The sequence below is a fragment of the Brenneria sp. L4-2C genome, assembly GCF_040240335.1.
Lineage (GTDB): Bacteria > Pseudomonadota > Gammaproteobacteria > Enterobacterales > Enterobacteriaceae > Brenneria.
This window is the reverse complement of the sequence record NZ_JBEIAC010000007.1, coordinates 57672-173014: the sequence shown is the minus strand read 5'-3', so window position 1 is coordinate 173014 and position 115343 is coordinate 57672. Positions and strand designations below refer to the sequence as shown.

97 protein-coding genes, 3 pseudogenes and 1 CRISPR repeat array (2 of these 101 cut by a window edge) are annotated in these 115343 nt (G+C 54.7%); of the genes and pseudogenes, 44 read left to right on the top strand and 56 right to left on the bottom strand.

Going from position 1 to position 115343, the window contains the following annotated elements; translation table 11 throughout:
* Positions 1–2490 carry the 5' portion of a bifunctional [glutamate--ammonia ligase]-adenylyl-L-tyrosine phosphorylase/[glutamate--ammonia-ligase] adenylyltransferase gene (glnE, locus tag ABRZ26_RS12835; RefSeq protein ID WP_319604522.1) on the bottom strand. The gene continues 363 nt to the left of window position 1, outside the view, so 2490 of the gene's 2853 nt are visible here — the first part of the coding sequence; the start codon lies at positions 2488–2490; the stop codon falls past the left edge of the window.
* 56 nt (positions 2491–2546) lie between these two features.
* Positions 2547–3881 carry a CYTH domain-containing protein gene (locus ABRZ26_RS12830; RefSeq protein ID WP_319604521.1) on the bottom strand — a complete coding sequence of 445 codons (1335 nt, stop codon included), beginning with the start codon at positions 3879–3881 and terminating at the stop codon, positions 2547–2549.
* A 268-nt stretch (positions 3882–4149) separates the two neighbouring features.
* Between ABRZ26_RS12830 and ABRZ26_RS12825 the strand changes: the two genes are divergently transcribed.
* A complete protein-coding gene (locus ABRZ26_RS12825; RefSeq protein WP_319604520.1) occupies positions 4150–4770 on the top strand; it encodes a TIGR04211 family SH3 domain-containing protein in 621 nt (206 codons plus the stop codon).
* An 84-nt stretch (positions 4771–4854) separates the two neighbouring features.
* Complete coding sequence (locus tag ABRZ26_RS12820) at positions 4855–6102, top strand: multifunctional CCA addition/repair protein (protein WP_319604519.1); 1248 nt, start codon at positions 4855–4857, stop codon at positions 6100–6102.
* A 51-nt stretch (positions 6103–6153) separates the two neighbouring features.
* Here ABRZ26_RS12820 and bacA read toward each other — a convergent pair whose 3' ends face one another.
* The gene (gene bacA, locus ABRZ26_RS12815; protein WP_319604518.1) at positions 6154–6972 is read right to left on the bottom strand and encodes an undecaprenyl-diphosphate phosphatase; all 819 of its coding nucleotides are present in this window, start codon (positions 6970–6972) and stop codon (positions 6154–6156) included.
* A gap of 193 nt (positions 6973–7165) precedes the next feature.
* Positions 7166–7519 (bottom strand): bifunctional dihydroneopterin aldolase/7,8-dihydroneopterin epimerase, encoded by a 354-nt coding sequence (gene folB / locus ABRZ26_RS12810; RefSeq protein ID WP_319604517.1) that lies wholly within the window; start codon positions 7517–7519, stop codon positions 7166–7168.
* 134 nt (positions 7520–7653) lie between these two features.
* Here folB and plsY point away from each other — a divergent pair, with 134 nt between their 5' ends.
* Positions 7654–8277 (top strand): glycerol-3-phosphate 1-O-acyltransferase PlsY, encoded by a 624-nt coding sequence (gene plsY / locus ABRZ26_RS12805; RefSeq protein ID WP_319604516.1) that lies wholly within the window; start codon positions 7654–7656, stop codon positions 8275–8277.
* 60 nt (positions 8278–8337) lie between these two features.
* Here plsY and ABRZ26_RS12800 read toward each other — a convergent pair whose 3' ends face one another.
* The gene (locus ABRZ26_RS12800) at positions 8338–9924 is read right to left on the bottom strand and encodes a methyl-accepting chemotaxis protein (protein ID WP_319604515.1); all 1587 of its coding nucleotides are present in this window, start codon (positions 9922–9924) and stop codon (positions 8338–8340) included.
* 285 nt (positions 9925–10209) lie between these two features.
* Between ABRZ26_RS12800 and ppa the strand changes: the two genes are divergently transcribed.
* From ppa to ssuD, 3 genes are all read left to right on the top strand, one after another.
* A complete protein-coding gene (ppa, locus tag ABRZ26_RS12795; RefSeq protein ID WP_319604514.1) occupies positions 10210–10737 on the top strand; it encodes an inorganic diphosphatase in 528 nt (175 codons plus the stop codon).
* Positions 10738–11470: 733 nt separating this feature from the next.
* Entirely contained in the window at positions 11471–12439 is a 969-nt protein-coding gene (locus ABRZ26_RS12790) for a sulfonate ABC transporter substrate-binding protein (RefSeq protein ID WP_319604513.1), read from the top strand.
* Between the two features lie 110 nt (positions 12440–12549).
* Positions 12550–13716 carry an FMNH2-dependent alkanesulfonate monooxygenase gene (gene ssuD / locus ABRZ26_RS12785; protein ID WP_319604512.1) on the top strand — a complete coding sequence of 389 codons (1167 nt, stop codon included), beginning with the start codon at positions 12550–12552 and terminating at the stop codon, positions 13714–13716.
* A 77-nt stretch (positions 13717–13793) separates the two neighbouring features.
* On the opposite strand, the gene ABRZ26_RS12780 is transcribed toward ssuD, so the two are convergent.
* Genes ABRZ26_RS12780 through tamA form a run of 3 tightly spaced genes read right to left on the bottom strand, consistent with a single transcriptional unit; the run spans position 13794 to position 19821 of the window.
* Positions 13794–14138, bottom strand: a complete 345-nt coding sequence (locus tag ABRZ26_RS12780) for a gamma-glutamylcyclotransferase family protein (RefSeq protein ID WP_319604511.1) — start codon at positions 14136–14138, stop codon at positions 13794–13796.
* Positions 14139–14140: 2 nt separating this feature from the next.
* Positions 14141–18103 (bottom strand): autotransporter assembly complex protein TamB, encoded by a 3963-nt coding sequence (tamB, locus tag ABRZ26_RS12775; protein ID WP_413556215.1) that lies wholly within the window; start codon positions 18101–18103, stop codon positions 14141–14143.
* Positions 18100–19821 carry an autotransporter assembly complex protein TamA gene (tamA, locus tag ABRZ26_RS12770; RefSeq protein WP_319604576.1) on the bottom strand — a complete coding sequence of 574 codons (1722 nt, stop codon included), beginning with the start codon at positions 19819–19821 and terminating at the stop codon, positions 18100–18102. The genes tamB and tamA overlap by 4 nt, the downstream gene beginning before the upstream one ends.
* Before the next feature lie 505 nt (positions 19822–20326).
* Here tamA and msrA point away from each other — a divergent pair.
* Together msrA and paeA are read left to right on the top strand one after the other, a co-directional pair.
* Positions 20327–20965 carry a peptide-methionine (S)-S-oxide reductase MsrA gene (msrA, locus tag ABRZ26_RS12765; RefSeq protein ID WP_319604510.1) on the top strand — a complete coding sequence of 213 codons (639 nt, stop codon included), beginning with the start codon at positions 20327–20329 and terminating at the stop codon, positions 20963–20965.
* Positions 20966–21125: 160 nt separating this feature from the next.
* Positions 21126–22448, top strand: coding sequence for a polyamine export protein PaeA (gene paeA / locus ABRZ26_RS12760; protein WP_319604509.1), 1323 nt, complete (start codon positions 21126–21128; stop codon positions 22446–22448).
* 53 nt (positions 22449–22501) lie between these two features.
* On the opposite strand, the gene ABRZ26_RS12755 is transcribed toward paeA, so the two are convergent.
* Both ABRZ26_RS12755 and cysQ read right to left on the bottom strand, forming a co-directional pair.
* Positions 22502–22708, bottom strand: a complete 207-nt coding sequence (locus ABRZ26_RS12755; RefSeq protein WP_319604508.1) for a DUF1107 domain-containing protein — start codon at positions 22706–22708, stop codon at positions 22502–22504.
* A 398-nt stretch (positions 22709–23106) separates the two neighbouring features.
* The gene (gene cysQ, locus ABRZ26_RS12750; protein WP_319604507.1) at positions 23107–23847 is read right to left on the bottom strand and encodes a 3'(2'),5'-bisphosphate nucleotidase CysQ; all 741 of its coding nucleotides are present in this window, start codon (positions 23845–23847) and stop codon (positions 23107–23109) included.
* 203 nt (positions 23848–24050) lie between these two features.
* On the opposite strand from cysQ, the gene ABRZ26_RS12745 reads away from it, so the two are divergent.
* A complete protein-coding gene (locus ABRZ26_RS12745) occupies positions 24051–26006 on the top strand; it encodes a bifunctional 2',3'-cyclic-nucleotide 2'-phosphodiesterase/3'-nucleotidase (RefSeq protein WP_319604506.1) in 1956 nt (651 codons plus the stop codon).
* Positions 26007–26055: 49 nt separating this feature from the next.
* On the opposite strand, the gene ABRZ26_RS12740 is transcribed toward ABRZ26_RS12745, so the two are convergent.
* The gene (locus ABRZ26_RS12740) at positions 26056–26445 is read right to left on the bottom strand and encodes a winged helix-turn-helix transcriptional regulator (protein ID WP_319604505.1); all 390 of its coding nucleotides are present in this window, start codon (positions 26443–26445) and stop codon (positions 26056–26058) included.
* 196 nt (positions 26446–26641) lie between these two features.
* On the opposite strand from ABRZ26_RS12740, the gene ABRZ26_RS12735 reads away from it, so the two are divergent.
* Positions 26642–27196, top strand: coding sequence for a flavodoxin family protein (locus tag ABRZ26_RS12735; RefSeq protein WP_319604504.1), 555 nt, complete (start codon positions 26642–26644; stop codon positions 27194–27196).
* Between the two features lie 182 nt (positions 27197–27378).
* Here the strand turns inward: ABRZ26_RS12735 and ABRZ26_RS12730 are convergent, their stop codons facing one another.
* Positions 27379–27807, bottom strand: coding sequence for a DUF2502 domain-containing protein (locus ABRZ26_RS12730; protein ID WP_319604503.1), 429 nt, complete (start codon positions 27805–27807; stop codon positions 27379–27381).
* A 337-nt stretch (positions 27808–28144) separates the two neighbouring features.
* The gene (gene bamJ / locus ABRZ26_RS12725; protein WP_319604502.1) at positions 28145–28765 is read right to left on the bottom strand and encodes a BamJ family beta-barrel-assembly machinery protein; all 621 of its coding nucleotides are present in this window, start codon (positions 28763–28765) and stop codon (positions 28145–28147) included.
* Positions 28766–28994: 229 nt separating this feature from the next.
* Here bamJ and ABRZ26_RS12720 point away from each other — a divergent pair, with 229 nt between their 5' ends.
* Positions 28995–29570: an OapA family protein gene (locus ABRZ26_RS12720; protein ID WP_319604501.1), complete on the top strand. Its 576-nt coding sequence runs from the start codon at positions 28995–28997 to the stop codon at positions 29568–29570.
* A 119-nt stretch (positions 29571–29689) separates the two neighbouring features.
* On the opposite strand, the gene rplI is transcribed toward ABRZ26_RS12720, so the two are convergent.
* The 7 genes from rplI to ABRZ26_RS12685 all read right to left on the bottom strand — a co-directional run bounded on the left by rplI (position 29690) and on the right by ABRZ26_RS12685 (position 35369).
* Positions 29690–30142, bottom strand: a complete 453-nt coding sequence (gene rplI / locus ABRZ26_RS12715; protein ID WP_319604500.1) for a 50S ribosomal protein L9 — start codon at positions 30140–30142, stop codon at positions 29690–29692.
* Between the two features lie 41 nt (positions 30143–30183).
* The gene (gene rpsR / locus ABRZ26_RS12710; RefSeq protein WP_048637617.1) at positions 30184–30411 is read right to left on the bottom strand and encodes a 30S ribosomal protein S18; all 228 of its coding nucleotides are present in this window, start codon (positions 30409–30411) and stop codon (positions 30184–30186) included.
* A gap of 4 nt (positions 30412–30415) precedes the next feature.
* Positions 30416–30736 (bottom strand): primosomal replication protein N, encoded by a 321-nt coding sequence (gene priB, locus ABRZ26_RS12705; protein ID WP_319604499.1) that lies wholly within the window; start codon positions 30734–30736, stop codon positions 30416–30418.
* A 5-nt stretch (positions 30737–30741) separates the two neighbouring features.
* The gene (gene rpsF, locus ABRZ26_RS12700; RefSeq protein ID WP_319604498.1) at positions 30742–31134 is read right to left on the bottom strand and encodes a 30S ribosomal protein S6; all 393 of its coding nucleotides are present in this window, start codon (positions 31132–31134) and stop codon (positions 30742–30744) included.
* Between the two features lie 401 nt (positions 31135–31535).
* Complete coding sequence (locus ABRZ26_RS12695; RefSeq protein WP_319604497.1) at positions 31536–32849, bottom strand: MFS transporter; 1314 nt, start codon at positions 32847–32849, stop codon at positions 31536–31538.
* A gap of 51 nt (positions 32850–32900) precedes the next feature.
* Positions 32901–34421, bottom strand: coding sequence for a UxaA family hydrolase (locus ABRZ26_RS12690; RefSeq protein WP_319604496.1), 1521 nt, complete (start codon positions 34419–34421; stop codon positions 32901–32903).
* A 21-nt stretch (positions 34422–34442) separates the two neighbouring features.
* Complete coding sequence (locus ABRZ26_RS12685; RefSeq protein ID WP_319604495.1) at positions 34443–35369, bottom strand: dihydrodipicolinate synthase family protein; 927 nt, start codon at positions 35367–35369, stop codon at positions 34443–34445.
* A 379-nt stretch (positions 35370–35748) separates the two neighbouring features.
* Here ABRZ26_RS12685 and ABRZ26_RS12680 point away from each other — a divergent pair, with 379 nt between their 5' ends.
* Complete coding sequence (locus ABRZ26_RS12680) at positions 35749–36498, top strand: IclR family transcriptional regulator (RefSeq protein WP_319604494.1); 750 nt, start codon at positions 35749–35751, stop codon at positions 36496–36498.
* Between the two features lie 45 nt (positions 36499–36543).
* On the opposite strand, the gene yjfP is transcribed toward ABRZ26_RS12680, so the two are convergent.
* The 3 genes from yjfP to ABRZ26_RS12665 all read right to left on the bottom strand — a co-directional run bounded on the left by yjfP (position 36544) and on the right by ABRZ26_RS12665 (position 39264).
* Positions 36544–37317: an esterase gene (gene yjfP / locus ABRZ26_RS12675; protein ID WP_319604493.1), complete on the bottom strand. Its 774-nt coding sequence runs from the start codon at positions 37315–37317 to the stop codon at positions 36544–36546.
* Positions 37318–37528: 211 nt separating this feature from the next.
* On the bottom strand, positions 37529–38146 hold the full coding sequence (prfH, locus tag ABRZ26_RS12670) for a peptide chain release factor H (RefSeq protein WP_319604492.1): 618 nt from the start codon (positions 38144–38146) through the stop codon (positions 37529–37531).
* Positions 38146–39264: an RNA ligase RtcB family protein gene (locus tag ABRZ26_RS12665; protein ID WP_319604491.1), complete on the bottom strand. Its 1119-nt coding sequence runs from the start codon at positions 39262–39264 to the stop codon at positions 38146–38148. The genes prfH and ABRZ26_RS12665 overlap by 1 nt, the downstream gene beginning before the upstream one ends.
* A 294-nt stretch (positions 39265–39558) precedes the next feature.
* Here ABRZ26_RS12665 and bsmA point away from each other — a divergent pair, with 294 nt between their 5' ends.
* A complete protein-coding gene (bsmA, locus tag ABRZ26_RS12660) occupies positions 39559–39861 on the top strand; it encodes a biofilm peroxide resistance protein BsmA (RefSeq protein ID WP_319604490.1) in 303 nt (100 codons plus the stop codon).
* 37 nt (positions 39862–39898) lie between these two features.
* Here the strand turns inward: bsmA and ABRZ26_RS12655 are convergent, their stop codons facing one another.
* The 4 genes from ABRZ26_RS12655 to nsrR form a co-directional block, all read right to left on the bottom strand.
* The gene (locus ABRZ26_RS12655) at positions 39899–40297 is read right to left on the bottom strand and encodes a DUF350 domain-containing protein (protein ID WP_319604489.1); all 399 of its coding nucleotides are present in this window, start codon (positions 40295–40297) and stop codon (positions 39899–39901) included.
* Between the two features lie 63 nt (positions 40298–40360).
* Positions 40361–41092 carry a 23S rRNA (guanosine(2251)-2'-O)-methyltransferase RlmB gene (rlmB, locus tag ABRZ26_RS12650; RefSeq protein ID WP_319604488.1) on the bottom strand — a complete coding sequence of 244 codons (732 nt, stop codon included), beginning with the start codon at positions 41090–41092 and terminating at the stop codon, positions 40361–40363.
* Positions 41093–41193: 101 nt separating this feature from the next.
* Entirely contained in the window at positions 41194–43650 is a 2457-nt protein-coding gene (gene rnr / locus ABRZ26_RS12645) for a ribonuclease R (RefSeq protein WP_319604487.1), read from the bottom strand.
* A 41-nt stretch (positions 43651–43691) separates the two neighbouring features.
* Positions 43692–44117 carry a nitric oxide-sensing transcriptional repressor NsrR gene (gene nsrR, locus ABRZ26_RS12640; RefSeq protein WP_319604486.1) on the bottom strand — a complete coding sequence of 142 codons (426 nt, stop codon included), beginning with the start codon at positions 44115–44117 and terminating at the stop codon, positions 43692–43694.
* A 755-nt stretch (positions 44118–44872) separates the two neighbouring features.
* Between nsrR and ABRZ26_RS12635 the strand changes: the two genes are divergently transcribed.
* Positions 44873–46429 carry a methyl-accepting chemotaxis protein gene (locus tag ABRZ26_RS12635; protein WP_319604485.1) on the top strand — a complete coding sequence of 519 codons (1557 nt, stop codon included), beginning with the start codon at positions 44873–44875 and terminating at the stop codon, positions 46427–46429.
* A gap of 285 nt (positions 46430–46714) precedes the next feature.
* Positions 46715–48262, top strand: a complete 1548-nt coding sequence (locus ABRZ26_RS12630; RefSeq protein ID WP_319604484.1) for a BglG family transcription antiterminator — start codon at positions 46715–46717, stop codon at positions 48260–48262.
* A gap of 92 nt (positions 48263–48354) precedes the next feature.
* Here the strand turns inward: ABRZ26_RS12630 and ABRZ26_RS12625 are convergent, their stop codons facing one another.
* The 6 genes from ABRZ26_RS12625 to ABRZ26_RS12600 form a co-directional block, all read right to left on the bottom strand.
* Positions 48355–49704: a class-II fumarase/aspartase family protein gene (locus tag ABRZ26_RS12625; RefSeq protein ID WP_319604483.1), complete on the bottom strand. Its 1350-nt coding sequence runs from the start codon at positions 49702–49704 to the stop codon at positions 48355–48357.
* Between the two features lie 11 nt (positions 49705–49715).
* The gene (locus tag ABRZ26_RS12620; RefSeq protein WP_319604482.1) at positions 49716–51281 is read right to left on the bottom strand and encodes a PTS transporter subunit EIIC; all 1566 of its coding nucleotides are present in this window, start codon (positions 51279–51281) and stop codon (positions 49716–49718) included.
* A gap of 333 nt (positions 51282–51614) precedes the next feature.
* On the bottom strand, positions 51615–52769 hold the full coding sequence (locus ABRZ26_RS12615; protein WP_319604481.1) for a CdaR family transcriptional regulator: 1155 nt from the start codon (positions 52767–52769) through the stop codon (positions 51615–51617).
* 398 nt (positions 52770–53167) lie between these two features.
* On the bottom strand, positions 53168–54316 hold the full coding sequence (locus ABRZ26_RS12610) for a glycerate kinase family protein (protein ID WP_319604480.1): 1149 nt from the start codon (positions 54314–54316) through the stop codon (positions 53168–53170).
* A gap of 16 nt (positions 54317–54332) precedes the next feature.
* Positions 54333–55646: a GntP family permease gene (locus ABRZ26_RS12605; protein WP_319604479.1), complete on the bottom strand. Its 1314-nt coding sequence runs from the start codon at positions 55644–55646 to the stop codon at positions 54333–54335.
* A gap of 396 nt (positions 55647–56042) precedes the next feature.
* Positions 56043–57038: a type IV pilus twitching motility protein PilT gene (locus tag ABRZ26_RS12600; RefSeq protein WP_319604478.1), complete on the bottom strand. Its 996-nt coding sequence runs from the start codon at positions 57036–57038 to the stop codon at positions 56043–56045.
* A 20-nt stretch (positions 57039–57058) separates the two neighbouring features.
* Here ABRZ26_RS12600 and ABRZ26_RS12595 point away from each other — a divergent pair, with 20 nt between their 5' ends.
* The 8 genes and pseudogenes from ABRZ26_RS12595 to ABRZ26_RS12560 all read left to right on the top strand — a co-directional run bounded on the left by ABRZ26_RS12595 (position 57059) and on the right by ABRZ26_RS12560 (position 61834).
* Positions 57059–57772 (top strand): YggS family pyridoxal phosphate-dependent enzyme, encoded by a 714-nt coding sequence (locus ABRZ26_RS12595; RefSeq protein ID WP_319604477.1) that lies wholly within the window; start codon positions 57059–57061, stop codon positions 57770–57772.
* A gap of 68 nt (positions 57773–57840) precedes the next feature.
* The gene (gene proC / locus ABRZ26_RS12590; protein WP_319604476.1) at positions 57841–58662 is read left to right on the top strand and encodes a pyrroline-5-carboxylate reductase; all 822 of its coding nucleotides are present in this window, start codon (positions 57841–57843) and stop codon (positions 58660–58662) included.
* A gap of 47 nt (positions 58663–58709) precedes the next feature.
* Positions 58710–59264, top strand: coding sequence for a YggT family protein (locus ABRZ26_RS12585; RefSeq protein ID WP_319604475.1), 555 nt, complete (start codon positions 58710–58712; stop codon positions 59262–59264).
* Positions 59261–59551, top strand: a complete 291-nt coding sequence (gene yggU / locus ABRZ26_RS12580; protein WP_319604474.1) for a DUF167 family protein YggU — start codon at positions 59261–59263, stop codon at positions 59549–59551. The genes ABRZ26_RS12585 and yggU overlap by 4 nt, the downstream gene beginning before the upstream one ends.
* 17 nt (positions 59552–59568) lie before the next feature.
* A complete protein-coding gene (gene rdgB, locus ABRZ26_RS12575; RefSeq protein WP_319604473.1) occupies positions 59569–60162 on the top strand; it encodes an RdgB/HAM1 family non-canonical purine NTP pyrophosphatase in 594 nt (197 codons plus the stop codon).
* Positions 60155–61297: a radical SAM family heme chaperone HemW gene (hemW, locus tag ABRZ26_RS12570; RefSeq protein WP_319604472.1), complete on the top strand. Its 1143-nt coding sequence runs from the start codon at positions 60155–60157 to the stop codon at positions 61295–61297. Before rdgB ends, hemW begins: the two co-directional genes overlap by 8 nt.
* A 16-nt stretch (positions 61298–61313) precedes the next feature.
* A pseudogene (locus ABRZ26_RS12565) lies at positions 61314–61580 on the top strand (type II toxin-antitoxin system ParD family antitoxin).
* A gap of 125 nt (positions 61581–61705) precedes the next feature.
* The gene (locus ABRZ26_RS12560; protein WP_319604471.1) at positions 61706–61834 is read left to right on the top strand and encodes an entericidin A/B family lipoprotein; all 129 of its coding nucleotides are present in this window, start codon (positions 61706–61708) and stop codon (positions 61832–61834) included.
* Positions 61835–61939: 105 nt separating this feature from the next.
* Here the strand turns inward: ABRZ26_RS12560 and ABRZ26_RS12555 are convergent, their stop codons facing one another.
* The 3 genes and pseudogenes from ABRZ26_RS12555 to ABRZ26_RS12545 all read right to left on the bottom strand — a co-directional run bounded on the left by ABRZ26_RS12555 (position 61940) and on the right by ABRZ26_RS12545 (position 64442).
* Complete coding sequence (locus ABRZ26_RS12555; RefSeq protein ID WP_319604575.1) at positions 61940–62611, bottom strand: helix-turn-helix domain-containing protein; 672 nt, start codon at positions 62609–62611, stop codon at positions 61940–61942.
* Positions 62612–62665: 54 nt separating this feature from the next.
* Positions 62666–62926: pseudogene (locus ABRZ26_RS12550) on the bottom strand (AraC family ligand binding domain-containing protein); the annotation flags it as partial.
* Positions 62927–63128: 202 nt separating this feature from the next.
* Positions 63129–64442 (bottom strand): MFS transporter, encoded by a 1314-nt coding sequence (locus ABRZ26_RS12545; protein WP_319604470.1) that lies wholly within the window; start codon positions 64440–64442, stop codon positions 63129–63131.
* A 701-nt stretch (positions 64443–65143) separates the two neighbouring features.
* Here ABRZ26_RS12545 and ABRZ26_RS12540 point away from each other — a divergent pair.
* The 3 genes from ABRZ26_RS12540 to ABRZ26_RS12530 all read left to right on the top strand — a co-directional run bounded on the left by ABRZ26_RS12540 (position 65144) and on the right by ABRZ26_RS12530 (position 68547).
* The gene (locus tag ABRZ26_RS12540) at positions 65144–66202 is read left to right on the top strand and encodes a zinc-dependent alcohol dehydrogenase (protein ID WP_319604469.1); all 1059 of its coding nucleotides are present in this window, start codon (positions 65144–65146) and stop codon (positions 66200–66202) included.
* A 109-nt stretch (positions 66203–66311) separates the two neighbouring features.
* The gene (locus ABRZ26_RS12535) at positions 66312–67058 is read left to right on the top strand and encodes an SDR family NAD(P)-dependent oxidoreductase (RefSeq protein ID WP_319604468.1); all 747 of its coding nucleotides are present in this window, start codon (positions 66312–66314) and stop codon (positions 67056–67058) included.
* Between the two features lie 313 nt (positions 67059–67371).
* Positions 67372–68547 carry a CaiB/BaiF CoA transferase family protein gene (locus ABRZ26_RS12530; RefSeq protein WP_319604467.1) on the top strand — a complete coding sequence of 392 codons (1176 nt, stop codon included), beginning with the start codon at positions 67372–67374 and terminating at the stop codon, positions 68545–68547.
* Positions 68548–68641: 94 nt separating this feature from the next.
* Here the strand turns inward: ABRZ26_RS12530 and ABRZ26_RS12525 are convergent, their stop codons facing one another.
* The 3 genes from ABRZ26_RS12525 to ABRZ26_RS12515 form a co-directional block, all read right to left on the bottom strand.
* Positions 68642–69925, bottom strand: a complete 1284-nt coding sequence (locus ABRZ26_RS12525) for an MFS transporter (protein WP_319604466.1) — start codon at positions 69923–69925, stop codon at positions 68642–68644.
* A 302-nt stretch (positions 69926–70227) separates the two neighbouring features.
* Entirely contained in the window at positions 70228–71523 is a 1296-nt protein-coding gene (locus ABRZ26_RS12520; RefSeq protein WP_319604465.1) for a CaiB/BaiF CoA transferase family protein, read from the bottom strand.
* Positions 71524–71708: 185 nt separating this feature from the next.
* Complete coding sequence (locus ABRZ26_RS12515) at positions 71709–72878, bottom strand: acyl-CoA dehydrogenase family protein (RefSeq protein WP_319604464.1); 1170 nt, start codon at positions 72876–72878, stop codon at positions 71709–71711.
* Between the two features lie 684 nt (positions 72879–73562).
* Between ABRZ26_RS12515 and ABRZ26_RS12510 the strand changes: the two genes are divergently transcribed.
* The 7 genes from ABRZ26_RS12510 (at position 73563) to ABRZ26_RS12480 (ending at position 80408) form a co-directional block, all read left to right on the top strand.
* A complete protein-coding gene (locus ABRZ26_RS12510) occupies positions 73563–74711 on the top strand; it encodes an acyl-CoA dehydrogenase (RefSeq protein ID WP_319604463.1) in 1149 nt (382 codons plus the stop codon).
* 8 nt (positions 74712–74719) lie between these two features.
* Positions 74720–75484: an electron transfer flavoprotein gene (locus tag ABRZ26_RS12505; RefSeq protein WP_319604462.1), complete on the top strand. Its 765-nt coding sequence runs from the start codon at positions 74720–74722 to the stop codon at positions 75482–75484.
* Between the two features lie 12 nt (positions 75485–75496).
* The gene (locus tag ABRZ26_RS12500) at positions 75497–76456 is read left to right on the top strand and encodes an electron transfer flavoprotein subunit alpha (protein WP_319604461.1); all 960 of its coding nucleotides are present in this window, start codon (positions 75497–75499) and stop codon (positions 76454–76456) included.
* Between the two features lie 51 nt (positions 76457–76507).
* Positions 76508–77797: an FAD-dependent oxidoreductase gene (locus tag ABRZ26_RS12495; RefSeq protein WP_319604460.1), complete on the top strand. Its 1290-nt coding sequence runs from the start codon at positions 76508–76510 to the stop codon at positions 77795–77797.
* Complete coding sequence (locus ABRZ26_RS12490) at positions 77794–78078, top strand: ferredoxin family protein (protein ID WP_319604459.1); 285 nt, start codon at positions 77794–77796, stop codon at positions 78076–78078. The genes ABRZ26_RS12495 and ABRZ26_RS12490 overlap by 4 nt, the downstream gene beginning before the upstream one ends.
* 79 nt (positions 78079–78157) lie before the next feature.
* Complete coding sequence (gene fadK, locus ABRZ26_RS12485; protein WP_319604458.1) at positions 78158–79840, top strand: medium-chain fatty-acid--CoA ligase; 1683 nt, start codon at positions 78158–78160, stop codon at positions 79838–79840.
* Between the two features lie 13 nt (positions 79841–79853).
* Positions 79854–80408 (top strand): desulfoferrodoxin family protein, encoded by a 555-nt coding sequence (locus tag ABRZ26_RS12480; RefSeq protein WP_319604457.1) that lies wholly within the window; start codon positions 79854–79856, stop codon positions 80406–80408.
* A gap of 47 nt (positions 80409–80455) precedes the next feature.
* Here the strand turns inward: ABRZ26_RS12480 and ABRZ26_RS12475 are convergent, their stop codons facing one another.
* From ABRZ26_RS12475 to lysA, 8 genes are all read right to left on the bottom strand, one after another.
* Complete coding sequence (locus tag ABRZ26_RS12475; RefSeq protein WP_319604574.1) at positions 80456–80911, bottom strand: GNAT family N-acetyltransferase; 456 nt, start codon at positions 80909–80911, stop codon at positions 80456–80458.
* A 508-nt stretch (positions 80912–81419) separates the two neighbouring features.
* The gene (lplT, locus tag ABRZ26_RS12470; RefSeq protein ID WP_319604456.1) at positions 81420–82628 is read right to left on the bottom strand and encodes a lysophospholipid transporter LplT; all 1209 of its coding nucleotides are present in this window, start codon (positions 82626–82628) and stop codon (positions 81420–81422) included.
* Entirely contained in the window at positions 82625–84784 is a 2160-nt protein-coding gene (gene aas, locus ABRZ26_RS12465; protein ID WP_319604455.1) for a bifunctional acyl-ACP--phospholipid O-acyltransferase/long-chain-fatty-acid--ACP ligase, read from the bottom strand. The genes lplT and aas overlap by 4 nt, the downstream gene beginning before the upstream one ends.
* A gap of 350 nt (positions 84785–85134) precedes the next feature.
* Entirely contained in the window at positions 85135–86532 is a 1398-nt protein-coding gene (locus ABRZ26_RS12460) for a glycoside hydrolase family 1 protein (RefSeq protein WP_319604454.1), read from the bottom strand.
* Positions 86533–86607: 75 nt separating this feature from the next.
* Positions 86608–88080: a glycoside hydrolase family 1 protein gene (locus ABRZ26_RS12455; protein WP_319604453.1), complete on the bottom strand. Its 1473-nt coding sequence runs from the start codon at positions 88078–88080 to the stop codon at positions 86608–86610.
* 10 nt (positions 88081–88090) lie between these two features.
* Positions 88091–90004, bottom strand: a complete 1914-nt coding sequence (locus ABRZ26_RS12450) for a beta-glucoside-specific PTS transporter subunit IIABC (RefSeq protein ID WP_319604452.1) — start codon at positions 90002–90004, stop codon at positions 88091–88093.
* 113 nt (positions 90005–90117) lie between these two features.
* Positions 90118–90963, bottom strand: a complete 846-nt coding sequence (gene licT / locus ABRZ26_RS12445; protein WP_319604451.1) for a BglG family transcription antiterminator LicT — start codon at positions 90961–90963, stop codon at positions 90118–90120.
* 1957 nt (positions 90964–92920) lie between these two features.
* Complete coding sequence (lysA, locus tag ABRZ26_RS12440; protein ID WP_319604450.1) at positions 92921–94183, bottom strand: diaminopimelate decarboxylase; 1263 nt, start codon at positions 94181–94183, stop codon at positions 92921–92923.
* A gap of 123 nt (positions 94184–94306) precedes the next feature.
* Between lysA and ABRZ26_RS12435 the strand changes: the two genes are divergently transcribed.
* From ABRZ26_RS12435 to pspG, 3 genes are all read left to right on the top strand, one after another.
* Positions 94307–95230 carry a LysR family transcriptional regulator gene (locus ABRZ26_RS12435; RefSeq protein ID WP_319604449.1) on the top strand — a complete coding sequence of 308 codons (924 nt, stop codon included), beginning with the start codon at positions 94307–94309 and terminating at the stop codon, positions 95228–95230.
* A gap of 238 nt (positions 95231–95468) precedes the next feature.
* Positions 95469–96413 (top strand): tRNA dihydrouridine(20/20a) synthase DusA, encoded by a 945-nt coding sequence (gene dusA, locus ABRZ26_RS12430; protein WP_413556219.1) that lies wholly within the window; start codon positions 95469–95471, stop codon positions 96411–96413.
* Positions 96414–96611: 198 nt separating this feature from the next.
* The gene (pspG, locus tag ABRZ26_RS12425) at positions 96612–96833 is read left to right on the top strand and encodes an envelope stress response protein PspG (RefSeq protein ID WP_319604447.1); all 222 of its coding nucleotides are present in this window, start codon (positions 96612–96614) and stop codon (positions 96831–96833) included.
* On the opposite strand, the gene ABRZ26_RS12420 is transcribed toward pspG, so the two are convergent.
* Both ABRZ26_RS12420 and ABRZ26_RS12415 read right to left on the bottom strand, forming a co-directional pair.
* Positions 96789–97043, bottom strand: coding sequence for a hypothetical protein (locus ABRZ26_RS12420; protein WP_319604446.1), 255 nt, complete (start codon positions 97041–97043; stop codon positions 96789–96791). The genes pspG and ABRZ26_RS12420 overlap by 45 nt on opposite strands.
* A 593-nt stretch (positions 97044–97636) precedes the next feature.
* Entirely contained in the window at positions 97637–98626 is a 990-nt protein-coding gene (locus ABRZ26_RS12415; protein ID WP_319604445.1) for a quinone oxidoreductase, read from the bottom strand.
* 104 nt (positions 98627–98730) lie between these two features.
* On the opposite strand from ABRZ26_RS12415, the gene dnaB reads away from it, so the two are divergent.
* Positions 98731–100137, top strand: a complete 1407-nt coding sequence (gene dnaB, locus ABRZ26_RS12410; protein ID WP_319604444.1) for a replicative DNA helicase — start codon at positions 98731–98733, stop codon at positions 100135–100137.
* Positions 100138–100230: 93 nt separating this feature from the next.
* Positions 100231–101310, top strand: a complete 1080-nt coding sequence (alr, locus tag ABRZ26_RS12405) for an alanine racemase (protein ID WP_319604443.1) — start codon at positions 100231–100233, stop codon at positions 101308–101310.
* A gap of 45 nt (positions 101311–101355) precedes the next feature.
* Here alr and ABRZ26_RS12400 read toward each other — a convergent pair whose 3' ends face one another.
* Both ABRZ26_RS12400 and ABRZ26_RS12395 read right to left on the bottom strand, forming a co-directional pair.
* Complete coding sequence (locus tag ABRZ26_RS12400) at positions 101356–102120, bottom strand: transporter substrate-binding domain-containing protein (RefSeq protein WP_319604442.1); 765 nt, start codon at positions 102118–102120, stop codon at positions 101356–101358.
* Positions 102121–102170: 50 nt separating this feature from the next.
* Positions 102171–102269 (bottom strand): annotated as a pseudogene (locus ABRZ26_RS12395) (hypothetical protein); the annotation flags it as partial.
* A gap of 119 nt (positions 102270–102388) precedes the next feature.
* Between ABRZ26_RS12395 and ABRZ26_RS12390 the strand changes: the two are divergent.
* The 6 genes from ABRZ26_RS12390 to edd all read left to right on the top strand — a co-directional run bounded on the left by ABRZ26_RS12390 (position 102389) and on the right by edd (position 109149).
* The gene (locus tag ABRZ26_RS12390; protein WP_319604441.1) at positions 102389–102868 is read left to right on the top strand and encodes an Lrp/AsnC family transcriptional regulator; all 480 of its coding nucleotides are present in this window, start codon (positions 102389–102391) and stop codon (positions 102866–102868) included.
* Between the two features lie 253 nt (positions 102869–103121).
* On the top strand, positions 103122–103736 hold the full coding sequence (locus ABRZ26_RS12385; protein WP_239782192.1) for a YitT family protein: 615 nt from the start codon (positions 103122–103124) through the stop codon (positions 103734–103736).
* Positions 103737–103799: 63 nt separating this feature from the next.
* Positions 103800–104993 (top strand): amino acid aminotransferase, encoded by a 1194-nt coding sequence (locus ABRZ26_RS12380; protein WP_319604440.1) that lies wholly within the window; start codon positions 103800–103802, stop codon positions 104991–104993.
* 371 nt (positions 104994–105364) lie between these two features.
* Positions 105365–105904 carry a gluconokinase gene (gene gntK / locus ABRZ26_RS12375; protein WP_319604439.1) on the top strand — a complete coding sequence of 180 codons (540 nt, stop codon included), beginning with the start codon at positions 105365–105367 and terminating at the stop codon, positions 105902–105904.
* Positions 105904–107244 (top strand): gluconate transporter, encoded by a 1341-nt coding sequence (gene gntU / locus ABRZ26_RS12370; RefSeq protein WP_319604573.1) that lies wholly within the window; start codon positions 105904–105906, stop codon positions 107242–107244. Before gntK ends, gntU begins: the two co-directional genes overlap by 1 nt.
* 90 nt (positions 107245–107334) lie before the next feature.
* Positions 107335–109149 (top strand): phosphogluconate dehydratase, encoded by a 1815-nt coding sequence (gene edd, locus ABRZ26_RS12365; protein WP_319604438.1) that lies wholly within the window; start codon positions 107335–107337, stop codon positions 109147–109149.
* 123 nt (positions 109150–109272) lie between these two features.
* Positions 109273–110080: direct repeats of the CRISPR family, unit length 28 nt; unit sequence TTTCTAAGCTGCCTGTACGGCAGTGAAC.
* A gap of 129 nt (positions 110081–110209) precedes the next feature.
* Here edd and cas6f read toward each other — a convergent pair.
* The 5 genes in view from cas6f to cas3f are tightly spaced (at most 18 nt apart) and all read right to left on the bottom strand, a layout consistent with a single transcriptional unit that may run on beyond the window.
* Positions 110210–110764, bottom strand: coding sequence for a type I-F CRISPR-associated endoribonuclease Cas6/Csy4 (gene cas6f, locus ABRZ26_RS12360; RefSeq protein ID WP_319604437.1), 555 nt, complete (start codon positions 110762–110764; stop codon positions 110210–110212).
* 10 nt (positions 110765–110774) lie between these two features.
* A complete protein-coding gene (gene csy3, locus ABRZ26_RS12355; RefSeq protein WP_319604436.1) occupies positions 110775–111779 on the bottom strand; it encodes a type I-F CRISPR-associated protein Csy3 in 1005 nt (334 codons plus the stop codon).
* Positions 111780–111797: 18 nt separating this feature from the next.
* Entirely contained in the window at positions 111798–112748 is a 951-nt protein-coding gene (csy2, locus tag ABRZ26_RS12350; protein WP_319604435.1) for a type I-F CRISPR-associated protein Csy2, read from the bottom strand.
* Complete coding sequence (csy1, locus tag ABRZ26_RS12345) at positions 112745–114064, bottom strand: type I-F CRISPR-associated protein Csy1 (RefSeq protein ID WP_319604572.1); 1320 nt, start codon at positions 114062–114064, stop codon at positions 112745–112747. The genes csy2 and csy1 overlap by 4 nt, the downstream gene beginning before the upstream one ends.
* Before the next feature lie 18 nt (positions 114065–114082).
* Positions 114083–115343, bottom strand: the 3' end of a protein-coding gene (gene cas3f, locus ABRZ26_RS12340; protein WP_319604434.1) for a type I-F CRISPR-associated helicase Cas3f. 2018 nt of this gene lie beyond the right edge of the window; the window shows 1261 of its 3279 coding nt (coding positions 2019–3279); its start codon lies off the right edge, out of view — the gene reads right to left on this strand; it ends in the stop codon at positions 114083–114085.

Here is a 115343-nt window from a genome sequence, read left to right as displayed (position 1 = left end):
CACGTCGGTACGCAGTTTGTCGCCGTCGCGCGCGCGGCAGAGAATATCGCGCCGAATGGCCTCGAACCGCCGCTGAACGCCGCTCTCGCCGTAAACCATACGCGCCCGCACCAGCGCCTGATGTTCCCAGGTCCAGGCCTCGTTATGCTGGTAATCATCAAAAGCCTCAAGCGTACTGACCAGCATCCCCGCGGCGCCCGAAGGCCGCAGACGCGCATCCACCTCATACAAAATGCCCGATGAGGTGCGCGTACTGAACAGGTGCATCACGCGCTGGGCCAGCCGCAGATAGAACTGGCGGCCATCGATACTGCGGTCGCCATCGGTCATGACATCGGGCGGACAATCCAGCAGGAAAACCAGATCCAGATCGGAGCCGTAGCCCAATTCCCAACCGCCCAGCTTGCCATAGGCGATGACCGCAAAACCGCGCCCTTCGCGCTGCTGCAAATGCGCGGGCTGACCGTAACGGGCGACCATCAGCGACCAGGCCTGCTGCACGACGGCGGCGATAATCGCTTCGGCCAGATAGGTTAAGTGATCGCTCACTTTCATGACCGGCAGCGCGCCGGCGATATCGCCGGCGGCGATACGCAACAATTGCGCCTGCTTGAACTGGCGCACCGCCTCCAGTTGTTGCTCCTCATCCTCTTCCGGCACGCGCATCAGATACTGGCGCAGCTCATCGGCATAGGCTTCCGGCGCGGTCGGTTGATAAAGCGTGGTGGGATCGAGCAACTCATCCAGCAACAGCGGATAACGCGCCAGTTGGCCGGCCACCATCGGCGAAGCCTCGCACAGCCGGACGAGCTGCGCCAGCGCGGGCCGCGACTCCAGCAGCAGTTCCAGATAGGTGGTGCGGGTGACAATCCCCAGCAACAGAGGGGTCAGGCGAGATAAAATGATATCCGCATCCTGCCGGGCGCACACTTCCGCCAGCAGGCTGGGCATCAGTTGATCGAGCACGTCGCGCCCGCGCGGGCCGATCGTCCGCTTGGCGACGTCATGATGAAAATCGACGACCTCGCGCAACAGTTTCTCACGCACGCTTGCCGTCAGGTGCGGGGTCAGCAGGGCCAGATCGGCATAATCCAATTTGTCCTGCCACAGGCTGCGATAGCTGTCGTGTTCGGGAATATCGTTATTGTCCGGCGCATCATCGCCAATCAAATCGTCAAACACGCGGCGGACGCAGAGCGTGTGACGCGCCAGCGCCTGTTCCAGCGCGGGCCAGTCGTCAACCCCCATCCCCCACGCCAGCCGCGACCGATTCAGCTCATCGTCGGGCAATGTCTGCGTTTGCTCATCGGCAATCGCCTGGAGCAGATTTTCCAGACGGCGCAGAAAACAGTATGCCTCGCTGAGCTCGGCAATCTGAGGCGGCGCCAGTAGTCCCAGTTCGCCGATATGCCGCAGCGTGGGCAGCAGCGCCCTTTCCTGTAGCCCCGGCTCGCGTCCGCCGCGGATAAGTTGAAAAACCTGGGTGATAAACTCGATTTCACGAATGCCGCCCGCGCCCAGTTTGATATTGTTACGCAAATCCCGCCGACGAACTTCGCGGGCAATCATGCCCTTCATGTTACGCAACGACTGAATCACGCTGAAATCGATATAGCGCCGAAAGACAAAAGGCCGCAGCATGCTGCGCAGCTCCTGACTGTATCCATCTTCCGCCCCGCCCAGCAGACGGGCTTTCACCATCGCATAGCGTTCCCAGTCCCTGCCCTGTTCCTGATAATAATCCTCCATCGCGGCAAAACTCAGCACCAGCGGGCCGCTATCGCCGAACGGGCGCAGCCGCATGTCGACGCGATAGACAAAACCATCGACCGTGGGCTGATCCAGCACCTTGATCAGCCGCTGTCCCAGCCGGGTAAAAAACTGCGCGTTATCCAGCTCACGCCGCCCGCCCTGGGTCTGACCGCTCTCCGGATAGGCAAAAATCAGGTCGATGTCGGAGGAGAAATTCAACTCGCAGCCGCCCAGCTTTCCCATCCCCAGGATCAGCAGCGGCTGAGGAATTCCCCGCGCATTGACGGGCGCGCCCCAATCGCGGCAGCAGGCCTGATACAGCCAGTCGCGCGCCGCGATAATCAGCGTTTCCGCCAGTTCGCTCAGCTGCCGCAAGGTTTGTTCCGTGCTACTGGCGCGTACCACCTGCGACCAGGCGATCCTGACCAGCATATGGCGGCGAAAACGCCGCAGCGCGCTCATCAGCGCCGTTTCGTCGTCGATGCCGCTCAGCGTCTGATTCAGCCACTCAGGGTAATGCCGCCACTCATCCGGCTGCGGCGGCCGGCGGTGAATATCCTGCCGCCAGTCCGGATAACGCGTCAGCGCGTCACTGACGAAATCGCTCATCGCCAGGACGGCAAGCTCGTTCTCCGTTACCGGAACCGGGTCCGCGGCGGCTTCCCGCCAACGTAATAAAACCCGTTGGGACTGTTGCGCCAATAACGGCGGCAAAGACGGCAAAGGATAGATCGACATGACTGGTTCCCTTGAGAGGTTACCCGCCGTCAATAGCGGGTAAACGCGGTTAACGGTTAATTCCCGGCGCTGTGTAGCCAGAATGGCGGCTGTGCCAATGCCTGTTTACGGCAGGTTTCCAGATACGGCGATGGCGTGTGATCGACTGATAACTGTTCAATCGACTCGATTAACGCGCGCCAGCGCGCCATATACGCCTCCACCTGCTCAGTCGGATAGGCGCCGGATAACAGTTGCAGCGCGCAAATATTGCGTTGTAAACGCGGCAATTGCTGTACATATTGCACTTCGCTCAGGGTACTGTTGAACGTGTGTTTCAGTTCGGCGGAACTGCGTCCCAGCATGATGTCGGCAAAACGTTTGTAAGACCCCTGTAACTTGATGCGCTCTTTATTATCCATATAGCTGCGCCAGCCGGCTTCAACCAGCCATGAAGTAAGCGCCAGCTTACTTTGCAGATACTCTACGCTGTAGCACAGGCTTTCCGCCGCCTCCGGCCCCTGAACCTTGTCTTCCAGACTGGCGAGCGCCGCGCGAAACAGGGTCGTCACCTTCCGGGGAATCACGCCGCCGACCAGCACCAGCATTTCGCGGATCAGCGCGCCGGCCTGCGGCAATGCCTTACGGGCCTCGGCGTTGCCGCGCACCCACAGCTCTTCATGATACTGCCAGTGGCTGAGCGCGTATTCCAGCGCCGCGCCGATGGCCTGATCGATAGTGGCCTTGGGCTCCAGGGTAAGGATGCCCGCCGGGCGGCATTCACGCGCAGGATTGCCTTTAGCCAGATGATAGCCGCGCGCGGCTTTACTGAGGCTTCCCTGGCGCAAACCGCCAAATTCGGCGATTTCCGTCGCCAGTTCAAACAGGTCCGACGTTTGTCCCAGCTTCAGCTCCATCTCAAGTTCGCTTAACGGTTCACTGAGTTCGCCTGCGCGGATCTCGCCGCGATCAAGCGCAACCTCAATCACGCTTTGATGATAAGTAACCACCCACTTCTCACGGGTAAAGTCCGTGCTGAACAGCGGATTAAGCGACGGCTGAAGCGCGCCCGGATCGCAGTTTTCCGGCCAGATTTCCGCCGGAAGCAGGCTAAGATCCAACTCCGCTTTCTCCAGCGCGACATTATATTCAGGGTGCTGATGCAGCCCGCCAATCACTTTACCGGCGGTTTTCACCGTCATCTCATAGCGTTCGTTCTCGCCGCGAATCCGCAGACCGATACCCTGCTTGCGCAGGAAGCCGTCCGCCGTCTCATAATAGGTGTTCGTCAGCCGCCGGGCATGCAGATGCTCCGCCTGACTGTACTCGCTTTGCCAGGCGGACAACTGCTGTCGTAACGACTCGACGCTGTCGCGATGAACAATAAATTTCAGTTCGATTTCTTCACTCATAACATTTACCAGACCGGACCCGGACTCCATCAAATTTACGCCAGTAAATAACATTTTACTTCACCTTGCCACCTTTGCGGCGACCGTTGATTTTTCACCGGCGGCGATAGGCTTAAACAGGATTCGCGCCGCGACAAAAACATCGCGCGCCGCTCAAGGGAACGACCGGCGAACCAAGAGTGAGAAAGTTCTCATTCAGGTTTAATCATTGCCTCGTCAGACTTAAGCCTCTACTATCATCCCATGACTTACGCAACCTGATGATCTTATGCAGAAATTACGCCTGATTTTTTTTACCTTAATGACCTTTACCCTAAGTTTGACCGCTCATGCTGATGAACAACGTTATATTTCCGATGAGTTGCTGACCTATATCCACAGCGGCCCCGGCAATCAATATCGTATTATCGGTACGCTGAAAGCCGGCACGCCCGTGACGGTGCTCAGTATTAATCAGGACGCGGGCTATGCGCAGATCCTCGATGATAAAAACCGCACGAGCTGGATTGCGCTCGATCAGTTGAGCGAAACGCCAAGTCTGAAAACCCGGGTGCCTGAATTGGAAAATCAGGTTAACGATTTGACGGCAAAATTGAACAATATCGATCAGACCTGGAACCAGCGCACGGCGGAAATGCAGCAGAAAGTCGCCGCCAGCGACGATATTATCAACGGGTTGCGTAATGAAAATCAGGAGTTGAAGAATCAGCTGATCGTGGCGCAGAAGAAAGTCAGCGCCGCGAATGTCCAGCTTGACGATAAACAGCGAACCATCATTCTACAGTGGTTCCTGTACGGCGGCGGCGTGGCAGGCGCCGGACTCCTGCTGGGCCTGCTGTTGCCGCACATTATCCCGCGTCGCAAGAAGAATGACCGGTGGATGAGTTAACGCTATCCAACACCCGTTACGGTAATGTTGCGCAAAAATGGTAATATGTCATGAATATGACGATACATTCACAGGAGCCCGACGTTGAATATTTACCTTGTCGGCGGCGCAGTACGGGACAGTCTGCTTAATTTACCCGTTACCGAACGAGACTGGGTTGTGGTTGGCGCAACGCCGGAGCAAATGCTTGCTCAGGGCTACCAGCAGGTAGGAAGAGATTTCCCGGTATTTTTGCATCCGGTCAGCCATGAAGAATATGCGCTGGCCCGTACCGAACGAAAATCAGGCAACGGTTATACCGGTTTTGTCTGCCACGCGGCGCCGGACGTCACGCTGGAGCAGGACTTGCTGCGCCGCGATCTGACCATTAACGCGATTGCCCGTACGCAACAGGGTGAACTGATCGATCCCTATCATGGCCGCCGCGATCTGGAAAATCGCCTGTTGCGCCATGTTTCCGACGCCTTTAGTGAAGATCCGCTGCGCGTATTGCGCGTGGCGCGTTTTGCCGCCCGCTTCGCCGACCTTGGTTTTCAGATTGCCGATGAAACGCTGGCGCTGATGCAAAAAATGACGCGCGAGGGCGAACTGGCCTATCTGACGCCGGAGCGCGTCTGGAAAGAAACCGAGAAAGCGCTCGCGACCCAATCCCCGCAGGTTTATTTTCAGGTGCTCAGAGAGTGCGGCGCGCTTGGCGTACTGTTTCCTGAAATCGATAAGCTGTACGGCATTCCGGCGCCGGCCAAGTGGCATCCTGAAATCGATACCGGCATTCATACGCTGATGACGCTGGCCATCGCCGCCCGTCTCACCCCGGACGTCGACATCCGTTTCGCCACCCTGTGCCACGATCTCGGCAAAGGACTGACGCCGCCCGAACTTTGGCCGCGCCATCACGGTCACGGGCCGGCAGGGGTGAAACTGGTTGAGGCATTATGCGAGCGGCTGCGTATTCCCAATCACATTCGGGATCTGGCGAAGCTGGTCGCGGAATATCACGATCTGGTTCACACGGTGCAGCAATTGCAGCCCAAAACGTTGCTGAAGCTGTTTGATGCGCTTGACGTGTGGCGTAAGCCGCAGCGGCTGGAACAGTTGGCGATCACCAGCGAAGCCGATGCCCGCGGACGCACCGGCTTTGAAGAAAGCGCCTATCCGCAGGGCGATTATCTGCGCGCGGCCTTTCGCGTCGCAAGCGGCGTTGCCAGCGCCGCCGTGGTCGCCGACGGTTTTCAGGGCATTGAAGTTCGCAACGAACTGAATCGCCGCCGCATCAGGGCGTTGGAACAATGGAAGGCGCAACAGGCGAATAACGCTCCGCCTGCTGCATAAGCCAAAAGTAAAAAGCCGCGCCATGGCGCGGCTTTTTACTTTGCGAGCGGCTTACAAAAACACCACATACACCGCCGCCGCGACAAAAAAGCGATAGATGGCGAAGGGGACGAAAGAGATACGTTTAATCACCTGTAAGAAGGTCTTAATCGCAATCAGCGCCACGACAAAGGCCGTGATAAAGCCCACCGCGAACATCGGCAGATCGCTCAGCGTCAGAAAATGCCAGCTCTTGTAAAGGTCCAGCGCCGTCGCGCCCATCATCATGGGAACCGCCAGAATAAAAGAGAACTCCGATGCCGCATAGCGACTGACGCCCACCAGCATACCGCCGGAAATGGTGGCGCCGGAGCGGGAAAAGCCCGGCCAGAGCGCTAAGCATTGAAAACAACCGATCATAAACGCCTGACGATGCGTAATATCATCCAGCCCGACCGCGCGCGGTTGCCGGGGCTTTAACCATTCCGCCGCCAGCAGCAGAAAACCGCCGACGACCAACGCGTACATCACATTTTTGGGTTCGAACAGCGATTTGATCACATCGTGAAAAATCAGGCCGAGCACCACGGCCGGGATCATTCCAAGCAGGATATGGCTCAGTTTCAGACGACCGGCGGTATGGCCTTCATGGGGAACCTGGCCGAAATGGATACCGATAAGGCCGAATAAACGACGCCAGAACATCACGACGACCGCAAGAATCGATCCTAACTGGATAATGACCTCAAAGGTTTTTGCTTTGTCATCCGCAAACCCCAACCAATGACCGACAATAATCATATGGCCGGTAGAGGATACGGGTAAAAACTCAGTCAATCCCTCAACGACACCGAGAATAAATGCAATAAATAATGAGTGCAGATCTGTCATCTAAAATACCTTGCGTATGATAACTGTGAGATCATAAAACGTCGTGCAGCCATGATCTGAAAGCGCCAACAGCCCGTGCGCCGTGCCACAAAAAAGCGGCAGCGCTGTTTGGCGAGCCGCTTCAAAATGTTATAGACCTCACAGATTACGTTTTTGTTGTACGCAAATCAGTAATAATTCAAAAAAATCAGATTTATCGCTTTCCACGCTCAATAATCACGCCGACCTGACGCGCCTGCGCCACCGCGCCGGGCTTACAAAGCTTAATGCGCAGCCAGGGGATGGCGAAACGCTGCATCAGCATCGTCGCCACTTCTTCCGCCACGCGTTCAACCAGCGCAAAGCGCTGTCCTTCGACCAGCGTTATCACCGCATCGCTGACATCGGCGTAACTCAGGCAGTCGTTAACGTCATCGCTTCCCGCCGCCTGACGGTTATCCCAGCCCATTTCGATATCGAACACCAATTTCTGCCGGATGGTCTGTTCCCAGTCGTAAACACCAATCGTGGTAATTACAGTAAGTTCTTCAATAAATACGATATCCATCACGCCATTCTCTGTTTTTGTCGTTGTCGGATACCACTTCCGACGGATTATGCGTATTATCCACAGATGCGAAGAGTAAAACGACCCTTATTAAACGACCTTCTAAACATCTTTCTATTAAACGGAACCGCGTTATGAGTGCTACCGCGCTTGGTATGATATTAATCGCGTATCTGTGTGGCTCCATTTCCAGCGCGATTCTGGTCTGCCGGATCGCCGGGCTGCCGGATCCTCGCGAGCAGGGTTCAGGCAATCCCGGCGCCACCAACGTTCTGCGTATCGGCGGCAAATCCACCGCCGCCACCGTGCTGATCTTCGATATATTAAAAGGCATGTTGCCCGTCTGGGCGGCGTACGCGCTGGGCGTTCCCCCTTTATATCTGGGGCTGACCGCCATCGCCGCCTGTCTCGGTCATATCTATCCGGTATTTTTTCATTTTCGCGGCGGCAAAGGCGTCGCCACGGCGTTCGGCGCCATTGCGCCCATCGGCTGGGATCTCACCGGCCTGATGACGGGAACCTGGTTGCTGACCGTGTTGCTCAGCGGCTATTCCTCGCTTGGAGCGATCGTCAGCGCACTGATCGCGCCGTTCTACGTCTGGTGGTTTAAGCCGCAGTTTACCTTCCCGGTCGCCATGCTTTCCTGTCTGATATTGGTGCGTCACCATGATAATATTCAGCGCTTGTGGCGTGGGCAGGAAAGCAAAATCTGGCGCAAACTGCGCAGGAAAAAACGCGCTGACGATGCGGATGTTTAAGACAAATCACCATTCCCGCCGCGACGGGAATGGTCGGTCGATAACAATACCCCGTCAGACTCAATACCGGCCTATCGCCGCCAGTTCCTGACGCGGCAGTTTGAATACCGCCATACTTTCCGCCAGCTGACGCGCCTGTTCTTCCAGCGAACGCGTCGCCGCCGTTGATTCCTCCACCAGCGACGCATTCTGCTGGGCCGCTTCATCCATCTGCGACACGGCGACATTGACCTGTTCGATACCGTGACTCTGTTCACGCGACGCGCTGGAGATCTCCCGCATCAGGGTGGTCATGTGCGTCACGACCTCAGAAACCTTATTCATGATGTCGCCGGTCGTTTCCGCCATTTGCGTCCCTTCCCTGACCCGCTCCTGAGAATCCAGCATCAGCGCTTTGATTTCTTTGGCGGACTGCGCGCTGCGCTGCGCCAGGTTCCTCACCTCGCCGGCCACCACCGCGAAGCCCCGCCCCTGCTCGCCGGCGCGCGCGGCCTCCACCGCGGCGTTCAACGCCAGTATATTGGTCTGGAAAGCAATACCGTCGATAACGGCCAGAATATCGGCGATATGCGCCGAGCTTTGAGAGATAAGGCTCATTCTCTCAACCATCTGTTCGACCGCATTGCTGCCCTGTCCGGTGATATCCGCAACATTCTGCGCCAGACTATATGCCTGCTCGGCATTCTCCGCGTTCAGTTTCACCGTCGCATTCAGCTGTTCCATGCTGGCCGCGGTTTGCTCGATGGAGGCCGCCGACTCTTCGGTGCGCGCCGCCAGATGCGTATTGCCGATGGAGAGTTCGCCGGTGCCGATGTCAATCTGTCCGCCGGCGTCGCGCACCCGGCCGACCGCCAGCGAGAGCGAATGCTGCATGTTTTTCATCGATTGCATCAGGCGGCCAATCTCATTGTCGCCGCCATCCTCAATCTGATGCGTCAAATCGCCATGAGAAATAAACTCCAGCTGTCGCACCGCCTTGCCAAGCGGGAGCAGAACCAGATGTTTCAGCGCAACCCAGGCAATCAGCGCCATCGCCAGCGTCAGCGCGCAGGCGATGCCAATCGTGGTCAACCGGCTGACGGCGAAAGATTCCGCGTCAGAGACCATCTCCTGCCCCACCTGCAAGGCAAAATCGCGAAAAGCGTTATTGGCTTTATCCATGTCGGCGCTGAGAGGAGGAACCACGTTTTGCAGCAGGCTGTAATATTCATCCACGTTGCCGCGCTTCAGCGCGTCGATCATCGGCTGAATACCCAGATCGATATAGACGGCATACTGTTTTTTGATGTCTTCGAGCAGCTTCTTGCCATGCGCCGTCACAGCGCCGTATTCAAGGAGCCGCGCCATCTCCTGACGGGAAATCACCGCATAGTCCTGCGCCCGCGCCACCGACTCTTCGGCCTTAATCCGCTCGCCGGCCACCATCTGCCGGGCCGCCAGCGCGACCCCGGTTCGGGCGCGCAGCGAAGCGGTGTAACTGCCCGCCAGCGCGCTCAGCTCTTTGCCTTGAATTTTGTCAATCGTCGCAAGCGATCTTTTCCCCTGATTGATGGAGCTGATGCCAATCGCGCTGACCAGCAGCAAAAGCAGCACCATGGCGCCTAAAAGAACCAGCAAATTCACCTTAATGGTGATATTTTTTAACATCACATCCTCCTGAATTTATAAAAATCAATCCTGTAAAAGCAGCAAATCGCCAACGAAATTTGCAGCAGGCCATCTATCGGATGCCGATCTCTTAAGCTTTAACCCGCCATAGGGTTTAGTAACTTAATAACGAATTAATAAGTTTGTTACATTTATCTATAAGTTATTACACTCTGCGCGCGGCGCTGGCGGGAAAACGGCAGGCGCTAAAAATCGAGGACATCAAGCGCGTTTTGGCTATAATGACCGCCACTCCATTTCAGGTTTGAAGAGAAGGAAACCGACATGAGTCTGAACAATGTCCCGGCGGGTAAAGATCTGCCAGAAGATATCTACGTCATTATTGAAATCCCGGCTAACGCCGATCCGATCAAATATGAAGTTGATAAAGATAGCGGGGAGCTGTTTGTAGACCGCTTCATGTCTACCGCCATGTTCTATCCATGCAACTATGGCTACATCAATCATACTCTGTCGCTGGATGGCGACCCGGTCGACGTACTGGTGCCGACGCCGTATCCGTTGCAGCCGGGCGCGGTGATCCGTTGCCGTCCGGTCGGCGTACTGAAAATGACTGACGAATCGGGTGAAGACGCCAAGCTGGTCGCCGTGCCGCACAGCAAGTTGACCAAAGAATACGATCACATCAAAGACGTCAACGATCTGCCGGAATTACTGCGCGCGCAGATTACCCATTTCTTTGAACATTACAAAGATCTGGAAAAAGGCAAGTGGGTAAAAGTGGAAGGTTGGGAGAACGCCGAAGCCGCTAAAGCGGAAATCGTCGCCTCCTTCGAGCGCGCCAAGAAATAAAAACCTTCCTCCATCATGCCGGCGTAAGCCGGCATGCCAGACTATCTACCGAACCAGAACGGTGAGAATGAAATAGAATAGAAGAGTAAAGCGTCTTTACGATCTATCCATTCTCACCGCTCGCCGCACTTTGTCATCAACATCCTGCATTCCTAAATATATCTCGCCGCGCAATACCTGCGCTTAACGTCATCCGTTTTTAAAGGCCATAGACAGAGCATGGAATTAATTGATAAATGTTTTTTCCGGCTATCAATTTCTGATTATTACACGATGCCAATCCTGACGACCGTCGTTTTACCCTTAATTAAAGAACGGTATTTGGCGGCAAGAGAAACCGTTCAATCATGATAAAAACAATATCATGCCGGCCGGCCTTCCTTAGATGATAATGCCTAACAAAAACATTTATTTGGTTTTTATGTTTGTCATATTGGTGATTTTAAATATTTTATATCACTAATCATTAAATATCCTATGCAATACCAATCTTTTACTTTGACAATATCGGCGAGCTCTTACAACGTAAGCCTTACTTCTGGCGACGGGATGAGGTGATTTTAAATATGAATACGGCGGCAGTATTATCTTGCCGGCCGCGTTATTAACGCTGTTCAGCGCCCGAGCGTAAACGGCATTGCGTATTAAAAACGATTGACGTTAATCCAGGCGGTTCGTCTTAATCTCCTGCTGAGTTTTTTAGATATTTCACGACAGATAAACAGGCGGTTTTATGAATTACGGGTATGTTTTAGCACGGCGCTTTCTGCGCCTGGTCGCCGCGTTGGCGGCGCTGGGAATATTCAGTCAGGCATTGGCGGAGACACAGCCGCTCAAGCAGTTGAATATCGGCTTTCAAAAAGCCAATATTCTGGCGCTGCTCAAATCCCGCGGCACGCTCGACGAAGCGTTGAAACAGAAGGGCATCGCCACCCGCTGGATCGAATTTCCCGCCGGTCCGCAAATGCTGGAAGGGCTCAACGTCGGCAGTATCGACCTTGCCGCCACCGGCGACGCCCCTCCCGCCTTCGCCCAGGCGGCTAAAGCGGATTTGATTTATCTGGCGCACAACATCCCCAATCCAAAGACCGAAGCGATCGTGGTGCCGAAAGAATCGACGGTGCAAAACGTACAAGATCTTAAAGGCAAGCGGGTGGCCCTGAATAAGGGGTCGGATGTGAATTATCTGCTCATCGAGGCGCTGAAAAAAGCCGGGCTGGCCTATACCGATATCACGCCGGTCTACCTGACGCCCAGCGATGCGCGGGCGGCATTCCAGAATGGCAGCATCGACGCCTGGGTCATCTGGGACCCGTTCTATGCGGAGGTTGAAACCAACGCCGGCGCGCGCCGGCTTCAGGATGCCGAAGGCCTTGTCCCGCACTACACCTTCTATCTCGCAAGCCGCCGATTTGCTGAAAACCATCCCGACATCGCCAAGCTGGTCATCGAACAACTGGCGCAACTGAGCGACTGGGCCAACGATAATCATGAAGAGGTGGCGCGAGTGCTGTCCCAAAGCACTGGCCTGCCGCAACCGATATGGCTGCGGGCGCTGGCGCGTATGCCTTTCGGTACGCAACGCATCACCGATGACGTGATTCGCCAGCAGCAGACACTGGCCGATACGTTTACCGACGTTGGTTTGATTCCGGTGAAAGTCGATGTCAGTCAGGCGCGTTGGTCGCAGGATAAACCTTAAGGCCCTAACCCATAACGGGGTAATACAGCGATTGCCGGATGACGTTATTCATCATGATTTACCGCGTGCATACCGGTTGATTAATCCTTTATAGAGTAAGGAGATATACGATGAGCACAGAAATTTTCTGGTTTCTGCCCACCTCCGGCGACACGCGTTATCTTGGTAAATCGCCTGCCGGGCGTTATGCGACAAATGAATATTTACGACAGATTGCCGTTTCAGCAGAGAATCTGGGATACGACGGTCTGTTAATTCCCACCGGCAGCGGTAATCTCGACCCGTGGATTACCGCTGCGAGCCTGGTTCCCGTGACCAGCCGCATTAAGCTGTTGGTCGCTTTACGAACCTCAACGGCGCATCCCGTCGTCATCGCCAGGCAGGCCGCGACGCTGGATCAAGCCTTACACGGCAGGTTATTGCTTAATGTGGTGCCCGGCGGCGATGCCGACGAGCTGGCTGCCGAAGGCGTATTCCTGGAGCACGACCAGCGTTATGAACTGGCCGATGAGTTTATTACGGTATGGAAAAAGCTATTCAACGACGAAACGGTCAACTTTGACGGCAAGTATATCCAGGCCAAAAATGCCAGGAATTATTACTCTTCAGAAAAAAAATCCTCTCCCCCGCTTTATTTCGGCGGTTCTTCCGAGGCCGCCCATGAACTTGCCGGCAAGCAGGTCGATGCGTATTTGACCTGGGGCGAACCGCCCGAAGCCGTGAAAGAAAAGATCGAGGATGTGCGTGCAAAAGCCGAAAAACATGGACGTCAGGTTCGTTTCGGCGTGCGTTTGCATGTCATTGTACGGGAAACGAATGCTGAAGCCTGGCAGGCGGCGGAGCGGTTAATCCAGCATCTGGACGATGAAACGATAGCCAAAGCGCAGGCGAATTTCGCGCGGCAGGACTCCGTGGGTCAGCATCGGATCTCATCCTTGCATGGCGGCAGGAGGGATAAGCTGGAAATCAGTCCGAATCTCTGGGCAGGGGTGGGATTGGTTCGCGGGGGAGCCGGCACGGCGCTGGTGGGCGATCCTCAGACGGTCGCGCAGCGCTTGCAGGAATATGCCGATCTGGGCGTAGATACTTTTGTACTGTCCGGCTATCCGCATCTGGAAGAGTCTATCCGTTTTGCTGAGCTGGTATTCCCTTTATTGCCGGGGAAAAAACCCGTGACGCAGGCGGATCAGATCGTGACCGGAGGAGGCACGCCGCGCGTCTTCACCGGGGGCGCATTTGATAATCGCGCCAGTAATGATGTTGCGGCGGTGGGTTAAAACCGCTATCGACCGCAATCTGAAACATCGCCTGCGCAGAGTTTGCAATGTTTCCTGATTGCGGTCGGCGGCATCCGCTATTCCTCGTCGCGCTTCAGCCAGTCGCCGCTGGCGAGCCGTTTCAATCCGGTCACCGAATGCTGATACAGATAGATCCACGCGCTGCCGTAGGGCGTGGAAATCAGCTCCCGCCGGTATTCATGACCGTCTCGTTTTAATGCATCCAGCTCCGCCAGTATTGACGAACTGATGCGATACACTTCACCATAAATTTCCCCATCGCCAGTCACCACCGCCGGATAGTGGCCGAGGTCATACAACTCATATCCAGCGAGTTGACAATCCCCCAGCCATTGGGCGTTGGTCATCCAGTGACTATTTCCCTGTTTGCGTCGTAAACTGCCGTAGACAATAATTCGCATCGCTAGAACTCAAACTGATAGAGCACATCTAATGCCTGATCGATACCAGACACCGCTTCCAAGTATAGTTTTGGCATCAAGCGGTAACGCAGCGTTAACGTCGCCAAAGAATCAAATATGCCAACACCGTATTTAACTTGCAGGCCGGGAAGCACGTAACCGCTGACGACCACTTGTGAATCATCGCCAACGCCCTGTGTATCCAGAGCTAAATTACTTACCCCGAAAGCCTCGCCGATTTTACCCACAACTTGACCACTTTGCGCAACCCCTAAACCAATCAGCATCGATGTCATTGCCGAACTATCGGCTCCGCTGCTGCCGAGTCCCTCGCCTCTGAGCAGATAGGAGAGCGCTTCCTGTTGCGACATGGTCGGATTGGAGAACACTTCAAGCTTGGGCGCGCTCGCCATTCCGGTGACGCGCACGCCGGCGGTGACGTCATCGGCGGTATTATCGGGATTACGCACGGCCTCGATATTCAGCACCGGCTGATCCGGCGGACCGGAGAACAGAATCAGTCCTTTTTGCACAATCAGATCCTGTCCGTAGGCTTTGAAACGGCCGGAAGGGATATTGACCTGCCCGTTAATCCCCAGCCCGCGCTCGTCCTGCGTCATTTTCAGATCGCCCTGCAAACTCGCCTTAAGCCCGTAGGCATCCAGCCGGACATCATCGCCGATACGGATAGTCAGGTTGCTGTTGATGGGGATAGATGTAGAGGCTTGCGCCAACGGCTGACGGTTTTCATCCAGCATGACCTCATCCGACGACACCGCGACCGCGCTTTCAGGCAGTTCGTTGACCACGATACGCGCCCACGGGATACTGACCGAACCATTTAACGCAAACAGTTGCGGCGTAGCCTCAAACACAATATCCGGCGTAACGTCCAGCCGCGCCATCGGCGGCACGGTAACCCGAATTTTCTCCCCTTTGGCCGCAATGCGCGCCCGCCATGCATTGGGATTTTCCCAATCGGCATTGCCGCTCAGGTTTAACTGGCCGTTATTGGTTTTCAGGAATCCCTGCATCGTGGAAGACATGCCGTTGAAATGAACCGCCAGACGCCCGTTCGTCAGATCGATCGGCATCCAGCGGCCGTCCAGATCAAACTGCTCCAGCGCGATCTGACCGAATACCTGCGGGCGCGCGGCATTCCCCGCCAGACGCAAATCGGCATTCAGCATGCCCGTGGCCTTTTCCCCCTGCTGCAATACCGGGGCAAGCAGCGCCAGCGAAATATTATTGATGGCGACATTGCCGCCAAGATTACGTCTTCCCTGCGGATCGGTAATCTGCACATTGCCGGTGAAACGCCCGTTATCCCGGATGGCGATAAGCCAGCCAAGCTGCACGCGGCCGCGATCGATACCGGCATTCAGGGTCAGCGTGTCAAACGCGACAGGCAACGTTTTTCCCTGCACTTGCTGGCGGATATTCACGCCGTTGCCCGCCAGCGTCACTTTCGCCTGCGGCAAGCCCTGTCCCGGCTGCCAGCTCACATCGGCGCCGCCGGTAAAGGTACCCGCCAAAACGGTGTCCTCGCCCAGGAAAGGTTTAAGCATGGCTAAATCGAAGCGGTTTAATCTGATGCTGGCCTGACCGCTCGGCCCGGCTTCAATGGTTCGGGGAACGCAAAGCTCGGCATTTGGATTACGCCAGCAGTGCGTGCCAATACTGATTTTCTGCTGGGTATTCTGATAATCCAGCGCCAGCGCCTGCATCAGACGCCACTCGCCGACCGGCGTATCAAACCGGGTATTGCTCAGCGTACCGCGCCAGCGCTGCGTTTGCCGATCGAAGCCGCCGGATAGCGCCAGTTGCCCCGATACCGGCTCGCCTTCCATATTCAGGCGTAACTGATGCTGTTTTTCATTGCCGTCGGCAGCCAACGTCAGCAGGCTGATATCCAGCCCCGCCTGATGCAGTTGTTCCAGGCGCACCGCCAGCTTGCCCTGGATCTGTTGCTCGGAGCGCACGTCGGCGTCCACTTTTATACGGCTAATGGTCATCTCTTGCCAACGCAGGCCCGATGCGGTGATATCCGCCAGAATCTGCGGTTCGCGCAGATTGCCGCGTAATTTCAACGTACCGACCGCGCGCCCGGCCAGACCGGGCAGCGTGCCGTTCAACGACGGCGCATTGATATCGGCGTCCAGCCGCCACCGATCATTCAATTCGCCCTTAACATTCAATTGGTTGGAACCCAGCGCCAGATTCAGACCCGGAATTTGCCATTGCCCGGCCGCATTTCCCCGCAGTTCGCCTCTGGCGGACAGCTTGTTCTGCTTCACATTGCCGTCCAGACGCAGTTCCGGCACCTGTAGCTGCCAGCTGCCGCCGTACAGACTGCCGCGCGTGGTCACCTTGCCGTCGATTTTCGCCGGCCAGTCCGGCCACTGTTTCGCCGTATTGATGCCGCTCAAGAGCAGTTCGCTGCGCCAGCTAATGGCTTTGCTCCAGTCGACCACGCCGCTGAGATCGGCATGGCCCTGTAGAGCGGACAATCGCAGGCGCGACAGCGTGAACTGCTGCACATTGCCTTTGCCGTTCAGCGACAGCGCCGCGGGCGGCAGGTCGGCGCCGCGCAGATCGCTGCGCAGCGAAAGGGTGTAATCCGTAGCCTGGCCGCTTAACTGCAATTGCAGGTTGTCGACCTGATATTGCGGCGCCCCGGTTAACGGCCAGCGCAGCCGATCGGTTTGCAGCGTCAGCGCCAGCGGCAACCCCGCTTGCGCCAGTTCGGTTTGCAGATTGAGCTGCGCGCGCTGCGGGCCGGACAGATTGAGCGCGATATTCAGTTTTTCACGCAGGCCGCCGTCCACGCTGAGCTTGAGCGTTTCCCCTTTCAGCGGGTCGACATTGATGACGCCGTTAGCCGATAAGGAAACCGGCCAGTTATCGCTGAGCGTCGCATTGCCCCGGACATTCAACCCCCCTTGCGGAGACCGGACAACCAATCTATCCAGCGTCAGGCGTTGCGCCTGCGTGGAGGCCTGGATCCATAAATCGGCGATAAGGATGTCCTGATCGCCCGTCAGCCGCAGTTGCTCGCCATGAATTTCCGTGATGTTCAGATCCAGCGGCAGGGTGAATTGCGGCAAGTCGGGCAGTAACGGTTTGGAGAACAGTTCGGTTAGCCGCTCGCCGAGCGCTTGCTGCGGCTGAGCGGACGCCGCGTCGCTTGCGGCTGGCTTATCCGCCGCGCCGTTTTTATCGGCGGGCGTCAGCGGCGCGGCAGACGACGTTTGCGCCCCGGAGAGCGTTTTATCAATCTGAACCGTTTGCGCCGTCCCGCTTTCCAGCGACTCGCGGACGCTGTCGGCGGTTTCTTTAACGGCCGCCGTCACTTGCGCCGCCGTCGCCTTGCCCTCTTCCAGCGCGCCGACGGGGGTTTTCGGCAGCGCGACCAGCAAAGCGCCGATCCTGGTCGGCAGCAGCGTCAAACTGCGCGCTTTCCACTCCATGCCGGTGCGGAATTCGGCCAATGAGATGGCCGTATCGTCTACGGCGACGTGAACGTTGTTCAACGCCAGTTGACGCAGCGAGATGGGAAACGGCGCGGATAATTCAGTCAGCGGCTCGCTGGGCGCCGGCGCTTCCTCGGAAACCGGCAACGACTTGCTGTCCACCACCACATCAATATTCTGTGCCGACAGATCGTTGATGCACAGTTGACTCTGCAACAAACAGCGCGGCGCCAATGACAAATGAAACGTATCGGCCTTAACCGTGACGCCCGGCATTTGATAACGCATATCTTTCAGCGTCAGATCGCGCCAGCCTCCGCTGACGCTGGCGATGTCCAGCCCCGGCACAAAGCGCGCGGCGCCATTCAGCAACAGATGTAAACCCGGCGTCGTCCCCACCAGCAGCACCAGCGTGATGAGCAACAGCAACAGGAAAGCGAGAAGACCGATGCCAACTTTTTTCATCAGGCCCAGGTTATTCTTCAGACTCATAATTCAGGCCCCAAAGCGATATAGAACTGCACGTCATTTTTTTCCGGATCGCCGATCGGCGTCGCAACGTCCAATTTCACCGGGCCGATTGGCGATGCCCAACGCACGCCGACGCCCGCGCCGGTTTTAAAGTCGCTCTGTTTAATGTCGTTGACGGCCTCGCCCGAATCCAGGAAAACGGCGCCCCACCATTTCCCCGTCACGTTGTATTGATACTCCAGCGAACCGGTGACCAGTTTGGATGCGCCGGTCAATTTATCGTCGCTGTCCCGCGGCGATATGGATTTGTACTTATAGCCGCGAATGCTGCGATCGCCCCCGGCGAAGAAACGCAGAGAAGGCGGAACGCGCGAGAAATTGTTGGTTTCGATCCAGCCCAGATTGCCGCGCGCCACAAAGCGGTGTTTCTCCGCCAGCGTTCTGATCCAGACGTTCTGCGCCTGCAACACGGCGAAATCAATATCCGACCCCCACAGGGTATCGGAAACATCGACAGAGTAGCGTTGACTGTCGCCCCATACCGGCATCAGACCGCCGCGCTGGCGGGTGCGGTTGATGCTCACGCCGGGATAGATCAGCATGGTGGTGTCCGTCACGCTGCCCTGGGTAAAGTGGTCGAGGCTCCAGCGCAGGTTGACGGACCGCTGCCAGCCGCTGGAGAGATCCCAGTAGCGCGCGACGTTCAGCGTGGTCGAATCGGACTTGGTATCGTTGAGATCCTCGCGTTTGAAACCGCCCTGTAGCAGGTAATACTGCTCTAACGGATTCTTCAGCAAAGGAATTTTATAACTCAGATCGAGGCTCTGTTCCGGCGCGGAGACGTTGATGCTGCTTTCCAGACTATGCCCGTAGCTGTTGATCCAGGGTTTGTTCCAGGTGGTTTTAAGCCGCGGCCCTACGTCCGTGGCATACCCTACCCCGGTTTCGATGCGGTTACGGGTACGGGGTGTGATGACCGCTTCCAGCGGCAGGGTTTTGGTTGCTTTCGACTGACTGAAATCAGGGGAAACCACCACCGAATTGAACCATCCGGTGGCCGATAAACGACGGTTAAACTCGCCCAGCTCTTCGCTGCTGTAGGCATCGCCGGCATGAAACGGCACCAGATTACGCAGATATTCCTCACGAATTTGCGAACCTTCGAATTTGACCTCGCCAAAACGGTAACGCTCGCCGCTGTCAAAATCGATATCCCAGAAAGCCTGGCGTTCCGCCTGCAAGACGCCTAACCGACTCTGCAAAAAGCGGGCGTCGAAATACCCTTTGCGCAACGACAAACTATTCAGTGAATTCTTGAAGCTATCGTAATCGCCATGATTAAGTACGCTGCCGACGTCGGGCGCATCATTCTTCACCAGTTGCTGATAATCCTTGTCGTCATGGGCTCCGCCGCGCAGCACAATATTCACATCAGCTACTTTTACCGGTTCGCCCGGCGTTACGCTGGCAATCAGCACCGGCCGCCCGCCATTGACCGCGGGACGAAACTCAAAGGCGATCTGCGGATCATAATAACCCAGGGCGCGTAATCCCTGGCGGATCGCATCATCGACGCGCGAGCGGAAACGACCGTCGGCAGTCACTTCATCGGCGGCAATCGTGGATAAACGCGCCCGCACGTTCTTTTGCAGCGCGCCGTCTAATCCAACGACTTGTAAACGCACATTGGCGGCAAAACTTGCGGAGGGAAATAGGAGTACGCACAGTAAACCCCAAATATGTCGGCGTGGCGCGCAGAAGCCCGAATGGCTGTTTTTTTTTCCTGAGAGAATAGTCACTTAGCTTCCTGATAACCTTATTCGGTCACATCAAATCTAGAATATCGTTTTCATACCGCATGATATCGGCAAACACCCTCTGCCTGAACGTTAGCAGGAAATATCAATATTTTCCTTTAGATATATATCTTAAACCGGTAAATGCCAAAATACCGCGTTACAGGTAAACATAATCTTAACATTAAACGCCGATGCGCTATCAAGACAGGTTAAAGCTTCTCGGTTATGCTCTGAATATTATACTCGCTAATTATCAACTCGCAGGGATAGCGGCCAACGACAGGCGTTGAAACCGCTCATGCGCGCGACGACTCGCCGCCAGGGAGCCATTTGCGCGCGGCTGACGGCGGCGCCTGAAGGTCGAGGATAAAGCCGATGCCTGTCCGTCATTTGGAAGACGATGAACAGGAGAATTTCACAGCCATGTTTTGGAGAGAGATAAGTGATGCAGAACGTTGATAAAACGCAGCGGATTAAGCAATCAGACGCGCTGCCCGGACGTATAACGCCGATGCCGGTCGCCAGATTGCATGCCGTCAGTGAACACTCCATGACCCATGTGCCGGATAATATGCAAGTCGCGCTCTTCGCCATGGGCTGTTTTTGGGGCGCCGAGCGTCTTTTTTGGCAACAGCCCGGCGTTTACAGCACGGCCGCGGGTTATACCGGCGGCTACACGCCCAACCCCACCTACCGCGAAGTTTGCAGCGGACAAACCGACCACGCCGAAGCGGTACGCGTGGTGTTTGATCCTGAGACGATCGGTTACGACCGGCTCTTGCAGCTCTTCTGGGAAAACCACGATCCGGCGCAGGGTATGCGCCAGGGCGGCGATATCGGCACCCAATACCGCTCCGCGATTTATACGCTCGCGCCGGAACAGGAAAAGGCGGCCCGCGAGAGTTATCTGAGTTTTCAACAGGCGATGAAAGACAACGGCGATAACCGGCGCATCAGCACGGAAATCGCTCCCGCCGGTCCGTTCTATTATGCCGAAGACGAACACCAGCAATATCTGCATAAAAACCCGGCAGGCTATTGCGGGCTAGGCGGCATAGGCGTGTGTCTGCCCCCTCAGCGCTGAAATCTGGCGGTAATTTCATCACTCCTGTTATAATGGTTCGCTATTAAAAATTTGGGCTGGTAACCAACCAGCCCTGTTAACGGCTTTTTGTGCGTTATTTGAGATAATTCGCCTTTCTGAGGATGACCTTTCCCCTTTCTGGGGTTAAAGCGAAAACACTATGTTAAACAGTCTATTACTTATTATTGCTCTTATTGCCATCAGCGCTTTTTTTGCGCTGTCTGAAATCTCATTGGCCGCCTCTCGTAAATTAAAACTTAAACAAATGGCTGATGAGGGCAACCTCAACGCCGATCTGGTCTTAAAGTTTCAGGAAACGCCCGGTATTTTCTTTACCGTTATTCAGATAGGCGTCAATGCCGTCGCTATTCTGGCCGGTATAATCGGCGACGCCGCTTTCTCCCCCACTTTCTCTCTGTTATTTGAACAATTCATGTCGCCGGAGTCGGCGGACAAAGTCAGCTTTATCTGCTCGTTCGTACTGGTCACCAGTCTGTTTATTTTATTTGGCGATCTGACGCCGAAACGCATTGGCATGATTGCCCCAGAGGCCGTTGCCATCCGCATTATCAATCCTATGCGCTTCTGCCTGTTTATCTTCCGCCCGCTGGTCTGGCTGTTTAACGGATTGGCAAACGTGATTTTCCGGCTGCTTAAACTGCCGATGGTGCGTAAAGACGACATCACCTCCGATGATATTTACGCCGTGGTCGAAGCGGGGGCGCTGGCGGGCGTGTTGCGTAAGCAGGAACATGAGCTGATCGAAAACGTGTTCGAACTGGAGTCGCGCACGGTACCCTCTTCCATGACGTCGCGCGAAAGCGTGGTGTTTTTTGATCTGCATGAACAGGAAGCGCAGATCAAAGAGAAAATCGCCCAACAGCCGCATTCTAAATTCCTGGTCTGCGACGGTCACATCGACCAGGTTGTCGGCTACGTCGACTCAAAAGATCTGCTGAACCGGGTGCTGGGCAACCAGAGTCTTGAGCTGCACAGCGGCGTACAGATTCGCCCCGCGCTGATCGTGCCCGATACGCTGACGCTGTCTGAAGCATTGGAAAGTTTTAAAACGGCGGGAGAAGACTTCGCCGTTATTCTGAACGAATATGCGCTGGTGGTGGGGATCATTACCCTTAACGACGTCATGACCACGTTGATGGGCGATTTGGTCGGCCAGGGCCTGGAAGAGCAAATTGTCGCCCGTGATGAAAACTCCTGGCTGATCGAAGGGGGTACGCCGATAGAAGACGTCATGCGCGCGCTGTGCATCGATGATTTCCCGCATGCGGGCAATTATGAAACCATCGGCGGATTTATGATGTACACCTTGCGCAAAATTCCCAAACGGACCGACTTCGTTCGCTTCTCAGGCTTCAAATTCGAAGTCGTGGATATTGATAGCTATAAGATCGACCAGTTGCTGGTTACCCGTCTGGACGAAAAACCCGCCGGCGGCGAAGCAAAATCAGCAGAGAAAAAGTAACCCTTTTAGCGGCTTATGCCCCGCCGTCATTCCCGGATGCGACGGGGTTAGCTTCATCCCATCTCAGCCTGTAATCGGATAACCTGACGGTTAACTTCAGACATCACCAGCAGATGCCGCTTGTCTTGCGTCTTTGGCAATAAAATTTTGCCGTAATCGAATTCAAAAGCGCCGACGCCTTTAATATAAATCCGTCCGCGAAAGAGTGTTTTCACATACTTTGCGACCTTCATAGGATTGTAACGTTCGAAGATCCTCATCGTTTTTACTCTCCTTATTCTCTTATTTTTCTATGCCCTTTCCACCGCCGACATGATCAAGGGTGCAGAGCGTCATGCAACAATGGATACTGACTGTTAGTGCAATAAAAATAGCATTAAGTTCCGCGTCGAACAGTATCATTAACTGCTTTTACACACTTTTACAGAATGGTATTTAAATATTTCGCTCACTATTAGTGTAAGTATTCAAAAAATGATGTATTCGTGCGCTCTGGCGATCCTGCATAGGCCGGAGGCTAATCTACGCAATGCAGATGACAAAATGACGACAATCAGCGCGCTTTTTCGCCACGCTGAAGAACAGGAAAGCACAATGTGGGGAGAATGCGGCAGGTTATCCCTGCCGCATTGATGGCGGGAAAAGAAAAGCGCGTGAATCAGAACAGCGACACGCGAAAACCGGGGTTCAGAAACGACTCTCGCGGCGTGTAGGTCAACGGCTGGCCCTGCCAGTCATGAATCTGCGCGCCGGCCGCGGCGGCAACCGCATGTCCGGCGGCGGTATCCCATACGTTGGTGGGTCCGAAGCGAGGATAAAGCTGGGCCTTCCCTTCCGCCACCAGACAAAATTTCAGCGACGATCCGATCGCCACCGTTTGATGCTCGCCCAACTGGGCAAGATAGTCTTTCAGCTCTTGGTCCGCATGAGAACGACTCACCACGACCAGCGGCGGGCGGGAATCCTGTATGACGATCTGCCGACGCCCGGTTTTATCTTCTTTCCAGGCCTTGCCTTCCGCCGCGGAATACATCACGTCGGTAACCGGCACATAGACCACGCCCAGCACCGCCTGACCGTTTTCAATCAGCGCGATATTGACCGTAAATTCGCCATTCCGATTAAGGAATTCTTTGGTGCCATCCAGCGGATCGACCAGCCAATAGCGCTGCCAGTGCCGGCGTTCCGACCACGGCGCCGGATCTTCTTCCGAGAGTAGCGGAATATCCGGGAACGCCGCCGCCAACCCCGCTTTAATCACCCGGTGAGCGGCCAGATCGGCGGCTGTCACCGGTGAATCATCTTTTTTACGGGCTACTTCAAGGGGTTGATGTCCCTCATAAACCGCCATTATGGCATCCCCTGCGTCACGGGCCAGTTGGCAAATATGTTCTAGCATTTTCTACCTCATCGTTACCGGTTATGCCGTGGAACGCGCCATCGTCGTCACACTGCCACTGTCTATCATTATACAACGGTGAAACGAACGACGATTATCGCCGTTATTTTATGAACACCCTCACATTTCACGCTGATGTTTAACCATAGATTCATCATTATATGAGATATACCCCAAATAACAGCCGCAAAGGAGTTAAAGCAATGAAGCATTCGCCGGCATTAAGCCTGCTTGCTGCGCTTGTCGCCACAACCGTTCACGCCGCAACCGTTGATTTACGGGTACTGGAAACCACCGATTTGCACAGCAATATGATGGACTTTGATTATTACAAAGATACGCCGACCGATAAATTCGGGCTGGTTCGCACCGCCAGTCTGATCCACGCGGCGCGCGCGCAAGCGACAAACAGCGTCCTGGTCGATAACGGCGATATCATCCAGGGCAGCCCATTAGGGGACTACATGGCGGCCAGGGGCTTAAAAGACGGCGAGGTTCACCCCGTCTATCAGGCGCTCAATACGCTTGATTACTCCGTCGGCAACATTGGCAACCATGAGTTTAACTATGGTCTGGATTATCTGCATAAGGCGCTGGCCGGCGCAAAATTTCCTTATGTCAACGCCAACGTATTGGACGCCAAAACCGGTAAACCCCTGTTCACGCCCTACCTCATAGAAGATAAAACGGTCATCGACCGCGATGGGAAATCCCACAGGCTGCGCATCGGCTATGTTGGTTTTGTGCCGCCGCAAATTCTGGTGTGGGATAAGGCCAATCTGGCGGGCAAAGTCACGGTGGAAGACATTACCGAAAGCGCCAGAAAGTGGGTGCCGGAAATACGTAAACAGGGAGCCGATCTGGTGATCGCCATCCCTCACTCCGGCCTCTCCGCCGAACCTTACAAAGCCATGGCGGAAAATTCCGTCTACTACCTCAGCCAGATTCCGGGTATTGATGCCATCATGTTCGGCCATGCCCATGCCGTCTTCCCCAGCCAGGATTTTAGCGCCATCAAAGGCGCCGATATCGCTCAAGGCACCCTCAATGGCATTCCCGCCGTGATGCCGGGCCAGTGGGGCGATCATCTCGGCGTCGTCGATTTCACGCTGAATAACGACGACGGCGCGTGGCGCGTCGAGAAGGCCAAAGCGGAAGCCAGACCCATCTATGATAAAGCGCAGAAAAAATCGCTGGCGCCGGAAGACGCGAACCTGGTCAACGTATTGTCTGAAGCGCACCGCAATACCCGTGACTTCGTCGGCAAACCGATCGGCAAATCCGCCGATAACATGTACAGCTATCTGTCGCTGATTCAGGACGATCCGACCGTACAGATCGTCAACAACGCCCAGCGCGCTTATGTCGAACACTTTATCCAGGGCGACCCGGATCTGGCCGACTTGCCGGTATTGTCCGCCGCCGCGCCTTTTAAGGCCGGCGGACGTAAAAACGATCCGGCCAGCTATGTCGAAGTGGAAAAAGGCCGGCTCACCTTCCGTAATGCGGCGGATCTTTACCTGTATCCCAACACGCTGGTGGTGGTGAAAGTGAATGGTAAAGAGGTTCGGGAGTGGCTGGAATGTTCGGCGGGCCAGTTCAAACAAATTGATATCCACGAGAGTAAACCCCAGGAGTTGCTCAACTGGGACGGCTTTCGTACCTATAACTTTGATGTTATCGACGGCGTGAACTATCAGATCGATGTCACGCAGCCGGCGCGTTATGACGGTGAATGCGCCTTAATCAACGACGACGCCCACCGTATCAAAAACCTGACCTTCAAGGGTAAGGCTATCGCTCCCGACGCGATCTTCCTCATTGCGACCAATAACTACCGCGCCTATGGCGAGAAGTTTGCCGGCACCGGCGAAAAACATGTCGCCTTTGCCTCGCCGGATGAAAACCGCGCCGTGCTGGCGGCCTATATCAGCGCCGAAACGCAAAGGTCGGGAGAAGTGAAACCCCAGGCGGATAATAACTGGCGGCTGGCGCCCATCACCAGCAGCACCCCGCTGGATATCCGTTTCGCCACATCGCCGTCCGACAAAGCCGCGGCTTTCATTAAAGAAAAAACCCAATATCCGATGGTCTCCGTCGGCGCCGACGAGACGGGATTCGCGATTTACCGCCTCGATCTGCAACATCCCAAACCGTAAATGCAACCGATGCCTGCGTCAGCAGGCATCAGAAACCGGGGACGACGGATTAACGGGAGAGCGGTTCGTCAGGTTCGCTCAATGATTCATCAAATTTTTTCTGTGACGACAGCACGCGCTCCATATTCTGCTCGGCCCAATAGGTCAGCTCGGCAATCGGTTTGGCCAGCGTTTTTCCCAACGGGGTTGATGAATATTCAACGGTGACGGGAACGGAGGGAAAAACGTTGCGTTCCACAAAACCATCGCGCACCAGATTCTTCAGCGTTTGCGATAAAACCTTTTGCGAGATCCCCTCTACATCGCGTTTTAACTGATTAAAGCGCATCGGCCGTTCAACCAGAATATTCAGAATCAATAACGTCCATTTATCCGCCACCCGATCCAGAATCATGCGGGCCGGACAATGCTGCGCATAAACATTGTAAGGTTTTTTCATTCGCGGACTTCCGTCATGGTTACCTTGAGGATACCTGGTCACGTTAAAGTGCTTTCTTAACAGAATCATGAGACTCCGCTATAGTCATCCTATTATAGAGTTGGTATCCATAAGAAAGCACGTATCATCATGATGGGTGTTACGCTCATGATGTCATCGTGCAGTTCATTCAAACACAGAAAGCACGAGGATTGTTATGTCAAAAACTGTTGTGATCTACCATTCCGGCTACGGCCATACCCAACGTCTGGCTGATGCCGTCGCGCAAGGCGCCGGTGCTGAACTGATTGCTATTGATGCGGAAGGCAATATCGCCGAAGCGGATTGGGATAAACTGGCTGACGCCGATGCCATAATTTTCGGCACACCGACCTATATGGGCGGCCCGTCCTGGCAGTTCAAGAAATTCGCCGACGCCAGCTCCAAACAGTGGTTTGCCGGCAAGTGGAAAAATAAAGTATTCGGCGGCTTTACCAACAGCGCCAGCCTGAACGGCGACAAGCAGGTTACGCTGATTTATCTGCAAACGCTGGCTTCGCAGCACGGCGGCATTTGGGTCAGCCTCGGCATACTGCCGGCGAATACCAAGGCTGCAACGCGTAACGATATCAATAACCTCGGCGCTTCCGTCGGCCTGCTGGCGCAGACGCCTTCCGACGCCAGCGTGGATGAAGTGGTCGCCGGCGATCTGGCCACCGGGAAACTATACGGTCAGCATGTGGCGGAGATCGCCGCGAAGCTGGCAAAATAATCTCCGGCCGACCCCACCCCAACCCTCCCCTTCGCAGGGGAGGGAGCCAATCCAGCATCCGGCGAGAGGCTCCCTTCGCAGGGGAAGCCAATCCAGCATCCGGCAAGAAGCTCCCTTCGCAGGGGAAGCCAATCCAGCATCCGGCAAGAAGCTCCCTTCGCAGGGGAAGCCAATCCAGCCGATCAGTGCCGGAAGTGGCCGGGGCCGGGGCCGTGGCGATCCGGGCCGGGGCCGCGTTCGGGGCCTCGTCCATGGCGGTCACCACGACGCGGGCCGCGGTCGTCCATATGCCGTGGGCCGCGGTGATGATGATTGTCGAAATGGCGCGGGCCGCGGTTATATTCGCGCCACCAGCCGACATCACGCCAGCGCCAGCCATCCCAATAGTACCCATGCCGGTTACGCGCGCCGCGATGATGCCCCCGGTACTCCCGCCACCAGCGCTCGCTGCGCCAGTCATAACCGTCCCAATAATAACCACGCCGGTCACGATCGCCGATATTCAACGTAACGCCCGGCATGAGATCGATGCTGATGCTGCTGGCTTCCGCCGTTGGCGTCATCGCAAACATCCCGACTAACAGAGAACTCATTAACAGTGGCTTAAACATAGGATGATTCCTCCCTTGCCGCGATTGCGGATAGGCGAAGATATACGGGGATTTATGCAGCGCCACTATAAGATAAATACCTATTTTCATGGATTTACATTTCTTAACAGAAGATTGGCGGCGCATGGGCGGGCAGATAAAACCGGCCAAGAGAGAAAAAGCAGAAACGCAAAAAAACGCTCCCGTTCCCGCGCAGCCGTTACAGACTGATTGCCTGATAGCCGAATAGAAAAAATTTTTAGCGTCGCTGCCGACGGCGCGAAGGTGACGGGCAGGGCGCCCGCCATAAGAAACGAATGAAAAACTCCGCTTGCCGTTAGCCGACGGAGTATGAAACTTACAAAATTTCCAGCAGTTCGACTTCAAAAATCAACGCGCTGAACGGCGGAATAGAGGCGCCCGCGCCACGTTCGCCGTAAGCCAGATCGTGCGGGATATACAGTTCCCATTTGGAGCCGACCGGCATCAGCGTTAACGCCTCAATCCAGCCTGGGATCACGCCGCTTACCGGGAATTCGGCAGGTTGACCGCGCTCGACCGAGCTATCAAACACGCTGCCGTCAATCAGACGACCGGTATAATGAACGCGTACGCGATCCTGACGAGAAGGAATGTCGCCCTCGCCTTGCGTCAGTACACGAAACTGTAAGCCGGACTCCGTGCTGCTCACGCCCTCTTTCTGCGCGTTTTCAGCCAGAAACTGTTGTCCTTCCACGGCCAATGCCTGCTGACGTTCACGACGAACGGCGCTCGCGCGTTCATGCACCTCACGTAAGGCCCGGTGAACCACATCCACGGGAACCACTGGCGCATTGCTTTCCAGCGCATCACGCAAACCGGCGACCAGCGCTTCAGGGATCAATCCTTCAAGACCGGATTCCTGTAGTTGTTGACCTACCTGTAAGCCGATGCCGTAACTTGCCTGCGCTTCGACGCTATCAAAAGAAGGGGTTGTCATGGATGTTCCTTTTAAACTGTAAAAAACCGAAAGCGCAGCATAACAGCGCCGGAGATTAGGGTAAAATCCTGTGTGCGAACGGGTCGCCTTTGTCTGTGGATACCCGCTGCCGTTTCGGCCGGCAAATCAATGCCCAATGGATTTAAGCGTGCGGGAAGCCAACAGACCTGCAACTTGCCAGATGAAGGGTATATACTGAAAATTCAACGCTGGGGAGGAGAATAACCCATTGCAACCATCATCCGGTCTGCGGATTAAAGCCGCGTTACAAAAAATCTGGCATTTGCCCGATAGCTACCATTGGATGGAACCGCTGCCTCCCTTCCATCGCCGTTGGATGTGGGTCGCGGCCGGCATCGTACTGGTCGCCATACTGTGGCCCTACAGCCCGCCGCCCGCACCGCCGCCGCAGTCAAGACCAGTCGCCGACGCGCCCTCTGCGCCGATGCAGGCGGAAGTTGTCGAAAACAGTTCATTGGCGCGTCAGGCGCCCGCCGTCCAGCCGGCTCAACCGGCGCAATCCGCGCCGCAAAATGTCGACGCGTCCTGGCGCAACTACGAAATCAGCTCCGGTCAGACGCTGGCGCAGCTATTCCGTGATAATAATCTGCCGGTCAGTGATGTTTTCGCGATGGCGCAGGCGGAAGGGGATGATAAACCGCTCAGCAATCTGCGAGCCGGTCAGCATGTGAAGTTGCAGTTGAACGCTCAGGGCGCGGTAACGGCATTGGAAATAGAAACCACGGGCAATCAGCTGATCCGATTCACCCGCAACGCGGACGGCGGATTTACCCGCTCCCGTTAACGGTCAATCGGGATGCCTCTTCCATTGGATTGCAAAATGCAAGGGCTGGAAATGCAAAACGCTGGCGCAAGGCCAGCGTTTAACTCGTAACTGTCAGCATTAATAACGACGAGCGTTAATTAAGCTTCAGCAACGACAACTACATTCAGCGTAGCGAACACATCGCTGTGTACCTGGAAGCTCACTTCGTGATCGCCCAGAGTACGCAGAACGCCGTTCGGTAAACGAACTTCGCTCTTAGCAATTTCAACGCCAGCCGCGGTAACCGCGTCAGCGATGTCACGGGTGCCGATAGAACCGAACAGTTTACCTTCATCGCCCGCTTTAGACGCGATGGTAACCGTTGCCAGTTCAGTGATCTTGGCGGCGCGAGCTTCAGCAGCGGCCAGAACTTCAGCCAGTTTGGCTTCCAGTTCAGCACGACGCGCTTCGAAGAACTCAACGTTTTTCTTGGTTGCCGGCACAGCTTTGCCCTGCGGAACCAGGAAGTTACGAGCATAACCCGCTTTAACGTTTACCTGATCACCCAGGCTGCCCAGGTTTGCTACTTTATCAAGCAGAATAACTTGCATTACCTTATCCTCTCAAAGTCTCGTTAATGGACAGTGGCCGATTACTGATGACGATCAGTGTACGGCAACAAAGACAAGTAACGCGCACGCTTGATAGCGCGAGCCAGCTGACGCTGGTATTTTGCACGAGTACCAGTGATACGGCTAGGAACAATCTTGCCGCTTTCAGTGATGTAGTTTTTCAGCGTAGCGATGTCTTTATAATCGATCTCGATAACGCCTTCCGCGGTGAAACGGCAGAACTTGCGACGACGGAAATAACGTGCCATTTGGCTAGTCTCCAGAATCTATCAATTCAATCTGCTCGGCATGTAACACTATCTTGCTCAGGCCATTGCGCCCTTGATGGCAGCTAATAAACCCATGCACGGTGAGTTGCGTGCCGACCGTTATACTGTGGGTAAATGCTTGTGACGCGGGTCCACTGACAACCACGGGCATACGACACCATGCTTGCCGGTTAAATCCGGCTTCCTTCTGCGCCGATCGGTGCTCAAGCACAAACTGGCAATGAGGAATACCCGAAGGACTGACTTTACGAATGGGGGTCTTGCACACCGTGCCGGACAACACCAGACGATTGGTCGTCACCACAACAATTACTCTTCAGAATCCCCAGAATTTGCATCATCGTTGGATTCTGCGAAATCTTCACGACGCTCACGGCGTTCGTCTTTCGCTTTCACCATCGGAGATGCTTCGGTTACCGCGTGTTTAACGCGCATAATCATGCTGCGGATAACGGCGTCGTTGAAGCGGAAGTTTGTTTCCAGCTCATCGATAACTTCCTGCGGCGCTTCAACGTTCAGCAGAACGTAGTGTGCTTTGTGCAGTTTGTTGATCGGGTAAGCCAGTTGACGGCGGCCCCAGTCTTCCAGACGGTGGATCGTGCCTTCCGCCGCCGTGATGGCGCCAGTGTAGCGTTCGATCATGCCCGGAACCTGTTCGCTTTGGTCAGGATGAACCATAAAAACGATTTCGTAATGACGCATCGAATTGCTCCTTACGGATTATTCAGCCTCCTGTCAGGGTCAACCGCGGCCCATGGAAGCAAGGAACGTGTTATGTGAGCGGCTGAAAAAATGACGCGTAATTATATTGGCCTCCGCGCAGGAACACAAGGAAGAAATCAGAAGAAAGGTCGATTGATGAACAGACACCGAAACTGCAAGCGGCGACCAGCGGAATGCTGCCTATCGGTCATCCATCAATAAGATGCCGCGGTAAAATCACTGAGGCAAAAATGCCGCCCATGGCATAACCGGCGCAATGAGCGGCATTATTGATAACGTCAGGTATTAATAAATCAAATTATCCGGCCAGACAACAGACAAGGCATTGTCATTAAAAATGTTTTAATTCCATCACCCTGAGCCTTTTAATTATCGAGGTATTACTCTATTTCTTTGACGACTAACTTTCTATTGAAATTAATCAGTAATGAGCTCACCAGATAGCCGATAGCGGCCACTGCAAAAAACATCATCGCCGCATAATATGACCCCGTCGATTGGATCATAAACCCGACCAGGATGGGAACAATCGCCGCAATCATATTACTGCTGAAGTTCATCGTACCGGTGATGGTGCCGGCCATATGTTGAGCGCCCAATAATCCGGGAATGGACCAATACACGCTGGCCCAACGTAATGGAAATAATGCGATGGTCAGGAATATCACCGCCAGCAAAGGATCTTTGGTATTCGCGCATAAAAAGACGCCGACGCCGGAGACGATTGCCGAGACGGCTAACAAGGTGTGAAATACCTTGTTCGGCGAACCGCCTGCCTGACGCCATTTATCCGCCAGCCAACCGCCAAGCTGCTGACCGACAAAACACATGATGAACATCATAAACATGGCGCCGCCCATCTCTTTCACATTAAAGCCATGCTCCTGATTTAAATAAGCGGGAACCCAGACCATAAGCCCATAGAAGACAATGCTGTAGCACACCCAGCCGCAAATCAGCGCGATAACGTTGACCTGTGTCAGGTAAGGGACGATATCTCTGAGCCGCGTTTTTTTGTTAACAATGCCGCCCGCTTGTTTAATCCCTTCTTCGATATGTTGTAATTCGGCCTGATTCACGCCCGGATGTTCACTGGGTTTGTTGCGTATATAAAACCATGCGACGACCCCCACTAAAACGGTTCCCACGCCGGCGACGACAAACGCCGCCCGCCATGAACCAAAATGCGCGATCAGCCACGTTAACAGGATAGCGCCGAAAGCCGTACCCAGCGGAGCGCCGCCATCCAACAGCATCGATCCCCTTCCCCTTTCGTTAGGCGTCAGCCAGTTGCCCATCAGTTTGGCGCCGGCCGGCATAATAGGCGCTTCCGATACTCCCAGCCCGATACGCGTCAGCATTAATAAAAAGATGGTATGGCACGCGGCGCCCAATGCCTGAAAGGCCCCCCAGACAACGGTGGCGCACGTAATAATCGTCCGCGTTTTAAACTTATCGGCTAAAAAGCCGCTTGGAATCTGCATCAGTGCGTAAGACCAGAAAAACGCGCTATGCAATAAACCGACGATGCGCTGATCTTTAATACCAAATTCTTCCTGGATAAACGGCATTGCGATACCCAACGACGTTCTATCGATATAATTTATCGCACCCAGCACCAACATTAAAATGAAGACAAACCAGCGAACAGCAGTTGGTTTTTCTTTTTTAGTTGTTTCAATATATTGAGACATACTATCCCCCAACTAATTAAAGCTGTTAAATTATTTTACCGCTTGGATTAATTACATTATTGCGCCTGGTTGCCAGGGAACGAATTCTAATGAACCATAGCCAAATTTTTCACTTTTACTTTTTTCACCAGAAGCAACGTTAATTATCATTTCGAATATTCGTCTTCCGGCAGACTCTAATGACTCCAGCCCATCGGCGACATCGCCGCAATTAATATCCATATCTTCTTCCTGACGCCGCCATAGGAAGTTATTAGAGGCGATTTTTATGCAGGGCGTGGGCTTTCCTCCATAAGCGGATCCTCTGCCTGTCGTAAAGCACATCACATTCGCCCCGCCGGCAATCTGCCCGGTACAGGCAAACGCGTCGTATCCCGGGGTATCCATAAATACCAGGCCTTTGGCCGTGACCGGTTCGGCATATTCATAGACGTCAACCAGATTTGAGCTACCGGCTTTCGCAATCGCGCCTAATGATTTCTCCAGAATCGTGGTGAGCCCGCCCTCTTTATTACCGGCCGAAGGATTATTGTTTAATTCCGCATGGCAGCGGATGGCGTAATCTTCCCACCAGCGGATCCGATTGATGAGCTTCTGACCGACTTGCGGAGAAACGGCCCGGCGGGTGAGCATATACTCCGCGCCATAAATTTCCGGCGTTTCCGCCAGAATCGCGGTACCCCCTTGCTGAATTAAAAGGTCGACGGCATACCCAAGCGCAGGATTGGCGGAAATACCGGAATAACTGTCCGATCCGCCGCATTCCAGCGCGACAATCAGTTCTGAAACGGGAATTTTCTCCCGATGCAGATTATTGGCCTGGCTTAACATGCCTTCGATAATTTCAATCCCTTTATTCAGCGTTTTTTGCGTCCCGCCCGTTTCCTGGATTGTCAGATGCTGAAGCATCGGCCCTTCATTAATGGCTTCTATTTTAATCAGCTCTTTTATTTGATTCGATTCACAGCCTAATCCGACGATCAGCACGCCGGCAAAGTTGGCATGATTGGCATAGCCGCTCATCGTTCTTTGCATGATTTTCATCAGATCGCCCTTCATATCCATCGCACAGCCAAAACTCTGCGGAAGAGCGACGATGCCGTCAATATTAGGATAATCGGCCAATCCCACGCTTTTAAAGTGTTCTTCCATGGCTTTAGCCACCGTGGCGCTACAGTTTACCGATGTCAGTATCCCGATATAATTACGGGTCGCGACTTTGCCATTCGCCCGTCGGTATCCCATAAAGGTTCTGACCTCCGCGGCCGGTTCAATTTCCTTTTTATCCACGCAAAAAGCGTAATCCTGACCATAATCGCCCATCTTGAGATTATGTAAATGAATATGCTCGCCGGCTTTTATCGGCTGACTGGCATAACCAATGATCTGGTTATAACGTTTGACGGCCTGGTCAATAGCGATGTCTCTTAATGCTATCTTATGGCCTTCTTTTACATCCGTTAAAACAACAACGCCTCTCTCTGAAATAACATCCCCCTGGTTAACAGGAAATCTTGCAATTGCGACATCATCATTTGGATGAAGTATTATTACTGAAGAAATATTGCTCATAACATTGCTCTCTTGCTGATATTATTGTTTTGCTTGATGAGGAATGAGTCCTGAAAATTCCAATATCGAAACCAAATGCGCCTTTTTTTCCATACTTAACGGCTCGACTGGCGGCACAACATTGGTGGAAATATCCAGGCCACAGAGTTTTATCGCCTCTTTTATGACGCCGAAAAAAGGCGTTTCCAGACTATAAACTGACGATAACTTTGCGAGTTGCTGTTGCAGCAAGAACATCTCGTCATAGTTTTTTTCTTTAAAACACCGGTAGATTCCGCAGGTAACAAAAGGCGCGAAATTACAGGTTGCCGGGATCCCGCCATTCGCGCCAAGAATCAACGCATCCATCATGTACTCATCAAAACCGGCAAAAATAACAAAATCCTCTCTGAGGGGTCTGACTTGATTAATAATTTCCCTGATGTGGCTGGCATTATCCACGGTATCTTTCACGCCAATAACGTTAGGTATCTCGCTGGCGAGTCGTTGTAATAAAGGAATACTGATATCTTGCCCGGTTAACGCCGGAAAATTGTAAACGATAATGGGAGATGTAATATTTGAAGCGACAGACTTGAAATGATGATAGATATAATCCTCATTGAGCAGCGCATAATAGGGGTTCAAAACCAGCACGGCATCCACACCCAACTCATCCGCATGCTTACCGTATTCAATCACCTCTTGCGTGCTTGTACTGCTGATTCCCAACAGGATCGGCACACGCTTATCAACGTACCGGGTGACAAACTCCGCGATCTCAAAACGCTGCCTTTTGCTTAAGTGGCAAAACTCTCCGCCGCTGCCTAAAAACAGCATGCCGTTCACGCCGGCATCAATCAGCTTATCAATCAGTTTGCCCATGCCTGCGGCATCGAATCGCCCCGACTCATCAACGATCGTTGGGACAGGGGGAAAAACGCCAGAAAATTTAGTTACGCTACTCATTCATCGCCTCTTTATTTCCATATACTGAACAACTGTTCTATTTATGGAAATTTATAGCATTCGGCCTGAATAGCGTCAACGACCGCCAGAAGGCAATTGCATGAACTTTGATCGGCTACACAAAAGAAAAAAATAAAGCGTCCCACAGGCTGAACATCGTCGGATGCCCGTTGGTCAGTGTGGATTGAAGACCGCGCCGCCCGTTTAAGCGATGCGCTAAAGGAATATGACAGCGGTTGAAAGAGGAGCGTTTACGGTTTATGACCTGCCTAAACGATGGCCGTTATCCGCGCCGGCGACGCCGAGATTAAAGTTTTTAACTTCCATGGCGTTCGCTTATAATCGCCAGAGGTGACATTAATACTTATTGAGAGTCGGCGTGCTGCAAACACAAACCCCAGCAATTGATAAAACCGTTAAAATTTTCGAGTTCTTATCAACGAACAACGGCGCGACATTCAGCCAGATTTATCAAGGCGTCGGTTTGCCAAAAAGCTCGACATCCTCTCTACTGGCATCGCTGGTTGCTCACGGGTTATTGCGGCAGGAAAAAAATCATTACTATCTGGGATTAAGGCTATACGAATTCGGCAGCAAAGCTGAAGAATCCTTTGATATTAAAAAACTGGCGTCAGAACCACTGACCCAGTTGCGGGACAGCACCCAGTTAACCTGTCATCTCGGGGTACAGGATGGCGGCTCGGCTATTTACCTATTAAAACTGGAGAGTCCCGGCGCTATTGTCGTTCGCAGTTGGGTAGGGAAAAAACTGTCGTTATACAGTTCAGGGCTGGGCAAAGCCTTATTGGCCTGGTTGCCGGAGTCCGCCATCGATCTTTATCTGCCTGATGAAGAGTTTGAAATCTTTACCCCGACAACAATAAAAACCAAGACTGCGCTGAAAAAAGAGCTGGCGCTTATTCGTCAACGCGGCTGGGCGTACGACAATGCGGAAGACAGCGAAGGCGTCTATTGCATTTCAGCGCCGATCTTTGACAAAAACGGCAACGTCATCGCCGCCATCAGCGCATCCGGCGTCGCTTTCCAAATGACGCCCGAGCTGATCCCGCAGAACGCACAGCGCATTGTCGATACCGCAAAAGCGATATCAGATAAAGTTAACCGTTAATCCCGTCGCGGGTGCCGAAACCCTGTGGTTGATTTCGCGGCGTTTTTATTCCCGTCCCGTTTCTAATAGCGATAAATAGCGCCGGAAAAAATCGCCCCCGGCCCGCAGCGCCGTCGGCGTGATGCGGTGCGTCACGCCGGCTTCGGTCAGGTAGGTCAGATTGCCGCCCGGATGATTGGCTTGCAGCGCCTGATATAAGCGGGCGCTTTCCTCCGCCGGCACCACGTCATCCGCCTCGCCATGCCAGAGCAGTAAAGGCCGGTCGGCCAGATTCTCCAGCCGGGAGGAGACGTCATACTCGGCGAGGGTCGCGGATAAGCTCCGCAAGACGCTTTCCGCCTCCGCGCTCCCTGCCGGCACCGGAGGATACAGCGAGCGCGACAGGGTCGAAAAATAGCCGGATCCCATAAAGGCCGCCACGGCGGAAATCCACGGGTAGCGCGCCATCGCTCCCAATGCGCTCATGCCGCCCAGCGACGCGCCGCACACGCCGATACGCCGGTCGGCAATCAACCCGCGCTGTCGATAGACATCCACATAGTCAGGCAACTCTTGAATATTAGACTGAAGGATATCCCAGAAATGCCGCAACCGCCGGGCTTCATTGCCGTCAAAACGAGCGCCGTGCATGGCGGCATCCGGCAAAATCACGCGAAAACCGGCCGCCGCCAGCGCATAGCCAAAATAGGAATAGACCTCTTTTGATGAAAGATAACCATGAAAGAAAAAAATGGTCGGCAGGGGAAGGTCTTTTTTACCGCCGGGAACGGCATGCAAAACATCAATACCGTTAATGCTATCCAATGAAATCTCAACCATGTGCTTGTCTCAACCTTTCATCTCATTCCTGAATGTCTACCGCTTTAAATACCATAGCATCAAAAACAGATTCGCTTTAAAAACAAATTTCGCAATGGTTTAGCGCAAAGGCTGCAATAACAAAGAGAAAGGCAGGCCGGGAAGAACGCGAGAGCGGCGAGTGATGGACGAGATGAAGGGGGAGTGAGCGCTCCCCCTTGAACGGCATTATTTAGCGCAACGCCTCAAAACGCTCGCCGACAAACACCCGTATCGGGTTCCCGCGCTCGATTTGAGCATGAGACTGTCGACGCCGGGAACGCAAATCGGCTGCGCTTTGCTGTTCCCGTTGTTGCAAATGCCAGGCGATTAAATAGCCGGCAAGGCGCTTGTTGGCGTGCTGACTGCGTTCGCTTTGCACCTTCACGCTAATACCGCTGGCAATGTGCGTCGCCCGCACCGCCGATTCGGTCTTGTTAACGTGCTGACCGCCCGGCCCCGAGGCTTTGAGCGTGTCGAAGCGAATGTCGCCGGCCTGATGCAGAGGCTGAGAAGCGAAACGCGTCCCGCCGATAAACCAGTTTTTTCGCCCCGGCGTTTTCCGCCACGGACTGGGGCAAATCCACTGTATGGTGCCGCTCCATCGGTCAGCCAGTTCATCTGCGCCGGCCCCATTAAGGACGACCAGCGCGGAACGCAATGTGCCAGGTCGGCTGCCCGGCTCCGTTTCCACGACGTCAAGCGCCACATTCCGCTGCGCCGCCTCGCGGATAAGAAACTGCAACGCTTTCGCCGTCGCCAGCATACATTCGTCCGGCCCCTGCGCAGCGGAAAGTTGTAATAGCAACATTATTCTTCACCCCGCGTTTTGTAGGTCAACACCGGCTTTAAACGGGCGACCGGCTCGATAAGCCCGGCCGACACCATGGACGCTATCACGCTATCGATAGACTTATAGGCCTCCGGCGCTTCCTGAAAAATCAGCTGCTTATTCTGGCAAATCACCCGGCTGCCCAGCGCGGTGCGCGATAACGACCGCATATTGTCGCGCTGAGACAAGCGCGCTTTGCACGCCGAACTCATCCACTTGCGGCCGGCGCCATGTGCCAGAGAGTACAGGCTGACGGCATCGGATCGCGGCTGAACCAGGTAACTGTAATCGCCGCGCGAGCCCGGAATAATCACCATCCCCTGGTCGGCCGGCGTCGCGCCTTTACGGTGCAGCCAGCCGGCAATCCCGTCGATGGTCGCCGGCGCCACCAGATTATGGTTGACGTCCAACAGCGCTTCGCCGTCGGCGCGCCAACGGCTAAGCATACGTTGCGCTATGCAGTTGCGGTTAATACGGGCGAACGCCAACGCCTGCTGGTGCTGGTTCAGGTAATCACGCGCGTCCGGCGTATTTTCCTCCAGCCCCCGATGCCCGTGCTCGCGTAGCTGTTTTTCCAGAATGGACTGGCCTAAACCACGCGAGCCGCTGTGTACCAGCAATAACAGCGTCTTGCTGTCGGGCGTCAGGGTATTGAAGCGCGCCGGCTGATAAATCTGATCAACGCATTGCAATTCCGCAAAGTGATTTCCGCCGCCGATGGTGCCCAGCGAATGGCGAAACGCGGCAAACTCTTCGGGCAGATCCGCCACGTCATCCAACGGACCGTCAATATTGCCTAACTGTTTGTCGAGTTTATCCAGCGAAACTTTATTGGCTTTTAGGGTGGTGCGCCATAACGCCATGCCGCAGCCAATGTCATTCCCGACCAGCGCCGGATAAAAACGCCGACGAGAAAAAAATGCCGCCCCGATAGGATAACCGCGTCCGGGGTGTAAATCCGGCATACCGGAGACCCGAACCATGTCAGGGAGTTGAGATGTAGTGATAAGTTGTTGGATTGCGTTGTCTTCAATCCAGGTATTTTCCGACGCGATGAGATTCACCTGCGGCGAAATAAAACGAATGGCATTGCCCATAGATCAATCCTGCTGATCAATTTTAAAAAAAATGATGTGGCAGGCCAAAAACCGGGCTAAAACGCAAAAATGGAGTAGTGCGGAATTAATCCTGGCGTAGCCTGCAAAGTGCCAAAGAATAAGATTTCATCGTGACCTCCTTGCAGTCGTAGTGAGTGAGAATGGAAAAACGGCGGCATACTACCCCAGCGAACGGCTGTCCGCAACGATTTTTAACGCTCAATCTGCCGTTACTTTCGACAGGCAAAGCGCGTTACACTGAAAAGAAAGCTAACCATGAGGAAGCGGCTGACCATGTTGAAAACGTTTCTGAGCGTAATGTTGTCCTTGAGCCTTAGCGCATGCAGCCTGATTTCCGGCTCGCCGACGCCGCCTCCGCCGCCGGCAGAACAGGCGCAGCTTATTAACTACGCGCAAACCTCGACGCTGAAAAAAATCGGCACGGCATCGGTTACCGTATACGGCAGCCCGGATGACGCGGATCGGGCGATTCAGCGTCAGGCGGATGAAAAAGGGGCGCGTTACTACACCATTGTCATGAAGTCCGAAACCTCACACCCGGGAGTGTGGTTCTCCCGGGCGATGCTGTACCGCTAACGAGCGTCAGCGGGAAGGTATTCGCCATAGCTGCGCGTTAGTAAGACATGCAGGCCGCATTCAGGATCCCGCCGCCCAACGAAGCGGTACACAGGAACACGCCCGAAGCGATTTCGTTATCCTGAATGTGTCGGCTCAGACCCGGCAGGTAAATACGCACGATGCCGTAAATCAGCAATTGCACCGCCAGCGCCACAATCCCCCAGGTGATGTAATCCAACAGACTCACCGAGTTGACCGCCGCGCTGGCCAGCGGAATAACATAGCCGATCAACGCGCCGGCGAAGCCGACCGCCGCCGCGCCATTGTTGGCTTTGATCAGCGTCCACTCATCATGAGGCGTGACGCGGGTGTAGATAAACAGGAATGCCAACACCATGACAAACCCAATGAAAAAATAAGAAGCAAAAGCCAATAATGCGTCAACAATAATCATGCCGTAACTTTCCTTTAGGTTGCCGTGATGCCGAATATCGCGTCGGCGCGGGTGACAGCGCCGTCAGCCGCGTTGACGCACCGCTTCAAACAGACAGATGCCGGTCGCGACGGACACGTTCAGCGAAGAGACGCTGCCCGCCATCGGGATGCTGATTAATTCATCGCAATGTTCGCGGGTCAGACGGCGCATCCCCTCGCCTTCCGCGCCCATCACCAACGCCAGCGGACCGTTCAGTTTGCTTTGATACAACGTATGGTCGGCTTCGCCCGCCGTACCGACGATCCAGACCTGATGCTCCTGTAATAAACGCATGGTACGCGCCAGATTGGTCACGCGAATCAACGGCACATTTTCCGCCGCGCCGCAGGCGACTTTTTTTGCCGTCGCATTCAGCTGCGCGGAACGATCGCGGGGGACGATCACCGCATGCACCCCGGCCGCATCGGCGCTGCGCAGGCAGGCGCCCAGATTGTGCGGATCGGTTACGCCGTCCAGCACCAGCAGGAACGGCTGCGCCAGCTCGTCCAGCAGCGCAGGCAAATCGTTCTCCTGATATTGCCGCCCTTCTTTCACTCTGGCGACAATCCCCTGATGGACGGCCCCTTCTACTTTGCTGTCCAGCCACTGGCGGTTGGCCACCTGAACCGTAATGCCCGCCGACTCCAGTTCAGTAATCAGCGGATGTAAACGGCGATCGTCGCGGCCTTTCAGGATAAACACTTCCAGAAAACGCTGGGGATCTCGGTCAAGCAATGCTTTAACCGCATGAATACCGTAAATAATTTCGCTCATTGATACTCTTTAAATAAAAATAGACGGGCGCTGTCCGCCCGTTGAAAATGAATGACAATCTCTTCCCCTCCCCTTCGCAGGAGAGGGAATGGCGGTGAAGATTACTCGACCGACTTCTTCTTCGCGCGTTTGGCTTTGGTTGCGGCCGCAATCTTACGCGTTTTCTCGCCGTTCTTTTTGCCTTTGTCGGCGCTCTTTTTCGGCTTCGATTTGCCGCTAGCCGGTTTGGCTTTGCGCTCGCCCTCTTTTCGGAACGCGGCATCCGGCTCGAAATTGGCGGCCGGCTTAGCGGCGTTACGGCGGCGGCGAGCCGGCTTGGCCTCGCGGTTATCCGGTTTTTTCGCCCGATCGCGCGCCGTTTTGCCTTCGCCGCGCGGCTTGCGCGAACTGGAAACCAGCGCGAAATCGATATTGCGTTCGTCCATATGCACCGCCTCGACGCGAATCTCCACTTCATCGCCCAGACGATAAACCTGACCGCGCGACTCGCCAATCAGACGCTGGCCGATATTATCGTAGCGATAGTAGTCATTATCCAGCGTGGAGACATGCACCAGCCCGTCGATAAACAGATCGTTGAGACGCACAAAGAAACCAAAACCGGTGACGCTGGAGATGATCCCGGTGAACGCTTCGCCGACGTGATCCTGCATGAAGTCGCATTTCAGCCAGTCGGCTACGTCGCGGGTCGCCTCATCGGCGCGGCGTTCGGTCAGCGAGCAGTGCATGCCCAGTTGCAGCATTTCGTTAAGATCGCTGTGCCAGCCGCCGGTCGGCGTCCAGCGCGCCTTGCGGTCGCTCAGCAGATACTTGATGGAGCGGTGCAAGGCCAGGTCGGGATAACGGCGGATAGGCGAAGTAAAGTGACCATAGGACGCCAGCGCCAAACCAAAGTGGCCGCGGTTTTCCGGATCGTAGACCGCCTGTTTCATCGAACGCAGCAGCATGGTTTGCAGCATTTCGCTGTCGGGCCGATCCGCCACTTCCAACATCAGAGCGGCATAGTCTTTAGGCTGCGGCTTCATACCGCCTTTTAACGTCAGCCCCAGTTCGCCCAGCACGCTGCGCAGCGCCAGAACGTGATCTTCGCTGGGCCGATCGTGTACGCGGAAGAGCGACGGCTCTTCATTTTTCTCCACGAATTTCGCCGCGGAAATGTTCGCCAGAATCATGCACTCTTCAATCAGCTTGTGCGCGTCGTTGCGCACCACGGATTCGACCCGTTCAATGCGGCGCTCGGCGTTGAAGATAAATTTGGCTTCTTCCGTTTCAAAAGCGATGCCGCCGCGGATTTCGCGCGCCTGATCCAGGGCCTTGTACATCCGGTGCAGCTCTTCCAGACCGCCCACCAGCGGTTTATAGCGCTCGCGCAGTTCGGCGTCGCCCTGAAGAATACTCCATACCTTGGTATAGGTCAGACGGGCATGGGAGCTCATCAGCCCTTCATAGAATTTATACGAAGAGAGTTTCCCCTGCGCCGACACGGTCATCTCGCACACCATGCACAGACGGTCGACCTGCGGGTTAAGCGAACACAACCCGTTAGACAGCACTTCCGGCAGCATCGGCACCACCTGTGACGGGAAGTAAACCGATGTGCCGCGCGCGCGCGCTTCGTGATCCAACGGCGTATTCGGACGCACGTAGTAGCTGACGTCGGCAATCGCCACCCACAGACGCCAGCCGCCGCCGCGTTTCTTCTCGCAATAGACCGCATCGTCGAAATCGCGCGCGTCTTCGCCGTCAATGGTCACCAGCGGCAGCTTGCGTAAGTCGACGCGGCCTTTTTTCGCCTCTTCCGGCACCTCTTCCGCCAGGTCTTTGACCTGCTCTTCCACCTGCGGCGGCCAGGTATGCGGGATGTCGTGAGTGCGCAGGGCGATCTCTACGGCCAACCCGGTACCCATGTTATCGCCCAGCACTTCAACAATGTTGCCGATGGCTTTTGTCCGGCGCGTCGCGCGCTGCGTCAGTTCCACCACCACCACAAAGCCCATGCGGGCGCCGTTAACGTTTTCCTGCGGGATCAGAATATCGAAACTGAGGCGGCTGTCGTCCGGGACGACAAAGCCGACGCCGGCATCAACAAAATAGCGGCCGACAATCTGACCGGTGCGCGGCTCCAGCACCCGCACGATACGGCCTTCGCGCCGTCCTTTGCGATCCGCGCCCATCGGCTGCGCCAGCACCACGTCGCCGTGAATGGCGCGTTTCATCTCTTCCGCGGACAGATAAAGATCATCTTTGCGGCCTTCCACGCGCAGGAAGCCGTAGCCGTCGCGGTGGCCGATTACCGTGCCGCGCAGCAAATCCAGTTTTTCCGGTAAGGCGTAGCATTGACGACGGGTAAAGACTAACTGGCCGTCGCGCTCCATCGCCCGCAGGCGGCGGCGCAACGCTTCGAGCTGTTCTTCACTGGTGAGTTGCAGATCGGCCGCCAGTTCTTCCCGCTTGATCGGGGTATCTCGTTTGGCGATATGCGCCAGAATGTATTCGCGGCTGGGAATCGGGGATTCGTATTTTTCCGCTTCTCGTTCCAGAAAGGGATCTTGTGACATTGCGGTTCCTCCGTTGTCATCATCTGGAGGCTGAATATAGCTCATTCAACCAACAATAATTTGTAAAGTGGCGGGTTTTCTTTGACCAGGTCGGCCAGCGTATATTGGTCCAGTTCATGCAGAAAATGCCGGACCGCGTGTCGGAGTATCTGTTGCAGCCGACAGGCTGTTGTGATGTGACAAAAATCATGATGGCAGTTAACTAACGAGAGCGGTTCCAGCTCCCGCACCACATCGCCAATTCGGATCGTCTCCGCGGGCTTGCCTAACCGAATCCCGCCATTCTTCCCGCGCACGGCCATCACCAGCCCTGCCCGACTAAGTTGATTGATAATTTTGACCATATGATTACGCGATACGCCATACACTTCAGTCACTTCTGAAATGCTGGTCATTTGCCCGACGGGCAACGACGCCATATAAATCAGCGCCCGCAAGCCATAATCCGTAAAACTCGTTAACTGCACATGTACCTCTGATACCTCCGGGTATCGTTTTCCTGCGTGGCAAACGCCTGCCTGCTAACACCGCATTTTCGCTGCGGCTCGGTGTGGTTTGACATCCCCGCATTGGCGCGGATGACGGCCACAGGACGACGTTGTCATAAAACTCAATGCGCGTTGAAAAAAGGAGCGGATGCGCCAGACTCCAGGTTTCAGATACGCCATATTGAAGATAATAAACCAGCCTCAAACGCTACGGCTAATTATTTAACGATAATACAGAGATATATGCCGACAATGTTCTAAACCCTTCGCGTTGAGGGACGGCGGCCGACGCATGTTGTCTTTCCCTGACGATCGTACCAAAACAGGTCATCGCTTTTATCGCATGATATTTCCAGCGCCGACGCCCGGGTGAAGCGCACGGCGTCACAGGTTTCCCAATAAAATGAAAATATCTGTCGCATGGCCCTAATGATTATCGTTTTTAAGCCGATTTTTAGTTAAGCAGAGCGTAAAAGACAAGCTAAAGCCCCGCGCCTGTCCGGCCAATCCGTTAACGGACAGATGATTTACCCGGTTATCCGGGTAGTCTGCGTGGTCGTATCTCACTCATTTTATTCTGGCTTTACCGCTATCGGCTATGCTCGCGCCGCACTAACCCCGTAATTTCTGTGATGTTTTGTTTGATGAATGGCCTCGAAGGAAACTGAGGTTTAACGAGGCTGCAAGGTTTACGACGTTTGTCTCTGTATATCGCACACAAGGAAAAGGAAACAATGGGACTGAAAAACATCTCCATTCGCACCGGGTTATTGACGCTACTATTATTGACCACGCTATTACTGCTTATTGTTAGCGCTATGGGTATCCTGGCAATTAAAAAGGATAAAGAAGCGCTTCTGTCGCTGAATAAAATTCAGGGAATAGAATTAAGCAATCTGATGAGCGGCTATAACCTGACGCTGAGAGCCAGAGCATCGGCCGCGCTGGCGGTCAGAAAAATTGAAAGCGGGTTGCTTGACGACGGAACGCAAGCGACAAAAACGGTAGAAAACAATCTGCTCCAGTCTCAGCAGGAAATTACCCGCGTCATCGAGTCTGTCGATGCCAACACCCAGCGGCACCAGCTGGCCCTGGCGGTCGAGAAAACCTACCTGGCCTATCTCGAACAAGGCATGACGCCGATGCTCAGCGCCTTGCAAAAACAGTACACCGACGAATACTACGACGTACTCGAAAAACAGCTCGGCCCGCTAAGCGACGCATTTGATCAATCCATCCAGACGTTTCGCCAGTACGCGCAGCAGCTCTCTGAACAGAGACTGGCGTTATCCGAACGCAATGAACGCTTAATGCGGCTACTCATCATTTTTTCCTGTCTGCTGTCGATATCGCTGGTGGCGCTGGCCTGGGTCGCGCTGCGTCACATGCTGCTCAACCCGCTGAATTACGCTATTGAGCAACTGGAGCGCGTGGCGAAGGGCGATCTGACCTGCCGCGTGATGCAGGGCGGAAATAACGAACTCGGGCGGCTGAACGATGCGATAGGCCGGATGCAGGGCGCGCTGCTGGATTCCGTCAGACAGGTGCGTGACGCCAGTACCCAAATCGATCGCGGCAGCCGCGAACTGTTCGCCGAAAATAACCGTCTTTCCGAGCGGACGGAAGAGTCCGCCGCCTCGCTGGAACAAACGGCGGCCAGTATGGAACAGCTCAGCGCAACGGTGAAAAATAACGCCGAACATGCGGAACAGGCGCGCCAGTTGGCCGACAGCGTGGCGGATACCAGCGGTCTGAGCAGTGAGTCGGTCTGTTATGTCATCGAGAAAATGCAGGAAATCGACTCCAGCGCCAAACGGATCAACGACATCCTCGGCGTGATTGACGGTATCGCCTTCCAGACCAATATTCTGGCGCTGAACGCCTCGGTTGAGTCGGCCCGGGCGGGCGAGCAAGGGCGCGGGTTTGCCGTGGTCGCCGGCGAGGTGCGCAATCTGGCGCACAACAGCGCGCAGGCGGCGAAAGAGATCCGCGCGCTGATCACCGATTCACAAACGCGCATTTCCGAAGGGCTGGAACTGGCTTCCCGCGCGGGCGAAACCATGGACGAAATGGATGGCGCGATCATGCGCATCACCCAGTTGATGAAAAATATCTCCAACGCCACGCAAGAACAGTACCGGGGCATTGAACAGGTCAATATCGCCTTCACGCAGATTGACAAGGCGGCGCAGCAAAACACTCAATTGGTGAAATCATTCTCTGAGACCACCCAATCGCTGGAACAACAGTCTCAGCAGTTGATCCGCTCCATGTCGACGTTTCAGGTGTAGCGATAACGATGCCTGAACAAACGCCATCGTGCGACGACGCGGTCGTCGCACGCTAGCCGCTATCCTCCCCGCAAACCCGCGCCGTAAATTCAACGCCCCGGAAAAGGGCCGAGTCATCAGTCAGCCCCCGGCGACTTGAAAGATGAAGGCTCTATAGAAAAATGCAGACTGACCGGCAGTATGGTCGGCCATCGCCGTTGTAGAATCTCATAGGATCTACACTCAGTTTTATGGGCCTGTTTTCGCTCAGCGCATAATTAAGTTAATCGTCCTCATGAGTACGCCATGAACCGTTTCGATCTTACCTTTCTGAAATACGTGCAGGAGCACAGCCCGCTGGCGATTGAAGAAGCCGTCGCAAAATTCGGCAAAACGCTGTCCACGCTTAAGCGCACCATGAAAGAGGTTAATGAACAGCTTCAGCCCGCCGCCCATCTGCATATTGATAATCAGTTCATTACAACGGCCATGCGCTATCGGGAATATATCAATTTCCTGGAACACATTCAGTTCAACCGCTATATCACCACGGCGGAAGAACGCATCAGAGATCTCAGCGTGGCGCTGTGTTTGCAGGATGTGGTGAATAAAAGCGAATATTACCGGAAATTCCACGTTAGCCCGACGACGCTGAAAAATGATAATCAGGCGCTGCTCGGCTTTTTACACGCCAACCACCTGACGATGACCAGCATCCCCAAGCAGGGATCGCGGCTGGATGGCGACGAGATTTCACTACGCATCGCTATCTGCTTGATTATTATAAAAACCGTGGAGATTGGGGAACACCACCGCCTGGTTCCCCACCGGGCGAATGAACCGATCAATAAATCCATTGCCGCCCAATTTTTAACGCAGTGCGCCGATGAAATAGAAACGGCCGCCGCCCTTTACCAGCAGCGCCTGGAACCGCTGATACAGTTGGGTTATAACGGCAAGAAATATTTCCTGGTCTATATGAGCATGGCGCTGCATCGCATCCGGCGCGGCCATACGATCGCCGATGGCCGACAGCTTGACTTTATCCAGTCGCTGGATTTTTCCCTGCTGGAACCGCGCCATGAGAATCAGTTTCTGAATTTGCTGATCTCGTCGCTCACCTTCACCCGCCGCCCTTTCAATGTGTACGATCCCGTGCTAATCCGGCATGTGCGGCAATTATGCGCCGCGCTGTCGCCTTTATTACGGGCGCGGATTCATAATACCCACGCGTTTTTCTCCGAGCTGTATCAGTTTATTTATTCGGCCATCGTGCAGAATAAATTCAATCTCTATTTTGATGATAAAAAATTGCACGATGTGCAGACCCATTACAGCGCGTTATATGACGGCGTTTGTCAGGCTACCGCGCCGATTGAGCGACATTATCAAACCGCATTTTCGCCTATTCATCTGGCGACGCTGGTTTTGATTCTGAAAAAGTACGAGTTGCAAAATCGCCTCTATGACGAGCCGAAAAAACGCGTCGTCATCGTGACCAATTCATCAGAAAGCAAGGTCGGCTATTTCAAAGAGACGCTTAAATCGTATTTTCATATCGATATTATTGAATGCGTCAACATCAATGAGTTGCAGCGGCTGGAGCAATTACCCTGTGACTTATTAATTACCTTCACCAATAAAATATCCAATTATTTGAAATACTATCGCCTGGATTATATCAAAGTGAATTTTTACCTTACCCGTGATGATATCGCTTTATTGAGCAAGCAAGGGCTTTCAAGGGCGAAAAAGAAAATTCCCCTTGAGGCGTTTTTGCAGGAAACCGCGGAAATGGATCAACAACAGCGCCGTCAGTGGCTGGAGCAGCGCTACCCCGATTTTTTTATCTGATACTATTTTTATTCGATCAAACTCATTATTGAATAAAACAGGGGGCAACGACCGTTGCCCCCCTGATGTTTTGCGGGAAAAATCGTGCGAATTTACGCTATCCGCTTGAATACCTGCTCGGCCATCTCTTCCGCCAGTACCGCGCATAATCCGCTATAAGCCGCCGGATCCAGCAGTTCGGCGATCTCCTGCTGCGAGAAGTTCGCCGCAATCACCGGGTTGCTCGCCAGCGCCTCGCGGTAGGCGATATCGTCATGGGTGCTGTGCATCGCCACCTGATAAACCAGTTCATGGGCCGGATCCTTGCCCAGCTTATCCACCAGCTTCATCATGATTTTTTCGCTATTGATCAACCCATGCGTCAAATCCAGATTTTGCCGCATCCGCGCCTTGTTTATCACCAGCGTGCGGGTCAGTTCTTCCGCGCGCAGGATAATTTCCGCCATCAGCTCCATGCTTTCCTGTAGGTTGGCGTCAAAAATAAAGTAGGCGGAGCTATCCGCTTCAAACGGACGCGGACAGACATACAGCGACGAAGTCAGCACGGCATACAGTCTCTGCGCGTTGGCGATAATACCCTTCGCCAGCTTGGGATTAACCTTTTGCGGCATGGTGCTGCTGCCGACCGTTCCCCTGGCAAAGGCTTCGGACACCTCGCCGAACTCTTCGCTGGAGGTTTGGTACACCTCTTCGGCGATTTTATGCAGCGTGGTGGCCAACAGGCACAGATTCGAGATGTATTCAGCCCGATACACCCGCGCATTACGTGCAGGGACAGGCATCGAGTACATGCCTAGCGCCTCCGCCACCAGATCCTGCACCCGGCGACCGGGTTCTCCGGTGGCGTGGAACGCGCCGACCGCGCCGCCCATCATCACGGTAAAGACCCGTTTTTCCGCTTCCTGCATGCGCTCGACCGCGCCCAACAGTTCATAAATCCACACGGAAACCTTATAGCCATAGGTGATGGGCAACGCATGTTTACCGTGCGTGCGGCCCGCCATCAGCGTGTCTTTATGTTCCGTCGCCAGCCGGGCAAGATTAAGCAGCACGCGGTCCACAAACTGCATCAGCTGTTGATGGAACCGTTTGGCAAGATACAGATGCGCCGTTTGCTGAATATTCTGCGTCGTCACGCCATAATGCACATACTTGCCGCTTTCGGCGTCGCAGGCATTGACCAGCACTTTGATCACCGGAACAAAACCGTGGCCGATTTGTTGCAGCAGGCGTTCGATCTCCGCCAAATCAATGCGTTCCAGCTTGCAGTTGGCGGCGATATTCTGCGCCGCCGCCTGCGGGATCATCCCCACTTTTGCCTGCGCCAGCGCCAGTTCGGCTTCAATATCCAGCCATGACTGCACCCTCGCCTCGTGAGTGAACAGATCTTTCATCCCTTTATGATCGATGGTTTTGCTTTTTGAATCGTACAGTGCGCGCATGTCAGGCCCTCTTAATCTTGTCTGGTTCCGGCTAAAGCGTCATCCACCGCGTTACGGACAAACTCCACATGCGGCCCGAATACAACATGAATATGGTTGCTGGACGGAATAAATGTTCCCATGGAACCGGCATCTTTAAGCAACGCCATTTGCAGCAGTTTCTGATTGTGCAGATCGACGCGGAGACGGGAAATACAGTTTTCCACCCGCTTGATATTGGCTTTTCCCCCCAGCCCTTCAATCACCAGCTGAGCCACTTTGTCATACTCTTTGTTATTTAACAGGGTGCTGTCCGCGATCTCGCTTTCACGGCCCGGCGTTTTTATATCGAATTTGCCGATTGCCCAGCGGAAGAAGAAATAAAACACCACAAAGTTGATACTGCCGAGCACGAGCAGATTGACCCAGTGGGTATTTTCATACATCAGGCCGAAAATACCGAAATCAAAAATCGTCCCGCGAATATAGCCGATGGAGACATCCAATATTTGCAGCGGTATGGTTAATAATCCGCACAATATCGAATAGACGATAAACAGTTTCGGCGCAATAAACAGGAAGGAGAACTCAAGCGGTTCGGTGATATTACCGAGGACAGCGGTAAGCACCACGGTCAAGATCATCCCTTTGGCGAATTTCTTATTCTTGAAATACGCCATGTGATACATCGCCAGGCCGATGGCAGGCACGCGGAATAAGGTGGTCAGCATTTGCGACGACGCCAGATAACTCGACAACGTCGGCATAAATTCATTCCATGCCGGATGGTTGGGGCCTAACTCAAAAAGAATTTTGTTCATGGCCGGCAAAATACCGACATAAGTCTGACCGTCGATTAAATAGGTTCCGCCCGCCTCGGTAAAACGCACGGTGGAACTCAGGACATGATGCAAACCAAACGGGATCAACAGCCGGTTCAGCGTCATATAGATCCCCGAACCAATATGAGGCGCCATCATCACGGTTGAAATACTCTTCATGCCCGCGGTAAAGACATCCCAGATAAAAGGGATCAGCAACCCGACCGGGATAGTGAAGGCTATGGATAAAATCGCGACGGATTTTTTACCGCTGAAGAACGCAAAAGCCAGCGGCAACTGTAGGCGATAATAACGGTCAGTCACCTTAGCCGCCAGTAAACCGGCGATAATACCGCCCAGCGCCTCGATTTTCAGCGTCTGAATTCCCAGCACCATGCCCTGCCCGACAAAGGCCATATCCTCGCTGACTAATTGTCCCATCAGCTTTAAATGAACGTGCATGGAGATCAGCAGCGTCATATAAGCGATCACCGATGAGAAAACCGCGATTCCTTTTTCTTTTTTCGACATGCCGTAAGCGACGCCCATCGCGAACAGCAGCGGAATATTTTGAAAAACCACGCTACTGATTGAACCAACGGACGACAGAATAGCCTTGAAATAAGCATTACCTAAAAAAGGCAGCTTATCGATCATATAGGCCTGTCCCAACGCGCTGCAAATACCCATTAACATCCCGACGGGCGCTAATACGGCAATGGGTAACAATAGCGAGCGTCCAAATGTTTGTATTTCGTTTTTAAAATTGGCGTTCATAATAAGATCCCTGGTGTGGATTTACAGGTCTTATAGAACACTAACGACAATCCCGCCATCAAGGTCAAATAACGGCTGATTTAAAGCTCATCATTTGCCCCTGAAAAATAATGACGGCATTCACAATTTAAAAAGAATTCTGACTGAAGCACAGGAAAAGTCGCTGCGCTTAGCGTAATTAACTCAGGTTGTATATTCGAAATCATTCGAGTGGCATAACGCGGCAAGTAAAGGACAAACTCGTCGGGAACCCATCCGACCGGCCAGCGGCCCCGAAAAAGAGAGGGCCGAATAACAAAGTCAACGCACTGGCAACTTGAAGTATGAAAACAACTACTCCTCGTCCAGCTGCGCGGCGACGTAAAGCAGGAAGCGATCCTCAAACAGCGACAGATTCAACCCGGTCAGTTCGGCGATGCGCCGTAACCGGTATTCCAGCGTATTTTTGTGAATAAAGAGGGCCTTGGCGGTTGCGCCCGCCTGTTGGTTGTGACGAATCCAGGTATGCAGGGTCTTTCTGAACACGCCATTGCCGTCCATCGCTTTTAACCGATTCAAGGGGCTAACCAGTTCGGTCGCCTGCCAACCGTCGCGCAAACTATCCAGCAGAACGGGCAGTTTGATGTCCTGATAACAGTAGCACTGGACGTCTGGCATGCGCCGCTTGCCCACTTTTATCGTGGTTTTCGCCGTCTGGTAAGAGCGGGCGACGCCCCCTTCGCCGGGGAAAAACTTGCCCAGCGCCAGACGCCCCTTCAGCGGGCTTTCCTGTTGCAGACGCTGATGCAGCATCGCCATCCGGCGCTTGTGCTCCTCCGGCTCCCAGCGCTCCGCGTGCAGGTATGCCGGTTTCAGCACCACCATTTCGGTGAGCGAAACAATCGCCATCAGATCATCCTTGCCGGTTTCCATCAGCAACGACTGCAACTGTTGCAGTTCGCTCATGGCGGTACTCACGCCCAACTGCCCGCTGTCCAACTCCACCACCATGGCGACGCGCGGCTGTTGCAAATCGACCCCGAGACGTTGCGCCCACTCTTTCATCGTCAAGGAATAGACGTCGTTACGTACCATGCTCAACACCAGCTCTTCGCGCAGACGGCTGTTCTGCGCCAAGAGCTGCAACAAATGCGCCTGTTCCAGCATCATCTCCGCCGTCATACAGACCAGTTCGCCAAATTGCAGCAACCCTTCCGGGTTCCCGGTCAAACCGATAACCCCCACAATCTGGTTGTTCAGGCGCAACGGCAAATTGATGCCCGGTTTCACGCCATGCAACGTGTGCGTCGAGGCATCGTCAATCGATACGATCCGCTCTTGCGTCAGGGCCAGCAGCGCCCCCTCGTGAATTTCGCCGATACGATCTTGATCGCCGCTACCGATAATGCGGCCTTTGGCATCCATAACGTTGATATTACAGTCAATAATATCCATGGTTCGTTTGACGATCGAATAAGCTAATTTCGCGTCAAAATAGTAATCCGTCATTTATTATCCTCTGATGCGGCGAAAAAATAAAATAGCGCATATACCCAATAGATTTCGAGTTGCAGGACAAAACGCATAGCGTTTTGAACAGCGCTTGCGCTGGCCCCGTAGGGGCGAGTAACACAGCCAACGCACCAGCAACTTGAAAGATGACGGGTATAAACATACATGATGCCTAATGACGAAAACGCCATCTAATCCGCTATTATTTTTTGTAATTTAATAAAACATCACTATTGATATTCCAAAGGGAATATCACTGCGCGTTATTAAATAAAACGCCTTCTGGTTTATTTAAAAATAACGCCTTATTCAGCAGCAATGAAAAGCCGCGGCGCGATCTCGTCACGCCACGGCAGGATCACGGTTTTAACCATGATGTTTTTATACGCCGGGTATTATTTATACGCGGCTGTTTTCAGTAACCGGCCAATATTCTCGCAGGCGCGCGCCATATTCACGGCGCCGTCTTTTAGCAAGGCGTCAATGCTATCGATATGCGGAATAATACCGAAAATAACATCGATGCCTTCGTCATAAAGCGTATCCACGCCATCGCCGATACAGCCGGAGACGGCAATCACGGGTACGCCCTGCGCTTTGGCGGTTCTGGCGACGCCATAAGGCGTTTTGCCGAACTTGGTCTGATAATCGATGCGCCCTTCGCCGGTAAAGCAGAAATCGGCGCCGGCCAGCTTATCGCGCAACCCGCTGAACTCCACCACAATATCAATGCCTTTGCGCAACGAGCAACGCGTAAAGGCCATCAAACCTGCGCCCAGCCCCCCGGCCGCGCCCGCGCCCGGTATGTCGGCGACGTCTTTATGCAACTGGCTGCGGATCGCCGCGGCATAGTGCGCCAGATTGGCGTCCAGTTGCGCCACCATGTCCGGCGTGGCGCCCTTCTGCGGCCCAAAAATCGCGGAAGCGCCCTGTTCGCCGCACAGCGGATTGGTCACATCGCAGGCGACCTGAATATCGACCTGCGCCAGACGGCTATCCAGCCCAGAGACATCGATGCGGTGCAGGCGTCCCAGCGCGCCGCCGCCGCATGGCAGGGGTTCGCCGGCGGCGTCATAGAAACGCGCGCCCAGCGCTTGCGCCATGCCGGCGCCGCCGTCGTTGGTGGCGCTGCCGCCGATGCCCAAAATGATCTTTTTAATGCCCCTATCTAGGCAAGCGCGGATCAGTTCGCCGGTGCCGTAGGTGGTGGTCGCCAGCGGATTTTTGGTGTCGCGGTCGACAAAATGGATGCCGCTGGCGGACGCCATCTCGATCACGGCGATCTCGCCGTCGCCCATGATGCCATAGCTGGCTTCCACCGGTTTACCCAACGGCCCGGTGACCGTCAGGGCATACAGGCTGCCCTGTGTGGCGTCGATTAATGACTGAGTGGTGCCTTCACCGCCATCGGCCATGGGAACATGAATGTAGTTCGCATCAGGAAAGACTTTTCTTAACCCTTTTTCCATGGCGTTACACACTTCTTTCGCCGTCATGCTCTCTTTGAAAGAATCGGGAGCTAAAACAAAGGTTTCTTTTTTCATTGTGGGTTGCCTCATCCTAAAAAATAAAGCCGTAAAGCGCGGTGGCGACAATCGTCATGGTTCCCCCGACAATCGCTTCATACGGCAGCAGGCACATACGCTGTCTGATGCTCATGTTCATGCTCTGCGCGGTAACGTGGAAATAGTTGCCCTGGGGTAAAGAGTCGATCACGGTCGCGCCGGTATGCACCATGACCGCAGAGGCGATAGGCGCGATGCCGATATTGGAAATCGCGTGACCGAAAGTGCTGGTGGCCAGAATGACGCCGGTAGAGGTCGACGCCGTCGCCGCCGCCATCAAAATGCCGGAGATCGGCGCCAGGAAGGTGCCGGAAATCCCCATAAGATTAATCAATTGCACGACCTGTACGGAGAGGTCGGAGGCGGCAATCAACCCGGCTATCGATCCGGCGCCGATCAGAATCAGCACGGTCGCCGTCATTTTTTCCAGCCCGGACGTGGTATAGGCGATGATCTTGTCTTTTTTCCCCATCGCGATCAGCCCGACGACGCCGGCAAGCGGCAGTACGTAGAGCGCATCAAGTTTGAAGGCGGACAGCGAACTGATGTGGAAGATGGAACCGATAGGGTTAACCATCAACAGGATAACGGCGACCGTAGGCGCGACAATCGCTTTCCCCAACGACGGATAACTTTTCTCGTTCTTCGCGTTTTGCGTTCCGTAGGCCGCCGCGGCTTCGCTTTCGCTGACCTTGATGCCTTTATTCTTCAGCAATGAGGCGACCATCACGGTCATCAGCAAACCGCAGAGGGCGGGAATAAAACCCGCGATCATCACGTCGCTTAAATTGAGGTGAAAACCATTCGCCGCCGCAATGGTATTGGGATTCGGAGAAATAATATTGCCCGCTTTACCGCCGCCGGAAAGCGCCAGCAATAACGCCAGCTTCGATATGCCCATTTTATTCCCCACCGATAATGCAATCGGCGCCACAATTAATACCGCGACGGGAATAAATACGCCGACGGCGGTAATAATCATGGTGGCTAACGCCAGGGCTAATATGGCTTTACTTTCGCCCATCTTTCTTACGATGGCCTGCGCGATGGTTTCCGCCGCCCCCGACTCCATCATCACGCCGGCCAGCACCCCGGCGGCCAGCACGCGGATAACGGTACCCATCAGGCTCTGCGTGCCGGAGGTTAATAACGCCAGCGTCTGATCCAGATTGGCGCCACCGATAATCGCGCCGATAATCGCGCCAAGAAATAATGAATAAACGGGATTTATTTTCTTAAAAATAAGGACAATAGCAATAAAAAGACCGATTAACGCCCCGTACCATGCCAATGGTTCGATGGTATGCATAATAAAACCTCTTATATTTTCTACGTTATCGATAATAGGGTGCCGATACAAAGTTCCCTGGTGGAATTTGTATTAATTCGCGATCATTAAAAATATCGTTCTATCAAAAAACCATTGAGTCGATAAAAACTGCCTCTCATCTATTGGTTGGTCGTTATTTTATTACGCGCACCTAAAATGGCCTATGTGTCGCAACACGAAAAATCGGCCGTTTAAATAAAAATTTTTATGTTGCGGAACAAGAAAGCGAGAGGTTTATCACAATGCGCGCCAACAGGGTAAGACGGCGTTTGATGCCATGCGCCAGGCGCCGGGAAAATCGAGGACTGCCGCCCATCCCCGCTCGCTCGCCCGTGAATGCCGTCAATCTGCGATATTTTTAAACCAAAAAGCTGCCTAACGCAGCAGCCCCTCCCGGATACGCTGCTGACGGCTTTGTTCAAACGTCTGCATGCCGGCCTGCCCGCCGCTCTGGATCAGGCTGGGCAACTGATGGCTTTTCCCCTCGCGGATCAGATTGCTGACCGCGGAGGTGGCCGTCAGCACTTCAAACAGGGCGACACGCCCGCCTTGCGGCATCGGCAGCAGCCTTTGCGCAATCACCGCCTGCAAACACGCGGCGAGCTGACTGCGGACAAAGGTTTTTTCATCGCCGGGAAACACATCCACCAGCCGATCCACCGCCTGCGCCGCGCTGCGGGTATGCAGGGTGGACAGCACCAGATGCCCGGTTTCCGCCGCCGTTAACGCCAGGCGGATGGTCTCGGTATCGCGCAGTTCCCCCAACAAAATCACATCGGGATCTTCGCGCAGCGCGGCGCGCAGGGCGTCTGCGAACGATTGGCTGTCCCGGCCGATTTCGCGCTGCTGGATCAGGCACTGCCGGCTGCTATGGATAAACTCGATCGGATCTTCCAGCGTGATCACATGCCGCCGGCTTCTCTGATTCAGCGCCGCTGTCATCGCCGCCAGCGTGGTCGATTTACCGCTGCCGGTGGCGCCGGTCAGTAAAATCAGGCCGTCGGGCTTCTCAAGCAGTTCAGACAGGATCGGCGGCGCGCGCAGCGAGGTTAACGCCGGATGGGCCGACGGAATGATGCGCAGCGCGGCGGATAACCCCAGACGCTGGCGAAACAGATTGACCCGCAGGCGCTGTCCGTCCGCCAGCACCAGGGCGCAGTCCAATTGACCGCAGCGTCGAAGCTGCCGTAGCTGGGGCGGCTCAAGCCAGTCGGCGCACCATTGTTCCAGCTGTTCCGGGCGCAAACGTGGTAAGGTATTTTCCATGCGCAGCAGACCGTCTACGCGCAACACCGGCGGATGTCCGCTACACAGGTGCAGATCCGAGGCATTATGCTTTACACTAAACGACACCCATTCATCCACATTCATCGATAATCTCCTGAATGACTATGACGACAATCCAGCAGAATCTACAGGACATCAGACAGCAGATCGTCGCTGCCGCACAACAGTGCGCGCGGGCGCCGGAAGAAGTAAAGCTGCTTGCAGTCAGCAAAACCAAGCCTGTAACCGCTATCGAAGAAGCGATCGACGCCGGGCAGCGGGCGTTTGGCGAAAACTATGTGCAGGAAGGCGTGGACAAAATCCATTACTTTCGGCAAAACCGGCCGGAACTCGATTTAGAATGGCACTTTATCGGTCCATTACAGTCGAATAAAAGTCGACTGGTCGCTGAAAATTTCGACTGGTTCCATACGGTGGATCGTCTGCGCATCGCGCATCGTTTAAGCGAACAACGCCCGACGACATTGCCGCCGCTGAATGTGCTATTGCAAATTAATATCAGCAATGAAGCGAGCAAATCCGGCATTAAGATTGACGAATTATCGTCGCTGGCGGCCAGCGTGGCGGCATTGCCGAATCTGCGGCTGCGCGGGTTGATGGCGATCCCGGCCCCGGAAAACGACTATCAGCGCCAGCTTGCCGTATTCCGGCAAATGGATGATTTGTTTCAACAGTTGGCATTACACTACCCCCACATCGACACCTTATCGATGGGTATGACCGATGATATGCGCGCCGCCATCACCGCGGGCAGCACGCTGGTGCGAATCGGCACCGCCATTTTCGGCGCGCGGGATTACTCGACGTCGACGAAATAACCCAACGCGGCGACATCGCCGGCCACATCGACAACGGTTAACACAACAAGAAATCAGTGAGAGCTTAGATGCAACAACGTAAAATAGCATTTATCGGCGCAGGCAATATGGCGCAGGCCATTATTGCCGGGTTGATTGATGAGGGTTATCCCGCGCGAAATATCAGCGTGTGCGCGCCGTCCGGCACCCATCGCGACGCGCTGGCGGCCAAATACGGCGTGATCAGCAGCGCGGATAACGAGCAAAGCGCCAGAGAAGCAGACGTTATTGTGCTGGCGGTAAAACCGCAAATGATGGCGAGCGTGTGCCAACCTTTGCGTCAGCAGGTGGATTTCGCCGGCAAGCTGGTGCTGTCGATTGCCGCCGGCATCAGCATCCGCCGTTTTCAGGCCCTGCTGGGCGACGCGCTGAACATTGTACGCATCATGCCCAATACCCCTTCGCTGGTGGGAAAAGGGATGAGCGGATTGTATGCCCCCGCCGCCGTCAGCGCCACCGATCGCGACTTTACCGCCGGGTTGATGAAAAGCGTGGGTAAAGTATGCTGGGTGGAAAACGAGCAGGATATTAACGCAGTGATTGCCGCCGCCGGCAGCGCGCCCGCGTATTTTTTCCTGTTTATGGAAGCGATGCAGCAGGAAGCCATCCGCCAGGGGTTTGATGCCGAGACCGCGCGTTTGCTGGTGCAGCAGTCCGCCTCCGGCGCCGCCGCGCTGGTGGAAGCCAGCCCGGAGACGCCGCTGTCGACCCTGCGCGAAAATGTGACGTCGAAAGGCGGCACCACGGCCGAAGCGTTACGGGTATTCAACGAACGCCAACTGACGCAAATCGTGTCGGAGGCCATGCAGGCCGCCGTCAAGCGCGCTCAGGAAATGGAAAAGCTGTTCTGAAGGCAACGTGAATAATCACCCCATTTTATTAAGGAACCGACGTACCTATGCTTACCCTGACTTTTCTGGTCAAAACGCTCATCGACCTCTACGTAATCGTTCTGCTGTTACGCATCTGGATGCAGTGGTCGCGCAGTGATTTTTATAACCCCCTTTCGCAATTCGTGGTGAAAATCACGCAGCCGGTTGTCGGGCCGCTGCGCCGGATCCTGCCTTCATTGGGGCCGATCGACAGCGCGTCGCTGCTGTTGGCGTTTATTCTGACCACCATCAAATATCCGCTGCTGCTGTTGATTCAGGTCGGCGCGCTGTCGCTCAGCCCGATGAACCTGCTGGTCGGTTTACTTTCCCTGGTCAAGTCCGCCGGTTATCTGATCTTCTGGATCGTGATTATTCGTTCCCTGATGAGCTGGATCAGCCAGGGCCGCAGCCCGATCGAATATCTGCTGCATCAGTTGACCGAGCCGCTTATGGCGCCGATTCGCCGGATCATTCCGGTGATGGGCGGCATCGATTTTTCAGCCATGGCGGTGATCCTGATCCTCTATCTGTTCAATTATCTGGGCATGGATCTGTTCCCGGGGCTGTGGTTCCTGCTGTGAGCGCCGTCACTCGCCAAGATGACGACCTGGTGATTCGGCTGTATATTCAGCCGAAAGCCAGCCGCGACCAGATTGTCGGGCTGCACGGCGACGAGCTGAAAGTCGCCGTGACCGCGCCGCCGGTCGACGGTCAGGCCAACGCCCATCTGACCAAATTCCTCGCCAAACAATTCCGGGTCGCCAAGAGTCTGGTCATTATTGAAAAAGGCGAACTGGGGCGGCATAAACAGATTAAAATCATCAATCCGCAACACATCCCGACGGAAGTCGCGGACCTCATTGAATAAACACGCAGGAAAAACATATGCAAAAAGTGGTTTTGGCTACCGGCAACCCCGGTAAAGTGCGCGAACTTGCCAGTCTGCTGGCGGATTTTGGCCTGGATATCGTGGCGCAAACCGAACTGGGCGTGGATTCCGCGGAAGAAACCGGCCTGACATTTATCGAGAATGCGATTCTGAAAGCGCGTCACGCCGCAAAGTTAACCGGTCTGCCGGCGATTGCCGACGATTCCGGTCTGGCGGTGGATGCGCTGGGCGGCGCGCCGGGCATCTACTCGGCACGCTACGCCGGCGTTGACGCCAGCGACCGCCAGAATCTGGACAAACTGTTGCTCGCGCTGCAAGACGTTCCCGATGAACAACGCGGCGCCAGCTTCCATTGCGTACTGGTTTATCTGCGCCATGCCGAAGACCCGACCCCGCTGGTGTTCCACGGTAGCTGGAGCGGTGTGCTGGCGCGCGAACCCGCCGGCGACGGAGGTTTTGGCTACGATCCGATCTTTATCGTGCCGGAATTGGGAAAAACGGCGGCGGAACTGACGCGCGAAGAAAAGCATGCCCGCTCCCATCGCGGTCAGGCGCTGCGTTTGCTGCTGGATGCCCTGCGCAATGCTTAAGCTGCCGCCGCTCAGCCTGTACATTCATATTCCCTGGTGCGTACAAAAGTGCCCCTACTGCGACTTCAACTCTCATGCGTTGAAAGGCGACGTGCCGCATCAGGAATATGTCGACCATCTGCTGGCCGATCTGGATGCCGACCTGCCGCTGGCGGATGGCCGGGCGCTGCACTCTATTTTTATCGGCGGCGGAACGCCCAGCCTGCTGAGCGCGGATGCGATGCAATCCCTGCTGGACGGCGTGCGGGCGCGCCTCCCCCTTGATCCCGACGCCGAAATCACCATGGAGGCGAACCCCGGCACGGTGGAGGCCGATCGCTTCAGCGGCTATCAGCGCGCGGGCATCAACCGCATTTCGATCGGCGTACAAAGTTTCAATCAACAAAAGCTGACCCGGCTGGGACGCATTCACGGCCCGCTTGAAGCCAAACGCGCCGCGCAGCTGGCCGCCGGACTGGGATTACGCAGCTTTAACCTCGACCTGATGCACGGCCTGCCCGACCAGTCTCTGGCAGAGGCGCTGGACGACCTGCGTCAGGCGATTGCCCTCAACCCGCCGCATTTGTCGTGGTATCAGCTCACCATCGAACCCAATACGCTGTTCGGCTCGCGCCCGCCCAAACTGCCGGACGACGACGAGCTATGGGACATTTATGAGCAGGGTCACCGTTTGCTGAGCGCGGCCGGTTATCAGCAATATGAAACCTCGGCCTACGCCAAACCGGGCTATCAATGTCGGCACAACCTGAACTACTGGCGCTTTGGCGACTATCTGGGCATCGGCTGCGGCGCGCACGGCAAGCTGACGTTCCGCGACGGGCGTATTCTGCGCACGGTGAAAACCCGCCATCCGCGCGGCTATATGCGGGGCGACTATCTGGATAAACAGCACCAGGTCGCCGGCGAAGACCGCGCCTTCGAGTTCTTTATGAACCGTTTTCGCCTGCTGGAAGCCGCCCCGCGCGCCGACTTTACCGCCTACACCGGGCTGGATGAAAGCGTAATCCGCCCGCAACTGGAACAGGCGCTGGCGCAGGGTTACCTGGTTGAGACCGCCGCCCACTGGCAAATTACCGAGCACGGCAAGCTGTTTCTCAATTCGCTGCTGGAGCTGTTTCTGCCGGAAGCGGAATAAAGCCGGGCCGATAGTTATGGCCGGAACGATAACCATTGATCTCGGAGATGAACTGCGACACTACGTGGAGTCGCTGGTTGAGTCCGGTGATTAGCGAACACAGAGTGAAGTCATTCGGGAGGCAATCAGAATGCTGCGTGAAAAACAGGCTGAGTCCGACCTGCAAAAACTGCGTAATCTGATCGCCGACGGATTAAATAGCGGAGAGCCACAGGAATGGAATCGCGATGAGTTTCTGCAAAAAGTCAGGGATAAAGTGCAGGCGTCGACAAAAACGAATTAAGCTCACCCCGCGGACATCCGGCTGACTATCCCGATAAATTTCCACTTTTTCAGCCTGTTCGAGATTGAATTTTTGCGCACGGTTATGACAAAGTGTAGGCATGTTGAAATCTGCTGGTGACGATAATGAAAGCTATAAAATTACTCATCGCATCGCTATTGATGGCGGCGGTATTGAGCGGTTGCAACACCGCGCGCGGCTTTGGTCAGGACGTGGAAAAACTGGGCAGTAAAATTTCCAGTTCAGCCAGTTAACACGCAACCTATTGAGCGCTGTTCACTGCGCAAAAACAACCCCGGAGGATATCCCTGCCGGGGTTGTTTTTAGTTGCTCAACCTGCAAGCGCTACCGCTGATGGGTTACACGACTTGCATTTCGTCATCCTCTTCTTCGCAATCATCGCGCTGAACCGGTTTATCCGGTGGCGCATCCGCCGTCGGCAACGACTCCGACAAGGTAATTTGCTGCACCGCCAGTTCGCGGAACTGTTTCGGACTCACGCCGGTGTGTTTATGAAAAAAGCGGGTAAAGTAGGCTTCATCGTTAAACCCCAGCGATGCCGCCAGTTGTTTGATGGTTTGCGCGGTGTACACCAGTTCGCACTGCGCCTCCTGAATCACCCGCATATTAATCACATCAAGACTCGACATTCCCAGAGCGATACGGCATAGCCGGGAAAGGTGGCCGGGCGACATGCCCATTTCACCGGCATAGTCGTTGACCGAAAGCCGCAACCTGAATTGCCGATCCACGCTACGCAGGAACTTATTAATCTGCGCCGCCTTGCGTGAACAGGCGGCCAGTTCCCGCTGCTCCGGCGACAGATCGCTAATGCGCGCCAGGTAAATAAAGAGCGAGGTAAACAGCGACATGCACATCGCCGTTTGATTCACCGTCGGCACGCGGAGTTCGCGCAACATGGCTTTGTAAAAATCCAGCACCCTTTTTTTATCCCCGGCCGCCTCATCCAGCGCAATGACGCACGGTTTGTGAATCAGCTTCATCAGGCCCGGCGCCAGCAGGTTTGCCATTGACTCCAGCGGTTTCTGAGAAGCGGTAATCGTCATCCCTTCGGTGTTTGGCGTGTAATGAAGAGCATGTACCGTTGTAGCCGGTATCAAAATCAGGCAGGGTGAATGGGCGAGCTGTTTTGAGCAATTTAGTGATACATCCACGCTGCCACGTTGTATAAACTGCAATTGAATGAGATTTTTATGTAAATGCGGTTCAATTTTCCAATCATATAGCCTGGATCGGTAAGGAATCCATTCCAAATTAAAAAAGATATCCCAGCTTAACTCGGGGCGTTCTTTATAAAGAGCATAGACGGGAATCGTCGTCGTCATGGCATTTCTCCCGTTTAATCTGATCCAATCTTTCGATTAATATTTGGAATACAAGCAGGATTAGCGATAAACCATTTCCACGGTAACGTGCTATAGCAGGCGAAAAGAATAAACCAACGTCCTCCAGGTAGTCAGTCGGTGCATCGCTGCGATTAATTCAGGCCGTGTCGCTATCTTGATTCACCGACTAGGTGGTGGCTGCCTACGCAACCGACTTTTTCTCAATGGGACGAATACGTATTATCGCGGCAAACAAAGCCCCCAAAATGGCGATGCCGGCCCCCAGGTACAGGCCATATTCATATTGGCCGGATGACAGGTCGATAATCCATCCGGTCAATACTGGCGCAAAAATACCGCCGATGGAACCGAACAGACTGCATAACCCGACAATAGTGCCGGTAAACTTCACGGAGAATTCCATGGGAATGGAGAAATACGCGCCCATGGTAAAACAGAGAAAGAAGTTTGATGTGGAAATCAAACTAACCGCCCCGGGCAAACTGGTTACCCGTATGGCGAGAATCAAAAACAACCCGGCCAGCAGCATACCGCAAATCACGGGGAGTTTTCGCCCAATACCCGGCCCCCAGCGATTGGAAAAGTAGTCCGCGGCCAAACCGCCGATCGGATAAGCGGCAATCGCGACAAGATAAGGCAACATGGAATAGATGGCGCTCAGTTTCAGATTGATGCCCCTGCCCAAAGCAAAATAAGTGGGCAGCCAACTCATAAACATGAAAAAGAGATAGAGGGCGCAAAAATAGGAGAGCGAATAGGCCCAGATGGATGGCGTTGAGAAGATATCCTTTTTGGTTAATTCGCTGGCCGCCGGCTCCGCAACCGCCGTTTGTTGCACGGGTTTAACTTGTCCGGCTTCTATATACATTAATTCCGCATGACTAATTTTGGTATCGATGCTGGGATGGGACGTTCCTTTCATTGGATACCACCAGATCAGGCACCACAAAATCCCCAACATGGAGAAGGAATAAAAAACGGCCTGCCAATTCCATATCTCAATGATATAAGCCGCCAGCCCCATGGAAATAGCAATTCCCAACGGGCATCCCGCCTGTCTGAAACCGCTCGCCAACCCCGCTTCCTTTTGCGGCACCCAACTGGCGACTATCGCACAGTCGGACGGCACCACGACCCCCTGCCCAATCCCCACCAGGATGCGAATCAAGATCATCAAACCCACAGTCGAACCGACCAACGGCGTCAGGAAAGTGAACACCGCCCACCATAATGTTCCGATTACCAGTACGATACTGCCGCCGTAACGATCGGACAAAATACCCGCCGGCATCATGGTGATGGCATAACCAATAAAAAAGGCGGTAGATATCCAGCCGAATTCGGTAGCGGTCCAGTTATACTCTTCCAGGAATATCGGGCCGCACATCGACATCCCGGTTCGGGCGATAAACATGGCGATATAATTAAGAAACAGGTAGGCAATGATCCCCCACCGACGATTACCGATTGAAGTGCTCATTGATGAAATGCTCATTCTGTGACTCCTTGGTAAAAACAGGAATGACTACATGGCGAGCAGCACTTTCCCCTAATTGAATGAACATCAGTTAACCTCCATTTAAATTATCATTTAAGCCTAAGGGGGTACCGTTATCCAATATATGTCGTTTTTAATATTTCATTAATTTTATTAAACTTATTACCCTATTTTTCATTCACCAAGTATAAGACCGGCGCATGTCAACAAGACATCGACATTTACAGCAATTAGCAGGACAAATCGTACATGGGGAATGGAATACGCCGGGAAATATTGGATTTATTTTTATAAAGCAATTATATAGAAACAACAAATCGGTTAACGAATTAAATTCTCGAAAAATATACGCTTTAAAAAATGTGAAAGAGATCAAGTTATGCCAATTGCAGCACACCCGATAAGTTCGATCACAGGATGAGAATTATGCGCCGGCGCACAATTATGTTTATTTTCCTCTTTAAAAAAGCAATAGCCCTGAGTATAAAATACCGCCAACTCACTGCTGAAATAGTATTATTTCTGCTATCAATAAGATTTTAATTAACAATTAATTATAAGAAATACAAATGCTCACTTTGTCCTGCTAATGGCTTGGATTGTCAATGTTTCATGATTGAAAGAAATATTATGCTTATAAAAATGACGTCATCATGTATCTGTGGACTATACCCTAAATAATTCGATGGGAGTTTATTATGCATAATAACACCATGAAAGCGCTGATTAAAACCAAAGGCGAGCCTTTCTGTATGGAGGTCGCGCAAATTCCTATTCCGGAAATCGATGCGACACAATGTTTAATTGAAGTAAAAGCCTGCGGCATTTGCGGGACCGATCATTCTCTATGGCACTGGAATGAAGCCATTGCTAAATCCTATCCCGGCATGAAATTCCCTATGGTCTTTGGTCATGAATTTTGCGGAGTCATCGCCGAAGTCGGGAAAGAAGTAAAAAATTGGCGGGTTGGCGATCGTGTCGTGGTTAATCCCGGCCTTCACTGTAACGCATGCCATTATTGTGCGGAAGGCGGACATGAAGTTTGCGATCATCGTCCGTTCATCGGGACCACCGTATTCGGCGCATTTGCAGAATATTGCGCCGTCAGAAGTGAAAATCTGCTGAAACTGGATGACAACATCAGTTTTAACGTCGGCGCCTTGTTGGAGCCGTTCTGCGTATCGTTGAATGCGATTGACCGAGTGAAACCTGATTTCGGAGACACGGCGGTCGTCATGGGTCCCGGCGCGATCGGCCTGCTCATGGTCATTATTCTGAAATCCATCGGCGTACAAAAAATCATCGTGACCGGTACCGACGCGGATGGCGACAGGTTGACGGTGGCGAAAAATTTTGGCGCCCACTATGTGATTAACGCCAGCAAAACGGATGCGGCCGCCGAAGTCATGGAACTGACCAACGGGCAAGGCGCGGAAGTCATTTACGACATGACCGGCTTTTTCGGCGCGGTTCCGCAGGCCGTGCAAATGGCGGCCAAGCGGGGAAGAATCGGCGTTACCGGTCTGCCGGCGAAACCGAGCGAAATCCCGATGACGACGATTGCCATGCGGGAAATCAGCATTATCGGCAACCGGGCCTATGGCAACAGCACATGGTTCAAAGCCCTCAATATGCTGGCTACCGGGCAAGTGAAGATTGACGATGTGGCAAGTTTCGTATTCCCTTTGAATGATTTTGAGCAAGCCATGAAATTACTCGACGAGAAAAAAGGTCTGCGCATTATTCTCGAACCCTAACTTAATTCTTAAATCACGGTGGGCGATCATCGCCGGAACACGCCGGGTAATTCAGCAAAATAGAGGCAGGGGGTAATAACGTCGCTATTTAAAATAAAGAGGATTTAAAATGTCTAAAATTTTTGCAGGTAAATATGCAGTTATAACTGGGGCCGCGCGTGGCATATTAAAAGATACCGCGCTGTGTCTGGCAGAACGCGGCGCGGCCGGGATCATTATTTCCGATTTATTATACGATGTGGCGCAAACCACCGCGCGCGAAATTGAGCAGGCGACCGGTTGTCATTGCCATGCTTTCAAGACCGATGTGTCCAAACCGGATAATATCGACGCCCTGTTTGCCTTCACTCTGGAAAAGTTCGGCACCGTTCATATTCTCATCAATGGCGCCGGCATATGCCCAACGACGCCGCTTGAAGAGGTTGACGCGGCGCAATGGGATCTGGTTCAGAACATCAATTTGCGCGGCGCCCATCTTTGCTGTCGCGAGGCGATCCGTATCATGCGGCGACAGCAATATGGCCGTATCGTCAACATCGCCTCAATGTCCATGCGGGTCGGCGCGATTGCCGCTTCAGCCAGTTATGCCGCGTCAAAAGGCGGCCTTGCCGCGGTATCGAAAACCTATGCGCGGCTGACGGCGAAAGACAATATAACGGTAAACGCCATTGCGCCGGGCCTTATTCTGACAGACATGACCCGCAATAATAATTACGGCACCGATAACATTCCGATGGGACGCCTTGGCGAGCCGCGGGATGTCTCGACGGTGATCGCCTTCCTCGCCAGCGATGATTCCCAATACATGACGGGTTGCACACTGGATGTGAACGGCGGAATGTACATGACGGCTTAAATCGGGGAGCAGGATTGCAGTGGCGGGAGGAAGACGAATGACAAAGCCTATAACACGCCATTGTCATCCTCGGCTACGTCCAGTCATTCCAGCGGTTGCAGACGGGAATCTCCTACTGAAACCGTAAACCGCCATTAGCTGATTCCCGCCTTCGCGGAATGACGGCGTTGGGAAGGTTTGTCATCAACCTCAGCGCCACGAATGTGGCGCTCGGTATATCTGTTCGCCGCACGTTAAAAAGGCGTTCGCCAATCAATGACTCTGGCGCAGGGGCGTTGGCAACGACCGCGGCAAGACTCGGAGGATAATTAACATGGGAAAAAATGCATTTGCAGGATTGCGCGTTATTGACATGACAAGATATTTACCGGGAGGCTATGCGACTCAAGTGTTCGCCGATCTGGGCGCGGAAGTCATCAAAGTGGAAGAACAAAAAAAAGGAGACTTTTGTCGCGGCGACGAGCCTAAAATAAATGACGTCAGCTACTATTTTACCGCCCTGTGTCGCAATAAAAAAAGTTTGACGCTTAATTTAAAAGCGGAAAAAGGCCACGATATCTTTCTGCAACTGGCGCAAGAGGCGGATATTATTATTGAGAATTACCGCCCTGGGGTAACAAAAAGACTGGGCATTGATTACGACGCCATTAATAAAATCAATCCTCGCATTATTTATTGTTCATTATCCGGTTTTGGCCAGGAATCGCCGTTAAGTCTGGCAGCGCTTCACGATATTAATCTGCAAGCCATGAGCGGTTATTTATCGGTAAACGGCGGTAAATTAACCCCGTTTCATTTGTGCGATGTCGCATCGGCCATGACCGCCGCGCAAGGCATTGCCCTCGCCTTGTATGCGCGCGAGAAAACCGGCCGCGGCCAGTCAGTCGATATCCCCATGTTCGACAGCCTGCTTTGGTGGCTCAGTTTGATCACCAGCCGCTATCATTTCCAAAACAATCAGGTGTCCGCCGAAACGCTGGAATACCCGGCCCTTTGTTACAATGTCCTGAAGACCAAAGATGGCGGGTATCTGTCTCTGGGTATGGTCGAGGATAAGTTCTGGCGACAGTTCTGCATCGAAACGGGTAACGAAGATTTAATTCCCAAACAAATGTTACGTCGCCATGAAGCCCCCGGGGAATTTGAAAGAATAGAACAACTCATCGCCGGCAAGACCCTGATGGAATGGCGGGAATGGCTGAAAGGAAAGGATATCTGCATTGTCCCGGTGGTGAATGTAGGCGAAGCCGTAGAGGCTATCGTGGCCCAGAACAGCGGCATTATGCAATACGTGGACTATCCCGGCGTCGGAAAAGTGCTGCAAACAGATATACCCTATAAGTTTTCCGAGCTTTCCCATGATCTCCAATCCGCAACGCCGCCGCCGGTTTTGGGCGAGCATACGCGGGAAATACTGGCGCGACTTGGCTATAAGCAAGAAGAAATCGCCGCGCTGGTCAAAGACGGCGTGGTCACGGTTGCCTCTTGAAAGCGGATAAGCAATCACGGAGGTAAGCGGAATATTTCCGCCTGCCTCCGTGTCCGTCGGATGCTCAACGCGATTTGCCCCCCCTCGTTGACATTCAATCGAGCTGGCGCTGAGCCGCTTTAGGTAAAATCGGTTTAACCTGGCTAGTCAATAAAATTACCGCCCCCAGAATGGACATCGCCGCCCCCAGATACAAAGCGTGCGTATAGCCATAGGCATCCACGACGACACCGGTAAGAAATGGCGCCGTAATACCGCCTATTGTGGCGCAGGTGGCATAAAGACCGACGATCTTGCCGGCATTGTTGGGAGAAAAGATGATCGGCATGGAGTAGTATCCCCCCATCGTCAGACATAACACCCCGTTGGAGGCCGATAACAACGTCACCGCGGCCAACGCGCTGTCGGCTTTTGAGCCATAGATCAACAAGACGCCCGCGCCGACCATCCCAAGGAGGGGGAATAACTTGCGTCCCATATTATCGCCCAATTTATCCGCAGCCCGATCGGCCAACCAGCCGCCAATCGGGTAGGTGAATGTCGCCACGATGTACGGCATCATGGTATAGATGGCGCTGGTGCTTAAATCCAGGCCGCGACCGTTGACAAAATAAGTCGGCAGCCATGTCATGAATAAATAAAAAAGATAGTTGGTGCAAAAAAATGAAATTGCGCCGGTCCACACGGATAGCGTCGAAAAAATATCTTTCGAGGTCAAGATCGCGGCTTGCCCCCCGCTATTCGGCGAACTGCCCTGGCCCGATCTGATATATTTTATTTCCTCTTCGGTGATTGTAGGATGTTGCTCCGGTTTATTTTTGCCGTATCGCCACCAAAGCAAAACCCAAATAGGGGCTAAGAAAGCAAAAGAATAAAACACGGTCTGCCAGTCCCAGACTTTTATGATCCAGGCCGACAGCGGCATGGTAATCGCAATCCCCAAGGCTACGCCCATAATGCTTAATCCTTGCGCCAGCCCGGATTCTTTTTTGGGTACCCACTGCGCGATAATTGAGGTCATCGCAGGCAAAGAAACCCCTTCGCCCATTCCCATCGCAACACGGATGAACAACATCAACCCCATGGTTGCGCCAAAAGGCGTAAGAAAGACGAACACAGACCACCATAAGGCGCCGATGACAACCACCTTGCCGCCGCCGAACCGGTCTGCCAGCCATCCTCCCGGAATCTGCGTACACACATAACCGATAAAAAACGCCGTCGAAACCAAACCAAACTGCGTCGCACTCCAATCAAAGTGCCTTATCATCTCCGGCCCGGCCATCGACATGCAGGATCTGTCCATATATAAAATCAGGTAGCAAAGCGTCAACAGAATAATAATCCGCCATCTTTTATTTCCTATTTTTGAAGTCATGATTATTTTCTCCATATTTTCGGCATAAAAAAAATCAGAAAACCCCAAAAATCATATTCATTAAATGAATTGAGATTGCCGCAATAAGATTTCTCATAGCCATTATTTTCGGCCTGCCGTTACCCCCGTCCTTTCTCATGATTATATTTCGCCATAACACGGCCTATGGAGATAGGCGTCCAAACAGCCATTGCCATTAAAGGGTTAATATCCGTGCCGGTTTAACCGGCTTTTGCGAAATCATCCATGGAGAAGAAATGTTGTTTCAGGACAGTCCTTTTCTTAACCGGGCGGCAGGAATATCAGCGTTTGATGGAGTCGATGCCAAAACTCGGGTTGAGTACGCTTTCCGGCGCCGGTTCTTCGGAATAACACAACACCTGGCCGTCGGTGGTCATGGCGTCAATCTGCTCATTGGAGTAACCATATTCACGCATCACTTCGCGCGTGTCGTAACCGATAGGTCGGGACCTGTAGAGCACCGGATCGCCTACGCTCTTGATACGGATCGGGGTGGTCGTAACGGTATATTCCCCGAGGGCGTCATAATGGATTTTCCTGAGTATATCGTTGTCAAACGCTTCCTGATCCTCAAGAATATCGTCCACGGTAAAACACTTCTGGAAGGGAATATCCCTTTCTTTGAACAACGTCTCCCAGTAGGCAAAATCCTGTTGCGCAAAGGCTTCTTCCATCCACTTGATAACCTGCCGGTACGCGCCGGTTTCACCGATAACCTCCAGCGTATCGTAATCCTTGTTGCCGACCAGATGATCCAGCCCCATGGTGGTCATGACCAGCTCGAAGTACTTGTTATAGTTGCCGAAGCAAATGATGAACCAAATGCCATCCCGGCTTTTATATGAATTGTTGGTGGGGCAAGGCGCATTCTTCCGATCTTTTGGATACTCGGCGCCCTGCTGACGGGCAACGACGGCGGAGGTCATGGCCCAGACGGCGCAATGGTAAAGATTGACCACCACCTTGTCGCCTTTGCCGCTTCTCAGTCTTCTTACCAACGCGGCAAGTACGCCGGCGGTCAATGCAACGCAGGCGTTCCAGTCGCCAATGGCGATGGGGGCATTACCCGGCTCAAAGTGTTCATTCGCCTGGGGAAAGGACATCACCAACCCGCCGCGGGCAGAATACGACGTGGCGTCAAAGCCTTTCGCGTCTCGTTCCGGCCCTCTTTCGCCATAACCTCGCATCTGTCCCCAGACGATGTGAGGAAACTTCCCGCTCAAGGTTTCGTAGTCCAAACCCAGCCGTTTAAGCGCGCCGTCCCGAAAACTGGTAATAACGATATCCGCATCGCCGATCAGCTTGTAGATCAGCGCTTGACCCTCCGGGCTTTTCAAATTGATACTGAGCCACTTCTTGTTCATGGAACTCATGTCGAACGCGGCATCATCAAACTTGGTCTTGTGATTCATCCCCCAACTTGCGCCCTGGGTACGCTGCTCGTCGCCGGTAAAGGGTTCTATCTTGTAAACCGTGGCGCCCATCTCCCCCAGAATGCGCGGACATGCCGGCCCCGCGACATAAGCCGTCAGATCCACCACCTTAATGCCTTCCAGCCCGATATTAGACATTTTCATGTTCTCCTCTATTACGACTGTCGGCGCATGGCCGCTATACATATTCAGCCATACATTGCTTTTACTGTTTATTTCACCCGCGACTGACGAGCCGTTTAGCCGCCTGTTCGCCGACGCCCCGGTAAAAGAGGAATGACCGCGCCATTCGGCGTAACCATTCCTCCCCGGTTATACGATGAGGCGCATTAAACAATCACGCCGCCGCTGGCAATCAAGGGACGCGCGATGGTCAGGCGTTGCACGGTACGCGGGCCTTCCTCGAACCATAGCGCTCTGGCATCGCGATACATTCTTTCCACCGGGCCATAGGGATTGTCTTCGAAATAGCCAATGCCGCCGAAGATTTCCAGGCAGCTATCCGATACGGTGCGTACGGTATCGATGCCGTGGAGCTTACACATCGACGACACCATTTCGATGCTTTCACCACGGTCAAACTTCCTGGCGCAGTCCTGTAGCATCAGGCGTAGCGCATGAACCTGAGTTCCCATATCGGCAATCGTTTGTTGTATCGCCTGCCGGGCGACCAGGGGTTTGCCGAATGTCACCCGGTCTTCGGCGCGTTTGATGGCCAGTTCAAGAAAACGCTGCGACAAGCCGAGGCAAGTGACGGCGACCATGGCGCGTGAATGCGCCAGCGCTTCCATAAAGATATCCAGCCCATCGCCCTCCTTACCCAGGATATTGTGGGCCGGCACTTCACAATTTTCGAAGCGTAAATCAGCATGGCCGGCGCCGCGACACCCCATCATGTGCGGCATCGGATCGGTGTAGTAACCCGGCGTATTGGTATCAACGATAAACGCCGTCAAACCGCCTTTCTTACGTTTTGTTTCGTCGGTTACGGCGATGACATAAGCGGCTTTGGCGATGTCGGTATGGGAAATCAGCGTCTTGGTGCCGTTCAGAATATACTTGTCGCCTTTTCTGACCGCGGTGGTGCGAATATCCGCGCCGGAACCGCTGTCGGCTTCAGTCAGCGCGAACAGGATATAAAAATCCCTTTCGTCGGCCAGTCGCGGCAACCACTCCGCTTTCAAATCCTCCGGGCCATGATCGCGCAAAATCCGCCAGCTAAGTCCGTTGGCGCAATGCAGGTTCATACGCATACCGCCCGGCCCCCGGCTGAATTCTTCCATAACGGCAAAAAACTGCTCGCAGTTAAGTCCCAGACCGCCATACTCCTCAGGCAGGCTCAGCCGAACCAGATCATTTTTAACGATGACATCGTAATAGGCATCGGGGAATACGTTGGTTCTTTCCGCCTCCTCCTGTAATTCTTCAAGTTCGTTCTCGGTCACGTTACGGATTTTTTTCTTCAGGGTTTCCAATTCTTGCTCTGATAGTATGGCCATATACTAACCTCTGTTTGTCATGGGGTTAAAATAATGGGCAGCGCACCTTACATTTCTATCGCCATAAATATGTGTTAATAAAAATGCGCGACCTCTGATAGAGCCAGTTTAAAAAATAGTATCCGGTTATGCAGATGGTGGGACATTATAAGAATATCGCATTGAATTTAAAAACCGACATTTACGACAAATAGTTGGATAAAACGCGCCAACATAATAAACAATAACAAACCACAATTAATAACCATTGAAAAAACAAAGCATTACAACCAGGAAAAACCATCAATAAACAGATTTTAAAAATAACAGTCTTTCTTGATTTGAGAGATAGGTCAACATTAAGGAAATATAATCATTTCCTGATAAAATGCACGAACACAAATAAGACAATAATAACCTTATGATTAATATCAATGTCCAATTTGTCCTGTTAATGGTTTTAATTGTCAATGTTTAATTCGCGCTAATTATCCTATGCTGACAGCGTTTTATAAATATACCCTGACAGGGTAAGCGAGACCTGGCGGAAAAAATAATAACTCGCCGTCAGCGTCGTTTAATATTTTCGGCGTACGGGGTAATCAAGCCAAACTTGCCTATATAGGGCCGCGGTGATTGCCACTGACTAACGAGGAGGCGTTATGGACTTCCAGGCCGGCGATAAAACAATCAACAGGGGGACATATGGATTTTAAATTAACGGAAGAACAAGAGCTGCTGCTGGCAAGCATCCGTGAATTGATTAACCGCGATTTCCCTGAGGAATACTTTAAAACCTACGATGAATCGCACGCATTCCCCCATAAGTTTTTTATCGCCTTAGCCGAAAGCGGAATCGGTCTACTGGGCATCCCGGAGGAGCTGGGCGGCGTGCCGGCGGATATGCTGACTCAGGTACTGGCGATAGAAGAGGTGGGACGCCTGGGCGCGCCGGCTTATAACATGACCGGCGGACTGTGTATGCACAATATGCTGCGTTTCGGCAGCCCGGAGCAGTTGCAGAAAAGCGCGGAGGCAAGTCTGAGCGGGCTCCCCGCCTACTCGCTGGCCTTTACCGAACCGCAGGCCGGCTCCGATAACAATCGCATCGCCACCACCTATACGCGAAAAAACGGCAAAGTGTATCTGAACGGACAAAAAACCTTTATCACCGGCGCAAAAGACTTTCCTTATATGCTGGTGCTGGCCCGCAATCCGCAGCCGGAAGACGCCAAACACTGCTTTACCCTCTGGTGGCTCGATCCCCATTCGCCAGGGGTGAAATGCAACGATCTGCATAAGGCCGGCTGGCATATGGTCAGCAACTGTGAAGTTTTCCTCGACAACGTTGAACTGGAAGAGAGCGCGATGGTAGGCCGCGAAGGCTACGGCTTTATCCATATGATGGAAAACTTTGAAATTGAACGCCTGGTTATCGCCGCACACTCGCTCGGCGTCGCCGAGTGCGCTTTTGAAGATGCCGCCCGCTACGCCAACCAGCGCGTTCAGTTCGGCAAACCCATCGGCCAGTTCCAGATGATCCAGCTCAAGCTCACCCAGATGGCCGTCAAGATTCAGAATATGAAGAACTTTGTCTACCGCGTAGCCTGGGAGTGTGACAACGAATTGTCGCTGCGCGCGTCCTCACCCATGTGCAAAGTCTATTGCACGCAGGCGGCCGGCGAAGTGGTTGACGACGCGCTGCAAATCCTGGGGGGACTGGGCTACACCGACGACAGCCGGATATCTCGTTTCTGGCGCGATATTCGCGTCAACCGCATTACCGGCGGCACCGATGAAATCATGGTGTATATCGCCGGCCGGCAGATCCTGAAACAGTATGAAAGCAGATAGGGGGAATAATGAAAATCATCACCTGTTGCAAGCTGGTGCAGGAAGAACAGGACATCGTGATCACGGCTGAAAGGACGCTGAATTTCGATCGCGCCGACGCCAAGATCAGCCAGTTCGATCTGAATGCGCTGGAAGCCGCCATCCAGCTAGCCGGCGAAGACGATGAGGTCGTGGCGCTCAGTATCGGCGGCAAACTGCTGGAAAACTCCAAAGTCCGCAAGGATCTTTTGTCGCGCGGCCCCGACGCGCTTTATCTGGTGCAGGACGAGCGTCTGGAACGCGCCCTGCCCTACGATACCGCGCAGGCGCTGGCCGCCGCCGCCAATAAGATCGGGTTCGATCTGCTGCTGTTCGGCGAAGGATCCGGCGATATCTATGCCCAGCAGGTCGGCCTGCTGGTGGGGGAAATGCTTCAGTTGCCCACCCTGAACGCCGTCAGCGCGATCGCGGCGACGGGAGACCGCGTCAGGGTGGAGCGCTCGCTGGAAGATGAAGTGGAAGTGCTGGACATTTCCCTCCCTGCCGTACTGTGCGTCACCTCCGATATCAACGAGCCGAAGATCCCCTCGATGAAAGCCATTCTGGGCGCGGGGAAAAAGCCGGTGACGCAATGGCGCCCGGACGACATCGACTGGACGCCCGCCGCCCCGCACAGCGAACTGGTCAGCGTCTTTGCGCCGGCGCAGACCGAGCGTAAACACATCATCATGGAAGATGACTCACCCGCCAGCGTCAGACAACTGGCCGACTATCTGAGTAAGGCGCTGAACTAAGAGGACGACATCATGAGCAAACTGACCAATGTATGGGTGTTCAGCGACAAGAACGATCGCTATGCCGAACTGCTGGCCGGCGCACGTCAGTTGGGAGAACGGGTGACGGCGCTGGCGACTCACGCCGATAGCGTCGAACATATTCAGCGACAGGGCGCGGATACGCTCTATCGGCTGGCCGAGCCGACGCCATTGCAGCGGATAGAAAATTACGCGGAAACCATTGCCGCCGCGATAAAGCATCAGGTTGAGCAAGCCAATGCGCAGACCGCCACGCTGATCCTGCTGGCGGCGACCAAACGCGGCAAAGCGCTGGCGGCCAGACTGAGTATCCAGCTCGATGCCGCGCTGGTTAACGACGCCACCGCCCTTAGCGTGGAAGACGACGCTATCTATGCCGAGCACCGCATGTACGGCGGTCTGGCTTTCGGCCGGGAAAAAATCAATACCCCGATTGCCGTCGTCACGCTGGCTGCCGGCGTATTCGAACCGCAGGCGGAAAGCGCGCCGCGCCCCTGCCAGGTGATACAAACGGACTACCTCACGCCCCGACGGGAAATGGTTTGCCAGGAACGCCGGGGCAAACCCGCCAGCAGCGTGGATCTGAGTAAAGCCAAACGCGTGGTGGGCATCGGCCGGGGTCTGGCGGCGCAGGACGATCTGCGCATGGTGCAGGAGCTGGCGGCGCTTCTTCAGGCCGAGGTGGGCTGTTCGCGGCCGATCGCCGAAGGCGAACACTGGATGGAGCGCGAGCGCTATATCGGCGTGTCCGGCGTATTGCTGAAATCCGATCTCTATCTGGCGCTCGGCATTTCCGGGCAGATCCAGCATATGGTCGGCGGCAACGGCGCCAAAACCATCGTCGCCGTCAACAAAGACAAGAACGCGCCTATTTTTCAATACGCCGACTACGGCCTGGTGGGGGATATCTATAAGGTGGTGCCGGCCCTGATTGAAGAACTAAATCGCTAATAATAAACGGCCCGCCCACCTAAAACGGACGCGGGCCGGGGAGCCGAAAGCATGTCGGAAGAAAAATTCGATGCCATCGTGGTCGGGGCGGGCGTCGCCGGATGCATCGCCGGTTACGTGATGGCCAAAGCCGGGCTGGATGTTCTGGTGATAGAACGCGGCAGCGCGCCCGGCAGTAAAAACATGACCGGCGGGCGTCTTTATGCCCACAGTCTGGAGAAAATCATGCCCGGCTTTGCGCAGGAAGCGCCGTTGGAAAGGAAAGTCACCCGGGAAAAAATTTCATTTTTAACCGAAGAAAGCGCCGTCACGCTGGACTTTCATACCGAGCAGCCAGACCAGCCGCGGCAACACTCCTATACGGTGTTGCGCGGCGCGTTTGACCCCTGGCTGATGGAAAAAGCGGAAGCCGCTGGCGCGCAGTTTATCGCTGGCGTCCGGGTCGACGCCCTGCTGAAAGAGGGCGCCAGGGTTACCGGCGTACAGGCGGGCGAGGATACGCTGGCGGCCAATATCGTCATTCTGGCCGATGGCGTTAATTCCCTGCTTGGCCGCGACATCGGCCTGGTTGCGCCGCCCTCGCCGCACCACTTCGCGGTTGGCGTCAAAGAGCTGATCTCGCTGCCGCAATCGCAACTGGAAGATCGCTTTAACCTGCCCCCCGGCGAAGGAGCGGCCTGGCTGTTCGCCGGCTCGCCGTCGGACGGGCTGTTGGGCGGCGGCTTTCTTTATACCAACCGCGACACGCTTTCTCTCGGGCTGGTTTGCGGGCTGGGGGATATCGAAAAGGCGCGCAAAAGCGTGCCGCAAATGCTGGAGGATTTTAAGCGCCACCCCGCTATCCGGCCGCTTATTCAGGGAGGAACATTACAGGAATATTCGGCGCATATGGTGCCGGAAGGCGGGATGGCGATGCTGCCCCGGCTGGTCGGCAACGGCGTAATGATCGTCGGCGACGCCGCCGGTCTCTGCCTGAATCTGGGCTATACCGTGCGCGGTATGGATCTGGCTATCGCCTCGGCGGAAGCGGCCGCCATCACCGCCATCGAGGCAAAACAGACCCAAGATTTCAGCGCCGACGGTTTGATGGGCTACAGCCGGCAGTTGGAGCAGAGCTTCGTGTTGCAGGATATGCAGCGCTACCGCAAGCTGCCCGCCCTGATGGAAAACCCGCGTCTATTCAACCAATACCCGCGCATGGCCGCCGACCTGATGTCCGATTTATTTGTTATCGACGGTCAACCGAGCCGATCCGTTGCGGCGAAACTCTGGGCGCGCGGCAGACAGGTCGGCCTGATCAATCTACTGAAGGACGGATTCAACGGAGTACGCGCGCTATGAGCGAGGTCAATGTCGATATCAAGCTGGGGGTCAATAAGTTCCGGGTGGATGAAAGCAATCCGCATATCCTGCTGGTTGACGCGCCCGACCCGGTTCAATTCAGAAAACTGGTTATCGCCTGTCCCGCCGGTCTGTATAAACAGGACGCCGAAGGCAATATCCAATTCGACTACGCCGGCTGCCTGGAGTGCGGCACCTGCCGGGTGCTGTGCGGCGATACCATCCTGGAGAAGTGGGAATACCCGCAGGGTACGTTCGGCATCGAATACCGTTTTGGCTGACGGCCTTTACTGCCTACGCCGGCGATGTATATGAAAAAAAATACGGCGACGGCGGATAACCCATAACCGGGGAATACCAATGAGCATCACAATCAAATTTAATGCGGCGCGCAGAACGCTGTATCGGAAAATGGGGTATTGGGGCGATGCGTCGCTGGCGGATTACTGGCATATGACGGCCATCGCCGCGCCGGAAAAATGCGCCGTCATCGATAACCACGGCGCGCACTATACCTATGCGCGACTGGATAACGCGGCGGCGCGCCTGGCCTCTTATCTGCTCGCCGCGGGCATCCGGCCCGGCGACAGAGTGGCGTTTCAACTCCCCGGCTGGTGCGAGTTCACGATGATTTATCTGGCCTGTCTGAAAGTCGGCGCGGTATCCGTGCCGCTGCTTCCCGCCTATCGCGAATCGGAACTCACCTGGATACTCAACAAATGCCGGGCGCGTCTGTTATTTATGCCGACACGGTTTAAAAACGCCGAACCGACGTCCGTCATCGCCCCGCTGCGCGCCCAACTGCCTTACCTGCGGCAGGTGATTGCCGTCGATAAGCTGGCGCCCGCGACGTCAGAGCCGTCATTAAGCAAAATCCTGCGGGATTCGCCGGCGCTGGAACAGCCTATTCCGACCCAGGGCGACAGCCTGGCCGCCGTGTTATTTACCTCAGGCACCGAAGGGTTTCCCAAAGGGGTGATGCTGACGCACAACAATATCCTCGCCAGCGAACGCGCCTTCTACGCCACGCTGAATCTAACCTGGCAGGACAAGATTCTGATGCCCGCCCCGCTGGCGCACGCCACCGGTTTTTTGCATGGCGTCACCGCGCCTTTTCTTATCGGCGCCCGCAGCGTTCTGCTGGATATCTTCAACCCGACGCAATGTCTGACGCTGCTGGAACGAGAGCAATGCACCTGCATTATGGCCGCGACGCCCTTTCTGTATGACATCTTGTGCGCGTTGCAAAAGCAGCGCTACGATTTGTCTTCGCTGCGTTTTTTTCTCTGCGGCGGCACGGCGATACCGAAAAAAATCATCAAAGAGTGCTTGCAGGCGGGGATCCCGGTTTTCAGCGTCTACGGCGCAACGGAAAGCGCCCCTCACACCATGGTAGAACCCGATGCGCCGCGCTCGCGCATCATTAATACCGACGGGGCCGCCACGCCCGGCGTCGAAATTAAAGTCGTCGATAAGGCCCGGCAGCCGGTGCCGTGCGGAGAAGAAGGCGAAGAAGCCTCCCGCGGGCCAAACGTTTTTATGGGGTATCTGGATGAGCCGGCATTAACCGCCGACGTACTGGACGACGAGGGCTGGTACTACAGCGGCGATTTGTGCCGCATGGATAAGGCGGGCTATATCAAGATCACCGGCCGGAAGAAAGACCTGATCATCCGGGGCGGGGAAAAAATCAGCAGCCTGGAACTGGAAGAGATCCTGCTGCAACACCCGCGGGTCAGGGAAGCCGCGGTGGTCGCCATGCCGGACGAGCGGCTGGGCGAACGCGCCTGCGCCTATGTGGTATTGCAACATCCGTATCGCACGCTGACGCTGGGTGACGTCATTACGTTTTTCAGCCGCAAACGCGTGGCCAAATACAAATACCCCGAGCATGTGGTGATCGTCGATCGTTTGCCGCGCACCGCTTCGGGCAAGACCAAAAAATACCTGCTGCGGCAGGATATTGCTCATCGCCTCGGACTGGACGATCGCAACACGCCGGCGGAACACATTATTACCCCCCCGCCCTTTGTTGCAACATAGCGGAGGGCTGTCGATGGTATCCGCCAACAAAAGTACGGGAAGAACCGGCGCCGGACATAAAACCTCAACCCGGATAAAAAACAGCACGAAACCGACGTTCTCCGCCGCCGCGCCGCTCTTTTACCGTTGCGCCCGCTGCCGCCGGCTGGTGGTACAGCCCTTCGCCGGGGACGGCGCATTATCCCTCGCCTGCTGCGGCGAAGCGATGAGCGAGTTAACGCCGCGGTCGCCGACCGACGCCGAGGCCGGACAACATCTGCCCGCCATGGTGGTATCCGGCGGTTTTGACTCCAACGCCTTGTCCGTCACCGTCGGCCTACCGCCGCATCCGATGGAGAACGATCATCATCTGGAATGGATTTATCTCTATACGTTCCAGGGCGGACAAATCAAATTTATCGCGCCGGGCGACAGGGCCGCGGCCATCTTTTCACTCGCCGAAAAAGATGCCTACGTCTATTGCGACCGCACGATATGCAAGGGCAGCCAGTGCAAATTCAACTGCAAACGGGGATTCATCGCCTACGCGTATTGCAACCGGCACGGCCTGTGGAAGAACGCCTTTTAGACCGACGATGCGACGATCGGCGTTACCGGCCGTCGTCCGAATCGTCGTTAATGGGGGCGGCGCATCGCAATGTGGGGAATGCCGTCTTCGTCATACACGTCGCCTGTGGCGACAAAACCGAAGCCGGCGTAAAAATTCTGCAAGTGAGCCTGTGCGGAGAGGTAAAGCGGCTTTTGCGGCCAGTGGCGCGCGCAGGCCGTCAGCGCATGTTCCATCAGCAGATGACCCAGTTGCCGCCCTCTGGCGGCGGGCGCCACAATCACCCGGCCGATGGTGACGGCATCATTGCCCGAACCGGGCGCCAGCAGCCGCGCATAGGCCGCCAGTCGGCCGTTATGATAGGCCGTAATATGCCGGTTGCCGACCGCCAGATCCCGCCCATCGATATCCTGATAAGAACAGCGCTGTTCAACGATAAACACCTGATTGCGTAACGCCAGAATATCATGCAGTGCGTTAACATTCAGATCGCCGACCTGCCAGTCATGCCATACCAGATTCATCCCCACCTCTATCCCGTCATTATTGCAATGCATTCACTTATCCTGCCAGATTGCTGACAACGTTCGAAATCTTACCTTTAATTACCCCCGCCCGGCCTCCCCCTTGTCAGCTGTCTCTTAGTCACATTTTTATGCGGACTCAGAGGCAGTTTCGTGCGCCACAATGCCGCCATTTCCATGCTACGTCGTAGCACGCGCCCGACATAGGGGGCTCAAGCGCCAGCCCCCTATGAACCCGGGCTTGCGGCTAAATTATGCCGCTGCGCGGTGCCATCGGTGTTCTTGACCGCTATTCGAGCCGCCAGTGACGCGTTCCCGACGCGGCACTAGCTTTCGCCGCATCCATGCGGCTCACTCGGCGGCCAAGTCCACCGCTGCATAATTTTTTACGCCGCGTAACAACCAACCCTGTCGGCGCTCCCGCATTTGTGTATAAGAGACAGCCCTTGTCAGGGGGAGGAGCAAAACTCCCTCCCCTGCGAAGGGGAGGGTCGGGGTGGGGTGAAACTCATGACGCCCGCCGTTTAGCGGAAACCAGCCACAGCCACAATAGCCCAATGGCGCACGTGAATAACACCCCGAAGCCAATACCGATGGCGATCACCGATACCCCGAGCTTCACCACCAGCGAATAAAGCCCCAGCATCAGCAACATCGCCAGGTTTTCACCTAAATTCTGTACGGCGATGGCGTTACCGGCGCCGACGCTCTCTTTGCCCCGGTCCTGCAACAGCGCGTTGAGCGGAACAATGAAAAAGCCGCCCAGCGCGCCCAGCAAAACCAGCAATGCGTAAGCGCTGACCAGATTGTGCTGAAGGGTGAAAATCACCACCGCCACGCCAATCAGTACGCCGGCAGGCAAACAACGCCGCACCGTTTTCAGCGTCACCAGCTTAGCCGCCGCCCCGGCGCCCAGCACGATCCCCACCGCCACCATCGCATTCAGCAGCGTCGGCGTCGCGTTATCGGTAATACCCAGCGCCAGCGGCACCCACAGCACCAGCAGAAAACGCAGCGTCACCCCGGCGCCCCAGAACATACTGGTGCCAAGCAGCGAAAAACGGGTCTCGCCATCGCGCCATAACACCCGACAGGAGGCAAAGAAGCTCTGCGTCATACGGGTCGGATGCCAGGACTGCCCCGGACGCGCCGCCTTCAGCCGGGGGATCAGCATGTTGGCGCCCAACGCAATGCCGTAGGCCACCGCACAAATCGCCAGCGCCGCATGCAGGTTCCAGTCGGCCAGCACGCCGCCGGCCACCGATCCGGTGAGGATCGCGGCAATGGTCGAGGCCTCCATCAGACCGTTGGCTTTCACCAGTTGTCCGCCGTGGGTAATCTCGCCCAAAATGCCGTACTTGGCCGGGGAATAGGCCGCCGCCCCCAGCCCCACCAGCGTATAGCCCGCGAACGGATTGCCGCCGAGGAAGATAACCAGCGCCCCGGCCAGCTTCAGGCTATTGGCCAGCATCATCACCCGGCCTTTGGAAAAGCTGTCCGCCACCTGGCCGACAAACGGCGCCAGAATGATGTAAGCGGCCACAAAGCCCATTTGCAGAAACGGCTGACTCCAGTCGGGATAGACCAGCACCTTGATCAGGGCCAGCGTGGCGAATAACAGCGCATTGTCGCCAAATGCAGAAAAAAACTGCGCAATAATCACCGCGCTCATATTGCGCGACAGCAGTCGCGTTTCGGGTTCCGGCATCGAATTCATGCTCCCTGCTCCGGTTGTTGTTCAGCCATCTCGCGCAACGTGACAAAATCGGTTTTGCCGCTGCCGAGTAACGGTAATGCTTTCACATAGCGAATATCGCGCGGCACCGCCAGTTCCGGTACGCCGCTGCTGCGCGCCTGCGCGGACAGTCGATCGCGGGTCAACTGGCCGTCGGTGGTAAACAGCACCAGCGCCTCGCCTTTACCGCTGTCGCTCCTGGCGCTGGCGGCGTGCTCCGCCCCCGGCGATACGCTTAACGCCAGTTGTTCGACGCTCTCCAGCGACACCATCTCGCCGGCGAGTTTGGCAAAACGTTTTACCCGGCCGACGATGGTGCAGAAGCCGTTCGCATCCAGATCGACAATATCGCCGGTGTCATACCAGCCGGCCTGCAATTCGCCCTCGGCGTTTTCCGCCGCCGGCGTTTCCAGCACCTCCGGATGTTCAACCCGCAGATAGCCTTTCATGATATTCGGCCCGCGCAGTTGCAAACGTCCGCCGCGCGCGATGCCCGGCACCGCAATCAGCCGGGATTCCATCTCCGGCAACAGCCGCCCGACGGTATGAATTTTCGCCGCCATCGGCACGTTAATCGCCACCACCGGCGCGCACTCCGTTACGCCATAGCCTTCCAGAATGCGAATGCCGAACTTATCCTGCCAGGTTTGACGCGTCGCCTCAGAGAGCTTTTCCGCCCCGGCCACCACATAACGCAAGCGCGCGAAATCATACGGATGGGCAAAACGCGCGTAGTGGCCCAGAAAGGTGGAGGTGCCGAACAGCACGGTACAGTTCTGGTCGTACACCAGTTCCGGCACGATGCGGTAATGCAGCGGGCTGGGATACAGAAACACTCTGGCGCCGGTCATCAGCGGCGTCAGCAACCCCACGGTCAGGCCGAACGCATGGAACAGCGGCAGCGCGGACATAAAACGGTCACGCGGCGTGAAGTCCGCCACTGTACGGATCTGTTCGACATTCGCCAGCAGGCTGTCATGGGAATGCACCACCCCTTTGGGATGACCTTCGGAACCGGAAGTAAACAGGATCATCGCCGCGTCGTCAGGCTTCTGCGCCAGCATCGCTTTGGCGGGGAATAGCAGATGCGACAGGATCCACAGCTTGTCGGCCAGCGTGACGCTATCTTTTAAATCTTCCAGATAAACCCAGTTGGCCTCGCTGACCTGCTGCGGCAACGCCGTCAGCTTGCCCTTTTCCAGAAACTGGCGGGAAGTCACAATAGTTTTGATGGTGGCGGCTTTCATGGCGCTTTGCAGCCCTTTCGCCCCGGCGGTGTAGTTCAGCATCGCCGGCACCCGATTGCGCATCGACGCGCCCAGAATCGCCGCGGCGGTAATCGTGGCGTTGGGCAGCAACAGCCCGACATGTTCATGCTCGCGGGTGAATCGCTGCAAGATGCGCGACACCCCCAGCGATTTTTTCAGTAATCCCTGATAGCTGTCCTCGTTGAAAGCGATATCGGCGATACAGGGGGAACGACGCCCGTAGCGGGTCTGCGCCGCGAGAAACGCCTGATACAGCGTATGTTGCGGCCGGGTCGCCATACGGGCATGCATCATAATCTGATGTAAATGTTCGCCCGCCAGAATACGGCGTTCTCTGGCGCTGTTCGCCTCCGGCATCGGCAGCGTGGTGGGCGGCAGATATTTTATCGTGATTTGCGGAAACCAGCGGCGTTTAAACACCCCGGACAGGCGGCCGAACGGGGTAAACTCGGCGCCGTCCAGCCGCACGGGGATAATGGTCGCGCCGGATTTCGCCGCCACAAAGGCCGCGCCGCTGTAAATTTTCATCAGCGAACCGGTGACGGTGATACGCCCCTCCGGGAATACCACCACCGGCTGACCGCGCTCAATCACTTTAATCAAGCCCTTGATCGCCAGCGGCTTGGTGGGATCCAGCGGCACAAAATCCACATAAGGTTTCAGCCAGCGCATAAACCAGCGCTCGGAAATCGTCGAATAAACGGCAAATACCGGCTTGATGGGTAAAAACAGCGCCAGCAGCGCGCCGTCAAGAAAAGAAATATGGTTAGGGGTAATTAGCAGTTTATCCTGCTGAAAATTATGGCCGTCGCCTTCGATCCTTATGCGATAAAGCCGCTTGAACACCCAGCGTAACAAGGTATAGATCATGTCTTCTCCTAATAGACAGATGATTTGCCGCGTTCAAAATACTATAGGGAACGGATCATCGCCAGAACAACCGAAATACGGCGATCGGCAGCGTAACTTATTAGGATAATTCGTATTTCGCCGCCAATAGGAGCTGACGGGAAGCGGCAACGCCGCGGCCTGAAGGATGGCGGCGGGCGGTTTCAGGGGGCGATCCCCGCCGACTAACTGCGGGGATGACGGGAAGCTCGGCGGGGATGACGAGTAATTGGTAGAAATGTCGGGGAATGGCGGGAATGCTTCCTTGCCATCCCCGCGCAGGCGGGAATGGCGGAAAGAAAGCGCCGGGTATGGAGCGACGTCGCCAGGCGTCAAAGCCGCTCGCCGTTGGAGGCGATGACCTGCTTATACCAGTCGAAACTCTTTTTCTTCGCGCGCGCCAGCGTGCCGTTGCCTGCGTTGTCTTTATCGACATAGATAAAGCCGTAGCGTTTTTTCATTTCCCCCGTGCCGGCGCTGACGATGTCAATCGGCCCCCACCAGGTGTACCCCATAATGTCGCAGCCGTCGGCAATCGCTTCCGCCACTTCCTGAAGATGCCGGCGGCCGTAGCTGATGCGCTCATCGTCCTCAATCGCGCCGTCGGCCGTCGGCGTATCCGCGCCGCCGTAGCCGTTTTCCACGATAAACAACGGCTTCTGATAACGATCGGTCAGCTCATTGCATACCAGCCGTAGTCCTTTGGCGTCAATCGGCCAGCCCCAGGCCGTTTTCTCCAGATAGGGATTCTCCAGCCCGCTGATGCCGCCGGTATCCGACAGCACCAGTTCGCCCGCCTTATGCGTGGCGCTGCGATAGTAGCTGAACCCCAGATAATCGGACGGATAGGCCGCCAGCAATTCAATATCGCCCGGCGCCATCGTCAGTTGAATATCATAGTCGCGCCACATCCGCCGGCTGTAGGCCGGGTAAACGCCGCGCATCATCACGTCGGCATAAAACAGCGAGCGGCGGCGCAGCTGATAAGTCTCAAACACGTCATCCGGGTGGCAGCGATAGGGATACACGGTGCTGAGCGACAGCATGCCGCCAATCACCGCATCGGGAATGATCTCATGACACAGTTTATTGGCGATGGCGTTAGCTACAAACATATGGTGGTTCGCCTGATAAACCGCCTGCAACAACCGATCTTTCGGCGGCCGTATCGCGCCGGCGGCGAACGGCATCCGGTTCATGTTGTTCTGTTCGTTGAAAGTCATCCAGAATTTCACCTTGTGCCGGTAGCGGCGGAATACCGTTTCGCAGTAACGGCTGAAAAAATCCACCAGTTTGCGGTTTTCCCAACCGCCGTAGCGCGTCGCCAGCGCCAGCGGCGTTTCATAGTGCGACAGGGTGATCACCGGCTGAATACCGTATTGCAGCAGTTCGTCGAACAGATCGTCGTAGAACCGGAGTCCCGCCTCATTCGGCGTGTCCTCATCCCCTTGCGGGAAGATGCGCGACCAGGCGATCGAGGTGCGGAAACATTTGAATCCCATCTCGGCGAACAGCGCCACGTCCTGCTTATAGCGGTGATAAAAATCGATCGCCTGATGGCTGGCATAGTAGAGGTTCGGGTCGATCGTTTCATCCGCCTGGCCGGCGATAATGCCGCCGCGCACCACATCGGCGATGGACGGCCCCTTGCCGTCTTCGTTCCATGCGCCCTCGGCCTGATTGGCCGCAATCGCCCCACCCCAAAGAAAATCATTTGGAAAACTTGGCATACCGATACCTCATCATTATTACATTCAGAATGTTGACTGCGGGCAGACGCCGCCGCCTGCCGCAGGTCGGTGTTCTCAATCCGCCAGTCGTTCGCCGTTGGAGGCGATAACCCGCTGATACCAGTGGAAACTTTTCTTGCGCGAACGGCGCTGCGTGCCGTTGCCGTCATCATCCTGATCGACATGGATAAAGCCGTAGCGCTTCGAAATCTGCGCCGTTCCCGCGCTGATCACGTCGATCGGCCCCCACCAGGTGTAGCCAAACAGTTTGACGCCATCCCCCAACGCCTCTTTCATCTGCTCAATATGCTGACGCAGGTAGTCAATGCGATAATCATCATCGATGGCGCCGTCAGGCTTGACGGTATCGACGGCGCCCAGCCCGTTCTCGGCAATAAACAACGGCTTCTGATAACGGTCGTAGAGTTGATTCAACGCCAGACGCAAGCCTTTGGGGTCGATCTGCCAGCCCCACTGACTGCTGGGCAGGTATGGGTTGCGGATGCCGCCGGTAATCAGGTTGCCGGTTACGCCTTCCAATGCCTCCGGGCGCGCGCTGACGGTGCTGGACATGTAATAGCTGAATGACACGAAATCGACCGGATACTGACGCAGGATCTCGTCATCGCCCTGCGCTTTCTCCAGCAGCACGCCCTTTTCCGCCAGCATACGGTCGGTATAGGCCGGATAGTAGCCGCGCGCCTGCACATCGCTGAAAAACAGCGATACCCGCTGCTGCTCTTCACAGGCTTGCAGATCGTCCGGGTGACAGGTGTGGGGATACAGCATCTGATAGCTGATCATGCAGCCCACCTGCGCGCCGGGGATAATCTGATGGCAGGCTTTGGTGGCCAGCGCGCTGGCGACGAACTGGTGGTGCGCGCCCTGATATTTGTCCTGCTCCAGATGAGGATTATCTTCTTCAATCACGCCCACGCTGACATAAGGATGGTGTTTCACGCAGTTGATCTCGTTAAAGGTCATCCAGTATTTCACCTTGTGCCGGTAGCGTTCGAACACCGTCGTGGCAAAACGCAGGTAAAAATCCACCAGTTGGCGATTCGGCCAGCCGCCATATTCCGTCACCAGACACAGCGGCATTTCATAGTGCGAAAGCGAGACGATCGGCTGAATGTTATGCGCCAGCAAGGTATCCAGCACATCGTCATAAAACGCCAGCCCCTCTTCGTTCGGCTCGATTTCGTCGCCGCGGGGGAAAATGCGCGTCCAGGCAATCGACATGCGAAAACAGGTAAAGCCCATTTCGGCAAACAGCGCAATGTCCTCTTGGTAGCGGTGATAGAAATCGATGCCCTTACGTTTGGGATAATACTTCGTGCTGTTGGGATCCTGCGCTTCCGCCACCTGACGACGGGTCATAAACAGCCATTGGTCGAGCCAGCGCTCCTTCGGCGTTCTGCTGTCAAAGGTATACACATCGGAAACGGAAAGCCCTTTGCCGCCTACATCCCAGGCGCCTTCCAATTGGTTGGCCGCCGTCGCCCCGCCCCAGAGAAAATCAGCGGGAAATTGCTTGGAAAATGTCATGTTGTCTGCCTTATGCCGCGAGCGCGGTCAGTTTCAGAAACGCCTGGCGTGAATGGACGTCGCCCTCGATCAATGAGCTGACCGCGCCGTAACATTCGGTGTTGGTGACGACCACAATCACGCTGGGATCGATTTGTTCCGCCAGCAGCGCCGGCAGATCGAAGCTCACCAGCGGATCGCCGACTTCCACCACCTGCCCCGGCTGAACATGGCAGGCGAAGTGACGCCCGCCGAGTTTGACGGTATCAATGCCGATATGAATCAATATTTCCGCGCCGGTATCGCTTTTCAGCGCCAGGGCGTGGCGGGTTGCAAACACCGACTCCACCCGCCCGTTGATCGGCGACACCAGTTCGCCGTTGGTGGGATAAACCGCAATGCCTTTGCCGAACATCTCGTCGGCGAAAATGGGATCGCTCAACTGGACGAGCGACATCATGCGCCCGTCGATGGGAGCAAAGAGTTGCTCTTCTCGCTGGCCGAGCGGCGCCGGTTTTACACTGCCGACGGTTTGCCCCGCCAGCACCGGTCTGCCGGTCGATACCGACCCAACCTCGGCATTGATCGGCTGCGCCTGTTGTTCGACCGGATCGTCGAATCCCAACAGGCAGGTGACGACCGCCGCCACGCTAAAGGAAATGACCAGACTGGCCAGGGCATACAGAAAGGTGGGGCCGACCAGCGCGGGCAGACCGGGCAGGCCGCTCAACGCAAAGGCATAGGTTTTTACGCCGAAGAACATGGCGAAGGCCCCGCCGCAGGCGCCGCCGATTAACGCGGCGGCAAACGGGCGTTTGAAGCGGATGTTGATGCCGTACATCGCCGGTTCGGTAATGCCCATCGCCGCCGTAAGGCTGGTGGATAACGCCAGGGATTTCACCTTCTTATTGCGCGAACGCAGGAACACGCCGAAGGCGGCCCCGGCCTGCCCCAGATTGGCGACATAGAAGATGATTTTCAACGGATCGAACCCCATCCTGCTGATGTTGTTGATCACGATGGGGATCAGCACATAGTGCATGCCGGTGATGATAATCAGGGAAAGCGTGCCGCCCAGAATCAGCCCGGCGAGCAACCCCATGTTCTCCACCAGCCAGACCACCCCTGACGAGAGGTAGTTACCGGCGAAAATCCCCAGCGGGCCAATCGCTATCAGCATGATCGGCGCGACGATCAGCAGCGTAAACAGCGGGACAAACATCGTCTTGAGCATACCCGGCATCACGCGGTCGATGGCCCGCTCGACATATGACATCAGCCATACCGCCAGCAGAATCGGGATCACCGACGACGCATAGGATACCGGCGACACCGGCAGCCCGATAAATGAAATCGCATCGCCCTGCGAAAACAGCTTCAGCAACGTAGGATGAAACAGGGTGGCGGCCAGCGCCACCGCGACATAAGGGTTGCAACCCAGTTTATTGGCCGCGCTGAACGCCAACACCAGCGGGATGAAAAAGAACACGCCGTCGCTGATGGCGGAGAGAATCAAATAGGTTTGGTTGGTCGGCGATATCCACTGTAGCGCGATAAACAGCGACAACACCCCTTTCAGAATACCGGCGCCGGCAATCGCCGGAATAATCGGTGAAAATATGCTGGATAACGACTCCAGCATGGTGGAAATCAGATTGCGTTTTCCCCCCGCCTGCGGGTTATCCGCTTTCTGAGATAACGCGGGATAGCATTGCATAAGGGCGCGATAAACATCCGCGACCTCATTGCCGATAATGACCTGAAACTGATCGCCGGCCACATTAATGCCTATCACGCCATCAAGCTGTTGCAGCGCGGCTTTATCGGCCAGAGCCATATCCTGTAGATGAAAACGTAAACGGGTAATACAATGGAAAACGTGCTGAATATTTTTTTCTCCGCCAACCAATGCAGCGATCTGTTTTGCCGTATCCTGGTAATTCATGGTTATTCCTCTTTCCAGAAAGAAATCGCAAGATTTCCTCAACAACCGCACGGTCATTATTCACCGCGACGCTTTGTTTCCTCTGGGGTTTGCCTGATTTAACAGTAACAAGCCTATTTGGAATGATGTAAACAGTGGATCATATTATCGATATGGATAGTCAGATACAGTTTCTCCGAATTACTCATGTTGTGTTGATAGTTTTTACTAATAAATGCGTTGATATACTCAACGCAACCCAATGTTTTTTGATAACGCTGTTGCACCATATTAAATAAGTCGCCATCGTCATTCTCCAACGTGGTGCCTTCAATCACCCGCTGGGCAAAAAATTTAACATGGGTAATAAAACGGTGATAATTCGAACCAGACTCATCCAGAGAAATGCGAAAATAATATTTAACGATATTCTGCACCTGATAAATCAACTGGGTAATCTGTTTCATATTGCCAATATTGTCGTTCAATTCGGCATTAACAATATGCAGCGCGATACTGCATGCCTCGGATTCCGGCAATACCACATGCAGTTTTTCAAAGACTAACTCCAGCGCTTTTTCCGCCACCGCGTACTCTTCTTTATAAAAATGGCGCACCTCCCATTGCAACGGATTCTGGATCGTGACGCCGTTTAGCTGACATTGCAGCGCAAAATTCAGATGGTCGGACAACGTGACATAAATACCTTCACTCAGTTTTTGCTGCAACTGCGCTTTTGCCATCTCGACAATATCGTCGGTGAGCTGCAATACGTCCAGCGACACCTCATCAACCAGATCTTTAAAACGCGCGGAGATGGCGTTGTCCTGTAAGTGAAATATTTTTTCAATGCGTGATTCATCCACCTGCTGGCCGTTCCTGGAATTAAAACCCAGCCCGCAGCCGGTTAAGATCAGCTCTTGACCCTGAGTGTCTAAAACGCTGACAACATTATTATTCAGGATCTGCTTTATCTTCATCACCCTTGTCCCCTATAAAGAAAAACGGGCAAAACTAAAATACAGAACCAGGCTGGATGTAAGACAAGATGTAATACATACGCCAGATTTCTGCACTTAAGTTTTGCCCGCCGAACGGTAACAAGCCTTATGCATGGGAAGAAATTAGCACCAGCTAATTAAACGGTCAATTGCATGGCAATAGGGAAAACAGGTTTATTTTCCATTTGTGATGTAAGTAATGTTTTACCCGACGATGAAAATTAACGCCGCCGACGCTCCGTAAAACGGCCGATGAAAACCTTCCGCACAATAAACAGAGAAATAGCTTAAGCCGCGCTAACGCAAAAGATAAAATCGCAGGCAAAAAAAACCTACGCATCCGCGTAGGTTGGTGTAATCAAATGCTTCAATGTACAGAGCACATTGATATATCACCAATCAATACCTCTGGGACTTGATACTCTAAAGAGGGCGGGCGAAAGAAACCAGCGCAGAATCGAAAGAGTTCTGCTCCAAATGCAACCAACTGTAAATTTTTTAGGCGGCATGTAATAAAAGGGTGTTACCGATATTTATTGCAACGTTTGATGGCATAAGCGCACTGAAAAATCCGGCCATTCCAGTGCGTCGCCAATATCGCGCTCTCCTGTTTTCCATCATCACCGCCATACGCGCCATAACGCGATCACCGCAAGAATCCTTCAGTGCATAACACGCCATTTAATAAGAAACAGTTAACTGTTTAGCTAATGACATATTATTTTTTCCTCATTACCATGGCTCGCATTTTATTGGCTTCATCGCTATGAGAAGGGCGAAGATGGATATTACTAATCACTTTAATAAAGACCTCAGCTCGCATGCACGCTATCATCTCAAACTGGAAACACGACCGTCCCACTGTCCGTATTGCATTTCTCCGCACAGGAACAATTAAGCCAGCCTTATAATTACCAAATTACCTTTACCTGTGAGGCCGACGATCTCAGTGCCGCACAAATACTTAATCGCACGGCGGCAGCGCAGAAAAATGACTATAACAGTGCATGTCTGGGACAAAACCGGACTGAAAGAGTGATATCCTGTTTGCAATTAGATGAATACCGCAAGGAAAGGGAATCATGATCGATTGCTTACTCGATTTCGACCAGATTTCAACCGACAGGAAGAAGCTTTAATCTACAATGCCCAGGCATCGGCGCTTTTGAAGTTTTCAGTGGCGACATGCCGTTTACCAACCGTGCGGAATGTTCGTTCATAGACCACTCAGCTATTCCTAATGGTCGATACTGGATTGTCTCTCGTCCCGAAGGGCCGTGGAATTCCCGTTTGCTGACATGAGCAAACGATTTTGCAACGGGAAACGATCACCACACAGGTTTGCTCTATACAAGGATGATGGAAGCATTGACGATCTACCTTTATCAGCGGTGTCCAACGCTCAAACTTCAGGATTCATCCGCTAAAGCCGGATGGCTCAGGTACATCATGGGCTGTATCACCGTCTTCCGTAGTACCGAATTCACGTCATTTCATCATTCCTTATTCAGGGTACAAAAGCGCAAGATTAATGGCACTAACCTGATGGCGTATGGAACGGTGGCGGTAAAAGGTTCGGTGACGGGGCCATGCTATGTCAGGTAAAAAAATCTTCTATCCGCTTCTGTTTATCGTTATCACCATCTATTTGGTCAGAAGCCGGATCTTGTTAAACGTGGCCGATAGCATTCTTATGTCCCTTGATCGGACGTGCCGGGCATCATCCATTCAATGTACTGGCAATGATTACGATTTCGCGTTGCTGATAACGGCCTTAGCCGTTAACGGTGCGGTGGCGTTGGTCTTTGTTTTCATCATTAAGAAGATTGTTCATGCCATACGGAAAGCATCATGAGGGATGATCATCCCCGATCTTTCGGGGGGATCATCATCGCGGCAAACCGGTGAACATTGCGCCGGTTCGCCGCGATAGCGGTTAAACCTGTTCCAGCGCCAGCAGCTCTTCCAGCGTCTGACGGCGGCGGATCAACCGCGGCCGGCCTTGTTCGAACAACACCTCCGGCAACAGCGGACGGCTATTGTAATTCGACGACATGGACGCGCCATAAGCGCCGGTATCGTGGAACACCAGATAGTCGCCCACTTGCGCATCCGGCAGCGCGATGGTTTCCACCCCGCCGCCCGCCTGTTGGGTAAAGACATCGCCTGATTCGCACAGCGGCCCGGCGACCACGCTGTCGCGCAGCGGCGTCTTGCTGATATCGCGGTTATCGCCCGGCAGCAGCGAAATATGGTGATAGCTGCCGTACATCGCCGGACGCATCAGATCGTTGAAACCGGCGTCCACCAGCACGAAGTGGCGGCTGCCCATCTCTTTCACCGCCCGCACTTCCGCCACCAGCACGCCGGCTTCCGCCACCAGGAAACGTCCCGGCTCGATTTCCAGCGTCACCGGATGCCCCAGATGGGCCGCGATCCTTTCACGCGCCTGATTCCACAAACCATAGTAGTGCTCGGTGTTGATGGCTTCCTCATCGTCGCGGTAAGGAATCGATAAGCCGCCGCCGGCCGAGATCGCCTCAATATCATGGCCCAGCGTAATCACCTGTTGCACCATCGCCTCGCAGACCTGCGCCAGATGCTCATAATCCACGCCGGAACCGATATGCATATGAATGCCCACCAGTTTCAAGCGATAACGCTGGATTTGCGCCAGCGCCTGCGGCAAGTCGCCGTACCAGATGCCGTGTTTGCTGTTTTCGCCGCCGGTATTGGTTTTCTGGCTGTGACCGTGACCAAACCCCGGATTGACGCGCAGCCACACCGGATGCCCCGGCGCGTGTTCGCCAAGCTGCGTCAGCATATCCACCGATCCGGCGTTAACCGGAATATTCAGTTCCGTCACCCGCAGTAGCGTTGGCCGATCCAACAGATCGGCGGTAAACACGATTTGATGATCGTCGGTTCCCGGCTCGAACCCGGCGGCCAGCGCGCGCTCGATTTCCCCCAGCGATACCGAATCCACTTTGACGCCCTGTTGATGCATCAGGCGCAGAATATGGGTATTGGAGCAGGACTTCTGCGCAAAACGGATGGTATCGAACCGGCGCAGTTTGGCGATGTTGTCGATGATGGTTTGCGCGTCATACGCCCAGACCGGACAGCCGAAACGGGCGGGCAGTTCGCGCAGGTTTTGCGCATTCAGCGCATGGGTGTGGTCATTCAAATCGTGCGGCATCGGGTTACCCAATACATAATTAAGTGATGATGGCAGTATGCCGGCGAGCGATTTGGTAATAAAATATCAATATATCGACACTCTATTCATTTTTGATATGGAAATTCAACCAACAGGTGCGCCATGGCTGCGGTATCGCTGCGACATATTGAAATTTTCCATGCGGTAATGACCACCGGCAATCTGACGGAGGCCGCCGCGCTGCTGAACACTTCGCAGCCGACGGTGAGCCGCGAACTGGCGCGCTTTGAAAAACTGGTTCAGATGACGCTGTTTGAACGCCTGCGCGGACGGCTTTATCCCACCGCCCAGGGCTTGCAGCTGTTTGAAGAAGTGCAGCGCTCCTATTACGGATTGGACAGGATTATCAACGCCGCCGACGATATCCGCCGTTTTCAGCAGGCCCAGCTTTCCGTTGCCTGCCTGCCGGTATTCTCGCAGTCGCTGCTGCCTGAAGTCTGTAAACCGCTGCTGACCCGTTATCCGTCGCTCAACCTGCATATTATTCCGCAGGAGTCGCCGCTGCTGGAGGAGTGGCTCTCCGCCCAGCGCCACGATCTGGGGCTAACGGAAAATAGCGCCACGCCGGCGGGTACGGAACGTCAGACCCTGATGATGCTCAATGAAGTCTGCGTGCTGCCCGCCCGCCATCCTCTGGCGGCTAAAAAGGTGCTCACCCCGGCCGATTTCGCCGCGCAACCTTTTATCAGCCTGTCGAGCGCCGATAGCTATCGTCAATTGTTGGATAAGTTGTTTCAGGAGGAAGGCGTCGCTCGTCAAATGGTGCTGGAAACCCACAGCGCGGCGTCGGTGTGCGCGATGGTGCGCGCCGGCGTGGGCCTTTCGATCGTTAATCCGCTGACCGCGCTGGATTATGCCTCTTCCGGCGTCGTGGTGCGTCCTTTCAGTATCGATGTGCCTTTTACCGTCAGCCTGATCCGCCCGTTGCACCGCCCGGCCTCGGCGCTGGTGGAGACCTTTATCGCCGAGCTGCAACAGTACGCGCAAAGCGTGCCTGAGCGCTTGCGGCAGGCGTTGCGGCTTTAGCCGGGGTTATGACGGGCCGAACAATCACGTTGTTTGTTCATCCCGCGCCCGCCGCCTGTAGCAAAAAACGCTTCTGTGATATATTACCGCTATCCGCTTTCATCCCATTTTCCCGTAGCGGGGAACTGACGTAATCACAGACCCGATAATATTCATGCCACTACATATCCAGCCTGCCGTCCACCATAACGATAAACCAAGCCCGGCTTTTCCCCTGGCCCGCTTCTCCGTCGCGCCGATGCTCGACTGGACGGATCGTCATTGCCGCTATTTTCTGCGCCAGCTGACTCGCAACGCCCTGCTGTATACCGAAATGGTCACCACCGGCGCCATTATTCACGGTAAAGGGGATTATCTGGCCTACAGCGAGGAAGAGCATCCGCTGGCATTGCAACTCGGCGGCAGCGATCCCGAAGCTCTGGCGCAATGCGCGCGACTGGCGGAACAGCGCGGCTATGACGAGGTGAATCTGAATGTCGGTTGCCCCTCCGATCGGGTGCAGAACGGTCGATTCGGCGCCTGCCTGATGGCGGAAGCCCCGCTGGTGGCCGATTGCATCAAGGCGATGAAAGATCGGGTCGCTATCCCGGTGACGGTGAAAACCCGCATCGGCATCGATGAGCACGACAGCTATGAATTCCTGTGCGACTTTATCCACACCGTCGCTGAGCGCGGCGGTTGCGACACCTTTATTGTTCACGCGCGCAAAGCCTGGCTGTCCGGACTGAGTCCGAAAGAAAACCGCGAAATTCCGCCGTTGGATTATCCGCGCGTCTATCAACTGAAACGCGATTTTCCCGCGCTGACCATCGCCATTAACGGCGGCGTCAAAACGCTGGAAGAGGCCAAAACCCACCTGCGACATCTGGACGGCGTGATGATGGGGCGCGAAGCCTACCAGAACCCCGGTATTCTGGCGCAGGTCGATCGGACGCTATTCGGTGCGCAGACCCCAGCCCCGGATATCGCCGCCGTGGTGGAGGCGATGTATTCCTATATCGAGCGCGAGTTGTCGGCGGGCGCCTCGCTCGGTCATATCACCCGTCATATGCTCGGCCTGTTTCAGGGCGTGCCGGGCGCGCGCCAGTGGCGTCGCTATCTGAGCGAAAATGCGCATAAACCCGGCGCGGACAGCCGCGTGGTCGAGCAAGCGCTGTCGCTGGTCAGACACGCCCCGGCTTAAAAAAACCAATAGTTAGTCTTTTTGACGAACACTGCCCTTCTCCTTCTTTTTTCATCGTTGATAAATCAACAGGTTATCAGCGATGAAAACTGGCACGCTTCTTGTAATGATACCGCTAAGTCTGGCAACCGTTCGGCACTGCCCGCGGATTGCCAATGTCGCGCCATAAAACAGGTTCAGCGAACACAGGAGCACACCATGCTGGAAGTTTTCTTCGTTATCGGCTTTTTTATCATGCTAATGGTGACCGGCGTGTCATTGTTAGGCGTCCTTGCCGCGCTGTTTATCGCGGCCATTTTCATGCTGATCGGCGGGCTGTTCGTGATGGCGATAAAAGTGCTGCCCTGGCTGTTGCTGGCGATAGCGGCCGTTTGGCTATGGCGGCATTTCCAGCAAAAACCGGTCCGCTATTATCGCTGACTGTACGTCGGGAATCGGCGCGGGATCGAAAGTTGCCGGGCAAAATGCAAAATTGTGCGCCAGCAGATATTTTTTCCCGATCCGGGCTGCTAGGATGTCGCCACAATTTGTCGCCTGCCTGGCAAAATGATGACGTGGCGCTCGGAACAGGCGATTAAACGCAGCAAAACAAACAGATTTCATCACCGTCAGGAAAATAATTAACGCCACACCATGACGGCTTCCCGCTGTACCCTACATACAGCTTGATGAAATTAGCGTTACCGCAAAGGCCTCCGTAAGGAGGCTTTTTGCTGACCAATCTACGCGATAATTCACCCCAACCCAACCCTCCCCTTCACAGGGGTTGTCTCTTAGTCACATTTTTATGCGGACTCAGAGGCAGTTTCGTGCGCCACAATGCCGCCATTTCCATGCTACGTCGTAGCACGCGCCCGACATAGGGGGCCCAAGCGCCAGCCCCCTATGAACCCGGGCTTGCGGCTAAATTATGCCGCTGCGCGGTGCCATCGGTGTTCTTGACCGCTATTCGAGCCGCCAGTGACGGAATACTCGTCTCATCCCTGAGACTCGCCCTACCGGGCCAGCGCAAGCGCTGTTCAAAAACGCTCCCGACGTTTTTGTCCGACGCGGCACTGGCTTTCGCCGCATCCATGCGGCTCACTCGGCGGTCGAGTCCACCGCTGCATAATTTTTTACGCCGGATAACAGCAAAATCCGGCATGAGCCTCAGGATTTGTGTATAAGAGACAGTCACAGGGGAGGGAGCGCGTTAGCCCCTCCCCCTTACGACACACCAGCCATTACAGACCGGGGATCAGCAGGCTTGAACCCTGCGTGACGCGACTTTCCAACGCCCGGTGCGCGGATTCGGCGTCCGCCAACGCAAATTTCTGACTGTCCGGCACATCCACCTTGATGGCGCCGCTGGCCAGCAAAGAGAACAGCGCATTGCTGGCCTGCTCCAGTTCGGCGCGATTGGTGATATAGCCGTTTAGCGACGGACGAGTAACGTACAGCGAACCTTTCTTATTCAGAATGCCCAGATTCACCCCGGTCACCGGCCCGGATGCGTTGCCGAAGCTGACCATCAATCCGCGATGGCGCAGGCTGTCCAGCGAGGGTTCCCAGGTCTCTTTCCCTACCGAATCATACACCACGGCGACTTTTTCGCCGCCGGTCAAATCGGCGACGCGCTCGGCGATATTTTCCGTGCGATAGTTAATCGTTGCCCAGGCGCCGGCCTGTTTTGCCCGCTGCGCCTTTTCCTCGGACCCGACGGTGCCGATCAGTTTCGCGCCCAGCGCTTTCGCCCACTGGCTGGCAATCAGCCCGACGCCGCCCGACGCGGCATGGAATAAAAAGACTTCATTCGGTTTCAGCGCATAAGTCTGATGGAACAGGTAGTAAACCGTCAGCCCTTTCAGAAACGATGCCGCCGCCTGCTCAAAGCTGATGCCGTCCGGCAACAGCGCCGCTTTGTCTTCCGCCACGTTATGCAGCTCGCTGTAGGCCCCCAGCGCCGACTGCGCGTAAACCACCCGGTCGCCGACTTGCAGATGCCGCACGCCGGGGCCGACTTTCGTCACCACCCCGGCCGCTTCCGTACCCAGCCCGGCGGGCAGATCGGGAACCGGATACAAGCCGCTGCGGACATAGGTGTCGATGAAATTGATGCCGATAGCGCGGTTTTCTACCTGAACCTCGCCCGCCGCGGGATCGGCGGGCGTGAAATCAACATATTGCAGAACTTCCGGGCCGCCGTAAGCTCTGAACTGAACGCGTTTAGCCATGTCGCCTCCTGCCATAGTGTGTATTAGAAGTGTGTTATTCGTCGCTTTCAGATATACAATGCCTCCTTCACCAATGGCAAATCAACTGGTAAAGAACTCGTTTCATGGCAGAAAAAAGACCAACCAATAAATCGAAAGAACCCCGCGATCGCCAAATGGAAGGATTGAAACTTCCCCCGCACTCGCTGGAAGCGGAGCAATCGGTATTGGGTGGCCTGATGCTCGATAATGAACGTTGGGATAACGTCGCCGAGCGCGTCGTCGCCAACGATTTCTATAATCGCGCCCACCGTCTGATTTTCACCGAAATGCAGCGCCTGCTGGAAATGAGCCGGCCGATCGACCTGATTACCCTGTCCGAATCGCTTGAGCAACAAGGCTCGCTGGACTCGGCGGGCGGTTTTGCCTATCTGGCCGAACTGGCCAAAAACACCCCCAGCGCGGCCAATATCGGCGCCTATGCCGATATCGTGCGCGAGCGCGCCGTGGTGCGCGAAATGATCTCCGTCGCCAACGAAATCGCCGACGCCGGTTACGATCCCCAGGGGCGCAGCAGCGAAGATCTGCTCGATCTGGCGGAATCCCGCGTTTTCCAGATCGCCGAAAATCGCGCCAGCAAAGACGAAGGGCCGAAAAGCATCGATCGTATTCTGGAAGATACCGTTTCGCGTATCGAACAGCTCTACCAAAAGCCGCATGACGGCGTGACCGGGGTATCGACTGGCTATCAGGATCTGGATAAGAAAACCGCCGGGCTACAGAAATCGGATCTGATCATTGTGGCGGCGCGTCCTTCCATGGGGAAAACCACTTTCGCCATGAACCTGTGCGAAAACGCCGCCATGATGCAGGATAAACCGGTGCTGATCTTCAGCCTGGAAATGCCCGGCAATCAGATCATGATGCGTATGCTGGCGTCGCTGTCGCGCGTGGATCAGACCCGTATTCGTACCGGCCAGTTGGATGACGAGGACTGGGCGCGCATTTCCAGCACCATGGGGATCCTGCTGGAAAAACGCAATATGTACATCGATGACTCCTCCGGCCTGACGCCAACCGAAGTGCGCTCCCGCGCCCGCCGGGTTTTTCGCGAGCATGACGGCCTGAGCCTGATCATGATCGACTACCTGCAATTGATGCGCGTACCGGCCCTGTCCGATAACCGTACGCTGGAAATCGCCGAAATTTCCCGCTCGCTCAAAGCATTGGCAAAAGAATTGCAAGTCCCTGTCGTCGCGCTGTCCCAGCTTAACCGTAGTCTGGAGCAGCGCGCGGATAAACGGCCGGTTAACTCCGACCTGCGCGAATCCGGTTCCATCGAACAGGATGCCGACCTGATTATGTTTATCTACCGTGATGAGGTTTATCATGAAAACAGCGACATGAAAGGCATAGCTGAAATTATTTTAGGCAAACAGCGTAACGGTCCTATCGGTACCGTGCGGCTGACCTTTAACGGGCAGTGGTCGCGCTTTGATAATTACGCCGGACCACAATACGACGATGAATAATGCACGATGATAGATCCCTGTAAACCGCCAGCCGCCGGCGGACAATAGCCCGGCTACCCGGCGGATGCAGGGAATATGCGCTAAGGACACAGAATGAAAACGGCAACCGCCGTCATTAATCGCCGCGCTTTGCGTCATAATTTGCAACGGATCCGCGAACTGGCCCCACAATGCCGTCTGGTCGCCGTTGTGAAAGCGAATGCGTACGGCCACGGACTCATTGAAGCTGCTCACACCTTTTGTCACGCCGACTGTTACGGTGTCGCCCGGCTCTCTGAAGCGCTGCAACTGCGCGCGGCCGGCATCAGCAAACCTATCCTGCTGCTGGAAGGTTTTTTCTCCGCCGACCAGCTCGCGCTGGCGGCGCAACATCATCTGGAAACCGCCGTTCACAGCGTGGAGCAACTCGCCGCGCTGGAAGAAGCCGATCTGCCGCAGCCCATCCGCGTCTGGATGAAGCTCGACACCGGCATGCATCGCCTCGGCGTATTGCCGGAACACGCCGAAGCCTTCTATCAGCGCCTGACGCAATGCCGCAATGTGGTGCAACCGGTGAACGTTATGAGCCATTTTTGCCGCGCGGACGAGCCCCAGGTCGACACCACCGAGCGCCAGCTCGCCTGCTTCGATGCATTCACGCAGGGTAAGCCCGGCGCCCAGTCTATCGCGGCATCGGGCGGCATTTTGCTGTGGCCGCAGGCGCACCGCGATCAGATTCGCCCGGGCATCGTCCTGTACGGCGTTTCGCCGACGGAGAGCCAAAACGCCGCCGATTTTGGTTTACGGCCGGCGATGACCTTTACCTCGCACCTGATCGCCGTGCGTGAACATCGGGCGGGGCAACCCGTCGGCTACGGCAGCATCTGGACCAGCGAACGCGATACCAAACTGGGCGTTGTGGCGATCGGCTACGGCGACGGCTACCCGCGCAGCGCGCCCGCCGGCACGCCGGTGTGGATAAACGGTCGGGAAGCGCCGCTGGCCGGACGCGTGTCGATGGATATGATTACGGTCGATCTGGGGCCGGATGCCCAGGATAAGGTCGGCGACCCGGTGATTATTTGGGGCGACGTGTTGCCGGTTGAAAAAATCGCCGCGCATACCGGTATTAGCGCTTATGAATTAATCACCCGACTCACCCAGCGCACCCGGCTGGAATATATCGACGAGTGAAGGGCAAAAAACGGGCCATCGCAGTGGCCCGTTTTTGCAGGTTAACTACGGACTGACCGCCAGCCACTCGCCGACAATTTTGTGGTACTCGCCGGTCGCCTTGCTCAGGTGCAGCCACTGGTCGACATACTGCTTCCAGGTAATATCATCGCGCGGCAGCATATAGGCTTTCTCTCCGTACTGTAACGGCTTATCCGGGTTAATCGCGCACAGCGCCGGGTAATGTTTCTGCTGAAACAATGCTTCCGAGGCTTCCGTCACCATCACATCCGCTTTTTTATCCACCAGTTGTTGGAAGATGGTCACGTTGTCTTGCAATATCAGCGTCGCCTGCGGCAGATATTGATGCGCGAAGGCCTCATTGGTGCCGCCCGCCGGTTCGATCAAACGTACCGACGGCTGATTAAGCTGCTCAATAGTCTGGTATTTGTCTTTATTTTCACAACGCGCCAGCGGGATTTTGCCATCCACATCCAGCGTGGTAGTGAAGAACGCCGCCTTTTGCCGCGCCAGCGTCACGGAGATGCCGCCCATCGCGATATCGCATTTACCCGCCTGTAAATCCGGCAGCAGCGTCTTCCAGGTGGTTTTCACCCAATTCACCTTTACGCCCAGGCTTTGCGCCAGCGATTCGGCCATTGAGATATCAATCCCCTCGTAGCGGCCATCGTCGCGCAGATAGGAATAAGGCTTATAGTCGCCGGTGGTGCAAACCTTCAACTCTCCCCGCGCCAAGACCTTATCCAGATGAGACTGCGCGCTTGCGGCCCCGGCCATTAACAACAGTACAAGTGGACTCCATTTGATCATCGCGTTTCCCCGCAACATAGAATAAGACAGATGAAATAATCGGCAATCGACCACGGATAAAGCGATAGCCGCACCGCCAGCGCGCCGACATAAAACCGCAGAATACGGTAAATCATCTGATTGGTCGCGCGTGGAATGCGGTCTTCCGGGTAAAATGGCGCAGGTTTTTTCGGTCATGCTATCGTTCATCGCCGATGACGATAGACAACACGGGATAAAAAGCTGTTAGTCTGTGTTCTTGATTATCCGGCGCCGTTTGGGGAGAACCATGTACCACATTGATGACTTTGATCTGAAAATCCTGACGTTATTACAGTCCAACGCGCGGCTGACCAATCAGGAGCTTAGCGATCTGGTCGGGCTTTCCGCCTCCCAGTGCTCCCGCCGCCGTATCGCGCTGGAGCAGGCTCAGTTGATTCTTGGCTATCACGCCCGCCTTTCCCCCAACGCGGTTGGCCTGGAGTGTCTGGGATTGATCGAAGTGCGGCTGATTAACCATACCGCCGACTATGTTGAAAGTTTCCATCGGATGCTGGGGGAAGTCGACGCCATTATCGATGCCTATAAAACCACCGGCGATGCCGACTACCTGTTGAAAGTCGCGGTGGCGGACCTGCCTGGGCTGAGCGCGTTAATCAGCCGGATTCTGTCGCAAAACAAGAGCGTGGCGCACCTGAAAACCTCGGTGGTGCTTAATCGTATTAAAGAAAACGGCCTGATGACGCCTGAACCGCCCCCATTGCCCTAACATGGGGCGTCGCGCCTCCCGCCGGTGCAACGCACTGGGTAATTCACGCACAAAACAACATAAAATGCACGACACAAGCGAAAACAGATTGAAAAACGCAACTATTGTGCATATTTTTCTTTTTTATAATTCAATAAGTTACTCTTATTTCTGCTTCCCGTGGTCCCAATAACGTATTATATGGTGTCATTTTTGCTTAATATCTCTGCGTTTATCGACCTTTTAACCATTGACTACCTATTGAGCCGCCATCATGGATAACGTTATTACTACAGAAAACTTGTCGCATTCCCTGTTGGAAGATGTCCTGGCCATCCTGATTGGTACGCTGATGGTCTCTTTCGGCGTTGTTCTGTTACGTCAATCCGGGGCGTTGACCGGCGGAACCGCCGGCATGGCCTTTCTGCTGCATTACCTGACGCACATCTCTTTCGGGACGGCGTTTTTTCTGCTGAATTTGCCGTTCTATTATCTGGCTATCCGCCGTATGGGCTGGAAATTCACCATTAAAACATTTTGCGCCGTGGCGCTGGTTTCCCTGTTTTCCGACCTCCACCCGCTGTTTATCCATATGGACAAGCTGAACCCGTTCTACGCCACGCTCTTCGGCAGCGTCATTATGGGATTGGGATTCATTGTTCTGTTCCGCCACAAGGCCAGTCTGGGCGGCGTGAACATCCTGGCGCTCTATCTTCAGGACAGATACGGGATCCGCGCGGGAAAATTGCAAATGGGCGTGGATATTGTGATTGTACTGGCTTCCCTGTTCGTGGTAAGCATACCTATGCTGATTGCTTCGATACTGGGCGCGACCATTCTGAACCTGATTATTGCGATGAATCATCGCCCCGGCCGCTACGCGGTTTGACGGCCCGAACCAGGGCCGTCGTCTTACCCGATACCCATAGACCCTTTCCAGGAGAGTTACGCTGTGTTTCAAAAAGTTGATGCCTATGCCGGTGATCCGATTCTGTCACTGATGGAAAAATTCAAACAGGATCCGCGCGCTGACAAGGTGAATTTGAGCATTGGTCTGTACTACAACGAACAGAATATCATCCCCCAGCTCCGTGCCGTCAGCGCCGCCGAAGACTATCTGGAGCAACAGCCCAAAAACGCCAGTTCCTATTTGCCGATGGAAGGTTTGCAGTCATACCGCACGGCGATTCAACACCTGCTGTTTGACGCCAAACATCCGGCGCTGACCGCCAATCGCATTGCGACTATTCAGACGCTGGGCGGTTCGGGCGCGCTGAAAGTCGGCGCCGACTTTCTGAAACGCTACTTCCCGAATTCAGAGGTATGGGTCAGCGATCCGACCTGGGAAAACCATATCGCGATTTTCTCCGGCGCCGGTTTCAAAGTGCATAGCTACCCCTATTTCGACGCCGACAGCCTGGGCGTGAAATTCGACGCCATGCTGTCCGCACTGCAACAGTTGCCGGCGCAAAGCATCGTTCTGCTGCATCCCTGCTGTCATAACCCAACCGGTTCCGACCTGACCAATGAACAGTGGGATCGCATTATCGAAGTGCTGATCGGCCGTGAACTGATTCCGTTTATGGATATCGCCTATCAGGGCTTTGGCGACGGCATCGAGCAGGACGCCTACGCCATTCGCGCGGTTGCCTGCGCGGGCATTCCGGCTTTAATCGCCAACTCGTTCTCAAAAATCTTCTCGCTGTACAGTGAACGCGTGGGCGGTCTTTCCGTGGTCTGCGAAGATGCCGAAACCGCGCTGCGTGTGCTGGGTCAGTTGAAAGCGACCGTGCGCCGCAACTACTCCTCGCCGCCGAATTTCGGCGCTCAGGTGGTATCGAAAGTGCTCAATGACGCGGAACTGAGCGCCGACTGGCGCGCTGAAGTGGAAGAGATGCGCACGCGTATTCTGGAAATGCGTCAAACGCTGGTCGCCGCGCTGAAAGAGGCGCTGCCGACCCGCAACTTCGATTACCTGCTGACCCAGCGCGGCATGTTCAGCTATACCGGCTTCAGCCCGGAGCAGGTTGACCGTCTGCGCGAAGAGTTCGGCGTCTATCTGATAGCCAGCGGCCGCATGTGTATCGCCGGCCTGAACCACGGCAACGTCCAACGCGTCGCCGCTGCTTTCGCCGCCGTTCAGTAGAACGCAGTCAGACGGCGCCTGAACTTTACAGCGGGTTCAACGCTTAGCATGTCATCCTGTAAAACGTTCACTGCCTGTACGGCAGTGAACGTTTTGCTTCAATGGCAGCCTGAAAATTCCCCCCGAACCCCGCCTTGAGTAAAAATAAACCCGCTTTCGCCTTTTCATCGCCGCCGCGGCTTATCTCGCCTGGCGGATAACCAACGACATCAGCCGAAAAGCCATTATTTGAATTTCGTCACAGTTTTTATGTGGGATTAATCAATTTCATTGCCTTTTTCCTTGTTCAGAACGAACATTGTTACCGGTAACAATGTTCGTTCTGAACCATCTGACAGGAGAGCCGGGCGTAAGCTGGCGTGTATTAATCAATGAGCACTGAACAAAAAAAAGCCCACCACGTTTTTATTTTGATGGGCGTATCCGGCAGCGGTAAATCTGCCGTCGCCAGCACCATTGCCGCCCAGTTGGGCGCCGCCTGCCTTGATGGCGATTTTCTGCACCCGCGCGCCAATATCAGCAAAATGGCTTCCGGTCACTCCCTTGACGATCTGGACCGCGCTCCCTGGCTGCGGGCGTTAAACGACGCCATTTTCGCGATGCAGCGCACCAATCCGCTCTCCCTGCTGGTCTGCTCGGCGCTGAAACAGGACTATCGCGATAAACTGCGCGAAGGCAATCAACACGTCTCGTTTATCTATCTGAAAGGCGATTTCGCGGTGATTGAACAACGTCTGAAAGCCCGTAAAGGCCACTTTTTCAAACCTCAGATGCTGGTTTCCCAATTTGCGACGCTACAGGAACCGAACGAGCAGGAAACGGACGTGTATGCCGTTGATATCAACCAGGCTCTGGACGGCGTCGTGGCTGATGCAGTGCAAATCATTCAGCAGGTTAGGGATAAGGAATGATGGCTACGCTGACATTAGTGTTAACGGCGGTGGGTTCGGTATTGCTGTTGCTGTTTCTGGTGATGAAAGCGCGGATGCATGCCTTTGTCGCCCTACTGTTGGTTTCCGTCGGCACAGGCGTGCTTTCCGGTATGCCGCTGACGGAGATTGCCGCCACGATGGAGAAAGGTATGGGCGGTACGCTCGGCTTTCTCGCCGTAGTGGTGGCGCTGGGCTCCATGTTCGGCCGTATTCTGCATGAGACCGGAGCGCTCGATCAAATCGCCAGACGGATGGTCGACTGGTTTGGTGAAAGCCGGGCCAATCTGGCTCTCGGGGTTGTCGGTTTAATCTGCGCGCTGCCGCTATTTTTTGAAGTGGCCATTATGTTGCTGATCGGTATGGTGTTCGCCGTCGCCCGGCGTACCGACGGCAACCTGGTCAAGTTGCTGATCCCGCTGTTCGCCGGGGTCGCCGCCGCCGCCGCGTTTTTACTTCCAGGCCCGACGCCGATGTTGCTGGCTTCGCAGATGCATGTGGATTTCGGCTGGATGATCGCTATCGGCCTTGCCGCCGCCATCCCCGGCATGCTGGTGGCTGGACCGCTGTTTGGCAGTTTCATTAGTCGATATGTTACGATCCCTATCCCGCAGAGTGAAACAGGCGAGCCGGAACTGGACAGTAACGTGATGCCGTCATTTGGTTTTAGCGTCGCGTTGGTGCTGTTTCCGCTGGTGCTGGTAGGTATGAAAACCATTGGCACGCTGTTCGTGGAGCAAGGTTCCACGCTTTACGACTGGATGGAGCTGATTGGTCACCCGTTTATTTCCATCTTACTGGCCTGTTTGCTGGCGATCTATGGGCTTGCCCGCCGTCAGGGGATGAGCAAAGCGCGGGTGATGGATATCTGCTCCGCCGCGTTGCAACCAGCCGGTATTATCCTGCTGGTGACGGGGGCCGGCGGCGTTTTCAAACAGGTTCTGGTCGATTCCGGCGTGGGGCCGGCATTAGGTAGCGCGCTGATCGATACCGGTTTGCCCATTCCCGTGGCTTGCTTCGTGCTGGCGGCGGCGATTCGCATTATTCAGGGGTCGGCAACCGTCGCCTGCCTGACCACCGTGGGGCTGATTATGCCGGTGGTGGAGGTTTTATCCTTCAGCAATGCGCAGATAGCCGCGTTGGCGGTTTGCATCGGCGGCGGCGCGATTGTGCTGAGCCATGTGAATGATGCCGGCTTCTGGCTGTTCGGCAAACTGACTGGCGCAACCGAAATCCAGACGTTAAAGACGTGGACGCTAATGGAGACCATCCTGGGTACCACCGGTGCGCTCGTCGGTATGATCGCCTTCACTCTGCTGTAAACGTTGATGTTATTAAATCTGTTAATTGTATGATTTAAAAATAAAAATACTTAATGTTGTGCGGCGTGTGTCGTGTAAGGAATGTATATTATGAATCCCATCGTATCTCGTATTACGCAGCGTATTATTGAACGCTCGCGCAAAACACGCGGTCGCTACCTTGAACGTATTGATGCGGCCTGTAGCAAGACCGTGCATCGTTCCCAGTTGGCTTGCGGCAACCTGGCGCACGGCTTCGCCGCATGTCAGCCTGATGATAAAGCCGCATTAATGAATATGTTGCGTAACGATATTGCGATCGTTACGTCGTATAACGATATGTTGTCCGCTCACCAGCCTTATGAAACCTACCCGGAACGTCTGAAACAGGCGCTGCATCGGGTTGGCGCCGTCGGACAAGTCGCGGCGGGCGTGCCGGCGATGTGCGATGGCGTGACCCAGGGACAAGACGGCATGGAACTGTCGCTGATGAGCCGCGATGTGATTGCCATGTCGGCCGCGGTGGGGCTGTCGCACAATATGTTCGACGGCGCGCTGTATCTGGGGATTTGCGATAAAATCGTTCCCGGTCTGGTGATGGCCGCGCTGTCGTTTGGCCACCTGCCGGCGATTTTTGTTCCCGCCGGCCCGATGCCGAGCGGCTTGCCGAATAAAGAAAAGGTGCGTATCCGTCAACTGTTTGCGGAAGGCAAGCTGGATCGTCAGGCTCTGCTGGAGTCGGAATCCGCCTCCTATCATAGCGCCGGAACCTGTACGTTTTACGGCACCGCCAACTCGAATCAGATGGTGGTGGAAGTGATGGGCCTGCACTTGCCGGGCGCGTCTTTCGTCCCGCCCGGCACCGCGCTGCGCGATGCCCTGACGGATGCGGCCGGCAGCCAGATTACCCGCCTGACGCAAAACGCGGACAACTTCATGCCGATCGGCAAACTGGTCGACGAAAAGGTCGTGGTGAACGGCATCGTGGCGCTGTTGGCCACCGGCGGCTCCACCAACCACACCATGCACCTGGTCGCCATGGCGCGTGCGGCCGGCATCATCATTAACTGGGATGATTTCTCTGAACTGTCGGATGTCGTGCCGCAGCTGTGCCGCATCTATCCTAACGGTCCCGCTGATATTAACTATTTCCAGGCCGCTGGCGGCGTGGCGATTTTGATTCGCGAACTGCTGAAAGGCGGATTGCTGCATGAAGACGTTAATACCGTCGCCGGCTTTGGCCTGAGCCGCTATACGCACGAACCCTGGTTGGATAACGGCAAACTGGCCTGGCGGGAAGGACCGCAAGCATCGCTGGATGAGAGCGTGATCGCCAGTTTCGAAAAACCCTTTGCTCACCACGGCGGCACGAAAGTGCTGACGGGTAATCTGGGACGCGCGGTAATGAAAACCTCGGCGGTGCCGGTGGAAAATCAAATCATCGAAGCGCCGGCCGTCATTTTTCACAGCCAGCACGATGTCAGCCCGGCATTTGAAGCCGGGAAGCTGGATCGGGATTGCGTGATCGTCGTGCGCTATCAGGGGCCGTGCGCCAACGGCATGCCAGAGCTGCATAAATTGATGCCGCCGCTGGGCGTGCTGCTGGATCGCGGTTATAAAGTGGCGCTGGTGACCGATGGCCGTCTGTCCGGCGCGTCGGGCAAAGTGCCGTCTGCCATCCACGTCACGCCGGAAGCCTACAGCGGCGGCGTGCTGGCCAAACTGCGCGACGGCGATATCGTTCGCGTCAACGGCCAGACCGGTGAATTAAGCGTACTGATTGACGATACGGAGCTGGCGGCCCGCGAGATTGAGCAACCGGATCTCTCCGAACAGCATATCGGCTGCGGCCGGGAACTGTTCGGCGCCTTGCGCGAACAGCTATCGGGCGCCGAACAGGGCGCAACCTGCATCCGCTTCGATTAATATCATCGCCGGCAGCGGTTTCGTCTGATACGCGACCGCTGCCCTATGCGGATAGCCAACCAACTGGCAAAGCCTGCTGCCGGCAGTGAACCAGACCGATGAATTGAGCGTACTGATTGACGATTTCTGAGCTGCCTGTGCGGCAGTGAACGGAATCGAGCTGGGAGCTATAAGCCCCATTAGTTTCTAAGCTGCCTGTACGGCAGTGAACCACGTAGACGAAAATACTCACGCAAATGTTCATTTCTAAGCTGCCTGTACGGCAGTGAACTTAGCGGCGGTTTTTTTGAGAGTGTCACGGATTTTCTAAGCTGCCTGTACGGCAGTGAACAACCAAAATTCAGCGCCAGCGCCTTTTGGGCTTTTCTAAGCTGCCTGTACGGCAGTGAACCATTCTTATCCCCTTTCTTTGGAAGTGGGTCTTTTCTAAGCTGCCTGTACGGCAGTGAACGGTCTTTCGACGGTAGCGCCCCGACTGGCGCATTTCTAAGCTGCCTGTACGGCAGTGAACTCGCCCATTCGTTGGGCTGGGATATCAGCAGCTTTCTAAGCTGCCTGTACGGCAGTGAACAACATTGATGGTTACGCATTAGATGGCGAGCTTTTCTAAGCTGCCTGTACGGCAGTGAACGTTGCAATGAATGCGACGGCAGCAGCCATTAATTTCTAAGCTGCCTGTACGGCAGTGAACAGATGATGATAGACCGGATGTGTTTCTCGCATTTTCTAAGCTGCCTGTACGGCAGTGAACAGACGAAGGACTTTGTTGTCCGGGCCGTCGAATTTCTAAGCTGCCTGTACGGCAGTGAACATAAGAGCATTGCGTACGCGCCGAATCCGTGATTTCTAAGCTGCCTGTACGGCAGTGAACGCAGACGGGATATCAGTCCCCGGAACATGCGCTTTCTAAGCTGCCTGTACGGCAGTGAACTGTTAGAAATTAATCACTTTTACCTGATTGTTAAAGAAAAAAAACGTTTACGCGATAAAAACCCTTTTTTCGGTCATTCGGTCAACCTTATATAAAATCAATAAGTTAAGATTGACCGAAAAAAAAGGGTCAGAACCACGGCACGGTGGCGGTCGCACTCAATCCGTATGAACTGAATGTCCCTATAGCCGGCGTATCTTGAAGCGGTCCTTGCGAGATAAATAACCTGAACATCTCACCGGATGACAAACTTTTTAACTGTAGATACGGCAAATTGGTCCGCTTCTCGCAGGTAAACGGTATCCGCTCTGCGGCCTGCTGCTCAGTCAACCATCCTTTATTTACCGAACGACGTCGCAAACGCAGCGCGCTGCTTTTTACCTGGATGCGTTGTACCGTGCGAAATTTTGCCCCTTCAGGCACCGGCTGAATATCGCTGATTTGCGTATAGTCACGCAGCCCTTTCAACCAGGTAGTGCTTTGCAGTTCGGTCAATGCGGGCGATGAACCATGTAAACGAATTTTTTCGCCCAGCACCTTGCCCGCATCGGGAAAACTCACGCCAATATCGCCTCTTCCCCGTTGCCCCAACGCCCGATGCAATTTGGCGAATAGCGCATTGAGCAAGTCGGCGGCTGTGAACTCGGGATCGGGCAGTACCTTTATCTCTAGAAAGTGATCCATACCCGCATCCTTATTCTCCTTTCTCACCAAACACGCCACCGCGAATCAACGTGGCGACAACATAGTGCTGCTGTTCTTTTTCCGGCGGGATCCCTTTTGTCACCCAGTTATCCAGCAACGTGTAGAAATCCATTTTCTGTTTCGGTTGACGGTAGGCTTTTCCCCGACTGGTCACCGAGCCATAGGGCTCTACGGCAATTGGCCCCAGCGCCAGTTCGGCTGCCTCTGGGTACCAATCATCGATAGTACGCAGCGCATTGCCAATCTTTTGTGAATGCAGGGCGGCCACGCCGTCCACCTGATACAGGATCTTGCTTTTCTTACTGCTGCTATCCAGCACTAGCTCCTGAGAGGGGAACACTTCCTGACCGGCGCCGAGGCGCACAAATGCGTCTATGGTAAAAAAGGCCGATCCCTCTCCCGTCAATCCCTGTTCAATGGCGGCCGCCAACTGTGCTAAATCGCCATCCGGCTTACCAAACTGTCGCAGTGAATAATCTTCACTATTGAAGGTCCAACGCTTTTCACCTTGGGTCACCCTAACTTTCAGCGCCTCAGCCCCGACGCGGTTGCGCCACAAAAATCGGCCATTGGCCAGGTTTTCCGCATAGCGCGCCGCCAGTACGGCAAAACCCTGTTCGGCGATATAGTCGTCAATCACCCGTGATAGTTCAGCCTGATAGTCCTGATCGTTACAGACGGAAGGCGTTGACAGATTACCCAATACGCGTAGCGAAAAGCTGACTTTCAGCGTATCGGCATCAAAAGGCAGCGCGGCGACATCGACACGTTGCAGGTTCGCTTTTTGGATTTCGGCATCCAGTTTAGCCGGGTCGCTCGCCAGTGCGTTTTTCAGACGGTTTGAGATCGTGCCGCGTACCGCTTTTTCTTTAATCTCGATCGGCCGCCAGTCGGAAGAGTGCTCCCAGTTACCGGAAAACATCTGCGCGTCGGAATTCGCCAGTTTACGTTCAAACGCCAGGACCGATGCCGTTTTAATGCTTGCTTTAGCCATGATTAAATCCTTTTTCCGTTATTCATCATCGTCGTTAAATTGATCGTCATAAGTTTCAGGGACAACGGCGCGCTGGCTGCGGCACTGATACCACCCCTCGTGGTAGTGGTAATGCCAGAGCACGGCCTGAAGGTCGTCGATACGGTGCGCGCCCCGCCACTCGCCGATGCCGTAAATAGACTCGGCAAAACAGAATGGGGTGGTGGTATCGCGGGTTTTATCCACTTCGCCGGCGTCGTACAGCGGCGAAATAGCCCGATACCCCGTCATAAGAGGCACCAGATAACCTGACGCAGGCTTCGGCAAATAACGCCAGTCGGCCTGTTCGCCGTCGACGTTATGCTTGTCTTCCACCGCCCCCATTTTGATGGCCGAGAAATCCAACCAGGCATCGATCATTTCCGCATCAGGATTAACGCTTTTGAGTTGCTCAAAATGATTTTTCAGCAGTTCGCTGCGATCCAGCAACACATAGCCGGGCAATAAACGACGCATGACGTTGCGCGTTTGCGCGCCGTTTGACGGGAAAGCCATCACATCAACTTTACGGACATCCGTGATAATGCCGCCGGCCAGCCGCTGGTTTACGCATAGTCTGGTTAAATGCTCCGCCAACGCGCGCGCACCTTCATCGCCATCGGCAATCGCGCCGCGACATTCGATCAGCAAAGAAACCGTCATATGCATACGGCCTTCTTCATTGAACGCGGCGGTTTTCGCTTCTTTGGTTAATGGATTACGCGTCAGGGCGAACGCGCGTTCCCAGCTGGAGCCATAGGCATGAAGCTGCTGTTTATGGCAAATCACGCCGCAGCCATGCAGCGTCAGGTTCCGACTTTGATGTAGCCGACGGGAAAGCGCATGGGTGTAACCTAAAAAATGAGTAATGGCGGGAAAACCATAGGTTAACCCGGCAATGGCATTGGCGTTTTCTACCCTAACATGGTGCAGAATAATCAGTGAACTCATGGCATTTCCTCCGTCAACGCGGACTCCCACTCCCGCATCCGACGTTTGAACAGCGCCGCCGTCGACCATTCACGCCGTTCAACTTCGCTGAAACGTAATTGTTCATCCTCCAGTTGACGGTTCAGCCAGACGCCGAAATCATGAGCGATCTCTTGTTGCCAGTCAGCGCCTTCGCGTTCAAATTTAAAATCCGGGTCAGATACGGCGCGATAGGGATCGAGCCACAACTGCTGGGAACGCTTCAACTGGCAGTCGTCGTCATAACTCCAGCCGGCCGCCAGACTCTGAATCGCGGCCGCATAGTTAAACAGGCTATCAATAATGCTATCGAGGTACGCGCCGCGCTGCTGACGGATTTCCATTGTGTTGCCGACGGGTTTTACGCTGAGCAGAAATTGCCGCATCAGCCGTACCGCCGGGCGCGCAAGATATTCAAATTCACCGCGAGGACGAAAAATGGATTTATGCCGTAACGGCGGCTTCGCGATGCTTTCCCAGACCGGGGCGGCGCAAGGCAATAAGTAGGATTTTCCCCGGCGGCCGCTGTTAAGAAACGAGATATTCTGCGGCTTGGTGCCGCCCATGTTCTGTGCGGCAAGGTTTGGATAGAACACCTCAATCCCATCAAGCCGACGCTGTTCTTTTCTGGCCTGACGTATCGCTTTCGCCTCATCGCTGAAACGCGCGGCCGTAATGCGCTGATATAGCGCATGAGCCAGTGAGGATGAATACAGCGGGCTGATTAAGTGGTATTGGCTATTGTCAGGGGCATCGGATAAGGGAAAGTAGATCTGCTTGGCCAGCTTGTGGGAACTCGGTTGCTTATCCGTCAGCGCCTGCTTAAAACCGGCGACCCACTGCGCCAGTTGTTGCGGATCGTCCGTTAGCGCGGCGAACGCGGAAGCGTCGTCCCGCTGTAATGCCGCGGCCAGCGAATCCCCCTGGTATTCAGTCTGTAGCAATTTAGCCACATCCAGCGCTGCGGCGTTCCCTACCGCGTCCACCTCCGGCTGCTTGAGCGCGGCGGTAGAAAGGTATGTCGGTTTTTCCTCATCAGACGCCATACTAAACACGCTGCTGCCTTTGGCGTCGCTGTGGGTAAACTTCAACGCATGCGTGACCAGACTAATCTGTCCGGCGCGGAAAGCCGCATCGGTCAGCCAGGCCTGGATCTGGTAACGGTGGTTAATATCCTGTCGCTCGGCCGCCAGCGCAGGTTCATCATCGGAAAACTTTTTCTCCGCCGCTTCAAGTTTGAGACGTTTGCGGTTTTCGATGTAATCGATAATAAACCGGCTTAGTCCGTCCTCTTCCATCATCATTCTCCTTTTATTTCACCCGAGTGCGCCAAACACCCCGAGTAGCGGGTGCCACAGCCACCTTTCGTTTTTCTCTTCATCACGTATCGGTAAGTTGATTTCGCCAAACCGCTGACTCACGGCGCTGAACTCCATATCCAGCTTTTCCGACAGTTGCGCATAAATGTCCTGATAGTCCACCGTCAGCCAACTGCTGACGCCCGCGGCGAACGCCACGTCGACGGGATGGAAGACATAGCTCGATTTCCAGCCGCGCTCGCCGCTGTCCGGCATTTTGAACTCAGGCGCATCGCCTTCTTCGGCGATCCATAAATAATGCTGTTCATCCGGATATGACTGGCGAAACGGCATACGGCGTTGCAGTTCGCCGCTCCAGTCGGCGGAGGTTTTCCACCACAGGGCCGCGTAATAATCCGCCACATTATTCTTCATCCCCTGCATCGCTTTGCGCAGCATATGATGTTCCAGATCCACCAGATTTTCCGCCGGTTTTGGCGCTTCCCGCGTCTGGATCCGCGGGATCGCGCTGATGACGCGATACTGGCTTTCCGTCAGCAGATCCGCCAGATCGTGACTAACCAGCGTTGGATCCGCCGCCCCGGAAGATTCAAACCCCGGACGACAATAGGCGGGATAGTGTTCTCGCAGCGCCTTTACGTTCTTACGTAAAATATGCAGATTCGGCGCGGCGGGCGCCTGCCGGCGATGGCGCTGTATTCGCCCGGCGAGCTGAATCAAAGAACGCATGGAACTGGGTTCGGCAATCGCCCAGTCATAATCATGGTCTCGACCCACCTCCGCGACCGAGGTTGCCAGCACCACAAACAGATGATGCCGTTCCTGGTCATGCGCCAACGCCTGCCGGATTTCCGCCATCTGCCATAACGCATCCGGCTCATAACGGGTGAGCGAAGCATCCAGCCGCTGCTCGATAAAAGAACGCATCGCCAGCGGATGCCGGCTGTGATAAACGCAGTAATGCACGCGGTAATCGTCAGGCGAAGGCGTTGTCAACAGGCAGCGGGCCACGGCGACCAACGGATTGATATTCGCCATCCGAATCAACCCCAACGACACGGTTTTGCCTGAGGAGTGCGTCTGATGATGAGCCTGATGCAACGTCATCATCGATTGATGGAGACGTTTCGCGACACCGGCTATCACCGATTCGACTTTGGTATCGGCGATCGAAACCGGAACCAACTCAGCCAGACGCAACGCCGGCTCCTGTTGCAATTTTTCCACTCTCGCCGCCACAAAGGCGTCATGCGCCAGC

Bases quoted from the DNA above. Each gene is read 5' to 3' on its own strand.
- dusA (WP_413556219.1), top strand. From the start codon at position 95,469: ATGCTCGACTGGACGGATCGTCATTGCCGCTATTTTCTGCGCCAGCTG.
- bamJ (WP_319604502.1), bottom strand. From the start codon at position 28,765: ATGACAACCCCTTCTTTTGATAGCGTCGAAGCGCAGGCAAGTTACGGC.
- rlmB (WP_319604488.1), bottom strand. From the start codon at position 41,092: ATGAGCGAAATTATTTACGGTATTCATGCGGTTAAAGCATTGCTTGAC.
- ABRZ26_RS12480 (WP_319604457.1), top strand. From the start codon at position 79,854: ATGGTATCCGCCAACAAAAGTACGGGAAGAACCGGCGCCGGACATAAA.
- csy1 (WP_319604572.1), bottom strand. From the start codon at position 114,064: ATGGAAGAGGACGGACTAAGCCGGTTTATTATCGATTACATCGAAAAC.
- ABRZ26_RS12555 (WP_319604575.1), bottom strand. From the start codon at position 62,611: ATGGCAAACCTGCTGGCGCCGGGCCTGATGAAGCTGATTCACAAACCG.
- ABRZ26_RS12510 (WP_319604463.1), top strand. From the start codon at position 73,563: ATGGATTTTAAATTAACGGAAGAACAAGAGCTGCTGCTGGCAAGCATC.
- ABRZ26_RS12730 (WP_319604503.1), bottom strand. From the start codon at position 27,807: ATGTTTAAGCCACTGTTAATGAGTTCTCTGTTAGTCGGGATGTTTGCG.
- ABRZ26_RS12455 (WP_319604453.1), bottom strand. From the start codon at position 88,080: ATGACATTTTCCAAGCAATTTCCCGCTGATTTTCTCTGGGGCGGGGCG.
- ABRZ26_RS12595 (WP_319604477.1), top strand. From the start codon at position 57,059: ATGACGACAATCCAGCAGAATCTACAGGACATCAGACAGCAGATCGTC.
- ABRZ26_RS12525 (WP_319604466.1), bottom strand. From the start codon at position 69,925: ATGACTTCAAAAATAGGAAATAAAAGATGGCGGATTATTATTCTGTTG.
- ssuD (WP_319604512.1), top strand. From the start codon at position 12,550: ATGAGCACAGAAATTTTCTGGTTTCTGCCCACCTCCGGCGACACGCGT.
- ABRZ26_RS12600 (WP_319604478.1), bottom strand. From the start codon at position 57,038: ATGAATGTGGATGAATGGGTGTCGTTTAGTGTAAAGCATAATGCCTCG.
- ABRZ26_RS12825 (WP_319604520.1), top strand. From the start codon at position 4,150: ATGCAGAAATTACGCCTGATTTTTTTTACCTTAATGACCTTTACCCTA.
- csy3 (WP_319604436.1), bottom strand. From the start codon at position 111,779: ATGGCTAAAGCAAGCATTAAAACGGCATCGGTCCTGGCGTTTGAACGT.
- ABRZ26_RS12560 (WP_319604471.1), top strand. From the start codon at position 61,706: ATGAAAGCTATAAAATTACTCATCGCATCGCTATTGATGGCGGCGGTA.
- ABRZ26_RS12530 (WP_319604467.1), top strand. From the start codon at position 67,372: ATGGGAAAAAATGCATTTGCAGGATTGCGCGTTATTGACATGACAAGA.
- ABRZ26_RS12625 (WP_319604483.1), bottom strand. From the start codon at position 49,704: ATGCGCGCACTGTACGATTCAAAAAGCAAAACCATCGATCATAAAGGG.
- ABRZ26_RS12620 (WP_319604482.1), bottom strand. From the start codon at position 51,281: ATGAACGCCAATTTTAAAAACGAAATACAAACATTTGGACGCTCGCTA.
- rpsF (WP_319604498.1), bottom strand. From the start codon at position 31,134: ATGCGTCATTACGAAATCGTTTTTATGGTTCATCCTGACCAAAGCGAA.
- ABRZ26_RS12635 (WP_319604485.1), top strand. From the start codon at position 44,873: ATGGGACTGAAAAACATCTCCATTCGCACCGGGTTATTGACGCTACTA.
- ABRZ26_RS12505 (WP_319604462.1), top strand. From the start codon at position 74,720: ATGAAAATCATCACCTGTTGCAAGCTGGTGCAGGAAGAACAGGACATC.
- ABRZ26_RS12745 (WP_319604506.1), top strand. From the start codon at position 24,051: ATGAAGCATTCGCCGGCATTAAGCCTGCTTGCTGCGCTTGTCGCCACA.
- ABRZ26_RS12540 (WP_319604469.1), top strand. From the start codon at position 65,144: ATGCATAATAACACCATGAAAGCGCTGATTAAAACCAAAGGCGAGCCT.
- bsmA (WP_319604490.1), top strand. From the start codon at position 39,559: ATGTTGAAAACGTTTCTGAGCGTAATGTTGTCCTTGAGCCTTAGCGCA.
- ABRZ26_RS12535 (WP_319604468.1), top strand. From the start codon at position 66,312: ATGTCTAAAATTTTTGCAGGTAAATATGCAGTTATAACTGGGGCCGCG.
- ABRZ26_RS12460 (WP_319604454.1), bottom strand. From the start codon at position 86,532: ATGCCAAGTTTTCCAAATGATTTTCTTTGGGGTGGGGCGATTGCGGCC.
- ABRZ26_RS12585 (WP_319604475.1), top strand. From the start codon at position 58,710: ATGCTTACCCTGACTTTTCTGGTCAAAACGCTCATCGACCTCTACGTA.
- fadK (WP_319604458.1), top strand. From the start codon at position 78,158: ATGAGCATCACAATCAAATTTAATGCGGCGCGCAGAACGCTGTATCGG.
- msrA (WP_319604510.1), top strand. From the start codon at position 20,327: ATGCAGAACGTTGATAAAACGCAGCGGATTAAGCAATCAGACGCGCTG.
- licT (WP_319604451.1), bottom strand. From the start codon at position 90,963: ATGAAGATAAAGCAGATCCTGAATAATAATGTTGTCAGCGTTTTAGAC.
- folB (WP_319604517.1), bottom strand. From the start codon at position 7,519: ATGGATATCGTATTTATTGAAGAACTTACTGTAATTACCACGATTGGT.
- ABRZ26_RS12665 (WP_319604491.1), bottom strand. From the start codon at position 39,264: ATGGGCAATGCCATTCGTTTTATTTCGCCGCAGGTGAATCTCATCGCG.
- ABRZ26_RS12520 (WP_319604465.1), bottom strand. From the start codon at position 71,523: ATGAAAATGTCTAATATCGGGCTGGAAGGCATTAAGGTGGTGGATCTG.
- gntU (WP_319604573.1), top strand. From the start codon at position 105,904: ATGGCTACGCTGACATTAGTGTTAACGGCGGTGGGTTCGGTATTGCTG.
- ABRZ26_RS12740 (WP_319604505.1), bottom strand. From the start codon at position 26,445: ATGAAAAAACCTTACAATGTTTATGCGCAGCATTGTCCGGCCCGCATG.
- yjfP (WP_319604493.1), bottom strand. From the start codon at position 37,317: ATGGTTGAGATTTCATTGGATAGCATTAACGGTATTGATGTTTTGCAT.
- ABRZ26_RS12685 (WP_319604495.1), bottom strand. From the start codon at position 35,369: ATGAGTAGCGTAACTAAATTTTCTGGCGTTTTTCCCCCTGTCCCAACG.
- tamB (WP_413556215.1), bottom strand. From the start codon at position 18,103: ATGAGTCTGAAGAATAACCTGGGCCTGATGAAAAAAGTTGGCATCGGT.
- rplI (WP_319604500.1), bottom strand. From the start codon at position 30,142: ATGCAAGTTATTCTGCTTGATAAAGTAGCAAACCTGGGCAGCCTGGGT.
- cysQ (WP_319604507.1), bottom strand. From the start codon at position 23,847: ATGCTAGAACATATTTGCCAACTGGCCCGTGACGCAGGGGATGCCATA.
- hemW (WP_319604472.1), top strand. From the start codon at position 60,155: ATGCTTAAGCTGCCGCCGCTCAGCCTGTACATTCATATTCCCTGGTGC.
- alr (WP_319604443.1), top strand. From the start codon at position 100,231: ATGAAAACGGCAACCGCCGTCATTAATCGCCGCGCTTTGCGTCATAAT.
- ABRZ26_RS12400 (WP_319604442.1), bottom strand. From the start codon at position 102,120: ATGATCAAATGGAGTCCACTTGTACTGTTGTTAATGGCCGGGGCCGCA.
- ABRZ26_RS12790 (WP_319604513.1), top strand. From the start codon at position 11,471: ATGAATTACGGGTATGTTTTAGCACGGCGCTTTCTGCGCCTGGTCGCC.
- csy2 (WP_319604435.1), bottom strand. From the start codon at position 112,748: ATGAGTTCACTGATTATTCTGCACCATGTTAGGGTAGAAAACGCCAAT.
- ABRZ26_RS12610 (WP_319604480.1), bottom strand. From the start codon at position 54,316: ATGAAAAAAGAAACCTTTGTTTTAGCTCCCGATTCTTTCAAAGAGAGC.
- proC (WP_319604476.1), top strand. From the start codon at position 57,841: ATGCAACAACGTAAAATAGCATTTATCGGCGCAGGCAATATGGCGCAG.
- ABRZ26_RS12415 (WP_319604445.1), bottom strand. From the start codon at position 98,626: ATGGCTAAACGCGTTCAGTTCAGAGCTTACGGCGGCCCGGAAGTTCTG.
- plsY (WP_319604516.1), top strand. From the start codon at position 7,654: ATGAGTGCTACCGCGCTTGGTATGATATTAATCGCGTATCTGTGTGGC.
- ppa (WP_319604514.1), top strand. From the start codon at position 10,210: ATGAGTCTGAACAATGTCCCGGCGGGTAAAGATCTGCCAGAAGATATC.
- dnaB (WP_319604444.1), top strand. From the start codon at position 98,731: ATGGCAGAAAAAAGACCAACCAATAAATCGAAAGAACCCCGCGATCGC.
- ABRZ26_RS12385 (WP_239782192.1), top strand. From the start codon at position 103,122: ATGGATAACGTTATTACTACAGAAAACTTGTCGCATTCCCTGTTGGAA.
- ABRZ26_RS12695 (WP_319604497.1), bottom strand. From the start codon at position 32,849: ATGTCTCAATATATTGAAACAACTAAAAAAGAAAAACCAACTGCTGTT.
- cas6f (WP_319604437.1), bottom strand. From the start codon at position 110,764: ATGGATCACTTTCTAGAGATAAAGGTACTGCCCGATCCCGAGTTCACA.
- ABRZ26_RS12390 (WP_319604441.1), top strand. From the start codon at position 102,389: ATGTACCACATTGATGACTTTGATCTGAAAATCCTGACGTTATTACAG.
- ABRZ26_RS12545 (WP_319604470.1), bottom strand. From the start codon at position 64,442: ATGAGCATTTCATCAATGAGCACTTCAATCGGTAATCGTCGGTGGGGG.
- paeA (WP_319604509.1), top strand. From the start codon at position 21,126: ATGTTAAACAGTCTATTACTTATTATTGCTCTTATTGCCATCAGCGCT.
- ABRZ26_RS12450 (WP_319604452.1), bottom strand. From the start codon at position 90,004: ATGAATTACCAGGATACGGCAAAACAGATCGCTGCATTGGTTGGCGGA.
- rpsR (WP_048637617.1), bottom strand. From the start codon at position 30,411: ATGGCACGTTATTTCCGTCGTCGCAAGTTCTGCCGTTTCACCGCGGAA.
- ABRZ26_RS12435 (WP_319604449.1), top strand. From the start codon at position 94,307: ATGGCTGCGGTATCGCTGCGACATATTGAAATTTTCCATGCGGTAATG.
- ABRZ26_RS12780 (WP_319604511.1), bottom strand. From the start codon at position 14,138: ATGCGAATTATTGTCTACGGCAGTTTACGACGCAAACAGGGAAATAGT.
- lysA (WP_319604450.1), bottom strand. From the start codon at position 94,183: ATGCCGCACGATTTGAATGACCACACCCATGCGCTGAATGCGCAAAAC.
- ABRZ26_RS12655 (WP_319604489.1), bottom strand. From the start codon at position 40,297: ATGATTATTGTTGACGCATTATTGGCTTTTGCTTCTTATTTTTTCATT.
- bacA (WP_319604518.1), bottom strand. From the start codon at position 6,972: ATGACAGATCTGCACTCATTATTTATTGCATTTATTCTCGGTGTCGTT.
- prfH (WP_319604492.1), bottom strand. From the start codon at position 38,146: ATGTTGCTATTACAACTTTCCGCTGCGCAGGGGCCGGACGAATGTATG.
- ABRZ26_RS12735 (WP_319604504.1), top strand. From the start codon at position 26,642: ATGTCAAAAACTGTTGTGATCTACCATTCCGGCTACGGCCATACCCAA.
- ABRZ26_RS12755 (WP_319604508.1), bottom strand. From the start codon at position 22,708: ATGAGGATCTTCGAACGTTACAATCCTATGAAGGTCGCAAAGTATGTG.
- lplT (WP_319604456.1), bottom strand. From the start codon at position 82,628: ATGAATTCGATGCCGGAACCCGAAACGCGACTGCTGTCGCGCAATATG.
- ABRZ26_RS12495 (WP_319604460.1), top strand. From the start codon at position 76,508: ATGTCGGAAGAAAAATTCGATGCCATCGTGGTCGGGGCGGGCGTCGCC.
- pspG (WP_319604447.1), top strand. From the start codon at position 96,612: ATGCTGGAAGTTTTCTTCGTTATCGGCTTTTTTATCATGCTAATGGTG.
- ABRZ26_RS12605 (WP_319604479.1), bottom strand. From the start codon at position 55,646: ATGCATACCATCGAACCATTGGCATGGTACGGGGCGTTAATCGGTCTT.
- ABRZ26_RS12630 (WP_319604484.1), top strand. From the start codon at position 46,715: ATGAACCGTTTCGATCTTACCTTTCTGAAATACGTGCAGGAGCACAGC.
- rdgB (WP_319604473.1), top strand. From the start codon at position 59,569: ATGCAAAAAGTGGTTTTGGCTACCGGCAACCCCGGTAAAGTGCGCGAA.
- gntK (WP_319604439.1), top strand. From the start codon at position 105,365: ATGAGCACTGAACAAAAAAAAGCCCACCACGTTTTTATTTTGATGGGC.
- ABRZ26_RS12800 (WP_319604515.1), bottom strand. From the start codon at position 9,924: ATGTTAAAAAATATCACCATTAAGGTGAATTTGCTGGTTCTTTTAGGC.
- ABRZ26_RS12690 (WP_319604496.1), bottom strand. From the start codon at position 34,421: ATGAGCAATATTTCTTCAGTAATAATACTTCATCCAAATGATGATGTC.
- ABRZ26_RS12615 (WP_319604481.1), bottom strand. From the start codon at position 52,769: ATGACGGATTACTATTTTGACGCGAAATTAGCTTATTCGATCGTCAAA.
- rnr (WP_319604487.1), bottom strand. From the start codon at position 43,650: ATGTCACAAGATCCCTTTCTGGAACGAGAAGCGGAAAAATACGAATCC.
- aas (WP_319604455.1), bottom strand. From the start codon at position 84,784: ATGATCTATACCTTGTTACGCTGGGTGTTCAAGCGGCTTTATCGCATA.
- edd (WP_319604438.1), top strand. From the start codon at position 107,335: ATGAATCCCATCGTATCTCGTATTACGCAGCGTATTATTGAACGCTCG.
- ABRZ26_RS12515 (WP_319604464.1), bottom strand. From the start codon at position 72,878: ATGGCCATACTATCAGAGCAAGAATTGGAAACCCTGAAGAAAAAAATC.
- ABRZ26_RS12830 (WP_319604521.1), bottom strand. From the start codon at position 3,881: ATGAGTGAAGAAATCGAACTGAAATTTATTGTTCATCGCGACAGCGTC.
- ABRZ26_RS12475 (WP_319604574.1), bottom strand. From the start codon at position 80,911: ATGAATCTGGTATGGCATGACTGGCAGGTCGGCGATCTGAATGTTAAC.
- ABRZ26_RS12500 (WP_319604461.1), top strand. From the start codon at position 75,497: ATGAGCAAACTGACCAATGTATGGGTGTTCAGCGACAAGAACGATCGC.
- ABRZ26_RS12490 (WP_319604459.1), top strand. From the start codon at position 77,794: ATGAGCGAGGTCAATGTCGATATCAAGCTGGGGGTCAATAAGTTCCGG.